Origin of the sequence: Deinococcus marmoris (assembly GCF_001949125.1) — a bacterium.
GTDB lineage: Bacteria > Deinococcota > Deinococci > Deinococcales > Deinococcaceae > Deinococcus > Deinococcus marmoris_A.
The window spans coordinates 1-85,091 of record NZ_MSTI01000107.1; the positions used below are offsets into that span (position 1 = coordinate 1).

At 62.3% G+C, this 85,091-nt stretch carries 87 protein-coding genes and 4 pseudogenes; 46 read left to right on the plus strand and 45 right to left on the minus strand.

Features of this window, described 5'->3' with window-relative positions; all coding sequences use genetic code 11:
- The first annotated feature begins 1,525 nt into the window (after nt 1-1,525).
- Entirely contained in the window at nt 1,526-2,221 is a 696-nt protein-coding gene (locus tag BOO71_RS15780) for a hypothetical protein (protein WP_075829950.1), read from the plus strand.
- Here BOO71_RS15780 and BOO71_RS15785 read toward each other — a convergent pair.
- The gene (locus BOO71_RS15785) at nt 2,190-2,759 is read right to left on the minus strand and encodes a hypothetical protein (RefSeq protein WP_075829949.1); all 570 of its coding nucleotides are present in this window, start codon (nt 2,757-2,759) and stop codon (nt 2,190-2,192) included. The two genes, BOO71_RS15780 and BOO71_RS15785, sit on opposite strands and share 32 nt — an antisense overlap.
- Before the next feature lie 244 nt (nt 2,760-3,003).
- Between BOO71_RS15785 and BOO71_RS15790 the strand changes: the two genes are divergently transcribed.
- The gene (locus tag BOO71_RS15790) at nt 3,004-3,504 is read left to right on the plus strand and encodes a hypothetical protein (protein ID WP_075834058.1); all 501 of its coding nucleotides are present in this window, start codon (nt 3,004-3,006) and stop codon (nt 3,502-3,504) included.
- Nucleotides 3,505-3,557: 53 nt separating this feature from the next.
- Here the strand turns inward: BOO71_RS15790 and BOO71_RS15795 are convergent, their stop codons facing one another.
- Nucleotides 3,558-4,763 (minus strand): Fic family protein, encoded by a 1,206-nt coding sequence (locus BOO71_RS15795; protein ID WP_075834060.1) that lies wholly within the window; start codon nt 4,761-4,763, stop codon nt 3,558-3,560.
- 196 nt (nt 4,764-4,959) lie between these two features.
- On the opposite strand from BOO71_RS15795, the gene BOO71_RS15800 reads away from it, so the two are divergent.
- The 8 genes from BOO71_RS15800 to BOO71_RS15835 all read left to right on the plus strand — a co-directional run bounded on the left by BOO71_RS15800 (nt 4,960) and on the right by BOO71_RS15835 (nt 13,342).
- Nucleotides 4,960-6,405 carry a zinc ribbon domain-containing protein gene (locus tag BOO71_RS15800; RefSeq protein ID WP_139322849.1) on the plus strand — a complete coding sequence of 482 codons (1,446 nt, stop codon included), beginning with the start codon at nt 4,960-4,962 and terminating at the stop codon, nt 6,403-6,405.
- Nucleotides 6,402-7,289, plus strand: coding sequence for a hypothetical protein (locus BOO71_RS15805; protein ID WP_139322848.1), 888 nt, complete (start codon nt 6,402-6,404; stop codon nt 7,287-7,289). The genes BOO71_RS15800 and BOO71_RS15805 overlap by 4 nt, the downstream gene beginning before the upstream one ends.
- Nucleotides 7,286-7,969 (plus strand): hypothetical protein, encoded by a 684-nt coding sequence (locus BOO71_RS15810; protein WP_075831583.1) that lies wholly within the window; start codon nt 7,286-7,288, stop codon nt 7,967-7,969. Before BOO71_RS15805 ends, BOO71_RS15810 begins: the two co-directional genes overlap by 4 nt.
- A 536-nt stretch (nt 7,970-8,505) precedes the next feature.
- Complete coding sequence (locus BOO71_RS15815) at nt 8,506-9,396, plus strand: hypothetical protein (RefSeq protein ID WP_075831582.1); 891 nt, start codon at nt 8,506-8,508, stop codon at nt 9,394-9,396.
- Between the two features lie 56 nt (nt 9,397-9,452).
- Nucleotides 9,453-10,076, plus strand: coding sequence for a hypothetical protein (locus BOO71_RS15820; RefSeq protein WP_075831581.1), 624 nt, complete (start codon nt 9,453-9,455; stop codon nt 10,074-10,076).
- A 192-nt stretch (nt 10,077-10,268) separates the two neighbouring features.
- A complete protein-coding gene (locus BOO71_RS15825; RefSeq protein ID WP_075831580.1) occupies nt 10,269-11,177 on the plus strand; it encodes a DNA-binding protein in 909 nt (302 codons plus the stop codon).
- Between the two features lie 730 nt (nt 11,178-11,907).
- Nucleotides 11,908-12,564, plus strand: a complete 657-nt coding sequence (locus BOO71_RS15830) for a hypothetical protein (RefSeq protein ID WP_075831579.1) — start codon at nt 11,908-11,910, stop codon at nt 12,562-12,564.
- 448 nt (nt 12,565-13,012) lie between these two features.
- Nucleotides 13,013-13,342: a hypothetical protein gene (locus BOO71_RS15835; RefSeq protein WP_075831578.1), complete on the plus strand. Its 330-nt coding sequence runs from the start codon at nt 13,013-13,015 to the stop codon at nt 13,340-13,342.
- Between the two features lie 24 nt (nt 13,343-13,366).
- Here BOO71_RS15835 and BOO71_RS15840 read toward each other — a convergent pair whose 3' ends face one another.
- From BOO71_RS15840 to BOO71_RS15865, 6 genes are all read right to left on the minus strand, one after another.
- Nucleotides 13,367-13,963: a recombinase family protein gene (locus tag BOO71_RS15840; protein ID WP_075831577.1), complete on the minus strand. Its 597-nt coding sequence runs from the start codon at nt 13,961-13,963 to the stop codon at nt 13,367-13,369.
- Between the two features lie 398 nt (nt 13,964-14,361).
- Nucleotides 14,362-15,381 (minus strand): aldo/keto reductase, encoded by a 1,020-nt coding sequence (locus BOO71_RS15845; RefSeq protein WP_075831576.1) that lies wholly within the window; start codon nt 15,379-15,381, stop codon nt 14,362-14,364.
- 652 nt (nt 15,382-16,033) lie between these two features.
- On the minus strand, nt 16,034-17,800 hold the full coding sequence (locus tag BOO71_RS15850; protein ID WP_075831575.1) for a right-handed parallel beta-helix repeat-containing protein: 1,767 nt from the start codon (nt 17,798-17,800) through the stop codon (nt 16,034-16,036).
- Between the two features lie 137 nt (nt 17,801-17,937).
- Nucleotides 17,938-18,810: a carbohydrate ABC transporter permease gene (locus BOO71_RS15855; protein WP_083653276.1), complete on the minus strand. Its 873-nt coding sequence runs from the start codon at nt 18,808-18,810 to the stop codon at nt 17,938-17,940.
- Nucleotides 18,807-19,724, minus strand: coding sequence for a carbohydrate ABC transporter permease (locus BOO71_RS15860; RefSeq protein WP_075831574.1), 918 nt, complete (start codon nt 19,722-19,724; stop codon nt 18,807-18,809). Before BOO71_RS15860 ends, BOO71_RS15855 begins: the two co-directional genes overlap by 4 nt.
- Nucleotides 19,725-19,805: 81 nt before the next feature.
- Complete coding sequence (locus BOO71_RS15865; protein WP_075831573.1) at nt 19,806-21,116, minus strand: ABC transporter substrate-binding protein; 1,311 nt, start codon at nt 21,114-21,116, stop codon at nt 19,806-19,808.
- Nucleotides 21,117-21,570: 454 nt separating this feature from the next.
- Here BOO71_RS15865 and BOO71_RS15870 point away from each other — a divergent pair, with 454 nt between their 5' ends.
- The 6 genes from BOO71_RS15870 (at nt 21,571) to BOO71_RS15895 (ending at nt 29,745) form a co-directional block, all read left to right on the plus strand.
- The gene (locus BOO71_RS15870) at nt 21,571-22,650 is read left to right on the plus strand and encodes a LacI family DNA-binding transcriptional regulator (RefSeq protein WP_083653271.1); all 1,080 of its coding nucleotides are present in this window, start codon (nt 21,571-21,573) and stop codon (nt 22,648-22,650) included.
- A 106-nt stretch (nt 22,651-22,756) separates the two neighbouring features.
- Nucleotides 22,757-24,832: a beta-galactosidase gene (locus tag BOO71_RS15875; RefSeq protein WP_075831572.1), complete on the plus strand. Its 2,076-nt coding sequence runs from the start codon at nt 22,757-22,759 to the stop codon at nt 24,830-24,832.
- Nucleotides 24,829-26,502 (plus strand): ribulokinase, encoded by a 1,674-nt coding sequence (gene araB, locus BOO71_RS15880; RefSeq protein WP_075831571.1) that lies wholly within the window; start codon nt 24,829-24,831, stop codon nt 26,500-26,502. The genes BOO71_RS15875 and araB overlap by 4 nt, the downstream gene beginning before the upstream one ends.
- A complete protein-coding gene (locus BOO71_RS15885) occupies nt 26,499-27,185 on the plus strand; it encodes an L-ribulose-5-phosphate 4-epimerase (RefSeq protein ID WP_217694878.1) in 687 nt (228 codons plus the stop codon). Before araB ends, BOO71_RS15885 begins: the two co-directional genes overlap by 4 nt.
- Entirely contained in the window at nt 27,176-28,690 is a 1,515-nt protein-coding gene (gene araA / locus BOO71_RS15890) for an L-arabinose isomerase (protein ID WP_217694877.1), read from the plus strand. The genes BOO71_RS15885 and araA overlap by 10 nt, the downstream gene beginning before the upstream one ends.
- Entirely contained in the window at nt 28,687-29,745 is a 1,059-nt protein-coding gene (locus BOO71_RS15895; RefSeq protein ID WP_139322847.1) for a zinc-dependent alcohol dehydrogenase, read from the plus strand. The genes araA and BOO71_RS15895 overlap by 4 nt, the downstream gene beginning before the upstream one ends.
- A gap of 128 nt (nt 29,746-29,873) precedes the next feature.
- Here the strand turns inward: BOO71_RS15895 and BOO71_RS15900 are convergent, their stop codons facing one another.
- The 3 genes from BOO71_RS15900 to BOO71_RS15910 form a co-directional block, all read right to left on the minus strand.
- Nucleotides 29,874-30,179: a non-heme iron oxygenase ferredoxin subunit gene (locus tag BOO71_RS15900; protein ID WP_075831570.1), complete on the minus strand. Its 306-nt coding sequence runs from the start codon at nt 30,177-30,179 to the stop codon at nt 29,874-29,876.
- A gap of 114 nt (nt 30,180-30,293) precedes the next feature.
- Complete coding sequence (locus BOO71_RS15905) at nt 30,294-31,082, minus strand: IS5 family transposase (protein ID WP_083653269.1); 789 nt, start codon at nt 31,080-31,082, stop codon at nt 30,294-30,296.
- Nucleotides 31,083-31,171: 89 nt separating this feature from the next.
- Complete coding sequence (locus BOO71_RS15910; RefSeq protein WP_075831568.1) at nt 31,172-32,827, minus strand: molybdopterin-dependent oxidoreductase; 1,656 nt, start codon at nt 32,825-32,827, stop codon at nt 31,172-31,174.
- A 647-nt stretch (nt 32,828-33,474) separates the two neighbouring features.
- Between BOO71_RS15910 and BOO71_RS15915 the strand changes: the two genes are divergently transcribed.
- Both BOO71_RS15915 and BOO71_RS15920 read left to right on the plus strand, forming a co-directional pair.
- On the plus strand, nt 33,475-33,744 hold the full coding sequence (locus BOO71_RS15915; RefSeq protein ID WP_139322846.1) for a hypothetical protein: 270 nt from the start codon (nt 33,475-33,477) through the stop codon (nt 33,742-33,744).
- Between the two features lie 614 nt (nt 33,745-34,358).
- Nucleotides 34,359-35,795 (plus strand): outer membrane protein assembly factor BamB family protein, encoded by a 1,437-nt coding sequence (locus tag BOO71_RS15920; RefSeq protein WP_075831566.1) that lies wholly within the window; start codon nt 34,359-34,361, stop codon nt 35,793-35,795.
- A 324-nt stretch (nt 35,796-36,119) separates the two neighbouring features.
- On the opposite strand, the gene BOO71_RS15925 is transcribed toward BOO71_RS15920, so the two are convergent.
- On the minus strand, nt 36,120-36,839 hold the full coding sequence (locus tag BOO71_RS15925; protein ID WP_139322845.1) for a hypothetical protein: 720 nt from the start codon (nt 36,837-36,839) through the stop codon (nt 36,120-36,122).
- Between the two features lie 48 nt (nt 36,840-36,887).
- On the opposite strand from BOO71_RS15925, the gene BOO71_RS15930 reads away from it, so the two are divergent.
- From BOO71_RS15930 to BOO71_RS15940, 4 genes are all read left to right on the plus strand, one after another.
- Entirely contained in the window at nt 36,888-37,379 is a 492-nt protein-coding gene (locus BOO71_RS15930) for a hypothetical protein (protein ID WP_139322844.1), read from the plus strand.
- A gap of 151 nt (nt 37,380-37,530) precedes the next feature.
- The gene (locus BOO71_RS15935; protein ID WP_075831564.1) at nt 37,531-37,998 is read left to right on the plus strand and encodes a rhodanese-like domain-containing protein; all 468 of its coding nucleotides are present in this window, start codon (nt 37,531-37,533) and stop codon (nt 37,996-37,998) included.
- Nucleotides 37,995-38,117: a hypothetical protein gene (locus tag BOO71_RS29080; RefSeq protein ID WP_303046722.1), complete on the plus strand. Its 123-nt coding sequence runs from the start codon at nt 37,995-37,997 to the stop codon at nt 38,115-38,117. Before BOO71_RS15935 ends, BOO71_RS29080 begins: the two co-directional genes overlap by 4 nt.
- Nucleotides 38,118-38,540: an IS630 family transposase gene (locus BOO71_RS15940; RefSeq protein WP_083653263.1), complete on the plus strand. Its 423-nt coding sequence runs from the start codon at nt 38,118-38,120 to the stop codon at nt 38,538-38,540.
- Between the two features lie 144 nt (nt 38,541-38,684).
- Here the strand turns inward: BOO71_RS15940 and BOO71_RS15945 are convergent, their stop codons facing one another.
- Nucleotides 38,685-38,990 carry a VIT1/CCC1 transporter family protein gene (locus tag BOO71_RS15945; protein ID WP_083653261.1) on the minus strand — a complete coding sequence of 102 codons (306 nt, stop codon included), beginning with the start codon at nt 38,988-38,990 and terminating at the stop codon, nt 38,685-38,687.
- A 40-nt stretch (nt 38,991-39,030) separates the two neighbouring features.
- Here BOO71_RS15945 and BOO71_RS27060 point away from each other — a divergent pair, with 40 nt between their 5' ends.
- Nucleotides 39,031-39,672: a hypothetical protein gene (locus BOO71_RS27060; RefSeq protein WP_075831563.1), complete on the plus strand. Its 642-nt coding sequence runs from the start codon at nt 39,031-39,033 to the stop codon at nt 39,670-39,672.
- 1 nt (nt 39,673) lies between these two features.
- Complete coding sequence (locus BOO71_RS27065) at nt 39,674-40,141, plus strand: hypothetical protein (protein ID WP_139322843.1); 468 nt, start codon at nt 39,674-39,676, stop codon at nt 40,139-40,141.
- Nucleotides 40,142-40,358: 217 nt separating this feature from the next.
- On the opposite strand, the gene BOO71_RS15960 is transcribed toward BOO71_RS27065, so the two are convergent.
- The 6 genes and pseudogenes from BOO71_RS15960 to BOO71_RS28810 all read right to left on the minus strand — a co-directional run.
- Complete coding sequence (locus BOO71_RS15960) at nt 40,359-41,591, minus strand: IS701 family transposase (RefSeq protein ID WP_439823022.1); 1,233 nt, start codon at nt 41,589-41,591, stop codon at nt 40,359-40,361.
- 74 nt (nt 41,592-41,665) lie between these two features.
- Complete coding sequence (locus tag BOO71_RS15965; RefSeq protein ID WP_075831562.1) at nt 41,666-42,649, minus strand: IS4 family transposase; 984 nt, start codon at nt 42,647-42,649, stop codon at nt 41,666-41,668.
- Nucleotides 42,650-42,728: 79 nt separating this feature from the next.
- Nucleotides 42,729-43,175, minus strand: coding sequence for a hypothetical protein (locus tag BOO71_RS29330; RefSeq protein WP_075831561.1), 447 nt, complete (start codon nt 43,173-43,175; stop codon nt 42,729-42,731).
- Between the two features lie 42 nt (nt 43,176-43,217).
- On the minus strand, nt 43,218-43,694 hold the full coding sequence (locus BOO71_RS28385) for a transposase (protein ID WP_217694875.1): 477 nt from the start codon (nt 43,692-43,694) through the stop codon (nt 43,218-43,220).
- Nucleotides 43,691-44,125: a hypothetical protein gene (locus BOO71_RS28805; protein WP_254843093.1), complete on the minus strand. Its 435-nt coding sequence runs from the start codon at nt 44,123-44,125 to the stop codon at nt 43,691-43,693. Before BOO71_RS28805 ends, BOO71_RS28385 begins: the two co-directional genes overlap by 4 nt.
- A gap of 95 nt (nt 44,126-44,220) precedes the next feature.
- A pseudogene (locus tag BOO71_RS28810) lies at nt 44,221-44,784 on the minus strand (IS701 family transposase); the annotation flags it as partial.
- 172 nt (nt 44,785-44,956) lie between these two features.
- On the opposite strand from BOO71_RS28810, the gene BOO71_RS15990 reads away from it, so the two are divergent.
- The 6 genes from BOO71_RS15990 to BOO71_RS16015 are packed head-to-tail and all read left to right on the plus strand — an operon-like array spanning nt 44,957 to nt 50,682.
- The gene (locus BOO71_RS15990; protein WP_075831558.1) at nt 44,957-45,946 is read left to right on the plus strand and encodes a hypothetical protein; all 990 of its coding nucleotides are present in this window, start codon (nt 44,957-44,959) and stop codon (nt 45,944-45,946) included.
- Nucleotides 45,943-47,163 carry an FTR1 family iron permease gene (locus BOO71_RS15995; RefSeq protein ID WP_254843092.1) on the plus strand — a complete coding sequence of 407 codons (1,221 nt, stop codon included), beginning with the start codon at nt 45,943-45,945 and terminating at the stop codon, nt 47,161-47,163. The genes BOO71_RS15990 and BOO71_RS15995 overlap by 4 nt, the downstream gene beginning before the upstream one ends.
- Nucleotides 47,150-49,243, plus strand: coding sequence for a hydantoinase/oxoprolinase family protein (locus tag BOO71_RS16000; RefSeq protein WP_075831557.1), 2,094 nt, complete (start codon nt 47,150-47,152; stop codon nt 49,241-49,243). Before BOO71_RS15995 ends, BOO71_RS16000 begins: the two co-directional genes overlap by 14 nt.
- The gene (locus tag BOO71_RS16005) at nt 49,243-49,677 is read left to right on the plus strand and encodes a hypothetical protein (RefSeq protein ID WP_075831556.1); all 435 of its coding nucleotides are present in this window, start codon (nt 49,243-49,245) and stop codon (nt 49,675-49,677) included. The genes BOO71_RS16000 and BOO71_RS16005 overlap by 1 nt, the downstream gene beginning before the upstream one ends.
- Nucleotides 49,678-49,699: 22 nt before the next feature.
- Nucleotides 49,700-49,948, plus strand: coding sequence for a glutaredoxin family protein (locus BOO71_RS16010; RefSeq protein WP_075831555.1), 249 nt, complete (start codon nt 49,700-49,702; stop codon nt 49,946-49,948).
- Nucleotides 49,945-50,682: a ZIP family metal transporter gene (locus tag BOO71_RS16015; RefSeq protein WP_075831554.1), complete on the plus strand. Its 738-nt coding sequence runs from the start codon at nt 49,945-49,947 to the stop codon at nt 50,680-50,682. Before BOO71_RS16010 ends, BOO71_RS16015 begins: the two co-directional genes overlap by 4 nt.
- Nucleotides 50,683-50,782: 100 nt before the next feature.
- Here BOO71_RS16015 and BOO71_RS16020 read toward each other — a convergent pair whose 3' ends face one another.
- Together BOO71_RS16020 and BOO71_RS16025 are read right to left on the minus strand one after the other, a co-directional pair.
- On the minus strand, nt 50,783-51,190 hold the full coding sequence (locus BOO71_RS16020) for a hypothetical protein (RefSeq protein WP_075831553.1): 408 nt from the start codon (nt 51,188-51,190) through the stop codon (nt 50,783-50,785).
- Nucleotides 51,191-51,250: 60 nt separating this feature from the next.
- Complete coding sequence (locus BOO71_RS16025; RefSeq protein ID WP_075831552.1) at nt 51,251-53,776, minus strand: heavy metal translocating P-type ATPase; 2,526 nt, start codon at nt 53,774-53,776, stop codon at nt 51,251-51,253.
- A 161-nt stretch (nt 53,777-53,937) separates the two neighbouring features.
- On the opposite strand from BOO71_RS16025, the gene BOO71_RS16030 reads away from it, so the two are divergent.
- The 6 genes from BOO71_RS16030 (at nt 53,938) to BOO71_RS16055 (ending at nt 57,708) form a co-directional block, all read left to right on the plus strand.
- The gene (locus BOO71_RS16030; RefSeq protein WP_075831551.1) at nt 53,938-54,141 is read left to right on the plus strand and encodes a CopZ family metallochaperone; all 204 of its coding nucleotides are present in this window, start codon (nt 53,938-53,940) and stop codon (nt 54,139-54,141) included.
- Between the two features lie 85 nt (nt 54,142-54,226).
- Nucleotides 54,227-54,490: a metal-sensitive transcriptional regulator gene (locus BOO71_RS16035; RefSeq protein WP_075831550.1), complete on the plus strand. Its 264-nt coding sequence runs from the start codon at nt 54,227-54,229 to the stop codon at nt 54,488-54,490.
- A gap of 148 nt (nt 54,491-54,638) precedes the next feature.
- A complete protein-coding gene (locus BOO71_RS16040; protein WP_075831549.1) occupies nt 54,639-55,226 on the plus strand; it encodes a DUF305 domain-containing protein in 588 nt (195 codons plus the stop codon).
- Between the two features lie 22 nt (nt 55,227-55,248).
- The gene (locus BOO71_RS16045; RefSeq protein WP_075831548.1) at nt 55,249-55,920 is read left to right on the plus strand and encodes a winged helix-turn-helix domain-containing protein; all 672 of its coding nucleotides are present in this window, start codon (nt 55,249-55,251) and stop codon (nt 55,918-55,920) included.
- Nucleotides 55,921-55,954: 34 nt separating this feature from the next.
- A complete protein-coding gene (locus tag BOO71_RS16050; protein WP_075831547.1) occupies nt 55,955-57,052 on the plus strand; it encodes a sensor histidine kinase in 1,098 nt (365 codons plus the stop codon).
- 233 nt (nt 57,053-57,285) lie between these two features.
- Entirely contained in the window at nt 57,286-57,708 is a 423-nt protein-coding gene (locus tag BOO71_RS16055; RefSeq protein WP_075831546.1) for a TlpA family protein disulfide reductase, read from the plus strand.
- A gap of 133 nt (nt 57,709-57,841) precedes the next feature.
- Here the strand turns inward: BOO71_RS16055 and BOO71_RS16060 are convergent, their stop codons facing one another.
- From BOO71_RS16060 to BOO71_RS27920, 11 genes are all read right to left on the minus strand, one after another.
- Nucleotides 57,842-59,275 (minus strand): NADH-quinone oxidoreductase subunit N, encoded by a 1,434-nt coding sequence (locus BOO71_RS16060; RefSeq protein ID WP_217694873.1) that lies wholly within the window; start codon nt 59,273-59,275, stop codon nt 57,842-57,844.
- Complete coding sequence (locus tag BOO71_RS16065) at nt 59,272-60,774, minus strand: complex I subunit 4 family protein (protein WP_075831545.1); 1,503 nt, start codon at nt 60,772-60,774, stop codon at nt 59,272-59,274. The genes BOO71_RS16060 and BOO71_RS16065 overlap by 4 nt, the downstream gene beginning before the upstream one ends.
- A gap of 58 nt (nt 60,775-60,832) precedes the next feature.
- The gene (locus BOO71_RS16070) at nt 60,833-62,740 is read right to left on the minus strand and encodes an NADH-quinone oxidoreductase subunit 5 family protein (protein ID WP_075831544.1); all 1,908 of its coding nucleotides are present in this window, start codon (nt 62,738-62,740) and stop codon (nt 60,833-60,835) included.
- On the minus strand, nt 62,737-63,048 hold the full coding sequence (gene nuoK, locus BOO71_RS16075) for an NADH-quinone oxidoreductase subunit NuoK (RefSeq protein WP_075831543.1): 312 nt from the start codon (nt 63,046-63,048) through the stop codon (nt 62,737-62,739). The genes BOO71_RS16070 and nuoK overlap by 4 nt, the downstream gene beginning before the upstream one ends.
- Nucleotides 63,045-64,208, minus strand: coding sequence for an NADH-quinone oxidoreductase subunit J (locus BOO71_RS28400; protein WP_217694872.1), 1,164 nt, complete (start codon nt 64,206-64,208; stop codon nt 63,045-63,047). The genes nuoK and BOO71_RS28400 overlap by 4 nt, the downstream gene beginning before the upstream one ends.
- Nucleotides 64,205-65,113, minus strand: a complete 909-nt coding sequence (locus BOO71_RS16090) for a complex I subunit 1/NuoH family protein (protein WP_075834063.1) — start codon at nt 65,111-65,113, stop codon at nt 64,205-64,207. The genes BOO71_RS28400 and BOO71_RS16090 overlap by 4 nt, the downstream gene beginning before the upstream one ends.
- Nucleotides 65,104-65,421: an NADH-quinone oxidoreductase subunit A gene (locus BOO71_RS16095; RefSeq protein WP_075831541.1), complete on the minus strand. Its 318-nt coding sequence runs from the start codon at nt 65,419-65,421 to the stop codon at nt 65,104-65,106. Before BOO71_RS16095 ends, BOO71_RS16090 begins: the two co-directional genes overlap by 10 nt.
- Nucleotides 65,422-65,440: 19 nt before the next feature.
- The gene (locus BOO71_RS16100; RefSeq protein WP_217694871.1) at nt 65,441-65,971 is read right to left on the minus strand and encodes a DUF305 domain-containing protein; all 531 of its coding nucleotides are present in this window, start codon (nt 65,969-65,971) and stop codon (nt 65,441-65,443) included.
- A 93-nt stretch (nt 65,972-66,064) separates the two neighbouring features.
- On the minus strand, nt 66,065-66,499 hold the full coding sequence (locus tag BOO71_RS16105) for a four-helix bundle copper-binding protein (protein ID WP_075831540.1): 435 nt from the start codon (nt 66,497-66,499) through the stop codon (nt 66,065-66,067).
- Nucleotides 66,500-66,799: 300 nt separating this feature from the next.
- Complete coding sequence (locus tag BOO71_RS16110) at nt 66,800-67,864, minus strand: peptidase C39 family protein (protein ID WP_254843091.1); 1,065 nt, start codon at nt 67,862-67,864, stop codon at nt 66,800-66,802.
- Between the two features lie 20 nt (nt 67,865-67,884).
- Nucleotides 67,885-68,046: a hypothetical protein gene (locus BOO71_RS27920; protein WP_175607407.1), complete on the minus strand. Its 162-nt coding sequence runs from the start codon at nt 68,044-68,046 to the stop codon at nt 67,885-67,887.
- Between the two features lie 34 nt (nt 68,047-68,080).
- Here BOO71_RS27920 and BOO71_RS16115 point away from each other — a divergent pair, with 34 nt between their 5' ends.
- From BOO71_RS16115 to BOO71_RS28815, 4 genes and pseudogenes are all read left to right on the plus strand, one after another.
- A complete protein-coding gene (locus BOO71_RS16115) occupies nt 68,081-68,482 on the plus strand; it encodes a TlpA family protein disulfide reductase (protein WP_075831539.1) in 402 nt (133 codons plus the stop codon).
- Nucleotides 68,483-68,513: 31 nt separating this feature from the next.
- Nucleotides 68,514-69,215: a response regulator transcription factor gene (locus BOO71_RS16120; protein WP_075831538.1), complete on the plus strand. Its 702-nt coding sequence runs from the start codon at nt 68,514-68,516 to the stop codon at nt 69,213-69,215.
- Complete coding sequence (locus BOO71_RS16125) at nt 69,205-70,365, plus strand: sensor histidine kinase (RefSeq protein WP_075831537.1); 1,161 nt, start codon at nt 69,205-69,207, stop codon at nt 70,363-70,365. The genes BOO71_RS16120 and BOO71_RS16125 overlap by 11 nt, the downstream gene beginning before the upstream one ends.
- A 385-nt stretch (nt 70,366-70,750) precedes the next feature.
- Nucleotides 70,751-70,941 (plus strand): annotated as a pseudogene (locus BOO71_RS28815) (IS4 family transposase); the annotation flags it as partial.
- Here the strand turns inward: BOO71_RS28815 and BOO71_RS16130 are convergent.
- From BOO71_RS16130 to BOO71_RS16155, 6 genes are all read right to left on the minus strand, one after another.
- A complete protein-coding gene (locus tag BOO71_RS16130; RefSeq protein ID WP_075831536.1) occupies nt 70,932-71,390 on the minus strand; it encodes a hypothetical protein in 459 nt (152 codons plus the stop codon). The pseudogene BOO71_RS28815 and the gene BOO71_RS16130 sit on opposite strands and share 10 nt — an antisense overlap.
- Nucleotides 71,387-72,010, minus strand: a complete 624-nt coding sequence (locus BOO71_RS16135) for a class I SAM-dependent methyltransferase (RefSeq protein WP_075831535.1) — start codon at nt 72,008-72,010, stop codon at nt 71,387-71,389. Before BOO71_RS16135 ends, BOO71_RS16130 begins: the two co-directional genes overlap by 4 nt.
- Nucleotides 72,011-72,399: 389 nt before the next feature.
- Complete coding sequence (locus BOO71_RS16140) at nt 72,400-72,522, minus strand: CBS domain-containing protein (RefSeq protein WP_075831534.1); 123 nt, start codon at nt 72,520-72,522, stop codon at nt 72,400-72,402.
- Between the two features lie 105 nt (nt 72,523-72,627).
- Nucleotides 72,628-72,873, minus strand: coding sequence for an SHOCT domain-containing protein (locus BOO71_RS16145; protein WP_075831533.1), 246 nt, complete (start codon nt 72,871-72,873; stop codon nt 72,628-72,630).
- Nucleotides 72,874-73,033: 160 nt separating this feature from the next.
- A complete protein-coding gene (locus BOO71_RS16150; protein WP_175607406.1) occupies nt 73,034-73,264 on the minus strand; it encodes a DUF302 domain-containing protein in 231 nt (76 codons plus the stop codon).
- Between the two features lie 80 nt (nt 73,265-73,344).
- The gene (locus BOO71_RS16155; protein WP_075831531.1) at nt 73,345-74,076 is read right to left on the minus strand and encodes a hypothetical protein; all 732 of its coding nucleotides are present in this window, start codon (nt 74,074-74,076) and stop codon (nt 73,345-73,347) included.
- A gap of 352 nt (nt 74,077-74,428) precedes the next feature.
- On the opposite strand from BOO71_RS16155, the pseudogene BOO71_RS29190 reads away from it, so the two are divergent.
- Both BOO71_RS29190 and BOO71_RS28410 read left to right on the plus strand, forming a co-directional pair.
- A pseudogene (locus tag BOO71_RS29190) lies at nt 74,429-74,545 on the plus strand (transposase); the annotation flags it as partial.
- Nucleotides 74,546-74,643: 98 nt separating this feature from the next.
- Nucleotides 74,644-74,898, plus strand: coding sequence for a hypothetical protein (locus BOO71_RS28410; RefSeq protein WP_075831530.1), 255 nt, complete (start codon nt 74,644-74,646; stop codon nt 74,896-74,898).
- 116 nt (nt 74,899-75,014) lie between these two features.
- Here BOO71_RS28410 and BOO71_RS16170 read toward each other — a convergent pair.
- Nucleotides 75,015-75,725, minus strand: a pseudogene (locus tag BOO71_RS16170) (IS6 family transposase).
- Nucleotides 75,726-75,872: 147 nt separating this feature from the next.
- Between BOO71_RS16170 and BOO71_RS16175 the strand changes: the two are divergent.
- The 3 genes from BOO71_RS16175 to BOO71_RS16185 all read left to right on the plus strand — a co-directional run bounded on the left by BOO71_RS16175 (nt 75,873) and on the right by BOO71_RS16185 (nt 78,569).
- A complete protein-coding gene (locus BOO71_RS16175) occupies nt 75,873-76,562 on the plus strand; it encodes a DedA family protein (RefSeq protein ID WP_254843090.1) in 690 nt (229 codons plus the stop codon).
- Nucleotides 76,563-76,896: 334 nt separating this feature from the next.
- Nucleotides 76,897-77,823, plus strand: coding sequence for a hypothetical protein (locus tag BOO71_RS16180; RefSeq protein ID WP_139322842.1), 927 nt, complete (start codon nt 76,897-76,899; stop codon nt 77,821-77,823).
- Nucleotides 77,824-78,110: 287 nt separating this feature from the next.
- Nucleotides 78,111-78,569, plus strand: coding sequence for a hypothetical protein (locus BOO71_RS16185; RefSeq protein WP_075831528.1), 459 nt, complete (start codon nt 78,111-78,113; stop codon nt 78,567-78,569).
- Nucleotides 78,570-78,632: 63 nt separating this feature from the next.
- On the opposite strand, the gene BOO71_RS16190 is transcribed toward BOO71_RS16185, so the two are convergent.
- From BOO71_RS16190 to BOO71_RS28415, 5 genes are all read right to left on the minus strand, one after another.
- Entirely contained in the window at nt 78,633-79,436 is an 804-nt protein-coding gene (locus tag BOO71_RS16190) for a hypothetical protein (protein ID WP_139322841.1), read from the minus strand.
- Between the two features lie 331 nt (nt 79,437-79,767).
- Entirely contained in the window at nt 79,768-80,349 is a 582-nt protein-coding gene (locus tag BOO71_RS28820) for a hypothetical protein (protein WP_254843089.1), read from the minus strand.
- Between the two features lie 155 nt (nt 80,350-80,504).
- The gene (locus tag BOO71_RS16200) at nt 80,505-81,041 is read right to left on the minus strand and encodes a hypothetical protein (protein WP_075831526.1); all 537 of its coding nucleotides are present in this window, start codon (nt 81,039-81,041) and stop codon (nt 80,505-80,507) included.
- Nucleotides 81,042-81,092: 51 nt separating this feature from the next.
- Nucleotides 81,093-82,100 (minus strand): hypothetical protein, encoded by a 1,008-nt coding sequence (locus tag BOO71_RS16205; RefSeq protein WP_075831525.1) that lies wholly within the window; start codon nt 82,098-82,100, stop codon nt 81,093-81,095.
- A 73-nt stretch (nt 82,101-82,173) separates the two neighbouring features.
- Nucleotides 82,174-83,277, minus strand: coding sequence for an IS1 family transposase (locus tag BOO71_RS28415; RefSeq protein ID WP_439823021.1), 1,104 nt, complete (start codon nt 83,275-83,277; stop codon nt 82,174-82,176).
- Nucleotides 83,278-83,750: 473 nt separating this feature from the next.
- Between BOO71_RS28415 and BOO71_RS16215 the strand changes: the two genes are divergently transcribed.
- Nucleotides 83,751-84,263 carry a hypothetical protein gene (locus tag BOO71_RS16215; protein WP_075831524.1) on the plus strand — a complete coding sequence of 171 codons (513 nt, stop codon included), beginning with the start codon at nt 83,751-83,753 and terminating at the stop codon, nt 84,261-84,263.
- A gap of 173 nt (nt 84,264-84,436) precedes the next feature.
- On the opposite strand, the gene BOO71_RS16220 is transcribed toward BOO71_RS16215, so the two are convergent.
- Nucleotides 84,437-84,751, minus strand: a complete 315-nt coding sequence (locus BOO71_RS16220; protein WP_075831523.1) for a hypothetical protein — start codon at nt 84,749-84,751, stop codon at nt 84,437-84,439.
- Nucleotides 84,752-85,091: the final 340 nt, after the last annotated feature.

Sequence of the window (85,091 nt, forward strand, 5' to 3'; positions counted from 1 at the left end):
GTACCTCACCTCCCGAAGGCGATCCAGCGCGCCGAACAGCGCAACATGTTGCCGCCTGCCCATCCCCATATCCGCCGTTCGCAGCAATGTGGGGAGACCGACCTGAACCTGGCCGTCGTCAGCGGCGTGCGTCATCAGCGCGAGCAGGACGCGCAGGTCTGAGCCGTGGGGGAGCGTCAGCGGACTGGTGGCCGTGTAGACCAAATGGATCTGGCCGAGTCGTACGTCCACATTGCGGCTGGTGGGCGCAGTGGAGCGGGTCGCACTGACCGGGGCCAGCACCATCAGCGGGGGCCTCGATAAAACTGCATAGCGACATCCTGGCAGGAAGGGGTTGCCGGCACTTTTCTGTTTGGAAAACGAACGGGAGCGGAATCCAGGGTATGAGAGAGGTTGGTCTGGATGGTCCCTTCATCGGAGACAGGGTTCCCGTCAGTAGACGCCTGAGCTGGCCCTCAACCAACACGCGGCATGATTCCGTAGAGATGGCGCACTGAACGGTTTCCCTCATTGAAGACAGGAGGGGTGGGAGCGGAAATTGACCATCTGAAACGAACTTTTCCCCTGATTTTCTCATCAGAGACATCACCACTCGAAACGACAGCCTTGGCGCTACGGTCACCCGGCCTTTCCAGTTCAGTGTGAATGGGGCAGGGGAGAGGAGGCATGATCTGTCCCAGGATGGGCGGCCTGAAAACCAATCCGGATGGAACGAAATGGACGTGCGCCCACATTGTCACATGCTTCCGAAACCTCGACACCACCTGCATCCCTTCTGCTGTCGGAGAAGACTGCCGAACGCACATAGACGGTTCAGACCGCGCCCAGGCGTACTCTATACGCCCCTGTGTAGTTTAGGTTACGTTCGGCCACAGGTAACTGTTTGGGGAGCGTTCGAGGGTGGCCTGGCCCCATCATTGGACCCGAAAAACTCTGCCACTTCGATGTTCCTCGGTGTCATTCACGGCCTGATCTGGGGAGCGGCTTTGCGCCATGGACATCCGGCCCATGGGCGCAACACCAGAATGTTTGGAGCGTTCGGCTGGACAGCACAGGCGCAGGCCTCAGCCAACGATTGCCAGCGGCGTGGGGATTAAGCTGAAAAGCTAGGGTGTGGTGCTGGCAGGGCATCAGGCGAGTGCTGGATGAGGCGAAGGGCAGGACTACTCCGCCCGTCCCTCTCTGCAATTTTCAGGCTGAGGTCTGGTGCGGGCTGAACCGTGAATGCTGTCACTTTTCTGGGTGCCGCTGGGCCACTCGGTTCCATCTACAGTTCTTCTGCTGTCATAGAGGTCTGCTCATCGCAAAAAGACAGGTCAAACAGCGCCTGGCCTCGCTTTTTCCAATCTATGTAGTTCAATCTACGTTTTGCGGTCAACTGGCGCTTGCAGCGGTTCTGGGGTCTAAATTTGCCCGCGTGAACCGACGTCCGTAACTCTAAAATCTACCCTGACGCTCCTGCTGCGGCCTCGCCCCGTCCATATTTTTCGCCCGCGCTTGAGCCTTTGCAGCTATTTATGGAGGTATGCCCCCTCCACTCCTGATCGTCACCGCCTGGAATCTGCAACCTGATCCCCGCAACGTCAACCTCGCCCTGACCCCACCCCAGCAGGAGGCGTTCGCCGCCGTGCTCGACTGGCGTGGACTGTTTGAGGCCGACGCCCTGCTGCTGGCCACACCTGCAGATGTGGCGACGCTGCTGACCGCCGAACTGCTGCACCGTTATCCGATGTCGTGGGGGCCAGTCCTGGTGCCTGGCCCAGCGGGACTGGTGCGGGTGGGCCGCTCCGCCCACAACCGTCCCAGTCCGGATTCCGCTGCAGATCACGCCTACGTCGCCCGTGCGATTTCGTGGTTGCAGAGTGAGCGTGATTGGGTGTATGAGGGGCTGCGGCGGCGCAACTTGCATGTACTTCGCGCGCCTGATGGCGTGCCGTATTACGTGTGCGGGCGGGCGCGGGGATATTCGTCGCGCTCGCTCTGGCGGCTGATTGGCCAGTACCGTCTGGAACTGTCTCAGGCGCAGGGCCGTCTGGTGATTTTCACGCCAGATTTGCGGCGGACCCGTTGCGTCGAGGCGGCCAATTCGTGGTGCGTGGAGGTGGTGCGCATGCAGATCATCCCGCCGCCGCCACCTCCGCCCGCGCCAAAGATAGCTCCACTGCCCTACGCGGGCCGCCCGCGCCGGGTCAGGCCCACCAGGGGGCATGAACCAGGGTAAACCTTTCCTGGTCATCTGCTGATGGCCACTCGATCGCCAGGCGGCGTCTGACATACGTCAGACGCCGCTGACCGCTGACCGCGTAGATCACGTGGGCGTACGTGCGGCCAAACTCTCTCAATTTGCGCCGTACGGTGGCGTTGTCGTAACTGCCGGTGTCGAATTCCACTGCGGCCATCCCCCGTTCCATGAGGTAAACGGCGTCAGGCCGGGCGCTGTCCAGCCGCCCTGCTTCTGAGCGCCACAGCGCGCGCGGGTTGTTGGTCAGGGTGCGCGCCTCGGCGACGCCGGCGAGGTGGCCGAGCATCCAGCTCTCCTGGCGTGCCCAGCGGGGGTTCAGGGCGACGAACTGGACAGCGCGGACGGACGCGGGGGCACCATGCACGGTCACCATCACACGTTCGATGGGGGTCAGACCCAGGGCGTGGATCCTGGCCGGGTTGAGCCGCAGGCCGTAGCGACGTTTGATTTGTCCGGCGCTCAGCACGTGATCGACAACCAGATCGTCGAGCAGGGCCTCGGTGGGGGTGGGGGTCATGGAAAACACGCTAGCCGTGCCCCCACGAAGACTTTTTCAGTGGAAGTGCCAGTGGACACGGGGAGGAGGTGAAAAGACCTGGAAAGCTCCGAACGTGAAAAAGAGCGTTCCAGACGATATTGGAAGAGTCCTTGGGAAGGGGTCAAGATGACTTGTTTCGTGCTGGCGGTCTGGCCTGCCGGATCACGATCGCCAGGAGCGGTGGGCAAAAAACGTTGAAAAAGGGGCGTGCCAGGATATGGTCATGGTTAAGCCTCAGAAGCACATTCAGGCCATCGGTGCTCAGTTGCTGCAGGAACGCCCGGGCCACGCCGAACGGCCTGGCCTGCGCGAGGTGCTGCTCGCCAACACGCCGGTCCCCGCGCAGTTGCCCGCCAACCACCTGACCCACGCGGTGTTCATGGACGCGTACGCGGTGCCGTGGCTGGCCGAGCGCCTGCGCAGCGGCGAATTGCTCGACACCATCCACGCGTACCATCAGGTGTGCAGCGACGCTATCCCCGGGGTGTTGCTCGGCGACCCGGTGATCGAGCGGGGCTGTCTGGCGCTCCGGTTCAGCCTGCTCTGCGAGGTGCTGCGACAGGCGATCATCGACGATCTCAAAAAGGTGGTTTGCCACCTGGAAACGCTCGAAGGCAGGCTGCGCATCAAGTGGCTGACCTTGGCCGGGCCGATTGCCCTCGGCCCAGTGGTGGATCATCTGCGCCAGGTGGTGCATGACCTGGAGGCTGAACTGATCCGGTAGACCACTGAGTGAGGCGGATCCAGCTTCCGTGGGCAGCGTCATTCCTGACCAGGTCAGGTTGAGTTCCCTTCGTCCTCCTGAACGACAAACAGTTCTGCGTTCAGTTCACGGGGAGCCACCGGCAACGGCACCAGGTAATGGACGCCCCGTCCTTGACCCCGCCGCAGGAGCATCCCGGCCTGCACCAGTTCCTCCAGGTCACGCAGCGCGGTATCGGTGCTGATCGGCCCGCGTGTGGACTGTCCAGGCGTGGTCTGCTTGCCCACCAGCCGGACATATTTTTGGGTGCTGAGTTTGCCCTCGAAATTCTCGAACAGCCGGTTCAGCACTGTTTTCTGCCGGGGGTTGAGGTCCACGGCACGGTGCTGCTCCAAGTAGAGGTGCCGGGCGCGCACGGTGTCCAGCGCCTCTTCAGTGTGGGCGAGCGCGCCGAGAACGCGCTCTAAAAACCAGGTCAGCCATACCGTGACGTCCCGGTCTCCCTGGCGCTGGGTACGTTCGAGGACCTGGTAATACCCGCTGCGGTGCGTTTCGATCTGCCTGGACAGCGAGTAATAGCGTTCGCTGCGGCGGTCGGCGCGGGCCAGTTGCAGATCGGTCAGCGCCCGCGCGATGCGGCCGTTGCCGTCCTCGAAGGGATGGATGGTCAGAAAACGCAGGTGGGCGATGCCGGCTTTGACCACCGGATCCTCCGGCGTCGGGGTCTCGAACCAGCGCAGGAAGGCGTCCATCTCGGCGTCGAGGCGTCCCGCGTCTGGCGCCTCAAAATGAATCTGGGGCCGGTCCAGCCTGTTGCCAACGACTTGCATGGGGCCACCCGCGTCGCTGCGGTAGGTCCCGGTAACGATCGGAGTCACGCCGCTCTGCCCGCCGGGAAACAGGGCGCGGTGCCAGCGGCACAGCCGCTCAGCCGTCAGCGGTTCCGCGCTCCGTTCGGTGGCGTCCAGGGTCATGGCGACCACGCCGTCAACTTCACGGCTTGGCTCGGGTAGCCCGGCGAAGGGCAGGCCCAGGCGGCGGGCCACGGAGGACCGTACTTCAGCGGCGTCGATGATTTCGCCCTCAATGCGGCTCGAGCGGACCGCGTCATCGGTCACCGCTGACATCAGGGTGTCCTGGCGGGCCAGGGAGCCGAGGACCTGGAGCTGGCCCACCAGCGCGCCCCGGCGGAAATTGACCTGTTCGAGCAGGCCAGAGAGTGCCGCCACGTCCCAGTGGAACGCGCTCCAGTCGTCTAAATCGTGGATGTAGCGGGGCATGCGGTGATTTTATCAGGAAATCACCGCATAAGGTGCGACGATTTGTCCTGGAAATCACCGCATCCTCTGGCATTTGGAGCGGGGCCACGAAGACGGTTGGACGGCGAAAGAAATAGAGGAGGAAGGCCAGTGGACACGGGGGAGAGGAGGGAAGGGATAAAGAAGCCCTGAACATCAGGAACTGAAGAGTAAGGGTGTGTCAAAAAATAAAAGCAAGTTGGCGGCGTTGCGCCGCAGCGGGGAGCCGCCTGGGCGGTCCGCCGCCCCCACATCGAAAAAGCCTCCGGAATACCTCCAGCCCACCGTGGTCCTGACCACGCCCATCCATCCTTCTGTCGATCAGGCTGCACAACTCCATGAAATGTGGCGCGTGCTGCTCGTTGCCCAGCACGCGCTGGTCACGTATCTGCATCACCGCGCCGCCGGCGGCGCGGCCACGCTGACCGCCATTGCCAGTGGTCAATGGCACGAGGGTCCACCCTCATCGGGGTCTGGGCCGCCGGATCTCACGCTCAGGGCGCTGGACGCCGAGTTCCGCGTGGCCCGTGACGCACTGGGCTGGGGTCAGTTCGTCGCGTCCAGTGCCCTGCGCTGGATGGTGGCCGAAACGGCCCGCGAGTGGCGCTTGCGCCGAACTGGGGCTGAGCCGGGTCGCTGGACGCTAGACCGTGCGGTGGAACTGCACCTGGACAATTCGGTCCAGATCGGCGATCCCGTGACGCTGTCGGTGGTGGGTGTGATGGGTGGACTGTCCGCTGATCTCTTTCTGCCCAGGGCCTACTGGCGCGCCATGATTCGGCGTCAGCGCCGGCGCGTCGAGGCGGAAGGGGCACGGCTTGACGCGCTGGAGCGCCGCTGGCTCGATCAGGGGGACGGTGGCGCGGCGGCGGAACTGTTCAGCCGCCGCGCGCGTGTCGGGCTACGATCTGCCTTGCCTGATCCGGGTGCGCCCAGTGACCGTGATCTGGTCAGCCGTGAGCGGGTGGTTTTTCGCCATGTTCCTGGCGCGGAAGGATTGCCGCCTCGCTGGGCAGCACAGTGGGCTTTTGATGTCGCGGATGTTCCATTTCCGCGTTGGACCCAGGATGACGTGATCGGCGTTGATCTCGGTTACCGGTACCCGTTTGCGGTGGCCACTACGCATCAGGCAGCTCTTGTCCCCCGCCCATTCCGGGGTGATTTTGCTGCGCCGACGCTTAACGCCCAGCAGGGGAATCACCTCCAGCCTGCTGATCTCGCGCGGGCGCGGGCCGAACACCGACGCAGCCTGTTCATGCGCCTCCTGCCGATTTACGAGGCACAACTGGCGCTGGTCTTGCGTCACCGCGTCGTCGCACTGGAACAGATGGCCTGGGGCGGATTCACCCGGCGGGGATCGCGCTTTGCCAGCTACGCCCAGGATGTGGGGCTTCTCGCCTGGCTGGACTGGGTGGACGCCCTGGCTCCGCACCACGGCGTTCGGGTGGTGAAAGTGCAACCGGCGTATACGTCGCGGACCTGTAGCCGCTGCGGTTGGGTGGGGGCGCGGCCCCTGTCCGGGAAACGGTTTTGCTGCGTGGTCTGTGGATACAGCCTGGCCGCCGACGCCAATGCGGCAGCGGTCATCCGTGCGCGCGGTCAGGCGCTGCTGGGCGGACCGTGAGCGCTGCACTGGAAGCAGGCTGGCCTGTTGAACTGCGTGATGCCCGCTCTTACCTGCCGTATCAGTTAACGCGACGTGTTTCGGGCCGAATGGGAAAATGCCCGTCGCGCTGGGCTGGGGGGCGGCTATACCCGGTCAGCCCCCAAGCCCAGGCGCATCACCTGCGGTTTGCGGAAGCGCTGGCCCTCTGGCAAATTGGCCGCGCGGATGGCATCGGCTTCGTGCTGGATGAGCGCACACCCGTGGTGGCTGGTCAACCGCTGTGCGCGCTGGACCTCGATGACGTGATCGTGAACGGTCAGCTTCTCCCGTCTGCCGCCGTGCTGGTGGATGAATTGAACACGTACGCCGAGGTCAGTGTTAGTGGCGGTGGATTGCATTTGCTGGCCGCTAGCACCGTTGCGCCTGGCGCGCGGCGCGGAAAAGTGAATGACCTGTCCGTGGAGCTGATCACCACAGGCTTTCTGGCGATCACCGGTGTCCGCTGGCCGGAGACCCCTCCTGAAATAGCGCTGCGCCGTGCTGAACTCGCCCAGTTGCGTCGGGATCTGGACCCAGGGTCACCGCCTCCCTGTTTCAGACCTGCGGCCCGCCCAGTTGCTGATGTCCTTTCCGCACTGCTGGGTCAGCGCAACGGGACCAAAGTGCGCCGCCTTCTCATTGACGGCGACACCAGCGGCTACCCCAGTCCGTCGGAGGCTGTGTTTGCGGCGGCCCGGCTGATTGCCTGGCGGACCCGTGATGCTGGCGTAATCGAGGTGCTGCTGCGCGAATCGCCCTTATATACCTCCCGCTGGGAGCGGCCTGTCGCGGCAGGCCGGACCTGGATCACTCACACCGTCTACCGCGCACTGAGCGCGGACCGTAAAGGAGTACATCAATGACCAACCCACAGAACCATACCTACACCATTCCGCTCACCCCCACCCCTGTTCAGGAGCAGGCCCTCGACGAGCTGATTCGCCAGTCCCGCGTGGTGCGCCAGGCCTGCGTGGATCAGGCCATGCTTGCGCTGGACGGTCAGGACACCTCGCTCTCTGCTCTGCTGGGCGGCGCAGATCACGCCGATCGCAGCGCGGCGGCCGAACTGTGGGCACTGATGGGTCTGCCGCCACTGGCGACGGCGCCCAGCGGCATGCTGCACCACGCCATCAAGGATCAGCGTAGCCGGATCGCGCGGGCGGGGCAGCCTGTGACCGTGGCAGAGCCGGTGGCGGTTGCTGGCGACACCTTGATTTCGCCGGTGACCCTGGAAACGCTGCAACTGGTGGGGGTGCCTGGCGTACTTTCCGTGGACGCGGAGCAGCTTCCACGCTGGGCCGCTTCGGTATGGGCGCGCACAGCGGGCGGCCAAGACCTGGTGCCTGAACTGGACCTGAGCGGGGCGAGTATCACGGGCTGGACCTCTATCGAGCGTGGATCCTACAACGGTGTCGATGGCTGGCTGATTGACGTCGAATTGCGCTGGGACGCGTGGCCGACGGCGCAATTGTTGCGTGGTCTGGATGAGGAGACGTGGCCGTCCTCTGAGGCGGTGCGGCGGTTGATGGACCCAGTGCATTGACTATGTACAGAGCGGTCAGGGTCAGCTGAGTTGATGGGCTGGAAGCAAGGCGCGCGGGAGTGGTCCTGATATGGACTCCGATTGAAAGATGTTGAAAACACCTGGAAATCCGAGCAGCGCGCAGGAGAAAAACGGGTTCAGGACGTGGATTGGAGGGATTGGCGCTATCCCGATTCCTGCACGAAACGAACGGAATCCGTATGAAAGGGAATAAAGCTGAGGCTTTGAAGGCGATTTCAGTGTTGTTTTTGAGCTGAAAGATGCTTCCGGCGTGGTGGAAAAAAAGCATGAAGATTTAATAAAGGTGGGTGCGAATCTCGACCAGGACAGTTTGTCTGCCATAGCCATGCGGCAGGCCCAAAGGAGATCTGCTTGGCGCAAATGCATTTAAATCTGCGTGCCAGACGGCGTTTCCGTCTTTTCTCCACTTCACTTTTCAAGTGTTCTGGCCGCCCCACCACCCCAGCCCTGATTGCGCGCCAGTGTCAATCTGCAGTCCAGGGCCGGGACCGGCCCGTGTTCACTCAGGAGACCACATGAAGATGAAAACGAACCCCGTACTCGAGCTGACCAGCAATTTGCTGGTCAAGGGTGGGATCGGTGTCGCCGCGCCCATGCGCACCGAATGGTCCGCCACCTCCGCTCCGGAAAAAAGCCCCGCCGCTGTCATTGGGCGTGAGCAGGCCACGGTGGATTGGAGGGCCGACGCTGGCAACAACGTGTCGGAGCTGATGGTGGGGGATCTGACCAGGCGCAACGGAAACCACACAAAGAAGAAAAAGGTTCCGTTCCCATCGAACGGCACACCGGTCCTCACGCCGGCAGATACCCTGTTGGCCGTGACCAGTACGCCGCCTGGGTTGCTGCTCACCCCGGACCCTGCGTCGCCTACGCGGACCGAGCATTTGACAGTGCACCGACGGGCCGGTGGCGGCCACATAGTGACGCGCCGAACTGAGGAGGCCGGGCAGGTGGTCGAGGAGGTGCACTGGTTGTGCAAAACCCTGGAGGAGATCGAAGGCGTGCTGGGGCGCGATGTCGTGGCGCACTCCCTCTATCACCTGGCAAGGCTGGAGACCCGATGCAACCGACACCGCGACGGCGTGCTCAATATCAGTGCGGATGCCCTGTACTGCGCGGTGTGGGCTGAGCTGACGCATGTGCAGCCGCAGCCACAGCTCAAGGAGGCAAACGACAGCACCCGGCGGCTGGTGGCGGGGGCCTGGCTCAGGATTTTCCGGCAGGCGTCGCCGGGTGAATATCGGGACACGGGGGCGGTGCGTCGGCAGATGCAGAAACTCGCCCGGACGGGTCAGCCGGTGCCGGACTGGGTGGCTCGCATGTGCATCTACGAGTGGCGGCTGTGGCATGAACAGCGCGCGATCGAGGAGTTCGAAGGAACCAGCTTTCACCGCCGATCCACCTGAGCGCCCGCTCACCGCAACGTTAGCCCTCTTTCTTCCCCGGACGACAGGAGCCAACCATGATCATGGACCCACCCCATTCCTACCTGGACCAGTTGCAGGCCGACGCCCGCGTCGGCCTGACCTACCACTGGGCAACCACCCCTCCGCTCCACTTGCTGTTGACTCAGCTGACCGGAAAAAAAGCTGAGCCCTTCCACGGTCTTCAGATCCACCTCGATTTCAACCGGCACTTCACGGCTGCGCTGCTGGGCGCGGAGACGATCACGCTCGATCATCAGCAATTCACGTCTGCCACGCTCGCGCAGGCCAGCACGGACCCTCGCCCCGTTCCCCCGCTGTGGTGCGAATTTCGTGGGCTGCATGTGCGCAGCTTCGAGCCGTTTAGCGGTGCGTTGCTGTTCGCTGTGCCGCAGGGCACCACATTTTTCGGCGTACCACTCCAGAACGGGGTGCTGTTCATGGTTTTGCTGGGCGGGGCTGACAAATTCACAGTGGGGTACCACCCCATGTATGGCGATACCGTCACGCCGGGCCAGCTCGCTTCCCCCTCCGCCCTCTCGGTTCAGCAAATGGTCTCCCGGGGCCACAGCCGCCGCAAAGTCGCCCGCCACCACGACGACGCCCGGCAACTTCTGCGTGCCGTGCTTGCCCGCGTCGCTGGTGAAGACGACACGGAATGAAGCTCAGGAGTTGTGCCTTGCATAGCGGAGTGGAAAGCCGTGTGGCGCTATGCGTTCGGGAGACGTAGCTGAATACGGCCACGCGTGGGCTGTAAACGAAGGCAACAGAGGCGCACCGCATCGACACTGGAATCTAACGTATTACACCGTAATTACGTAAAAAGTCGTAATGAACTTACACACGAGGTGACAATGGCAAGACCGGGAATCACGATAGAAGACGTCGCACAAGCTGCACAGGCCCTGCGGGAGCGGGGTGAACGGGTGTCGTTGACGTCCGTCCAGAAGGAAGTGGGCCGGGGATCGTTTACCACAGTCAAGAAGTTCCTTGACGTCTGGTTGCTGGATCACCCTGAGCAGGCCGTCCCCCAACTGGTGCCGCTGGCCGCACTGCCTGACCGGCTGGCCGCGCAGCTGGAAACGGCCACGCGTGGACTGTGGACGGCGGCGACTGAAGTGGCCGAGACCCGGTTGCAGATCGAACGCGAGGGCTGCCGGCAGCAGGTGCTGGCGGCGGAGGCGGACCGCGACGCAGCCGGTGAGATGGCTGACGCGTTGGCCATCATCAACGAAATGCTGACCGAGCAGGTGGCTGAATGCCAGGAGCAACTCGCTGAGACGCAGCAGCGCGGGCGTGACGCCGATGCAGAGCGGATCGTGCTGGCAAGCCAACTGGCCCAGGAGCGTGAGGCTCGGCAGACGGCGTCGGCCCTTGCGGCAGCGCAGGAGACGCACAACGCTGATCTGAAAAGCGAGTTGGACCAGCAGCGCGCCACGGTGGCATCCGAGCGACACCACCATGCCGATGTGGTGAACCATGCCGAGCAGCAGGCCGAACAGCGGCTGATGGAGATGCGGGCGGCTCTAGAGCGTCAGGTGGCGGACGAGCGTGAGCGCGCTGAGGGCGCGGCAGCCGAGGTGCAGGTGATTCGCCAGGAGGCCAAGGTCAGTGCCGCAGACCTGCGCGATCAGCTCGATCAGGTGAGGAGCGAGGCCGCGCAGGCCCAGGGCGCACTGACGATGATGCGGGAACAACTGGAGACTCAGACGCGATTGCTGGAGCAGATGCTGGCCCACTCCGCGTCCCCGAAAGCTGAGTAGGTTAAAGCTCCCTACCCGATTCGAGCGCGTCCGCCGCAGGCCGCAGGGAAACCCTAGAACACCGTTGAAACCGGTGTAGAAAGCCACAAGTTCAGCCACTCCAACGGTATGGACATAACGTTCTGACTACTGAACTGGTGGCGGTCTGGTCTCAAAATTTGCTCAAAAACGCCTGTACCAGTGTGCAGGACGGGGGACGGTCTAACCCCACGGAGACAATGATGAAAACGAAGAAGAGTCCTATCTGGAACAGGCGGGACCGCCTGTGGCGGCTGGCGTCCGGGCGCTGGCGATCGAACTGTCTGAGGCGGCGCGCTACATGGTCCTTAATGATGCCTAAACCGAGGGTCCAGGGGTGGCCCCCTGGATGGGCATCGACGAGTGCCAGCTGTGACATGAGCGGCGCGCGATCGCGGCGTTCGAGCAGCTGGAATTAGAGCGTGGTGCGTGAACGGGTCGAGCTGATGGGTGGTGCTGGTGGTCTGTTGCTGGCCCACCATAAGGAAAGAGAACCGGACCAGGTCTGGCAAGCCTTCTTGCGTGCTGCCTACCGGATACGAATTCTGGTTATTCGTCACCCGGCACCCGTGATGCCCTCAAGTTCGCCCACACCAACGCCCACGTCTTGTGATAGGCCGCCCCGCTCAAAAAACCACTCACGTCACGTAGGCATGGGGGAATGACCCTGATTCCATGCGATGTCTCAACTCCAACTTTAGGAGGTTCTGCAATGTCAGACCCACACAGCACGTCCGAAACATCCACCGATGACCATACATCAAAAACAGTGGTGACCAAGCCGCAGGTTATTGAACCGGCTGTCCGAATCGAGTACAACCTGACCAGCGCTCTGCGTGCCTATGCCGCCGGCGTGCGCCTCCGTTTGGCCCCAAAGACTCCGGTTCTCGGTGGGTCGAACCTGGTGAGGGAGGCATACGACATAGGCGGAATTGAAGCCGCCAAAGTCGTGGCGCGCAAGCGCGGAGTGACACTGCAGGTCGTGTGGAGTAGACATTTCGATTCGACTGTGGCAGTTGAACGATACTACTATGGACCTGTCGGCGACTCCGATGATCACATTCAACAACTGCTGCAAACTGAGTTTGATGCCAATCAGGCCGCACGGCAGTGTATGGACGATTACCGCGCTGTCGCACACCTGGTTCGCGCCCTGCTGCTGAAGCCGACAGAACTCGCCGATCCCGCAGCCTTGGAAGGGATTGCTGCCAATCCAGGAGTGCTCATCGCAAAACTGGAACTGCGCGCCGCACAGGGTGTCTCTTTACGGGGTGAACTTCGGGCCATGGACCTCCTGCGTCAAATTCAACTCCGGCCGGAGTGGATTGCCAAGCATGTCCGGACGCTGTCCGAACGGCAGTTTCGTTAATCAGCAGATATTGAGCCATACGGCATAAAGGTGCGCTGGAAAGGCTCAGTTTCACTCGAATCAGGTCTGCCCCTTTGCATCTGGCGACATGCGGCGTGTGGGTGCGCTTGGAGTGCAGCGCGTGCAGAGGAAGGGGCGGCAGTTGACACTTGCCGTCCCTGAACTGCCATAAGGAAGGGACAGACCTGACTTTCTACATCTCATATCGGATGGTATATGCTATCTATTTCCCGCCCCTTCAAGCCATCCCCGCACCTTTGCCTACGCTCTGGCCAGCGATCAGCTGTTTGCTCTGAACTTCATTTGGACTCTGCGTTTTAAGCCCTGGAGGAGAAAACCTGTCCGCATACCGTCCAATACATCTTCCGTCGACTCCGTCTACATTACGCGAGCGCTCGCAAGGCAGCCGGCCCACACGACACCCTGAAAGCCAAGAAACACTGTCGTTATGATTTCTCCTCCCGACTCTTTTTTAAAGGCCCTCCAGGCTGAGATCAACGTTGGCATCAGGGCAGAATACCGGTGGAACGGTTCCCGCGACGTTCACACACGGATTTCCCAGGACTCGGAACGACAGCACATCTTCGATGATGACCTGATGTATTTTGACTTTCATTTCACGAACGCGCTGATGTCCGCACGGACCATGACCCTGGGTACGCAGCACATCAAAGCCGCCACGGTCGAGCGGGCCAGCACCCGCGCCCGGCCTGTCAGGGGTCACCTCAAGATCCGTGCGCCCTACTACGCTAAGGAAAAATCTGAGGTTCCAGCCTGATCTGCCTCAAGCCGTTTCTTCGTTCTAACGATGCCGCTGAACAATCTCCATGACGGTGTTTTTGCTCAGTCCCAGATCGCGCGCGATCTGGCGGTACGAGCCGCCTGCTGCCCGCAGCTTTAGCACCCTGGCAGTATACCGATCCGCCTTGACCCGGACCCCCGGCTGCCGTCCGAGGCGAACCCCCCGTTCCTGCGCGGCAGCCACTCCTGAGCGCACCCGCTCCCGCAGCAGATCCCGTTCAAATTCTGCCAGCGCCGCCATCAAGGCTGCGAACAGCTTGCCTTGAGGTGCGCGCAGATCGAATTGCAACCCTGTCTGTGCGATCACCGAGACACCGTAGCTTTCCAGCTCCTGCAACGTCCCCAGTAAATCCATCGTGGAGCGCCCCCAGCGGGTCAGTTCGGTGACCAGCACCGCGCCGATCTGCCGGTCCTGGGCCAAGGTCATGACCCTGGTACGTTCCATGCGGTCATTCCGACTGCCTGAAGCGATTTCTTTGAAGACCGCCACGACTTCATACTCGGCGCGAACGGCAAAGGCCAGCAGGTCACGCTCCTGGCGTTCGCAGGATTGATCTGCCGTAGAAACCCGGCAGTAGATGGCGGCGCGCTGTCCCATTTGAACCCTCCCGTTTTCAGACCTGAAAAACGCTGTGTTTGTGGAAGCTTGATGCTGTCCCAGAAGAACTTAAGTTTAACCGGGACACCATCAGCGAAGACCGAGTAAAAGAACCAAAAAGGAGTGGTGGGTTGAGACTTGACCTCATGTTGACTCTCCTGAAAGCACTGAGGGGCGGCCCCAAGAAGTTGTGGCCCGGCTATCAGCACAGGACTGCAATTGGCGAAAACCGAGATTAGAGCCAAATCGTTTGAGGGATTAGAACATCAAATGCGATGACAGCCAAGTCCCCCGCTGGGACATATCGCGTATTGTTTCTAACCCGCTCAAGGCTGTGTAGATCTATGAAAGGCTCGGATATCCGTTTCAGGTGCCTGAGCTTTCTGAGCAAGACAGGTTCAGTTCTCCAGATCTGTTCTCGCCCGTTCCCAGTCGCTCACCTGACTGATGTTGTTCAGGTCATCCTGACCCAGTTGCAGTTCGGTGGTCCCCAGCAGTTCTTGAAGCTGCGCCACCGAGTTGGCCCCGACAATGGGCGCGGTCATGCCCGGCTGGGCCAGCAGCCAGGCCAGGGCCACCTGCGCGGGCTTGGCCTGATGGGCGTCGGCGACGGTTTGCAGCGTTTCCACGATGTCAAAGTTCTTGTCGCTGAAGCGTCGCCGCGCGTTCTCATCGGCCCGCACACTTTCGGGCAGGGCTGCATCACGTTTGTATTTGCCCGTTAGTACACCCCCGCCCAGCGGACTCCAGGGGACGATGCCCACACCGTAGGCCACACAGGCTTTTTGTAACTCACGTTCAAAGTTGGCGCGGGTGGGGGAGAGCAGACTGTATTCTGGCTGGATGCTGACGAACGACTCCAGATTCTTCCTGTCGCTCGTCCACAGCGCCTCCATCAACCGCCAAGCGCTGTAATTGGAGCAGCCCAGGTAGCGCACGTAGCCGCGCCGCACCAGATCGGTCAGGGCCGAGAGGGTCTCCTCAATCGGCGTCTGGTTATCAATCCAGTGAACTTGATAGAGGTCAATATGATCCACCTGCAAGCGTTTCAGGCTGTCCTCGCAGGCCCTGAGAATCCACTTGCGCGACAGGCCCTCGCGCTGGTGGACGGTGCCCCGGCCCTGAGAGAATCCCTCGCCCATCGCGCCGCGCACTTTGGTGGCGATCACCAGGTCGTCGCGGTTGCCCCGCGCTTTAACCCATCTGCCAATAATTTCTTCGGACACGCCACCCGGATTGCCCTTGGCCCAGGCAGAGTACACGTCGGCGGTGTCCAGAAAATTGCCGCCCGCCGCGTGGTAGGCGTCCATGATCTCGAAAGCGGTCTGCTCATCGGCGCTCCAGCCAAATTGCATGGTGCCGAGTCCGAGCGGAAACAGGTGCAGGCCGCTGCGGCCCAGTTTGCGGTACGTGGTCATGTCTTGCCTCCTGTGGCCTGACGCGAGTAGTGAAGCTAGATCCTACGGCAACCAGAGTATCCATTTGATATCTCCTGGCCCAGACGGCAATTTTTGGAAGTTCCCGAAAACCCCTTCTCAGCGTGGGGCATTTCAGAATCGAGACAAACAGGAATTTCGGGGGCGTCAATCTCAACGCCCCCAGGTCAACTCTCCGAAACCGCTGGGTATGAGCCATGCACTTTAGTGCAAGTCTTTCAGACCTGCGCCGTCACGAAAAACTGAGCGGCTGGGCAGTAAGAAGAGAAACTTTGGCGTGTCAGCAGGACATTGAGCTAAAGATGTGACCTGCTTACGAGCGGAATGCTATGGCGTTGACGGCGACTTTCAGTCGCACTTTGAACCCCTGTACTTTCAGTGCAGGGTTCTTCAGTCTGAATACCGGGCATATTCAGCCTGCCGTTCCTGAGCGGTGAATTCACATCCAGACGGACGTCCCAAGGCTTCAACAGCAAGTTGGTCCTGCTTTTCTACTGGTCTAGCCCCAGGCTGTCCAGCCTGGGGCTGAGCTGGCGTCCTCCGCCTTCCTGGCGGGTGGCTGCCAGGAAGGCGAAAGGAGCGTTACAGCTCTGGCTCACATAGAAGTTGCTGCCATTCCCAAACCCGCCGCCTCTTACATGTCGCTGGCTCCGCGTGAAAAGCCGCTACCCGCCGGAATGGCCACGCCGTAAAAGTCGGTGGCCCCCGCATTGATGCCAAACTGAGAGGCCAAATTCAGGCCGTTGTTTCTGATGGGCGAAGTGGATTGGAGCTGATAGGCAGCCAGGGCTTGAAACTGGTAGGCGTTGCCAATGGTCTGCCCGCCACCCGCGTTCATCAAGCGCGGATTGCCCTGAACGCCGCCCACTTCCTGCCCGGTGGCATTCCGGAAGGCAGCGAGACTGGCGTAGGCCGTACCCTGATAAAAGTTGGTGCCGTTACCGAAATTACCGCCATACCCGTAAAAATAGCTGGCCGGGCGGCTGGGGCCATCGGCAAAGTAGCTGTTTGAGCGCAGCACGATCCCGGTGTTCCCGCCGCCCACCGACAGCAGCCGTGCCCCGTTGCGGCTGTAGAAGATGTTGTTGGCCACCCGGACGTTGCTGATGGGGCCGATATCGTAATTCTGCCCGTCGCCGCTCTGAAAAGTACCGGGCCGGGTGATCAGCAGCGCCGACGGCACTTCCGCCGCGCCCACCGCGTCCATGAAAACGGTGTTGTTGTAGATGTCTATGTCCCTCATCTCGCCGTACAGCTCAATCGCGCCGTAACCGTGCTTGCGGGCGTCGTTCTGGGAGATGTTGTAGCGCACGGTGTTGCGGTACAGCGCCCTGGCCCCCGGATACTGGGCAATCAGGTAGCCTGCGCCGTCGTTGCCGTGGCTGTAGTTGTACTGCATCACCGAATTGGTCACGCCGCCGTCCAGATCGAAGCCGCCGCCGTCGGCGGTGCTGTTCGTGCGGTTGTTGTAGGACTCGTTGAACTGAATGGTGGCGCGGTCCGTGTCGTAGACCCAGATGCCGATGGGGCCACCCACCGCCGTGTTGAATTTGCCGTTGTCGTGCGCGACGTTGCGCTCAATCGTCACGCGCTGGGCATTGCCCACCAGGATGCCGCTGCCCGTATTGGACGTGGTGGAGGCCGCGTCGCCAAAATTGTTGTACGCCTTGTTGTTGCCGATGTAGATGTCGCGGTTGGCGTAGTCGGTGTCGGCGGGCAGGGCCGCAGGCCCGAACACCTGAATGCCCGCCTTGCGGTTGTCGTGCGTGATCGAATCTTTGATAAAGACCTGGGTATACCCGCTGAAGCCGTTGTTCCCGCCGACAGAGATGCCGCCCGAGCCAAAGCCCGACACATTCAGGTCATGGAAGTTGAGGAAGTTCAGCCGCACGTTGCCGGACAGGGTGTTGTACGCGATCACGCCGTCTTTCTGGCTGACCCCCGCCCCCGGCCCCACGATGTTCAGGTTGCCGATGTCGTATCCGGCGACATTCTCCAGGAAGATGCCTGACTGGTTGGGATCGGTGACCTGCAGGGTGGCCCGTCCATTGAACGAGCCGATGGTGATGGGACTGGTCGCCGTTCCTTTGTTGTTGGCCGGAAAGTAGAGAAAACCTTCAAATGGTCCCTGCGCCGCATCAAACAGAATCTGGTCCCCGGGCTTGAACCCTGTATTGATGGCGTAGAGGGTCACGTCGGTGGCCGTCGTGAATTGCGGGCCGGGGACGCGGTAGATCGTCCCGGTTATGGCAGTCTGCGACAACTCCCCAGTGCCCTGGGTCTGGGCAAACCCGGCGGTTGGTCCAGCAGTCGGGGTAGTACCGCCGCAGGCTGTCAACAGCAGGGCGGCGGTCAGCAGGCTGAGGCTCAGGACGCGGCTGGATCGGCGGTTTATTTGCATGGCTCTCCTCGCGGACACGGCTGCCCGGCGGCCCCAAAGAGCAGGGGGCCGGAAACCGGGTGACGTTCCGTTCCAGATCAATTCAGAAGGCGAACGAGAAAACGCGGAGTTGGAGTTGCCGCTCAGTCTTTGATTGCTTAACCCTTGACTGCGCCCGCCGTGATACCAGAGTAGAAATAGCGTTGCAGGGCTAAAAATACGATCAGCATGGGAATCACGCTGACCACCGCGCCCGCCATCATCAGGTCATACGGGGTGCGCCCAGCGCTGCCCTGAAGCCCCGCGATCAGCACGGGCAGGGTCTGGGCATTGGGATCGCGCAGCACGATGTTGGGCCACAGGTAGTTGTTCCACGAGGCCATGAAGAAGATGATGCCCAGGCTCGCCAGGGCAGGCGTGATGATCGGCACCACCACCCGGAAAAAGATGGTGGGTTCGGACGCGCCGTCGATGCGCGCGGCGTCCAGCAATTCGTCAGGGACGGTGGACAGGTACTGACGCATGAAGAACACCCCGAAGGCATTCGCCAGACCCGGCACCACCAGCGGCCACGGTGTGTCGATCCAGTGAAACCAGTTGCGCATCATGATGAAGGTGGGAATCAGCCCCACCACGAAGGGAATGGTCATGCTGACCAGCATCACGCTGAACAGGGCGTTCTTGCCCGGAAAATTAAACTTGGCAAAGCCGTAGCCGCCCAGCGAGCAGAACAGCAGCGAACCCGCCGTGGACAGAATGGCGATGAAGAAACTGTTGAACAGTGCCCTGAGTGCCGGGGTCTCGGCGAACAGCCGTCGGAAGTTATCCAGGCTGGGGTTCTGCGGCAAGAAGCCCTGACCGAAGATCTCGGTGAGCGGCTTGAGAGACGACAGCACCATCCACACGAAGGGCAGAACCGCGAACGCACTAACGGCAATGACCACGGTGTACAGCAGGATCGGTGGGCGGGGCCGTGGCTTGCGCTGGGCGGGGGCCGGAACGCTGGCCGCTTGAACGGCGGTGCGCGTCATCCCTGCCCCCGGTTGGTCAGGCGCAGTTGTAGGAGCGTCGCGGCCACCACGATGGCAAAGTACACGTAGCTGAGAGCCGCGCCGTAGCCGTAGCGGATGTTGTTGAAGGCCTGTGCGTAAATTTCCATCGTGGGCGTGGTGGTGGCGTGAATGGGACCGCCCCCGGTCAGAATCACGGGTTCGGTGTACAGCGCGAAGGTGCCGATCACCGACAGCGTCGTGACGAACACGATGGCCGGACGCATCAGCGGCACGGTGATCTTCCAGAAAACCTGAACGCGGCCCGCACCGTCGATCAAGGCCGCCTCGTTGACCTCACCTGGAATGGTCTGGAGCGCCGAGAGAAAGATGACCATCTGGTAACCCGTCCAGGCCCACACCAGCAGGATGCCCACCGCCACCCGCGCCCACCACTCGTTGTCCAGCCACGGCACGGCGGGGATGCCCACGCCGCCCAGCATCCGGTTGACCAGCCCGCTGTCCCGTTCGAACAGCAACCGGAAGGTGATGCCCGCCGCCACCATCGAGGTCAGGTGTGGCAGGAAGATCATGGCCCGCCACAGCCCCTGGAAGCGCAGGCGGTTCTCGTTCAGGATGACGGCCAGCACCAGGCCCCCCAGCGTCATGACTGGAAAGTGCAGGAGGAAAATCAGCACCGAGTTGGTCATGGAGGACCAGAAATAGCGGTCCTGGAAGAGCGAGGCGTAATTTTGCCAGCCCACCCAGACCTGCTGGCCCGGCGCACCGTTCCATTCCTGGAAGCTCAGCACTGCTGAGAAGATCACCGGGTAGACGCCGAACACCAGAAACAGGACAAAGAACGGCGCAATGAACAGCATGGGCCACAGGTGTTTGCGCCGGCGGGCAGGCCGGGCCGGACGAGCGAAAGCGGGCAAATCAAGTGGACGGCTCATACATTCACCTCCTGGCGGGGCGTGAGGGCTTCAAGGCGGGGATGGGCCATGCCGTATGGAATCGGCCCACGCCCCATCCCCTCAATTGCGGCGGGTGCGTGAGCGGATCACGTCGGCGGCGTTCTTCAGGGCGGCGGCGGCGTCCTGTTTGCCCAGCGCCATCTTCTGAATTTCAATGCTGAGCATGCTGTTCATGTCGGTGTAATCGGTGGTGTACACGGTGGCCGCCGGAATGGTCTTGGCGAGAGCCGTATAGGTCTGGCTGATCTTCTGGCCACCGAAGAAGGCGTCGCCCTGCGAGAAGGCGGGGTCTTTGTACAGCGAGGTCAGCGCGGGGAAGAAGTCAGTCTTCTCGTACAGCGCCAGCGCCGAGTCCTTCTGCGCGATGTGGAACTGGATGTAGGCCCAGGCCGCGTCCTTGTTCTTGCTGGAATTCCAGACCGCCAGTTGCGAGCCGCCGTCGTTGCTGGTGCGGCTGACGCTGCCCGCAAAGGCTGGAAGCGGCAACACGCCCCACTGCCCCTCGGTCTTGGGGGCGATCCAGCCCTTTAGAAACCCGCCCATCCACGCCGCCATCGGCAGGGTGGCAACTTTGCCGTCCGCGATGACCTTGTAGTAGCTGTCGGTCCAGGTTTCGATGTCGGCGCTGGCTCCGCTCTTGTAGAGGCTCTGGATCAGGTCCAGCGCCTTGGTTGCGCGGGGGTCTTTGTCCAGCGTCACTGCGCCCGCCGCGTTCACGTAGCCGCTGCCCTGTTGCCACAGCAGGGTTTCCAGCAGGCGGCCATCATTTTTGGCCTTGCTCAGCGGCAGCATGTCCGCGCCGGTCTTGGCCTTGATCACCATGGCTGCCTTCAGGTAATCATCCCAGGTTCGCAGCGAAGCGGGGTTGACGCCCGCCTGCTTGAACAGGTCACGGCGGTAATACAGCACCACCGGGCCGATGTCCCAGGGCATCGCGTAGTACTTGCCGTTCAGCGTGGCGGTGTTCAGCTTGGCCGGGGTCAGGTTGACCACGTAGGGTTTGACCTGCGACGTCAGATCGGCCAGTGTCCCCAGCTTGACCAGTTGCTGAAGGTGAGAGTCCTCGATCAGCGCCACATCCGGGCCGCCCGAGCCTGCCGAGAAGGCCAGCTTGTAAGCATTGTAAATTGCGCCGCCGCCAGGATCTTTCTGCACGTATTCCACCTTGATGTTCGGGTACGCCTTGGCGAAAGCTGCGTCCAGCGACTTGAGGCCCGCAATCGGGTCTTTCCAGGCCCACACGGAGATGGTGCCTTTCAGCGCGGTATTGGGCGTGGTCTGCGCGGAGGCGGCAGCGCCCAGCAGAGCGAGGGTCAGGGTGGCCAGCCGTGCAGTGGACAGTCGTGCCGTGTTCAGGCGAAGTGAGGACATGGGTGATCTCCTTTGAAGGGTGACAGGCGAGGGAGAACAACCAAAATTGAACCCTTCCCAGTCAGGGCGAGACAGCAACGCAGCAGTCAGTGAGTTTTGAAAGTTTTTCAAAAACAACATATCCCCGTCCTCAGAAGCTGTCAAGAGTTCTAGGATTTTCGTGACTGATGAGATTGCTGCCCAAGGGTAAAAAGCGTATCCAGCAGCGTCCATTCCTCAACTCTGGGGCAGGGTCATCTGACTCCGATGTTTGCAGGAGGCACGTGGGAACATTTGAAACGCCTTCTATCTGAGGGCAATGCAGGGTTCAAAATGCCTCTTTGGATTTATCAGACGGCCTTCAAGCCTCTGCGTTCTCCCCGTTTGAAGTCCCAGATACGGTTGTGCTACTGTCATTCTTGAAAGTTTTTCAAATATGAGCAACAGAAGAAATCCATGAGCTAAGGTTGGTGAAATGATCCAGACGGACGTGCTCCAGACCAATTCAACTCAGCCGAATTCAATCCAACCGACTGGACGCGGCCCCTCCATTCTGGACATTGCCCGGGAGGCGCAGGTCTCGCCCGCAACAGTTTCGCGTGTGCTGAACGGCACGGCCCGCGTTAAGGGCGACAAGGCCCAGCGGGTGCTGGAGGTGGTGGATCGGCTGAACTTCAAACCCAATTCCAACACCTTTGCTCGCAATCTGCTGGCGGGCCGCTTGCGTGCGGTGGGCGTAATCATTCCCGTCTTGCACGACGAATTCTTTGGCACCATCATCACCGGAATAGAGGAGCGCCTGCGGGCCGGGGGCGTGCATCTCCTCTGTGCGCTGGGTCAGGAAAACGGCGACGAGGAACTCATCGCTCTGGAGACCATTCTGAAAGGCCGCCCAGACGGTGTGATAGCCTTCGCCGACTGGCTGCCCGACGCGCCATTGATTGAACTGGAACGCAGCGGCACCCCGGTGGTGCTGCTTAACCGCTCGGTCCCCGAGCTGGCCCACCACTGTCTGCGGCTGGACAACGAGTTGGGTGGCCTTCTGGCCACCGAACACCTGCTGGAGCTGGGCCACCGCCGGATCGCGCACATCACGGGTTCGCTGGACCGTCTGGACGTGCGTGAGCGCTACGCGGGCTATCACGCGGCGCTGCGTCAGGCAGGCGCAGTGCGCGAGGAGGCGCTGGAACTGACCGGCGTGTGGTCTGAGGAAATCGAGGGCGGACGCGCCGCCGTCAAGCGCCTGTACGGGCGCACGAAGTTCACGGCAGTCTTCGCGGCCAACGACTGGCTGGCGCTGGGCGCGGTTCAGGGTCTGCGTGATCTGGGTCTGCGCGTCCCCGAAGACGTCTCGGTGGTGGGCTTCGACAACCGCCGCGTGACCGAGCTGAGCGCCCCGGCCCTGACCGTCATCGACTTCCCGCGCCTGGAGATGGGCCACCTGGCCGCCGAGCATCTGCTCTCGCTACTGGACGGCCTGGACACGCCGCCCCTGCCTCTCCTGACCCCCCGACTCATTGTGCGGGCTTCTACCGCCGCGCCTCCAATGTCCTGATCCCTCCTTCCTGATTTCTGTTTCGCCTGTTGCCAGCCCCTTCCATAAGGCTGGTCCGGCTTCTTGTCACCCAAATTCCCATTATCTGCGCCCTGGAGGAACTCCCATGCCTACCCTGCCCCCTTCCACGCCCTCCGATGTGCTGCGCTACGGCGTCGCCTGGTATCCCGAACACTGGCCTGAGGACCGCTGGCCCGAGGACCTGCGCCTGATGCGGGAGGCAGGCATCAACACCGTCCGCATCTGCGATTTTGCCTGGAGTACCCTGGAACCCGCAGACGGCGTCTTTGAACTTGATTTGTTTGAGCGGGCCATTGAACAGGCCGCCGAATTCGGCATGAAGGTTATCATCGCCACGCCCACGGCCAGTCCGCCTGCGTGGTTGACGGCGGCGCACCCGGACACCCTGGCGGTCAATCAGGACGGTGTCCGCTCTCCGCATGGTGGACGCTGTCACTACAACGTCGGCAGCGCAACGTATCGCCAGTTTGCGAGTCGGATCGCCGGGAAACTGGGCGAGCGCTTCGGCCCGTACCCACAGGTGATCGGCTGGCAGATCGACAACGAGTACAACCGCGCGTCCTACGACGCCGAAACGCGCCTGCGCTTTCAGGACTTTCTGCGCGGACGTTATGGCACCCTGGACGAGCTGAACCGCCGCTGGTGGACACGTTACTGGAGCCAGAGTTACAGCGACTGGGGGCAAATCCCGCTGCCCATCTTTCCCAGCACCGAACACCCCTGGATGGTGCATAACCCAGCCCTGCGCCTGGATTTTCAGCGCTTCATCACACAGCTTTACGCCACCTATCAGCACGAACAGATCGCGGCCATCCGGCCCCACGCCCGCCTGGAGCAGGTCTTCACGCACAACTTCATGGGCTTTTTTGATTTGTTTGATCACTACGCCCTGAGTGACGAGCTGGACGTGGCGGGCTTTGACAACTACATCGGTGACGGTCACCTGGATTTCATCCGCAACGGGGCCGAGCACGACCTGACGCGCGGCCTCAAGCGCCGGAATTACTGGGTGCTGGAAACCCAGGCCGGGGCCACCAACCACATGACCACCAACAACGCGCTGAATATGGGCGAGATCCGCAGCCTGGTCTACCACCAGATCGGCCACGGCGCAGACCTGATCTCGTACTGGCAATGGCGCAGCGCGCTGGGCGGCCAGGAACAGTACTGGGGAACCGTACTGCACCCCGACGGCACACCCCGCCCCCACTACGCCGAGATCGCCCAGATCGGCGCAGAGCTGTCGCAGCTCTCGCCCCATCTGATTGGGACCACCCCCGTATCAGCGGTGGCCCTGCTGCACCGTTACGAGGACCGCTGGGCGCTCAATTTTCACCGCCAGCACGAGGACTTTGATCCCATCGGCCACCTGCTGAGTTACTACCGTCCACTGCGTGAGGCAGGCATCGGCACCGACATCGTGCATCCGCTGGCCCCATTGGAGGGCTATCGTCTGGTGGTGGCCCCGCATCTGCACGGCCTGACCCCGGAAATCTATGAACACCTCAGTAGCTATCTTCGCGGCGGTGGACACCTGATCATCGGGCCACGCAGCGGCGTCAAGGACGACGACAACGCGCTCCTGCCCTCCAAGCAGCCGGGAAAGCTGGCCGAGTGGGCAGGCGTGGAGGTGGAACAGTATTTTTCTCTGCACCAACCTGCGGCCATCGTGGGCATGCTGGGGAGCGGTCAGGCGTCCATCTGGGCCGAGCGTCTGGGCGTGCGGGCAGACGATGTGGAGGTGCTGGCCCGCTACGGCCCCAGCAACGGCTGGCTGGACGGACAGGCCGCCGTGACCACCAGGGCGGTGGGCGCAGGACGAGTCACCGTGGTGGGAGCCTGGCTGGACGCGGAGCTGATGCAAAGCGTGATGGCCGCTGCCCTCCAGCGCAGCGGTGTCCAGACGGCCCTGACACCCCCACCCGGCGTGGAGGTCTGCCGCCGCAGCGGAGCGGCTGGCGAGGTCACAGTGATCATCAACCACAGCGCCACACCACAGACCATTCAGCTCCCGGCGGCGCATGACGCTCTAGGCGGCCAGCAGGTCAGCGGCGACACGCGCCTGGAACCCTACGGCGTGCTGGTGCTGACCGGACAGCTTGAGCGGGACCTGACCCTTCGCCCAGACGCTGAACCCGTCCTAGCCGGAGGTGGGCAATGAGCGAGCAATATACGGTAGGCGTGGACTTCGGCACTTTGTCGGGCCGCGCCGTGCTGGTGCGTGTTCAGGACGGTCAGGAAGTCGCCAGTGCGGTTCACGACTATACCCACGCCGTCATGACCGACTCTCTGCCCGGTGGCCCTGTCCTGCCGCCCGAATGGGCCTTGCAACACCCGCAGGATTATCTGGACGTGCTGGGGCAGACCATCCCGGCGGTCTTGCGGCAAAGTGGGATTGATCCAGATCAGATCATCGGCGTCGGTATTGATTTCACGGCCTGCACGGTGTTGCCCACCACCCGAGACGGCACGCCGCTGTGCTTTCTGCCGCAGTGGGAAGGGACGCCACACGCTTACGTCAAGCTGTGGCGGCATCACGCCGCGCAGCCGCAAGCAGACCGCATCAACGCCGTGGCCGAGCAGCGGGGCGAGCGCTGGCTGCCACGGTACGGGGGCAAGATCAGCGCCGAGTGGGCCATTGCCAAGTTGTTGCAGATTCTGGAAGAGGCTCCACAGGTCTACGCGGCAGCCGAGCGCTTCCTGGAAGCCACCGACTGGGTGACCTGGCAACTGTGTGGCGCAGAGGTTCGCAACGTCTGCACCGCCGGGTACAAGGCGATCTATCAGGACGGCGAGTATCCCTCGCCCGATTATCTCGCGGCCCTGAATCCAGACTTCCGGGATGCCATCAACAAGTTCTCGCGTGACCTGCACCCGTTGGGAGACCGAGCTGGAAGTTTGACCGAAGCGGCGGCCCGTTTAACTGGCCTGAACGTCGGCACGGCTGTCGCGGTGGGCAATGTGGACGCGCATGTGACCGCGCCCGCCGTCGGAGCGACAAGAAGCGGCCAACTGGTAGCGATCATGGGCACCAGCACCTGTCACGTCATGATCGGCGACACCCTGGCAGAAGTGCCGGGCATGTGCGGTGTGGTGGCGGGCGGGATTACCCCTGGTACTTACGGCTACGAGGCTGGGCAGAACGGCGTGGGTGACCTGTTCGGCTGGGTGGTCAAAAAACTGACCCCGCCTGAATACCACACGCTGGCCCAGGAGCGTGGTCTGAGCGTCCACGAACTGCTGACCGAACTGGGCAACACGCAGGCGGTGGGCGAACACGGCCTGCTGGCGCTGGACTGGCTGAGCGGCAACCGCTCGGTGCTGGTGGACACCGATCTGAGCGGCATGATCATGGGGTTGGGATTGTCCACCCGCGCCGAGGACATTTACCGTGCGCTGATCGAAGCCACGGCTTTCGGAACGCGGGTCATCGTGGAGACGTTCAACGCTTCTGGCGTGCCCGTGCGGGAATTCATTGCTGCTGGTGGACTGATCAAAAATCCGGTGCTGATGCAGACCTACGCCGACGTCCTGGGACTGCCGATCAGCATCGCTGGAAGTTCGCAGGCCCCGGCGCTGGGGAGTGCCATGCACGCCGCCGTGGCCGCCGGAGCTTACCTGGACATTCAGTCGGCGGCAGACGGGATGGCGAAAGTCACGCGGGCCGCTTACACGCCTGATGCAGCAAGACACGCCGCCTACACGCAGGTTTATCAGCTCTACAAACATCTACACGATCTGTTCGGGCGCGAGGACCAGACCATGAAAACCCTCAAGCGGCTGCGGGAAGACGCGGTATCCCGTAAGCAAAGAAGTGAGGTCACTGCGTGAACCACACCGAATTGAGGGCAGAACTGCACGCCCTGCATCTGGAACTGCCGAGAAACGGTCTGGTGACGTGGACGAGCGGCAACATTAGCGCCCGTTTGGACGGCGGCTTGCTGATCAAGCCCAGCGGCGTGACTTTTGCGGAGTTGACGCCAGAGAGCATGGTGGTCACTGATCTGAACGCTCAAGTGATTGAGGGTGATCTCAGCCCCAGCAGCGACACGGCCACCCACGCCTATGTCTACCGCCAGATGCCGGAAGTTGGCGGGATCGTGCATACCCACAGCCCTTACGCCACCGCCTGGGCCGCCACCGGACAGGAGATTCCCTGCGTCCTGACTGCGATGGCCGACGAGTTCGGCGGTCCCGTCCCCTGCGGGGGATTTGCCCCCATTGGCGGCGAGGAGATTGGTGCGGAGGTGGTGCGCGTCCTGAAGGGCCACCGCTCACCCGCCATCATTCTCCAGAGCCACGGGGTCTTTACCATCGGCAAAACCCCACTGGCTGCCCTGAAAGCGGCCGTGATGGTGGAGGACGTGGCCCGCACCGTCTTTCTGGCCTATCAACTGGCAGCGGCGCGGGGCGTCGAAGTTCAGACCATCTCGCCCGCCGACATTGACCGCCTGCACCACCGCTACACCCATGTCTACGGACAACAGCAACATCAGGAGACCCCGTGCCCGTGAAGAATCTCGTGACCCCGCAACTCTGGTTCGTCTGTGGCTCGCAGCATCTCTACGGCCCCGAAACGCTGGCGCAGGTGGCAGCGCAGGCCCGGCAGGTCTCGGACGCGCTGGACGGCAGCCCGGCCATTCCCCTTGCCGTCGTCTTCAAGGACGTGATGACCACGCCGGACGACATCCGCCGCCTGTGCCTGGAGGCCAATTCAGACCCGCTGTGCGCCGGACTGGTCCTGTGGATGCACACCTTCAGCCCATCGAAAATGTGGATCGGCGGCCTGAGTGCCTTGAAAAAACCCTTCGTCCACCTGCACACCCAGTTCGAGCGCGATCTGCCCTGGGACCGCATCGACATGGATTATATGAACCTCAACCAGTCGGCGCACGGGGACCGCGAGGCCGGGTTTCTGCACACCCGGTTGCGGCTGGAGCGCAAGGTGGTGGTGGGCCACTGGAGTGACGACGAAGTTCAGGCGCGGCTGGGCGCGTGGGCGCGGGCAGCCTGGGCCTGGTTTGATTGGCAGGGCGCGGCCATCTGCCGTTTCGGCGACAACATGCGTTTCGTGGGCGTCACCGACGGCGACAAGGTCAGCGCCGAGATGAAGTTTGGATTTTCAGTTAACACCTACGCGGTGGGCGATCTGGCTGGGCGTATCCAAGCTGTCTCAGAGAATCAAATAGATGATCTAATCAGAACGTATCTAGCAGAATACGAAGTTGCCCCCGAACTCCAACCCGGCGGCCAACGCCACGACTCGTTGCGGGACGGCGCACGGATTGAAGCGGGGATGCGCGCCTTTCTGGAAGAGGGCGGCTTCAAGGGCTTCACCGATACTTTTGAAGACCTGCACGGCCTGAAACAACTTCCCGGTCTCGCCACCCAGCGCCTGATGGCCGAGGGCTACGGCTTCGGCGGCGAGGGCGACTGGAAAACGGCGGCACTGGTGCGGGCCATGAAGGTCATGGGCCACGGACTGCCGGGCGGCACCTCGTTCATGGAGGATTACACCTACCACCTGGAGCCGGGCAGGCATCAGGTGCTGGGATCGCACATGCTTGAAATCTGCCCCAGCATCGCGGCCCACAAACCCAGGCTGGAGGTACATCCGCTGGGCATCGGCGGCAAGGAAGACCCGGTGCGGCTGGTGTTCGACGCCGAACTGGGCGCGGCCATCAACGTCTCGCTGATTGATCTGGGCAGCCGGTTCCGCCTGATCGTGAACGAGGTGACCTCAGTGGCCCACCCCGGTCTGCCCCACCTGCCTGTAGCGCGGGCAGTCTGGGAATGCCAGCCGGACTTCAAGACCGCCTGCGCCGCCTGGATCTACGGCGGGGGCGCACACCACACCGGTTACAGCGGGGCCGTGACCACCGAGATGATCGAGGATTTTGCGGCGATGGCCGGGGTAGAACTGGCCATTATCGACGGTAACACAGAACTTCGCGCCTTCCGACAGGGTCTCCGGCTCAATGACCTGTACTACCTGCTGGCTCAGGGCCTGCGGGCATGAACACCGAAGAGATGGGACAGGCGGCCAGGATGCCTGCCGCCATCATGAAGGGGGCGGGACACATTGAGCTGGGTCATCTCCCGAAGCCTGTGCCCGCTCCCGGCGAACTGCTCATCCGCGTTCAGGCGTGCAGCGTGTGCGGCTCGGACCTGCACTACTGGCATGAGGGCCGCATCGGGACGGTGGCCTTGGCGGGTGACTTCACGCCGGGTCACGAGTTCGCCGGGGAGGTGACCGGGGGAACAGGCGCGCCGTACGGACTGCCTGACGGCACACTCGTCGCCGTGGACCCCGCCCAGCCCTGCGGCGACTGCTTCTGGTGCCACGAGGGCAACCATCACCTGTGTCCGAACATGACCTTCGTGGGTGCGCCGCCCCATGCAGGTGGCATGGCCGAATATATCTCCGTGCCAGCCAGCACGGTCCACTGCGTTCCGGCAGGGTTTACCCCCGCGCAGGCGGCGCTGCTGGAGCCGCTGGGGGTGGCGCTGCACGCGCTGGATCTCGCCAGGCTGCGGCCTGGCACAAACGTGGCCGTGCTGGGCGCTGGACCGATTGGTCTGTATGTGCTTATGCTCGCGCAGATCAGTGGAGCGCTTCAAGTCAGTGTGATTGAGCCGCTGGCCTACCGCCGGGAGGTGGCCCTGAAGCTTGGTGCGGCGGCGGTCTATTCGGATACGGGCGCGTATCTCGCCGCCGTACAGGACACGCCAACGCGCGGCGCGGACGTGGTCATTGAGGCTACCACCAGCCCGGACGGTCCCCGGCACGCCACGCGGGCGGCCCGCATCGGCGGGAAGGTCATTCTGATCGGCATTCCCGCCGGTGACGAGTTCAGCCTGACCGCTTCGGAGGTGCGCCGCAAGGGCCTGACCATCAAACTCTCGCGCCGCATGGGGAACGTCTACCCGCGCGCCATTCAGCTCGTGGCGCGTGGCCTGGTCGACGTGGAGGCCATCGTCACCCATACCCTGCCACTCGCCCAGGTGCGCCAGGCGTTTGAGTTGTTGGCCGAATACCGGGAGAACGTGATCAAGGTGGTCCTGGAACCGTAATTCACATTTGCGCGTTTGCGCAGTGTCCGCAGCCAGCGAACACGTCTCAATCGTCTCTGCTCTTCGAACAGGCACAAACGGCAGGCCAGAAGACATGTCTGCGCTGGTTACTGTGCTGCGTCTGACCCTCAGCGCGGCAAGACGTAGAGTGCGCCCGCGTCCACGCTGGTCTGATACACCGCGACAGGCTTCACGGCAGGCAGCACTTTCGCCTTGCCGGTGGTCAGCTCGAACTGCGAGCCGTGTCTCTCGCACTTGATCCGTCCCAGACTCACCGCCCCACCCAGTAACGGGTAATCCTGATGGGTACAGTTGTTGCGCAGGGCATAAAATTGCCCCTCGTAGTTCACCACTACCACGCTTTTCCCGTCCACCTCAACCGCTGTCTGGCTCCCCTCGGGGAACTCCGCCGCCTGACCCACGAGAACGCGCATGCCGTGCAGTGTACGTCGCCGGTGCGCGCTGCGGCACCCAGCACCGAGGCAGCCCTGATCTGGCTCTGGTAACGTTGGGCCGTCATCAAATCCTGAGAGCGTATTTTAAAAGGGTCAGGCACCCGGCTCTAGGCGGCGCAACATGAGCCGGATGTTGGCAAGGTAGAACCACGCCTCCGTCGTCTGGGGCAAGCCCTCGTAATCCCGGCTCAATCGGCGGCAGCGGGTCATCCACGCAAAGGTGCGCTCGACCACCCAGCGACGGTGCAACACCACAAAACCCTGTTGTCCCGCCAGTTTTTTGACCACCTCCACGGTCCAGTTCAAGACCTCTTTAGCCCAGGATACGGGTGAACCCATGTAGCCACCATCGGCCCAGATGTGTCGCAGACGTGGAAAACGCTGGGCGAGCAACGCCAGCAAAATCGGCGCTTGCGCCCGATCCTGCACGCTCCCTGTGGTCACCATGACCAGCAGCAGCAAGCCCAGCGTATCCACGGCGATGTGTCGCTTGCGCCCGTTGGTCTTTTTCCCCGCGTCAATGCCACGAATCCCTCCCTGTGGCGCACAGCGCACGGTTTGCGCGTCGATGCTGCCGGCGCTGGGTTCAGGGTTGCGGCCTGCGTTGATGCGGGTTCGGCGCAGCAGGAAGCGGTTGACCGCTTCCCACGTCCCGTCCTGCTGAAACCGCTGAAAGTAGCCGTAGACCGTCTGCCACGCTGGAAAATCGTGAGGAAGATCGCGCCAGGCACAGGCATTCTTGAGAACATAGAAAATTGCGCATATCAGCTCATACATATTGATCGTGCGGGGCCGTCCGCCCGCCTTGGAGGCGGGCAGAAGAGCTTCAAGGCGCTTAAACTGTTTGCGGGTCAGGTCACTGGAGTAACGTTGTCTTCTCATCAACTGCAACGTGCCAGAACTTGGCCCATAGCGCTATGTCCCAGGCACTTTCAAAACACGCTCTGAGATTGTCACGGTCTGCATAGGCTCTAGATGGTGGGCACGAGGTCAAAATACTCGTGATCCTCATTCGCGCCGCCGAAGCCCTGGCCCACCTCCTTCTCGCTGACGACGAATTCAATGCTGCTGATCCACTTGATCATCTTGTACCCCAGTTGATTCTCGGCCCGCAGCCGCAGCGGCGCGCCATGATCGGCCCCCAGACGCTCACCGTTCATCTCATAGGCCAGCAGGCACTGTGGGTGAAGGGCATCTGCCAAGGGCAGCGTCTCGTAATATTCGCCGCCGTACAGGCCCTCACCGAACGAATGGAACACCACCACCTGCGCCTCCAGGCGGGGCCGCACCAGATCAATCAGGGCGCTCATCGGCAGGCCGCCCCACTCGGCCACGCCAGACCAGCCCTGGATACAGTGATGCAGCGTGATCTGATTGTGTTGACCCAGGGCCACAATTTCGTCAAGTGAGAGTTCGACTGGATGGTCTACCAACCCGGACACACGCAACCTGAAGCCTCCAAAGTCTTCAGCAAGCAGCGTCTGCCAGTCCTGAGACGTGGGCAGTTTGCCATTGGACCAGAAGTGCGGGGAGATGTCGTCCCTGCCGAATTCGGCCACGGGTTTCAGCGGGTCAAGCGTCCGCAGGGTCAGCGCCCCGACGGTGCGCCGGGCCGCGAGTTGCAGGGCGCGCGGACGGTGCCACGACACCCAGTAGGCCGCAAACAACACGGCGAGAGCGGCAGTCACCCCCACCAGGCCCAGCATCCATCCGGCAGGTCCACCCGTATCGGTACCCATGACGATGTGGTTCATATTCTGGACAAAGCCTGTGGCAACCACCAGCGCCACATGGATCACCAGGAAGGCCGAGAACCCCACCATCAGCAGGAAATGCAGGGACCGCGCCCCCTGCCGTCCGCCGAACAGGCGTGGATACCAAGCAAAGTGGCCATCCAGCGCGGGCGACATGGCGAGGCCGCTCAGGATGGACAGCGGGGCCATGATGAACACCACGGCAAAATAGGTAAGTTGCTGTAAGGCCTGATACGCAACAAAGCCGTCCGGTTCAGGGGGCAGATGAAAAGTTGCGTAATGGACGAAGATGTTCCAGGCGTCGGAGAGAATGCCCCAGTACGTCGGCACCAGTCGCGCCCAGTGACCCTGCACGAACAGCAGCGCCACGTAGACCACGCCAGTCAGCACCCAGAACAGCACCGAGAGAAAATGCCAATGCCGGGCCACGCCTACGGTATGGCGGTAGCCCGGCAAGCTCCACAGCGGTGAGATGTAGCGGGCATCGTCCTTGGCCGTCCAGACCCGGTCCGTCGGCACCGTCAACGGCGTGAAGCGAATCCACTCCGAGCCGGGGGTGCAGTCCTGATCACGGTAGAGGCGCGGATGGTCCGCCAGGATCGACAGACCGCTGCGGATCAGCAGCAGCGTCAGAACGAAGCTGATGTAGTGCGCCATACGCAGCCAGAGCGGGAAGCCGGACGAACCGGGGAAAGTGCGAACCGGGTCAGCCAGCGCGGGCAAACCAGATACCCCGTACTGAATCCAGGCAATGATGATCGGCAACAGGACCAGCGCCGCTATGCCGATGAGGAGAGACGGACGTATCCAGAGTCCTGGACGGCGATCTTGCGGAAAATGGACCTTGTTGTCCCGTGGACGTGACGAGTGCATAAATCCAGCGCCTCCAAATCAGGGTATCGAGTCGTGCTCACGGGAGGGAGGACGGCCAGACCAGTCAAAGGCCACACTGACGGGTTCACGGTCTGGCTATAAAGACCCTAGTCTTCAGGGACACTCGGCAAGTTGTGGGAAGCGGTGGAGCAACACTCCAGAAAACCCTTCGAGCGGCGTTGCAAGACTGCTCCGTCTCCAGCAGCCTACTCCCCTCAGAGCGTTGCGGCGCGCACAGCGAAGCCACCAGACAGGCTGGTCTTCATCTCACCTCAAACCAGCCGGAACAAGCCGCAGGGCCTGAAATCTTTAAAGGCTCCCTTACCCGCTTAACACCTTTAGAAGCGCAACCTGTGAAGGGGGAAACCATCTTCGCCCACCCACGCGTGAGCAGCGAGCTGGGCCACCATCGCAGAGCAGACGGCTAGATGACGGTCTGCTCATCGGGTGGACCCGACAGGGTCAACGTCGATAAGGGCAGCTTCAACTCCCGACATCCTGGCAAGCGCCAGTGCGGCGATTCTCCCCCATACTTCCGATGTTGCTGTTAGAGGCAATAGGGGACAACTCGAATGGACGGGCGGACGCCCTACGGGCGCGCCACCGCACCACGGACCATGCCGCATCTTCAGCAGGAGGTCATCAACATGACCAGTCTCCGTCCCGACAAAGAACGTCTGGAACAGCAGCGCGGCGAGATAGATCTCAACCAGACGGACCGCAGCCACCACGACGCCTCAGAAAGTGATTTCACCTCGCCCGATCCCACTGTCGAGCATTCCGACGAATTGCTGGAACTCGGTCCCGAGACGGCCAGTATGGGCAGGGAGGACCAACGAGACAGGTTCTTCCGGCACAAGATCATGCTTGAGGAGGCTAAGCGCGCCAGCGAGTTATCTGATCCACTGGACATGTAATACGGATTCCGTTTGTTTCGTGTAGGAATCGGGACTGCGCCGATTCCTACACTCCACGCCCGGCACCCGTTTTTCTCCTTTTCGCTCCGCTCGGATTGCGGGTTTTTCAACACCCTCTAATCGGAGTCCGTATAAAAGCCTGTCCAGCAGGCGTGTCCCCTGGGATGGCCCGCCAGTGGACAGCATCAAGGCCACGACACCATGATGCAGGCCGTTTACTGGCGAGCCCCAAGTAAACCCTGGAGGCACCCCGTGAACCGATCAGATCCCCTCAAGCACAACATGCCCGTGCAAGCCGGAGACGCCCAAGCCGCCCAAAGTTCTGGGCGAGCCGCAGGGCTGAAAAAACCTTTCCTCAGGTTGCGCCGCCACAATGCCCTGCACAGTGGCGGCTGGCGTCAACCCTCTGGATCACCCGCACTGGTGATCCCGCCCCTCATCATTGCTCTGGAGCGCTGGGTGGACGAGGGCGGCTCTGGAGACGACCCGGACGATGACGCGTGGCTCAACCTGGCGCGAACGCCGCCACACCGGCCGAATCAATGATACCGGTGCCAGACGTTCTGCTGCCTGTTCGTTCGCGCGACGGGCCGAGACGGAAACGGGAAAAGCTCATGCAGCGATTCGCCTCACGCCTGCTCATCGGCTCCTTTCTCCTGGTTGCCAGAGCGGCGGACGCTCAAGTCACCCCCCAGTCTCCCCTTGCTTCTCTGCAAATCCAAACCAACGCCCCGACTCATTTCCTGAACCTCTCGGATGGTACGACGGTTGTGAGGCAACAGGGTGCTCTCACCTTACAACTGAAGTTGAACGGAAAAGTTCACCTGTCTTCAAAGGCTCAAGCCTGCACCAACCACCCCGCACTGAGGGTCAGCGCTCTGGACCCTCAAGCCCATTTTACCCTGACGGCACGGAGCTTTACAGCCAGCCACGCTGCAGTGTGGGTCAGTTCCACCGGCAACTGTAAAGATGCAGCCAGTGTGCTGGGAAAACGTACTCTGCATGCGGAAGGCTCCGTTAAGTGGACGATGACCACTGGCAATCGTGTGGACTCCTCGCCCGTCATTGGTCAGGACGGCACAGTTTATATAGGTTCAGGAGATACCAACGTCTACGCCCTCAATCCCGCGACAGGCCAGATGAAATGGAAGTTCAAAACGGGTGGTTACGTCCTCGCTTCGCCTGCCCTGAGTCCAGAGGGGGTGATCTATGTGGGTTCGACTGACACCAACCTTTATGCCCTTAAGCCTGACGGCACAGTCAAGTGGAAGTTCAAGACGGGTGGTTATGTCATTTCCTCAGTGGGTCTGGGGGTGGACGGTATGGTGTATGTCGGCTCCGATGACCACAACGTCTACGCCCTCAACCCCACAACGGGGAGACCCCGGTGGGCGTTCGCTACTGGCGGAATGGTTGAGTCTTCACCTGCCGTGGGCGCGGATGGCACGGTGTACGTTGGCTCAGCAGACACCAACGTTTACGCGCTCCGTCCTGGGACGGGCCGGCCCAGATGGAAGTTCGGCACAGGCGGCTACGTCCTCTTTTCACCCGCTCTGGGTCAAGACGGCACGGTGTATGTCGGTTCCAATGATGGCAACGTCTACGCCCTGGATGCCACCACGGGTCAGTCCAGATGGAAATTCGGGACAGGCAGTCTGGTGACCTCGTCCCCTGCGGTGGGTGGAGACGGCACAATCTATGTCGGGTCCAATGACGGCAACGTGTATGCCCTCAACCCTACGACGGGACATGCCAGGTGGAAGTACAACACAGGCAGTTACGTCGCCTCGTCGCCTGCCATTGGTGCCGATGGTGCAGTGTACGTTGGTTCTCACAACAATTACGTCTATGCCCTTGACCCGATGACTGGTCAGCCCCGCTGGAAGTACAACACGGGCAATCTGGTCATTTCCTCGCCCGCTCTTGGCATGGATGGTACGGTTTATATAGGTTCAGGCCACAAGGTCTATGCCCTGTACTCGCTTTCACGTGGACTGGCGACCAGCAGTTGGCCCAAGTTCCGTCGGGACAACAACAATACTGGACGCTGATAAAGGAAGGTTGGTCTCCAGACTGCCTGTCGCAGCAGTCGGTTGAGATGCAGATGGGGCACAACCGTGACCAGCGCCAGGAACGCACATTCCTCCAGGGTCAGCCCCTCCTCCAACGTCCAAGTCAGGGAAGCTGGGCCAGCCATTCTGTGTGAAGGGTGGTCCCGCCTATCCTCTTGTGGCAGGCTGGTTGGCGACAAGACGGGTGGCGGTGCCGGAACGGGCAAGAGATCAACTGGCGCGGTTGGCAGATTCATCGTTTCCGTAATCGACATCGCTGTAGGCACGGTCACCTGCCCTTCTGGGGTAAGTGCAGGCAGGCGCTCATTGGAACTCAGCGCCAGCCGGGGCATGATCAAGATCAGCGGGATACCGGGCCGGGGATCGGTATAAGTGGTGAACAGTCGGGCCAGGATCAGGATGTTCCTTGAAATGGCACCCTCTCCTCAAAAGAGCCTGCGATTCGTATTCGTCGATTTTTTGTTGTCTGAAACGCTGAATCAGCGATGCGTCTTGAAGAACAACCCGATCTGCCGCCCGATATCCGCGTTCACGTACTGAGGGGTTCAGATGCGGCCCCATCACCCCGATCACTTTGGTTTTCGCGCCCACCCTGCGCGCCAGCGTCGCCAGTAGGAGGCCGTTCTTGACGCCGCTGACGGCCTGATCCTGTGAACTGCTCACCACCAGCAGCGGCGTTTTCGTTCCCACGAACCCGCTGAAATCATTCACGGGATCATGCCCCCGGGTGGACGCTCCAGCGAAAGCTGCCGCGACACTCCGGCCCCGGCTCTTGGACGTCCGCACCGCGTTGTTCAGGTTGACGCGCCCCGCCACCAGGGCCACGGCATTGATGGGAAAGCCCAGCGTGCGCCGGTACGCCGTGAGCGTCGCGGGCAGGCCGCCCATCGAGATGCCCAGGGTGTAGACCCGTCCATCATGCCGGAAGTGGGGGAGGGCCGCGCGGTAGGCCCGCCGAAGGGTGTTGAGTGCCGTCGGACTGCCCCAGGTTTCACGCCCACCATCGCTGCTCAGCAGTAACACAGAGCCCTGAACGTCGATGGCGTCCAACACGTGCTGGACTGGTTTCACGTGACCATGCGCTTGACCGTACTCGGCCAGATGGCCAGGGGCCTCCCCAGAGATATTGAGGCATTGAACTACGTTCCTGAACGATTGGAGCGAGCTAAGTACCATCTCTGGCACGGTCATGTGGGTCAGGGCTTCGAGGAACTCAGTGACCTGGAAATGGAGCTGTCCAGCGCGCTGGACAGCCCACAGGTGGATCCCGCCTGCCTTCGGAAGATGAAAAAGTACGTGGTGGAGACGATGGGCTACATCGGTAACAACCATGCCTACATGGTGAACTATAGCGAGTGGTACCGGGCGGGCGAGCGTATTTCAACAGGCTTTGTCGAATCGGCGGTCAATCAGGTCATCAGCAAGCGGTTCGTCAAGAAGCAGTCGATGGGTTGGACGCCGCGCGGTGCCCACCTGCTGCTTCAGATCAGGACCCAGGTCCTCAACAACGAACTCGAAGACCTGTTCCGCCAGTGGTATCCGGCCTTCAGGAAAGCAGCTTAGCCCCTGGAATTTGGTGACCTCCTATTCGGGACGCTGGTATTACTTACCCACACACGGTTGCTGGGTGTTGTCCCCCGGCCCACCTGGGCAGTCTATGGGCCGCAACACTTCCTGAACACTTGGAGCCTATGCTCGCGGCCAGGAGGTCGACATGAACCGTATACGACTGATTCTCATACTGGTGGCCCTCTCTGGCAGTGCGTTCGCCCATCCGGCCAGCCAAGCCATCCGTGTTCCCGGAGGCTCCTACTCACAGGTGACGCCCCAGACACTCAACGCTCAGTTGAAAAGCAAGGACTTCCTCCTGATCAATGTCCATATTCCCTACGAGGGGGAGCTTCAGAACACTGATCTCTTCTTGCCCTTCGATCAGATGAACGCCACCCCGGTCCTGCCACGCGCGAAGAACGCCGAAATCGTGGTGTACTGCCGCTCGGGCAGCATGAGTGCGCTGGCCGTGCGCGCCCTGGTCCGCCGGGGCTACACCAATGTTCGCGAGCTGCGCGGCGGCATGAATGCCTGGACAGCGGCGGGCTTTGAGCTGAAGTCCTTGCCGGAAGCGTCCTTCGTTCGGCCAGATGGCTTCCCGGCCATCAGCTTTTCTGGGAAAGGGCCGTGACGGGCGCGGTAAATATTGACCTGATCCTGGCCGTCTGGTTCGGCCTGACCGCACTGGCCGTCGCCTACGTCGCCATGCCCATCATTAAGCGGGTGTGGTCACCACAGGGCCAACGCTAGGTGGCACGGGTCAACCATCGGTTCGACTGGTTGTATGTCTACGGCTTTGTCCATCCCCACAGCGGAAAAACCATGTGGTACCTGCTTCCTGCGGTGAACACACCCGCGATGCAGACGGTGCTGGACAGCTTTGCAGTGGCAACTGGGGCAGAACCGGACAAGCATGTGGTGCTTGTCCTGGACAACGCGGGCTGGCATACCAGCCGTGAGTTGGTAGTGCCCGATGGCATCACCCTGCTGTTTCTGCCTCCCTATTCTCCAGAATTGCAGCCCGCAGAACGGTTGTGGGATGGGGTGGATGCCCCACTCTCCAACCGAACCTTTGGAGACCTGGACGAGCTTCAGGGCGTCGTGGACGCGCAGTGCGTTCGACTGATGGCCCAGGAAATGCGGATTCGTGGATTGACCCACTTCCACTGGTGACCCAATTGTTAGTTATTTTTTCGCAATCCGTATTACCCGATCCACTAGACCTGTAATGGACAGTCTAGAACGCGTGACCCAGTTGCTGGGCTGGCACGCTGGTTAAGTTCCCGGTAGCCCACAGAGCATACGAGACGACTGGGTCTAGCCGACGCCCAGATCGGCGACGGCCCGCGCGATCAGGAAAGCAGCCCCAGCCGCCAGGCCACCTACCAGCGTCGTCTGCAGGGCGCTCCCCATCACGTTGACCCCCGTGAAGCGGGCTTTGACCGCGCCGAACACGGCCAGTGCCAGCAGGGTGACGATCACCGAGATCCTTAACGCCTCACCGATAGGCAGTCCGAAAGCGTAAGGGATCAACGGAATTAACCCTCCCACCACGTACGAGCCGCCGATGGTCAGGGCACTTTTTGGGGCGCGTGAGGGATCAGGCCTGACGGCCTGACACAAAGTATGAGAAAGCGTCCCTGGTAGGGGACACTTTCCGTCTGTGACAACCGAAAATGCTACCGGGGACGCGCCCCGACTGTATCAAGCCGTTTTCGCCCACATCCAGCAGGGGTTGTGGAACGACATCCGCAACGCACATCCACTGGCCTGGATGGTGACGGGCTTTCTGCTTTCCCAGCGCAGTTCCATCCCCGCTTGGCTCCCCCACATCCACTCCCGTGCCACGTTCGCCCAAAGCAGCGAACGCCGCGTTCGTCGGTGGCTGGAGAATCCAGCCATCGACTGTGGCAGCATTTACGGCCCACTCATGACCCGTGCCCTGCGCGATTGGGGCGGTCAGACCCTGATCCTGGCGCTGGACACCAGCGTCCTGTTCGAGAAATTCTGCCTGATCCGTGTCTTGGTCCTCTTCAGAGGTCGAGCGGTCCCGCTCGTCTCACGCGTCCTCGAACATTCCAGCGCGCAGGTCAGCACTGATCACCTGCTGCCCATCTTGGCCGAGGTCAAAGGGCTGCTGGATTTCGTGGGCATCCATCAGGTCCGCCTGCTGGCGGACCGCGGCTTCTGCGACACAGACCTGATGGGCAGGCCTTCAGTTCTGCGGATGGCACTCCCGCATCCGCATCAAGTCAAGCCTGATTCTGGCGGCCCCCGACGGCCAGCGGCTGTGCAAGGTGCGTGACGTGCAGCTCTTGCCCAGAGAAACGCGCTGCTTCCACAACATCACCCTCACCCAAAAGCATTTCGGTCCTGTTCATATCGCTCTGGGCCGTCCGTCGGACGGCCCAGAGCAGTGGCAGGTGGTCAGCGACGAACCGACGAGCGTGGAGACCTTTGCTGAGTACGGCGAGCGCTTCCAGATTGAGGAAGGCTTCCTGGACGAGAAAAGTGGGTTGTTTGGGTTGGAAGATTCCGAAGTGCGAGATGCGCCCAGTCTCGAACGGTTGCTGACCGTGCTGGCCGTGGCGACATTGCTGCTTGTCTCTGAAGGCATCGAGGTAGGGCAGCGTGGGGACCGGGCGTGTCGTCGATCCCCACTGGCGGCGCGCACTGAGGGACCTCAAAATCGGTCTGCGGGCAGTGCATCACGCGCTGAGTCGTGGTCAGGCGATGTTCGCGCGACTGACACTCCAGGGTGGGCTAGACCCTGAGCCCCCAAGTCAACGGAAGCGCCCTCAAGCCCCTCCTCAGACCACACTGGAGGTCGGCTGGCAGCTCGTTTTCTGTTCACTCTCTCAGCTCGACTTTGGCCATCGAGACGTGTCAGGCGGCGTAGCAGAGTGCGTCTGCAAGGCGCTCAATAAATTCCAGTGGGACTTTAATCATTTCGCGTCCTGGCGCAGACATGCGAAAAGTCGGCACCTTCCATCATGCTCGCCGAACCTCGGCGAACGCATCGACAAAGGTCGGCAAGGTCTTGTCATACCAGGCGGCACGACGAACCCAAACATCATGGCCATGCCAGCGCTCGTGAGCCATGAGAGTCACAAGCGAGAACAGCCCCAGCAACGCTGGGGTTGTTCTCGCAATGGCTAGGTCGGTCCACTGCCGTTGTGTTTCCACACCCAGGTGAGCTCGAACTTCTTCAAAGGTGACTTCGAGTTGCCAGCGCTGTACGAAGGACTCCAAGATCTGAACTGGACTCAGCAGAAGGTCTGTACAGAGCAGTGCCTGAGTGGAGAACTGGCCCTGTGGGTCGCGGATCAAGACCCACCGGAGTGGAAGAGGCGGTTTGCCAGGGTGATACCAGATTGCCGTCTGAGAAACGAGGTCCACCTCCCGCAGGGTTTCACCGTACCAACGGGTCAACCGGACACGCTGCCAGCACGTGTCTGCAGCGTTCGCGACAGCGGCCAGCGCCGGGAGGCGCTGGCCCTTCATTTTGGGCCGCCCCTTCTGGCCGGCCTGTCGTTCAGGGGCCGGCTCGTACAGAGCGGCATCCAGGCGGAGTCTGGTGATGACGGTGATCGGACGGCCCTGCTGGAGGTCGGCGAGCCACCTGATGACCGCGTATGCGCTGTCCGCTACCACGATCAACTGCCGTCCAGGACACCAACGCTGCACCACACGCAGCATCTGCCGGGCCCAGTCGGTCAGGGTCTTATGCCGGTGACCGCGCTCTTCGTGGTAGCGCTGTGACGGCACGAGTGCCGTCAGGAACGGCAGCGCCCAGATACGATTGGCCCAGGGAATGGGGGTCAGCAGCATCAAGCTCAGCCAGCGGAGACCGCCGGCTTTCACGAAGTGCCCCTGGCTGGACCGCACCGGGTCGCGGTAGATGCCTCGAGCGCTGATCTTTTTGCCGGTTCGTCGTTCGATAGTGTCGTCCAGGCCGAGGATCAGCGGCCCAGAGGGAACGAAAGCGGCCAGGAGCAGGCTGAGCAGCACCCGACTGGCCTGAAGACTGGACCAGCGCGCCCGACTCAACAGGCGGTGAAACGTACCGAACCTGGGATCGTCTGCCAATCCGAGGACCCGGAGAGCGGCGGTCACCGTCCGCTTCCCAGGCGACAAAATTGCCCCAATCACCAAGCGTTGAACCTGCGGCCAGACCGCGTGGAAAAGAGCGGGGCGAACTCGTCCAAGATCCGAGTGAACCACTTCGGAAGGAGTGCCATGCTCAAGTCTGACAGGGGAGCAGCATGCTGCTCCCCTGTCAATGGCCAAAGTCCAGCTCAGTAGCTGACAACTTCAGTTTGCGGCTGTCCCAGTACGGGAAAAGGGCGTATCAAGACGCGGAGAATCTCGCCGATTCTTTCGGGAACCCACCGCAGCACGTGGCGTAGTTCTTCCGAGCCGTAGCGCACGAGGCTCATGGCCTTCCGGCCATGGGCCAGCACCCGGATCGGTTTCGCCTCATGCCGCCAGACCCCCACCCGCAGGCAGGCCAACCAGGCCAGGGTCACCAAACCGAACAGTCGCTCCAACCATGTGGGGTCCGTGACTCCGGTCCGCTCCAAATCGAAGCCCCGCGACTTTTGCAAGCCAAAAGTGGACTCGATGGTCCAGCGAAGCTTGTACAGTTGCCACGTTTCCCATACGTGAAAGTCCGTCGCGATGATCACCAGGTCACCCGTGGGTGACCTGGTGGCCACCACCCGCATGGGTTCCCCAAAGACCTCAGTCCGCTCCGCGATCATCCGGAACTGACCGGGTTGTAGATCCTGGAACCACTCGTCCGCTGATAATTCGTCCAGCACCGTGTCCTTCCGAATCCGAATGGCCCGGCGAATCCTTTTTCGGCGCAGGAAACGAAACCACTCAGCTCCGATGAACTCCCGGTCCGCCACCAGGCCCTTCCAGCGTCGCGCTGGAAGGGCCTCCAGCAGTCGTAAGACCAGCCACATGCGTGCCCGGGTGTCGCTGTTGCCTGTGTGATCCAGGGCCACCCACACGAGCGGAATGGTAAAGCCGTGGACCACCGCACCCAGAACCAACAGGTTGAGCGGCGAATCCCCGTGTTCCCAGGTCGTGCGGTCCACGCTCATCAGGATCTTACCCGGAGGAAGGTGGACCAAGAGCAGGGCCAGGAAGACCTGAGCCGTGAGCTGCTCATCGTGGACGGCGCGTTCCACGCGCCGCTTCTTGGCTTCAGGAGAACTGGTGCCGGGCAAATGAGGAGCCAGATCGAGGTGGTTGACGCTCTGGGCCATGATCATCGCCAAAACAACGTCAACGGCACGCTGATGCGTGTCGATGCGCAGCGAAGGGACGCAGGCTTTGAAATGGGCGGTGAGTTCAGTAGCCTGTGAGGCGGCGGGGTTTGGTGGCTTCACACCTCAAAACACCGCCGTTTTCCGTTTCTGTCGAGGGACAGACCGGAAGGTGACCTTCCCGCCGTCTGGGACGACTAAAAAATGAAGTTGTCAGCTGCCGAGGTTCACTCTCATAAAATCTGTCAGGCCGCCAGGGATCAGGCTCCTCGAGCCTCAACTCGTTGTGCATCATGAACTGCACCCAACTGTCTGGATTGGAGATGATGTAGGACGGCACCATGACCAGCGCCAGGAATACGCACTCTTCCAGGGTCAGTCCATCATGTCGATGCAGGATCGCCAACGTCCAAGCCAGGAAGACCAACAGAATCCAGCGGTCCAACCCCACGGCAGTTCGCTTTGTGAACTGATGATTCCCCTCCTTGAAAAAAGATTTCTCGTTCCACCACACCTTGCCCTCAGCGATCACCTCGTCTCCTTATCCAGAAACGCCGGCGATTCAAAACTAGGCTCATCCTGCGTTCCGGGGAGCTGCGATCAGAAGCAGGGTTAACATCGGCTCCAACAGCGAAAACCCACGACAACGGATGTTGTGCATCGCTTGAAAGAAGGCCAGATAGAGTGGCAACCACCACTGCGAAATCCCTCTATGGGGCCGTAACCATGAGCGGAGCAAGCTCCACACGTCTTCTCTGGTGTTGACGTGAACTTCGTTCACGTCAACACCGTCGTCATCGCGCGCAAACTCGCCGCGACCGTGGTTCACGGTGACACGCATCAATCCCCAGCTCGGCAACCGGGCATAGATCGCGTACTCATCAGTATTGACCACGCTGCCTGGCTGAGTGGCGGTCAAGATGTGGGGCCGAATGGTGTGCTGCTGAACGTTGGCGCAGAGCTGGAGAACGAGTTGCCCACCTCGCTCAATCATGCCCAGGACTGGTGGCTCGTCGGACGCGGCAGTGCCGCGTCCTCGCTTGCCCTTCAAACATCGTCTGCGGCCAGGCCGAGATTTTTTTTCACCAGATCGCTTTGCCCCTTGTGCCCCGCCACCAGATACACCTCGTCGATCTCGACCGTACCGGCGAGGGGAGGCGTGATGGACGCCTCCACCACGCCTTGCCGGAGACTTCGGGTCATGTTCTGAGCATCATCTTCGTTCAGGCCGAGTTCATGCGCAATCTGACGGTGACTCAGATTGAGGCCCATCAGATAGAGGCAGCGGTCAAGCGTCGTCATCGGCGCTGCTCTGACCAAGAAGGCCACCCACTGCCGGAGGGGTTGGTGGTGGCCGGCAAAGACCGTGCCGGTCAGGTCATCGAACTTCCGCTGGCAATTCAGACAGCGATATCGCTGTCTGAACCGCTGGGTGTCTCCCGGCCTTGTTTGACGATATGCGGTGCGTGGCAGTGCGGGCATGTCACGCCACCGGGCCAACGGAGTTCCCGCACGACTTTGAAGCATTATTCATCGTCCAAGAGCTGAATCAAACTCAGCATGCCGGCAGTTTACCAGAGCGTTCTCAGCTCCCTGGAATCCAGGAAGAGCCCAAAACTATTGTCGGCCAGGACCTGGATGCGAAACCGCGAGCGGATGAAAGCGGGAATGGTGCGGAGCATCTCGCGCGCCAATATCGTCGGTGTGAGCGTACTCTTCCCCTCATACACTCGGTACGTTATCGGGAACTTCACGTCCCAGTACTAAGCGAAGAAAACCACCAGATGAATGCCGTGGACGTCGTTATGAACGCGCACGAAAGGCAGCGCGCTAGTCAGATCGACAATGAGCCGCAGGATGGGGCGATGTTTGCCTTTGGCCGCCAGACGCAGAAGGTCCCACTGGGCGTGTTCCGACAACGTCTAGCACGCCGAGGTATCCCAGTCATATTCGTTCAGGAGGCGGCTGAGCACACTCTTGCTGACCAGCTCAGCGCGGTGGAGCGCCGTTCTGGACGCGTTGTCTAGGAACATGAACAGCGCAGCCCCCAGGCTGCGCTGCTGTCATGACGTGTTGGGCACGGCCAGAACCTCGTCTGCCAGAATGTGGACGCGCTCCCCCAGAATCTGTGATTTTGACATTCCTAGATTCTCCCGGCTGAGAGCCCTTTGCAGCCAGTTATGCAGGTGCAACTCCTGAACACTGGTGAGAATTCGGATTGTGCCACCTGGCGTAACAACTTGCAGATCACTCCCTGTCTCATACCCGACTAATCCGATTGACTTTATAGAATTGCCTGCCTATGATCCATTCATGACCATTCGCTCGGGCTTTTTACTGCTCACCTTCGCGCTGTCGGCCAGCGCCCTCGCTGCGCCGAGGGACGCCGTCACCTTCGTGGGGGTACTGGAACAGATGCGCGGTCACTACGATGCCATGCTGCTCAATGTTCAAACGGGAAATCAAGAGCTGGCCCTCAAGCACGCCAGCCACCCAGCCAACGAGCTGTATGACGCTGTGAAAGCCGATCTGACGCCCGATTTGCGCGCCCGCTTTCTTAAGGATTTTCAAGGTATCAATGCCGCGCTCAAGGCGAACAAGCCCCAGGCCGTTCAGGCCGCACTAACAGGGTTCTCGGCGAACGTGGACCAGGCCATTGCCACAATTCCAGCCGTTACCCGCAACGATCCAAAATATGGCGCTCGGGTGATCTCCACCATTCTAGGCAACACCAAGACCGAGTACAGCGGCGGGGTCAGCGGGGGCAAGGTGAGCAATCTCACCGAATACCAGGACGCCCGCTTTTACCTGGCGCGGGCGACGGGCTGGCTGACCCGTTACCAGACGAAGTTCCCGGCGGATCAGGGCGGACAGACCGCCGCTGCCCTGCGTCAGGCCAAGGCGTTGCTGGCCGCCCAAGCCGATGCCAGGCTGTTTAATGCCCAGCTTGACCGGGCAAGAACGGAACTCTCCGAAATCAGCGGTGACCCGCTGGCTCCGAGCCGTGGACCGATGGCCGACTTTGCCAGCATTGAAACTTTGCTGACGACGGCCAGGCAGCACTACACTGGCGGCATGACCGATGCGGCCAATGAAGCCGTCATCAGCGCTTACCTTGACCATTACGAGCAGCTTGAAGCCCCGCTGGCCGTCAAGAATAAGACGCTGGAACTTAAGCTCGAAGAAACGCTCAAGAACGGGCTGCGTGAGCTGATCAGGCAGCGTGTCACGCCCGCCAGGTTCAGTGCCGCCATCGACGCCACGCTCAAAGAGTTGAAGACCGCCAGAGGCCTGCTCCAGTGACCCTGCGGCGAGTCGTCCTGGCGCTGCTCATGCTGCTGGGGCTGAGCGTCGCGCTGGCCGCTCCGACGATCAGCGTGCCCAATGAACTCCGCACCGCCCACGAACTCATTACCCAGTCGCTACGCGAGTACGCCCAGGGCAACCGGGAGCAGGCGTTCAGAACGGCCCGCAGCGCTTACCTTGATCACTTCGAGTACGCCGAGCCGCCGCTGCGGGTCCTGAATCCCGATCTGATTCTGGAGATGGAGTACCGCTTCTCTGATCTGAGAAATGGCATGCAGGCCGGACAACCGCTGGGGGAACTGCAAAAGATAGCCGGTGAGATCAACGGCAGTCTGCGCAAAGCCGAGAGCATTGTCAGCGGGACCGGCGTTCTCGGGCCGACGCTGGCCGCCACCGGGGGCTTTACCATCCTCTTCCGCGAAGGGCTGGAGGCCGCGCTCCTGATGGCTGCGATCTTCGCGTACCTGGACACCAGCCGCAACACCCGGCTGCGCCGCGCCGTCTGGTGGGGCGGCGGGGCCGCGCTGCTCGCCACCGCGCTGACCTGGGGCCTGGCCACCTATGTGCTGTCCATCGCCCCGGTGTCGCGCGAACTGATCAGTGCCGTCACCAGCGTCATCGCTGTCGTGATTCTCTTCTCGCTGTCGTTCTGGCTGATGCAGCAGAGTGACCGCAAGCGCAGCGTGGAATTCATGCGGGCGCGGGTCAGTCAGGCGGTGCAGGGCGGCAGCCTGCTGGCACTGGGAACCATCACGTTTACCACCATTTACCGCGAGGGCTTCGAGACGGTGCTGTTCTATCAGGCGCTGGCTGTGGCGAGCGGTCCGGTGTTGCCGTACATGTATCTGGGGGCGGCCCTGGCCACGCTGGCCCTAGTGGTCACCTTCGTGCTGCTGTTCCGCTTTGGCCGCCGCCTGCCCACCGCCAGACTCTTTCCCGTCCTGGTCACGGTGACCGCACTCTTCGCAGTAGCGTTCGTGGGCAACGGGGTCCGGGCCTTTCAGGAGGCAGGCTGGATCGGGGTCACCAATCTGTATGGTCGCCTCCCCACGCTCGATCCGAACGTCTCGGCCCTGACTGGCCTGCATCCCACGGCGGAAACGCTGGCCGCCCAGGGCGTGATGGTCCTGGTCTATGTCATCGGCATTTTGTGGTTCCGGCATTCACAACGCGCTGCACACGGGCCAGTGGCGGGCCAACTTGAACGCCGCTGAAGTGCCGCCGACGTCAGCTCCTCCAGGTATGCGGATCGGCATTGACGTGGGGGGGACTTTTACCAAAGGGGTGGCCCTCGGGGAGGATGGCACGCTTCGGGCGGTCTCGCACGTTCCCACCACCCACAGCGCAGAGCATGGCGTGGCGGCGGGCGTGCTCTCGGCGCTTGACCGTCTGCTCACCGCTCTGCCGGAAGACACGCCCGTGCTGTTGGTAGCGCATTCGACCACCCAGGCCACCAACGCCCTGCTGGAAGGTGACACCGCCTGGATCGGGGTGCTGGCCCTCGGCCCGGCCCGCGACGAGCGGCGCGTGCGGCGGGTCACCCAGCCCCCGGCGGGCCTGAAGGCCGAGTGGGCTTTTGTCAGCAGTGACGGACCAGACGTTGAAACCCGTCTGCGATCCCAGCTTGAACAGTGGCGCGGAGCAGGCATCCAGGCCGTCGCTATCAGCGAGGCGTTCGGGGTGGACGACCGCTCGCTGGAGCAGCGTGCAGGTGAGATTGCCCGTGGCCTCGGCCTGCCGGTCACGCTGGGCAGTGACCTGAGTGGCAGTTATGGCCTGGAGATGCGTACCCTGGGCGCGGCCATCAACGCCAGCATTTTGCCCACCATGCTGCGCACCGCCCAGCACGTCCGGCAGGTGGTCAGCACCCGGCTGCCAGGCGTGCCGCTGCTGATCATCCGCGGCGATGGTGGGGCCGCCAGTCTGCGCGCCTTTGAGGAAACGCCGCTGCATACCGTGGTGAGTGGCCCGGCGGCCTCACTGGGCGGGGCCATTTTGCAAGAAGGGCTGATGGACGGGGTGTTCTTCGAGGTGGGTGGGACCAGCACTAATATCGGGGCCATCAAGGACGGTCGCCCGGTGCTGAGTTACATGACCGTGCTGGGTGTCCCTACCGGACTGCGTGCCGTCGATATCCGCATCGCTGGGGTGGCTGGAGGCAGTCTGGTGCGCCTGGGCAAGCGGCAGATCGAAGAAGTCGGCCCGCGCAGCGCCCACATCGCGGGACTGCCCTATGCCAGCTTTGCGCGCCCTGAGCAGCTCAGAGACGCGCGGCTGATTGAAGTCACGCTGCCGGGTCAGGACACCGGGCATTACGCTCTGCTGGAAACGCCTTCGGGAGAGAGATTCGCCATCACACCTACCTGTGCGGCGAACGCCCTGGGCGCCATCGGCGAGACTGGACGGGCTTACGGCAATGAGGTCAGTGCCCGTATGGCGCTGGCGCTGCTCGCAGGGCGGCTGGGGGCCAGCGTGGAAGCGGCAGCCACTGCCGTTCTGGAAGCAAGTGCGGAGAAGCTGGTCACGCCTATCCGTGAACTGATCAAGGAACACGGCCTCCAGGGACTCCCGCTATACGGCGGGGGTGGGGCGGCGAGCGTACTTGGCCCGGTGATGGCCCGGCGGCTCGGCGTGCCGTTTCAAACCCTGCCCAATGCCGACGTGATCTCGTCCATCGGGGCGGCGCTGGCGGTCATCCGGGTGGAGCGGGAACGCAGCGTGACCCGCCAGGACCCAACGGTGGCCGACCTGCTTGAGCGCGAAGTCGGGGACGAGGCGGTGCGGCTGGGGGCTGACCCGGCGAGTCTGCGGATCGAGACCGAGTACCTGGCCGCAGAGGGGCGACTGCGGGCCGTCGCTGTGGGCGCACATCCCCTGAGCGCACAGACCCGCGTGCTGGGCGAGGACGATCTGCATGCCCAGGCACGGCTGGTGCTGGGTGACAGCGCCCATCTGGTTTTCGGCGGACGGTATCACAGCCTGTTCACGGCGAGCATTGAGCGCCGGGGCTTGTTCGGGCGGCACGTCAGGCACCCGGCGCTGGTGCTTGATCAATGCGGCGTACGCCTGCTGCGCTTTGATGATGCCGAGGTGTTGAGTGGAACTCCAGCGCAGGTGTTGTCTGATCTCGAGCGCCTGCTCGTCTCCCCGGTTGCGCCGCAGGTGGCGGCCCTGACGCCCGCCCGCCTGAGTGATTTCGCTCATCTGCATGACCCGGTCCTCCTCCGGCAACACTTGCATGACCGCCTGCGGCTCGAAGGCCATGTGGCGCTGATCGTACGTCAGGAGACTTGATGCTGTACCGCAAACAACGCGGCCCGGCCTCCTGGGGAGTGATCCTCGGGGCGGGCATTCTTGGCCTTTTGCTTGGTTTTCTGGGAGGCCGCGGCAGCGCCCCCCAGCCGACCATCCAGAGCCTGCTTCAACCGGCAGCTCAGCATGTGAGGCAGGCGGTGGGCGCACTCGATATTGTGGAACTGGAGTACGCCCGCGCCCTGAAGGGCAACCGCGCCAGCCAGCAGGCCAGCGTGCAGGCATTGGCACAGGCCCGTTCGGAGCTTGCCCAGGCGACGGCGCTCGAGCAGTTGTATCCTCAGTCTTTCACGCAGGCTGACCGCGCCCTGGACGCGGCGGCACGGGCCATCCAGACTCAGCAGCCCCAGGCCGTGGTGGTTCAGGCACTCGAAACCGTCAGAACAGTCACCCGGCAGTTCACAGTGAAGCCGTAATCTTGAAGTTCAAAGGAGGCTTATGGCCCAGATCACCGTTTACACTGTTCCGAACTGCGCCGATTGCGAGGCGGTCAAGCGGCTGCTGACCAGCCAGGGGGCTACCTTCACCGAGAAGAACGTGCGCGAGGACCCGGCGGCACTGGCCGAGATGCAGGCCAAGGCCAACGTGCGGATCGCGCCCGTGACCGTGATTGACAATCAGGTCTTTTACGGCTTTTTTGATGACCAGCGGCCCGGCATCCTGGAGGCGCTCGCCCGGCGTCCATGACCACAACGTTGGCCCAGATTCTGCTGTTGACGCTGATTCCGGTGGCTGCCACCATCCTGGGCGGCGTGATTGCCAGCTTCCGTCCCCCCAGTCCGCATGTCCGCAGCTTCGTGCAGCACTTCGCGGCGGGCGTGGTTTTCGCTGCCGTGGCTGGGGAACTGCTGCCCCAGATCACGGCGGGCCATCAGCCGCTGGGTGTGGTGATTGGCTTCGCGCTGGGCGTGGCCGTGATGCTGGCGGTGCGGGCGCTGGTGGGACGGCTGGAACCAGAAACTGAAGATACGGATGAGCACAGCCCACGTGCCGTCACTGGCTTGCTGGCGGCGGTGGGCATCGACGTGTTGATTGACGGCCTGCTGATCGGTGTGGGCTTCGCGGCAGGCGAGCGCGTGGGAACCTTGCTGGTGGTGGCGCTGACGCTGGAACTGCTGTTCCTGGGCTTATCGGTATCCGCCAGCCTGGGACAACGCGGAGCAAGCAGGGGCCGGAGCATTCTGACCGTGAGCGGCCTGAGCCTGTTGGTGATCGTGGGGGCCACGCTGGGCGGCACACTGCTTCAGGGCCTCTCGGGGCTCCCGCTGGAAATCGTGCTGTCCTTCGGCGCGGCGGCGCTGCTGTTCCTGGTGACAGAGGAACTGCTGGTGGAGGCCCATGAGGTCAAAGAAACGCCGTGGATCACCAGCGCCTTTTTTCTGGGCTTTATCGCGCTTTACCTGGTTGAACTGGGGCTGTGATTGTGGCGTCAAAGACTGAAAACGTCAGTCAGAATCGAGAGGCGCAGCTCAACGTGCGCCTCTCGATTTTCTGTTATTGCAGCCAAGGCTGTGATTGACCTTACGGCGCGAGTCGGTCACGCAACGTGATAAGCAGTTCCTCGGCCCGCTCGTATCCTGGGCGCAGGTACACGGTGGCAAACGTGGTCCAATCCTGCACCGCCGCCACCTCCTGTTCACCGTCGAGAAGTTTTAAGTGGGGGTAGACGCCGTACTCCACGAAACACTCAAATTCCGTGCCGATCTGTTCCAGCTCACGCGTGTTGGTGTCGTTCCAGCTCAGCGTGTACGGCAGGGCGAAGCAGGGTTTCCCGCAACTGCCGCCCAGACCGATCAATGGCAGTCCGGCCACCTCGTGAACCTGCAGCCGGTGCTGCGCCCGCTCAAGAAAAGCCTGGCGGTCACGGGCCAGCGCTTTGCTGGGTAATTTCTGGGTGGCGATCCACGGACCGACGGTGAGTTTGGGCATGAGACAGAACTCCTGTAATGGCGAGAAAGGCGGGAGAACAGGGGGCAACGCGGACAGCGCTCAGGTGGTCACGAGCTGCCCGTCGTGGTCACCGGGCTGGAGCTTGGGTGCACTGGGCGGCAGAGGCGGCTTGAATCCCCGCAGCCGCAGGGCGTTGGTCAGCACGAACACGCTGGAAAAGCCCATCGCGGCGGCGGCCAGCACCGGACTCAGCCGAATGCCGAAGGCGGGAATCAACACGCCCGCCGCCACCGGAATCAGCAGCGCGTTGTAGGCAAAGGCCCAGAACAGATTGAGCCGGATGTTGCGCAACGTGGTGCGGGACAGGGCCAGGGCGTTGGGAACGCCTCGCAAATCGCCCGACATCAAGACCACGTCCGCCGTTTCGACCGCCACATCGGTACCAGTGCCGATGGCCAGGCCCACATCGGCCTGGGCCAGTGCGGGCGCGTCGTTGATGCCGTCACCCACGAACGCCACTTTCTGCCCGCCCTCCTGCAAGGCCCGGACCGCCTTGGCCTTGTCGCCGGGCAATACCTCGGCCTGCACCTGATCAATCCCCAGTTGCCGGGCAATTGCCTGTGCAGTGCGGACATTGTCACCCGTGATCATCGCCACCTTCAGGCCCTGGCGGTGCAGCGCCGCCACCGCCTCCCGACTGCCGTCCTTGATCGGATCGGCCACCGCCAGAATGGCGGCGAGTTGACCGTTCAGCGCCACGTACAGTGGACTCTTGCCCTCATCGCCCAGTTGCTCGGCCTGCGCCCCGAAGTCGGCCAGCCCCAGGCCCAGCTTGCTCATGTAGCGGTCTGCGCCCACTTGTACCCGCGTGGCGTCCACCACAGCCTCCAGGCCGAACCCCGGCACGGCCTGGGACGACTCCGGCGCACTCAGGCTCAGGCCCTCCCGCTTGGCCGCGTCCACGATGGCGCGGGCAATCGGATGCTCGCTGTCCTGCTCGGCGCTCGCGACAAGACGCAGCACCTCACCGCGTTCAAACCCCGACACCAGCGTCAGGTCCGTCAACTCCGGCTGGCCGCGCGTCAGCGTGCCGGTCTTGTCCAGGGCGATGACCTGGGTGGCCTGGAGACCCTCCAGCGCCGTGCCACTCTTGAACAGCACGCCCAGTTCGGCGGCCTTGCCGGTTCCCACCATCACGCTGACTGGAGTGGCCAGGCCCATCGCACAGGGGCAGGCGATGATCAGCACCGCCACCATGTTGATCAGGGCCTGGCTGAGCGCGCCCTCGCCGCCCAGCAGCAACCACACCGCGAAGGTCACGGCGGCGATCACCAGCACGACGGGGACGAACACGGCCACCACTTTGTCGGCCAGACCCTGAATCGGCGGCTTACTGCCCTGGGCCGTTTCTACCAACTTGATGATCTGTGCCAGGGCGGTGTCGTTGCCGACGCGGGTGGCCTTGAGCGTCAGCGCGCCGTTGCCGTTCAGGGTGCCGCCGATCACGGCTGCGCCTCCAGTTTTCTGAATGGGGACGCTCTCACCCGTGATCATGCTCTCGTTGACGTAGCTCTGACCGCTCAGAACCTCACCGTCCAGTGGAATGCTCTCGCCGGGCAGCACCCGTAGCGTGTCTCCCACCTGCACGTCATCCACGGGCAGCAGCCGTTCCTCACCGTCCCGCAACACCCGCGCCTCCTTGGGCTGCAAGGAGAGCAACGATTTCATGGCCTCGCTGCTGCGCCCCTTGGCGAGCGCCTCGAAATACTTGCCCAGCAGGATCAGCGTGATGACCACGCCCGACGCCTCGTAGTAGACATGCGCCGTCCCCACCGGGAAGATCTGCGGGGCCAGCGTGACTACCAGGCTGTAAAAGAAGGCGGCGGAGGTGCCGATCATCACCAGGGCGTTCATGTCCGGGCTGCGGTGCTTGAGGCTGGCCCAGCCCAGGCGGTAGAAGCGCCGTCCGGGGCCGAACTGCACCGGCACGGCCAGCGCCAGCATCACCCAGTTCATCGCCCCCATGCCCACAGACGCCATCAGGCTGCGTTCCAGAGCGGGCCACAGCATCGGCAACATGGCGATCAGGAGCAGCGGCACGGCAAACACAGCGCTGAAAATCACCTGTGAGCGCAGATGCAGGACCTCGGCCTCGCGGGCGGCCCGCTGGGTATCCGCGCCGGACGGTCCCTGTGCCGTGTCCGGCACGTCGTATCCAGCGTCACGAACAACGGCCCGGAGCTGGCCGGGCGTGGTGCTGGCTGGGAGGTACTGGACATGGGCGCGCTCGGTGGCGAGGTTGACGCTGGCGCTGAGCACGCCGTCCGCCTTGCCCAGCGCACGCTCGACCCTTCCGACACAGCTCGCGCAGGTCATGCCTGTGATGGGCAGGTCCAGCTCAGCGGTGATGGGTTCATAGCCCACGTCGCGCACCGTGGCGATCAGGGTCCGGGCATCGGTCTGGGCCGGATCAAAGCTCACCCTGGCCTGCTCGGTGGCGAGGTTGACACTGGCCTCCTGAACGCCCGCCACTTTTTTCAGGCCACGTTCCACCCGGCCCACGCAACTCGCGCAGGTCATCCCCTGGACACCAATTTCTAGAGTTGTCAGCTCGCTTGCAGTCATGATTCTCCTTGATCCCCCCTGGGGGGATATAAGATAATATAGGACGGGTAGTCTTTAAAATCAAGTAAAATGGTGATGACACCACCATTAAAACATCCCAAAGAACAGGAGTTTCTTCCAGCACTCTTGACACCCTCCCGGGGAGGGTGTAGCATTCGGGCATGACTACTGAACTGAACATCAGCGGCATGACCTGCGGACACTGCCAGAGTGCCGTGACCAAAGCCCTCAAATCGGTGTCCGGCGTACAGGACGTGAATGTCGACCTGGCAGGCGGCACCGCTCAGGTGCAGGGCCAGGCCGATCCCCAGGCCCTGTTGGCCGCCGTCAAGGACGAGGGCTACGGTGCCCAGCTCCGCCAGTAAGACTGGTAAAAGAAGTTCCACCAGTCAGAGCGGCCCCGTCAGTCAGCCCGCCTCGCCCCCCTGCGGGGTGTCTGATCGGCTATGTATGCCCGAAGACGCCCGCAAACGGGCTTCGCGCCGCCTGAAGATCGCGCGCGGCCACCTCGACGCCATCGTGGGGATGCTGGATAATCCAGACGCCTACTGCGTGGATGTGCTGCGGCAGATCAAGGCGGTACAGGGCGCACTATCTGGTGCGGGCGAAGTGGTGTTGCGCGGACACCTGGAAGCGCATGTGGCCACCGCCCATCAGCGCGGCGACAGCATCGAGATCGTCGAGGAACTGATGGAAGCTCTCAAGTACACCTGAACAACCGAGTCAGCACAGCGTCTTCCCGTGGGCCAATCTGGCGGCGGGAAGATCTTGCTGCGCGCTGCAACCTTCGCTTTTCTCACCTCACGCCCCGCTTTACGCGAACTTAACAGCCCTGCTTTAGCGTGATGAGCGAGGTTACCCCATGAAAAATACGCTCAAGACTGCTTCGCTCTTCGCCGCCCTTTCCCTGACCCTGCTGGGCCTGGCCCCCGCACAGAAAATGGACGGGATGAGCATGCCGGGTATGACCCACAGCGCCCAGGAAAACAAAGACCTGGCCAAACTCAGTGGCAAGGCGTTTGACCGCGCTTTCCTGTCCATGATGATCGCCCACCACCAGGGGGCCATTGACATGAGTAAGGCGGTGGTCAACAACGTCAAGGACACGCAGGTCAAGACCTGGACCAAAGACGTCATCAGCGCCCAGCAAAAAGAAATCAGCGACATGACCACCTGGCTGGGGACGCTCGGCGGTGTGGACAAGACCTGGCAGACCGGCATGGCCAAAGAAATGGACGGCATGCTCAAAGCCCTCAAGGCCAACAAGGACACCGACGCCGGATTTGTCCTGGGCATGCTGCCCCATCATGCCAGCGCCATCGAGATGGCGGCCCTGGCCCTCCAGAAAAGCAGCGACGCCCGCGTCACCAAACTGGCCCGCGAGATCATCCGTGACCAGGCCGACGAGATGTACCTGTACCGGCAGTGGCTGATCAAACGCGGCATGTAAGAACACTGGCCGGGGGAGGCACATGGCCCAGATCCTGATCGTGGACGATGACCCGGCCATTCAGGAAATCCTGGCAGCTTACCTGCTGACCGAGGGCCATACGGTCATCAAAGCCGTGAGTGGCGACGCTGCCCTGCCGCTGATGGTCCGCGCCGATCTGGTCATTCTCGACTGGATGCTGCCGGGCCTCAGTGGCCTGGAGGTGGCCGCTCAGGCCCGGTCAGGCGGCCTGGAGCTGCCCATCTTGATGCTGAGCGCTCGCAGTGAGGAAGAGGACAAGTTGCGTGGCCTGGACACCGGCATCGACGATTACGTGGTCAAGCCGTTCAGTCCGCGTGAGGTGATGGCCCGCGTGCGTGTCCTGCCGCGCCGCGCGGGCGTGCGCCATCAAGCGCGCAGCGGTGACCTGCTGCTCGACGCCCGCAGCCACCAGGTCACGCTGAACGGGGCCGCGCTGGAGCTGTCCCGGCTGGAATACGATCTGCTACTCACCCTGGCGCAGCATCCCGGTCTGGTCTGGAGCCGTGAGCGGTTGCGTGAGCGTCTCTGGGACAGCGCGCGCTCCGGTTCCTCGCGTGTGGTGGACGTCCACATCACCAGCCTCAGAAAGAAACTGTACGACGACCCGGAACGTCCACGCTACATTGAAACCGTGCGCGGCGTCGGTTACCGGTTCAAGGACGATCCAGCATGACCACTGATCACCTGCACCTCTGGGATACCCAGCCGTGAAACTCTTTTCGCGGCTGTTCCTTTCGCATCTGCTGGTCATCATGGTGGCCGTGGGGGCGCTGCTGATCGTGACCGAATTGCTCGCCTCTGCACTGGTGCGTCACCATGTCGAGCAGATGGCGGCGCTCATCGGACCCACCGGCGCGTCACTGCGCCCGGATCTGGAACTCGGGATGCGCAACACCCTCACCTCGGCGCTGCTTGCCTCGGTCCCGCTGTCACTGACGGTCGCAGCCCTCACCGCACTGTTCTCGGCCCGTCAGGTGATGCGGAGTGTGGTGCTGCTGCGTGACGGCAGCCACGCCATCGCGGCGGGCGAATACACCCTGCGCTTGCCCGAGGAAGGCCAGGATGAACTGACCGATCTGGCCCGGCATTTTAACCGCATGGGCCGCGCACTGGAGCAAGTTGAGCGCGGACGCGTTGACCTGATCACCAATGTCGCCCACGAACTGCGCACGCCACTGGGTGCCCTGCGCGGCTATGCCGAGGCGCTCGAAGATCAGGTGATGGCTCCGGCAACCGCTTCGCAGGCCATTCTCCGCGAAATGCGGGCGCTGGAACGTCTGGCCCGGGACCTGAGCCTGGTGTCAAAGGTGGAGGCAGGAGCTGTGGAACTGCGTCTCAGCACCTTTGAGCCTAAAGAGGTGCTGCTCACCGCCAGGACGCGCTTTGAGGGTGCCGCCGAGGAATTCGGACTGCGCCTGGCCCTTGAACTCTCCTCTCCGCTGCCCCCTGTCACCGGGGATGTCGAGCGCACGTCGCAGATTCTGGCCAACCTGCTGAGCAACGCCCTGCGGCATACGCCCAGCGGCGGTCAGGTGACACTCAGCGCCAGGCAGCAGGGGGCGGCGGTGCGCTTTGAGGTGCGGGATACGGGTCCGGGGATCGCGCCGGAACATCTGAGCTGTGTCTTCGAGCGTTTTTACCGGGCGAATGCGGCCCGAACACGCGGTGAGGGTGAAGGCAGCGGCGTGGGCCTGACCATTGCCAGGGGGCTGGCCGAACGGATGGGCGGCACCCTGACTGCCACCTCCAGCAGCGCCGGAAGCGTGTTCGCCTTCACCCTGCTGGTCGCCCACCCTGCCACATGAGCGCCAGTTGTCTGGTGTGAGCGGCGCAGGACACCGTATTGTTTACATGACGGTATTCACTTTGAAACGGGTTAACGCGCGGCAGAATCAGAGGCTTAGGAACACCCCCACTGGTCGCCGTCTGGGAGGTTCAGCATGTTGAATAGAAAAGAGGGACTGGTGCGCGCGCTGGCTGTGGTGTTAACTCTGGCAGCCTTCAATCCGCCTGCCGCCGCGGGGGAGCACCCCTGACCATGACCAGTCCCAGCATGGCTTCACTTCTGGCTGCACCGCTGGTTTCAGCCACAGGAACGCCATTTTCCAGCGCCGTGCTGCGTGGTCACCCCCTAATTCTTCAGTTCTGGAACACCCGTTGCGCTGTGTGCCAGGCGAATGACTGGCTGCTGCGCAGCTGGGGCTTTGAGTACGCTGACCGTGGGCTGTTTGTCGTCGGGGTGCTGGAACAGGACACGCGCGCCAATCTGAATCGGTACGAACGCGACTTTGCCCTTGGCATGGTTAGCACCGTTGATGTCCGGCAGCAATTGGTCCGCACCTACGGCGTCCACACGGTTCCAACCATCCTGTTCATTGACCCCTCAGGCCACGTCATGAAAACTGTTCACGGCGCTCTCGCGCAACAGGACATTCTGGATGGATTGAAGTTGATCCTGTAGATCAAGTGTAGTGCCGTGTCCCACATCGGGGGTGGAGCTGGTGAACCTACTCCACACCCTGTCCTTCAATGCTATCCATGCACGGTCACCACGCGGCCCTCGCGTCTATCACCAGATGATCTGAGTTGTCCCGTTACCGCAGCAGCCGGGTCAGGTTCGCCAGCAGGGCCAGCACCGGGGCGGGCCACAGCCCCAGCAGCAGCGTTCCCAGCGTGGTCAGGCCCAGCGCCCACGGGTAGCCGGGCTGAACGTGCAGCCGGATTTCCCCCTCCGGCGCACGCAGGTACATCTCCACCACGGGCCGCAGGTAGTAGTACAGCCCGATGACCATATTCAGCGCCGCGAACACCGCCAGCCAGGTCAGGCCGCCCGACAGTGCCACCTGAAGAAGCAGCACCTTGCCCAGAAACCCGGCCAGCGGCGGAATGCCCGCCAGCGACAGCAGGGCCAGCGTGAGCAGCGCCGCCGTACCGGGCGCAGTTTTAGACAGGCCGCGCAGCCCCGTCAGGGCGTCCTGCCCGCTAACGCGTTCCAACTGCGCCACCACCGTGAAGGCCGCCAGATTCATGAAGGTGTAGGCGGCAAGGTAATATCCCGTCGCTGGAAGCGCCCCGTCCACCGTGCCTGAGACGGCCACCGCGATCAGGATGTAGCCCGCCTGCGCGATGCTGGAGTACGCCAGCAGCCGCTTGAGATGGGTCTGGCGCAGGGCGGCGAGATTGCCCAGCGCCATCGTGACGGCAGCCAGCACCGCGATCAGCGTGGGCCAGCCCGCCAGCCCATCCGGGAAGGCAACCAGCATCAGCCGCAGCAGGCCCGCGAAGCCTGCGATCTTGGGCAGCACCGAGATGAACCCCGTGACGGGCGCGCTCGCCCCGGCGTAGACATCGGGTGCCCAGAACTGAAACGGCACGGCAGTGATTTCAAAGGCGTAGCCCACCAGCACCAAACTCAGCGCCACCCACACCCACACCGGGTCAGCGCCGGAAAGGGCCATGCCGATCTCGGTCAGCGACAGGCTGCCGGTCAGGCCGTACAGGAAGGTCAATCCGTAAGCCATCACGGCCAGCGCCACCGCGCCGTAGATGAAATACTTCATTGTCGCCTCGTTAGCCCGCTTGCCGCCGCGCGTCATACCCACGAGCAGGTACGACGCCGTGCTGAGCATCTGAAGAAACAGCACGATCAACCCCAGGTCCAGGCTTCCAGCCAGCCCGACGCCGCCCAACGTGGCAAAGGTCAGCGCCACCGGGGCGTGCGGTTCAGCGTCGCGCCCGCGAAAATAAGCGGCGATGGGCAGCAGCGCCAGCAGCGCCGAGCCGATGATCAGCACCTTGAACACAGTGCCGAAGCCGTCCACCGCGTAAGTGCCGCAGAACACCTCCTGACCCGACCAGGGCAGCATCCGCGCGGTCAGGATCAGGGCGGCGGTTAAACCGAATCCGGCGACGATGGACGGCAGACTGCGCCATTTGCCGCGCACGAATCCGGCCAGCGGGACCAACAGCAGGCACATCAACCCCAGCGCCAGTTCCGGTCCGACGGCCCACAGCTCCAGGCATTTCACCGGCCCGTTGCCCCGGTCACGGCGTCAGTCGCGGCCACCACACCCAGCAGCAGGGAAGGAAAGATGCCCAGCAGCAGCGAGAGGGCCGCCAGCGGCACAATGGCCCACAACTCACGCCCGTTCAAATCCTGAATGTCCAGGCCGTCGGGTTTCTGGCCCATCAGCACGCCCGCCAGCACACGCAGGTACAGACCCGTCGAAACCAGCAACCCGATGACCGCCAGTACCGCCCACCAGACGTTCACGCCCACTGCGCCGCCGATCACCTGAAACTCAGCCACGAAGCCTGATAGTGCCGGCAGCCCCAGCGAGCCGAAGGCCAGCAATGCCAGCAGTCCGGCGAAGCGGGGCAGGGCCATCAGCCCGCCGAAAGCGTCAATGTTCCGTGTTCCGGCACGGTGGCCCAGGATGCCCACCAGGAAGAACATCCCCCCGGTCAGCAGGCCGTGGCTGACCATCTGGAAGGCCGCGCCACCTAACACCAGTTCCCGCACCGCCGGACTGTTCGTCAGCCCCCACAGGCCCGCAGCCAGCATCACGTAGCCCATGTGGTTAATGGAGGTGTAGGCGATTAGCCGCTTGAGATCGCGCTGGGCCAGAGCGGCCAGTGCGCCGTAGACCATAGAGATCACGCCCAGTGCGGCCAGCAGCCAGCCATACTGCCGTACCGTGTCCGGCATCAGTGGCAGCAGGATGTACAGCAATCCGAACGCGCCCATCTTGAGCTGCGCCCCGGCCAGCATCACGCTGCCTTCAGTGGGCGCTTCCACATGCGCGTCGGGCAGCCAGTTGTGCAGCGGGAAGGTGGGCAGTTTGACCCCAAAACCCAGCAGCAGCCCCAGCATGACCCAGAAGGCGGCAGGCGTTCCGGCGTAGGGCTGCGCCGCCGCGACGGCTGTGATGGAAAAGCTATGGGCCGCGCCATTTGTGCCAGGGGTGCCGAGGTACAGCGCCAGAAACGAGAGCAGCATGGCGAGGCTGCCCGCGCGCGTGTACAGGAAGAACTTCATGGCCGCGTAGCGTCGTCCCTCGCCGCCCCAGATGCCCACGATGAAATACATCGGCACCAGCGCCACTTCAAAGAATAGATAGAACAGCAGCAGATCCTGAGCTGCAAAGAGGCCCAGCAAGCCCGTTCCCATCAGTAAAAAGAGAAAGGCGTGTTCTTTGACGCGCTCACGCTGGGGCAACACGTAGACCATCACCAGCAGCATCAGCAGCGCCGTCAGGACGATCATGGCAAGCCCCAGACCGCTCAGGCCCACGTCGTAACTCGCGCCAATGGAAGGAATCCAGTCCAGCAATGTGCGCGATTGGACGCCGCCCGCCGCGCCGCCGAGACCTGAACGGTCAAAGCCTAGCCACAGCCACAGGCTGCCCAGCAGGGTAAGTCCCGAGCCGCCCAGCGCCGTCCAGCGCAGCAACGCGGGGCGCGAGGCGGGCAGCGCCAGAATCAGCAGGCCGGTCAACAGGGGCAGAAAGATGATGAGGTTCACCATGATTGGGCCATCCATTGTTGTGAGTTATTCAAAACACTTTTTGCCGAAGCGGCGGCCTTCAGCGCCATAGCACTGCCCCCAGCGTCATAACCAGCATCCAGCCGAAGAGAATCAAGGTGTAGAGGTAGATCTTCCCGCTTTCCAGGCCACGCAGCCACGTCCCCAGGCTGCCTAATCCCCGCGCCAGACCATCGGCCCCCTGCGCGAAACCGCCTTCCTCGGCGCGTGCGGTCAGGTTCGCGCCCGACACGGCGAAATCGGCGACGGCCCGCCCAGAGGTGTCCAGACCGGATTCCGCATGCTGAACGCCCCGGCTGCTGCCTAGGGCTGCATGGGCCACCGCCCGCGCCGCGCCGTCCAGTCCAGCTTCCACCCGTTGCAGGGCGAGAGACAGCGCCCAGGTCAGGTGCGCCACACCCACAGTCAGGCTTTCCAGCGCTGCACCCAGCGCACGCGGCCACATTCCGAGTGCGGGGGCGTCGCTGAGCCGCGCCGCCCGCACGCCGCCCCAGACCAGGCCCAGCACACTGGCGGCAATAGCGGCAATTCGCCAGCCCAGCGCCACTTCCGGGGCTTCGGGGAACGGCAGCAGGTCACGCAGCGCCCCGCCCAGCAGACCGCCAAACAGCGCGGCAACGGCCAGGATCAACGCGGGCCAGACCATCAAAGCGCCCACCTCACGCGCCTCTGTCTTCCTCTCCCCCGGCCAGAATGTCGTCACGCCCGCCCGCGCGATGTAGACGCCTGCCAGGAAGATCAGCCCCAGCATGAACAGGCCGGTCCACGCGCCGCTTTGGACCGCCGTCCCTAAAATCGCTTCTTCGCTCCAGAACGCGCCGAAGGGCGGCACCCCCGCCAGCGTCAGGCCCGCCAGGGTGAAGGCCGTGGCTGTCAGTGGCATGGTCCGCCCCAGGCCGCCCAGTTTGCCCAGGTTCAGCGTGCCTGCCGCGTGCTGCACTGCTCCAGCACTCAGGAACAGTGCCGACTTGAACAGCGCATGGACGCCCAGGTGAAAGGCTGCCGCGTAAGGGCCGCCCAGCCCGTAGACGAAGAACATCTCGCCGAGCTGCGACACCGTGGACCACGCCAGCACCCGCTTGAGGTCCGTCTGGGCGGTGGCGACGAGGGCGGAAAATAGCGCCGTCAGACCGCCGATCACCGCCACCGCCAGCAAGACGGCGGGCGCGGCGGCGAACAGTGGCTCCAGCCTCAACAGCAGGTACACCCCTGCCGCCACCATCGTGGCCGAGTGCAGCAGCGCCGAAACGGGCGTCGGCCCCACCATCGCGTCCGGCAGCCAGGCGGTCAGCGGCAGTTGGGCGCTCTTGCCGATGGCCCCGATTAAAAAGAGCAGGGCCAGTAGTTCCACCGTTCCAGCAGGCAGATTCACCACCTGTCCTAGTAGCGCGCCAATATCGCTGGTGCCCGTCAAATTCAATGCTAGCAGCCAGCCGAGCAGCAGCCCCACATCCCCCACGCGCGTCATCAGAAACGCCCTCAGGGCAGCTTTACGGGCCTCTACTTGGGTGAAGTGGAAGCCGATCAGCAGGTGAGAGGCCAGTCCCACGCCCTCCCACGCGGCAAACAGCAGTGCGAAGGAGTCGGCCAGCACCAGCGTCAGCATTGCGCCGAGGAAGAAGGACAGGGTGGCGAAGAAGCGCGGCTGCCGGGTCTCGCCGCGCATGTAGCCCACCGCATAGACGCTGACCAGCAGGCCCACACCTGCAACCAGGAAACTCAGCAGTCTGGAAAGGCCGTCCAGTGACAGGCCCACCGTCAGTTGAAATGATCCTGACTCAAACCACGGTCCCGACAGTGCCGGACTTGCCCTGCCAATCAGCAGCAGCGCCAGCACCGATACGCTGACGCCGAGGACGTTGAGCCAGCCTGCGTATCTGCCCCACACAGCGATCAGCAGGGAGGCGGTCAGCGGCGCGAGCGGCACCAGCAGCAGCAACGCCGTCACCCTTTCAGCTCCTGATAGTCGTCTACCTGCTGCGTCTGGCGGTTGCGGTACAGCAGCATCATGATGGCGAGGCCCACCGCCATTTCTATGGCCCCCACGGTCACGATCAGGATGGTAAAGATCTGGCCGGAGTAGTCGTCAGGCCGCACGTAACGCCAGAAGGCGATCAGGTTGAGGCCAATGGCGTTGAGCAGCAGTTCCACGCCCATCAGGACCATCACGGCGGAGCGCTGCGCCACCACCGTGTAAATGCCGATGCCGAACAGCAGGGCCGCCACGATCAGGTAAGCGCTCAGGGGCAGGGTCACGGTTCGTCCTTTGAGATGGGGACAGGATTCTTGTCGGCAGTCACATAAGCCTCCCGCCCCGGATCGGAGGGATGGGAGCCGGGACGTTGCAGGAACACCGCGCCGAAGATGCCGAGCAGGATCAGCAGGCCCGCGCCCTCAAAGGCGATCATGTATTTGCCCATCAGCAGCATGCCGATCTGCTGCGGCGAATCGGTGCTGAAGGCGACGTTGCTGATGGGCCACGCCGGACGCCACAGCAGCAGGCCCACCAGCACGGCGGTCACGGCGAGACCCAGCCACGCGGCCCAGGGGCGGGCGGGCGTGACCATGCTCATGTCCATACCGCCCATATCCATATCGCCGTTCATACCGCCCATGTCACCGTCCATCTGCATGTCGCCGTGATCCATGCCGGACATACCACCCATATCCATCTTCCCGTGATCCATGCTGGAGTGGTCCATCTGTGCCTGCCCGCTGCCGCTTTCCGGTGACACCGGCCCCGGCTCTTCACCGTGCGGCATGGCGTGGTGGGCCTGGGTCTGGCCTGCATCCATTTCACCGTGGGTCATCCTGGAATGATCAGCACCCCATGTTGATTGCTCAGGGCCAGAGTCCCCATGCGTCATCTGCGCCTCATCCGCTCCAGCGTGATTCATGGCGGCGTGGTGGTGGGCGGGGTGCGCCCGGTTCCCGTCGCCCATGTCCATCTTCATACTGCCGTGATCCATGCCCGCCATACCGTCGCTGGGTGCGTCGGCCTGACCGTGTCCGTCATCTGCGCTGGAGGAAGCATCGCCGTGGCCCATCCCGGCCATATCGTGGCCCTGATGCCCGTTCCCGTCGTTCTCGCCCTGCGGCTTCAGGCCCCGGCTGAACAGACGCTCCACCGGCGACATCTGCATCCCGGCCATCATCGCGCCGCCGGGGTCCATCGAGAACAGCAGCATGAACAGGATCATCACCAACATCCCGCCGATGTACATCATGATTTGCAGCAGCCCGATCAGGTCAGCGGACAGCAGGATAAACAGCCCCGCCACGCCGATGAACGAGGCCATTAAAAAGATGCCGCTGCGGAACATACTCATGGTGGTGGTCATACCCAGCGCGCCAAGCACTGCCAGAAGGGCAAACAGGCCGAAGGCCAGCCACTGCATCGCTACGCTCAGGATCACTGTGGCCCCCCCCCCGCCAGAATCAGCCCGCCGACGATCAGCACGTTGAGAAGTCCAGCGGGAATCAGGATGCGCCATGACAGAGACAGCATCTGCGCGGTGCTGAGCGGCTTGAAGCGTCGGCCCAGCCACAGCATCAACGCCATCAGCGCGAAGGTCTTGAGCAGCATCCACACCGGGCCGGGCAGCCACGGTCCCAGCCAGCCGCCCAGATAGAGCAGCGCGCCCATCGCCGCGACCACGAACAGCAGCCCGGCCAGCGATACGCGCCACAGCAGCGCTTTCCAGCCGCCTACCGCGCTCAACACGCCGCCGCCAATGTGTTCGGACAGCGGCTCGTAAAACGGCGCGCGGTACGCCTGCATCAGCCCGGTGATCAGGTACAGGATGAAGCCCAGCGGTTGCAACACGATGAACCAGACGTCACTCTGCGCCTCCACGATGCGGGTGGTGGACAGCGAGGCGGCCATCATCAGCGCGCCGACGTAGGCCAGTCCCAGTGGCACCACGTACGACACGAGCTGCGCAGTAATGCGGTAAAAACTTTCCACCGCGTTGCGGCTTCCCGCGCCCCAGCCGCCCAGCGCCACGCCCAGCACCACAAAATCCACCACCACGATGAAGTAAAAAGCCCCGATGCCCAGGTCTGCTCCGATCAGCCCCGGTCCAAACGGCAGGACTGCTGCCGCCGCCGTCACGCCGAACAGCGCCGAAATGGGGCCAGCAGGATACATCCAGCGGTCCGCATGGCCCAGTTGCACGTCTTGATCTAGAGTGAGCGGCTGCGCGGCCCCAACTGCGGGCGTCAGCGCCCGTTCCAGCCAGAAAGTCAGTGCCGCGCCGACACACAGCGCCAGCAGGGTCAGGAAAGCGCCGCCGACTATACCTATTCCAGCTACTCCCATTCCAGCCCGCCCATTTTCCAGGCATAGGTCAGACCAGTCAGCAGAATGGCGATAAAGACCAGCATGTCCAGAAAAGCCTCCAGCCCAATGCCCCGGAACACGACGGCCCACGGGTACATGAAGATCATTTCCATGTCGAAAGCCAGAAAGATCAGGGCGTAGGTGGGGAAGCCGAAGCGGTACTGCTTCCAGGCGTCGGGCAGTGTGAGGTGCCGGACCTGGGGACGCCAGAGGGCGGCGGCCAGCAGCGCCAGCCCGAAGACCAGCAGAGCGGCCAGCGCAACAGCGGAGTAAAGGTTGAGCAGCATAGAGGCTCCCCGGTCCAGATTATTTCTTGCTCTCCAGATCGGCGATCAGCACTTTCATCTCAGCAATTTCGCGGACCTGGGCTTTGATGATGCCGTCGGCCAGTTCGCGCACGCGCGGATCTTTGATCTGCGCCCGCTCGCTGGTCAGGATGGCAATGGAGTGGTGCGGGATCATGGCTTTCATCCACGCCACGTCACCCACGGTAACCTGGGACCGCACCAGGTACAACGCGCCAGCAAAGACCGCCACGCTGCCGATCAGGATGCCCATGTTGGTCCGGCTGTTTTTGTACATGTTCAGCATGTACCCCAGCATGATCAGGGCCATCACCGCGCCCATGTACAGCGCCATCCACATCCGCGTCTGGCTGAAGTAAATATGATCCCACTGATAGGTATTCAGGTACATCAGACCGTACATGATCACGGTGGAGGTGGCAATCATGGCGGCAAAACGTCCGTAACTGCCGCCCATCGACTTTTTCTTGGAATGATCGGGCATGGCGTTGTCGTCGCCGTGGCCCGGCGTACGATGCATGGATTCGTTCATGGATTTCTCCTGGGCCGCACATCTGGGCGCGGAAAAAACCGCCTGCCAGCTTGATGTCCCTGGCAGGCAGCGAGCGTCGTGAACTTCAGGCGTTCAGTTCAGGGTCGCCAGCAGTGCCTGGCAGGCCTGCTCGCAACGGCGGCAAGACTCCATGCACACCTCGCAGTGCTTCATGCTCATCTTCTCGGCGTGCTGCTGGCATTCGTCACCACACGCTTTGCAGGCGGCTAGGCAGCTCTGAAGTTGCGCGCGGATCACGGCCAGTTCTGGCTGCGTCTGGCGCACCAGCACGCGCCCGGTGGTGATGCAGATGTCGGCGCAATCCGAGTTGAGACGGATGCAGTGCATCAGGTGTCCGGCGTGTTCGGTCTCGCCCAGGCAAGCGTCGGCGCAGGAGGTGCAGATCTGCGCGCACTCGAAACAGGCGTCGATGCACTCGGTCAGCGCACCCAGATCGAAAGGCGACTTGTCAATCTGCGGGTGCATCTGCAGCATACGGGTGATGGTGGAACCGGCGTTCTGGGTCATGGCAAAACCTCCAGGAATGGGATGGGAAGAAATGGCGGAGCGGTCCGGGAGCATCAGATCATCGTCGGGAGAGGCCGCCAGGGTTCGGGCCGACGGGTGAACAATTTCTGATGCACCACTGATCTAAGTCGCTTCCTGTTAAGTTCGTGTAAAGCGCAGGCTTGCGTTAAGTATCCTTCAAGGTGAATGGACTGGGAAACGTGCAGTCGTAGCGCTGGATAACAGCAGAGGAACGCCTGGAATTCACGGCAATAGGGTCATGTGGCTCCAGCACCAGACCACTTTCTGAGTTCACTGTTTTCAGGGTTGCGGGGCCATCACGTAAGCCATGCCGCCCGCATGGCCAAGCCACAGCCGCTCAAACACCGCCCGGGGATAAACGCGGCTGACCGTGTCGTCGCTGCGGGCCGCCGAATCATTGACCATTGGATTGCCCCCGGCATCAAACCCCCGCAGGACCAGCAGATGCCCATTGGACCAGGACAGGGGTGCGCCGGGCAATTCCCCTGCTTTGAGGCGCAGGCTCACGGCGAGCGGAAGGCCCCGAACCAGATACGCTTCAGCGTCACGCAAACTGCCCATCCGGGTCACCAGACCCTGGAGGCCCTGCGTGGCGGCGTAAGCGGTGTTGAACGGCCAGTTGCCAAACCCGTCATACGCCGGATCAAAGGTGGCGCGGGCGGCGTCCGGCACACGAACGGGGCGCTTCCAGAAGCCGAGGATCATGCTGACGCTCGTCGGGCTGCACCACACCTCTCCCCCGTTCGGGTAGATCATCTGCGAGCGCCCTGGCACCGTCAGGCTCCTGTTCCAGGCTGTGGGCTGCCCCGCCCGGCCCTGGTCCTGGAAGCGTAGGGCAGTGTCCGAGGTATTGAACGACATCAGGCGGGGGACCAGCCCCGGCCCCAGCGCCGCGCGGAATTGAAAAGCGACGCTGAGAAACGGGAGCGCCAGCGTGTCGGTCCTGACCTCACCGTCCGGCGTTCGGACCGCGCGGTCACTGGACCGAACACCGGACGCACTCCAGGTACCGAAGCCGAAATAGGGCGTCCAACTGCCATCAGGACGCCGCACCCGCACTTCCACCTCTGCCGCGCTGGTGGGCGTTCCGGTGACGTTCCAACTGGGAATCAACTCGTTGAACGGCGCGACGCGGACCTCCCCCCCCTGAAGGCGTCCGCCCGTTATCTGCGGCAACGCCTGCCAGGTGGATGGCACGCTGGCGTTGAGTTGCGCAACCCGGACGAGGGGAGACGGGACGCCGTAACTGGTCTGCTGCGTGTAGGGGGCCGCCATCGCCCCCGAAAGCAGCAGAGCAGCGGGTAAAGTCAGGGGCAGCACACTCGCACGGGGCCGCCGTGTCAAGCCCCTGCCGCCGTCCAGCGTCACTGGCCCACCTGCTGGCTGACCTGGGCCTGGAAGCGCAGGAGTTCCTTGCTGGCCGGGTAAAGCTTGAGCGCGCGGCGGGCCAACGTCGGAATATCTGTGAACTGACCGGTCTCGAGCCAGGCCTCAAATGCCTCCTGCGGTACAGGTTTTAAGCCCAACGCTGGGCCAGGTTCTCCCCTGATTGGACAGCCGGTGCCGGCGTTTACGCTGGTGACCCTCAGCGGTCAGTCCCTCAGCCTGGGCGGGCAGGCAGGCAAGCCCACCGTGATCAATTTCTGGGCGTCGTGGTGCGTCCCCTGTCGGGAGGAAGCCCCGCTGCTCCGGGAATTTGCCCAGCAGGCCCGGAACGTCCGGGGGATAGGTGTGGTCTTTCAGGACCGGGCGGACGCGGCGCGGGCGTTCAAACAGGAGTTTGCCGTACCCTATCCCAGTGTCCTGGACCCTCAAGCCCAAACCGCCATCAACTTTGGGGTTGCTGGCGTGCCAGAAACCTTTTTCGTTGACGCGCAGGGCGTCGTGCAGGCCAAGCACTCGGGTCCCCTCAACCGGGACAGTTTGCGTTTGAACGCCCGGAAGATTGGCGTGTCGTTTTGAACGCAGCGCCAACTCAGGGTGTGAGGACGGGATGACCTATTCAGAAAAAGGGGCCAGAACCATCCTGGTGGTCGACGACGAACCCAGCGTGCGCAAGGTGGCGGCCGCCTACCTGGAGCGTGAGGGCTTCCAGGTGTTGACTGCATCTGACGGTCTGGACGGGTTGCAGGCGGCGCAGGCTCCTGGCCTGGCGCTGGTGGTCCTCGATGTGATGCTGCCCAGACTGGACGGCCTGGAAATCTGCAAGCGGCTGCGCGCCGTGTCTGATGTCCCCATCATCTTGCTGACCGCACGCGGAGAAGAGCTTGACCGGGTGCTGGGGCTGGAACTGGGGGCGGACGATTACATGGTCAAGCCGTTCAGTCCACGCGAACTCGTGGCGCGGGTCAAGGCCGTGCTGCGGCGCGTGTCCGGTGAGGCGGCCCCGGCAGCCGTGGTCTACGGGAACATGCGCATTGATCCGGTCACGCGCACGGCCCGCCTGGCCGGGCAAAGGCTGGATCTCAGCGCGCTGGAGTTTGATCTCCTGTACGTTCTGGTCAAGACTCCGGGGCGGGTCTTCACCCGCACGGAGCTGATCGAGCGGGTGTGGGGCGAGGACTTTCCGGGCATTGACCGGGTGGTGGACGTCCACATGGTGAGCCTGCGCAAACAACTGGGGGAGTCCGGGCAATCGCCCCGGCTCATTCACGCCGTGCGCGGTGTGGGCTACCGCTTTGGCCATGCCGAATAGCGGATGGTCCCGGTTCACCAGCCCCGGCTTGCGGGCCAGATTGCTGCTGTCTTACCTGCTGGTGATCGTCCTGTCCGCCGTGACCATGATCTTGATCGCGGAGTGGAGCGCGCCGCTGTTCTACCAGACGCACATCAAGCAGATGATGCAGATGTTTGGGATTCGCGATATTCCAGAAATGCGCCGCCAGCTCTCGGACGGCTTTACCGGGGCATTTGGCAGCGCACTGTTCGTGGCAAGTGTGGCGACGCTGATGCTGTCCCTGGCCGTGAGCGCGTTCGTGAGTCGTCAGATCCTACGCTCGGTCCAGCGGCTGAGCCACGCCAGCACGCGCATCGCGGCGGGCCACTACGCCGAGCGGCTGCCGGAGATGGGCCGGGACGAGCTGGGGGAGTTGACCAGCAGCTTTAACCGCATGGCCCAGGCGCTGGAGGCCACCGAGGAGCGGCGACGCGAGCTGATCGGCACCGTCGCCCACGAGTTGCGCACGCCGCTCACAGGTATGCGCGGTCTGACCGAGGGCCTGCTGGACGGCGTGTTCAGCATCGAGGAGGCGGCTCCTGACATCCTCCGCGAGATCCGCCGCCTGGAGCGGCTGACGCAGGACCTGTCCCTGGTCACACAGGCAGAGGCCGGAATGATGTCGGTGGTCAACCAGCCCGTTATTCTGGGCGAGATCACGCGCGCCGCCCTCGCCCAGTTTGAGCGCCCCTTTGCCTTGAAGGACCTGGACCTGAAACTGGATGTGCAGCAGGAAACGGCGGTCCTGGCTGATCCTGACCGGTTGATGCAGGTGCTGGTCAACCTGTTGTCCAATGCCCTGCGGCACACCACAGGTGGCGGGGTGACGGTGCAGGTCAGCAGACTGCCCACCTGCGGTCAGGTCACGGTTACGGACACAGGTGAAGGCATCCGTGAGCAGGACCTGCCGCACGTCTTCGAGCGGTTTTACCGTTCAGATCAGTCGCGGGCGCGGGACGCGGAAGAGAACGTGGGCGTGGGCGTGGGCTTAACCGTCTCGCAACATCTGGTCCAGGCCATGGGCGGACGCGTTTCACTCAGCAGTCAGGTGGGTGTCGGGACCACGGTGACCGTGGAACTTCCCCTGGCGGCGTCCGGGCTGCGTTCAGGCCAGCAGGACATGGCCTGACGTAGGGAACAGCGGGCCGCCAACGTCACTGGCGGCCCGCTGAACATCCGCAGGGTGTGTGACGTTCAGGAATTTTGGTGACACTCCTGACAAAACCATTGGGAACCGCCAGCTGGCGTTATGCCACAGATAATCTCTGCTTTCGACTGCGGGATGGGCCAGGCGTCCGCTGTCAGGGGGCAATAGAATTCGCCAGACGTGGAAGATGGGCTGGGCCATCCCGCAGCTTTTGCGGTGGCCCGGGTATTCAGGTGCGAACCCCGCCTCTATCCAGCGGTAATATGGAATGGGGACCATTCAATTGGGTGGACGCAAAACGCCGACTTCAGGGAGTGAAAGCGCTCGCGGATGGCCTGAGGCGTCTGCACACGACGGCTGCGGACCGGATCGGATATATAGACTGTTCGGATTGCTGTGCATCGCGCTGGCCTGGATGACCCATGTCGGGGCGAAGGACCAGCAGGACATGACAACCAGGGGAGACTGGTGCGGAGTCAAGGACGGAGGGGCCAGACACAGGTCAGTCAGGCCGTAAGGTGGGAGCGAGTCGTCTCCGGGGCCAGCCTTCAGCTCCTAAGCGTCCGTCGGCCCGGTCCGAAGGCGCGCATGATTTCAAACGTAACGACGGTCAGCGCGGCCAGTTGCACGAACGGCACCACACCCACGCCCAGCCCCGGTACGAGCGGCATCAGGGGACGGTAGGACCACCAGCCGAGGGCCAGCGTGATCCGCTCCCCGAGGAAAGCCGACAAAGTGCCGCCCATGACCACCAGCGTCAGATCGAGGAGACGCCGGCGGCGTATCCACCAGGTGTCCCGATGCCACACGGCAAGTGCCGCGTAGGCAGCGGCCGAAAAGGCCGCGTCGCCAAGCGAGGCCGCCGCACACAGGACCCATGAAGCAGGCGACCAGTCCATGTCGCCGAAGAGCGGCATTTGCAGCATCTCCCATGCGAAGTTAAGCGCGAACGCCACGCCGTAGACTCTCAGCAACGCCTGCGTCAATTCAAGCCGGTCAGGCGTCATGCGCTACCGTCCTGTTCGGGCGTGGCTTTGAGCGCGACGAGAATGCCTCCCAGGCGGCGTTCCCGCACTTCGACCCGAAAGCCAGCGTTGTGCAGCAACTCGGATGTGGGCCGGTTCAGATGGCACCCGACGACGTGATCGAACAGCGGATCAAGCAGGTTGGCGACGCTGGCGAGCAGCGCATTGGGTGGGCGAACATGTTCCAGCGCGAGGAGTTGGCCGCCCGGACGCAAGACCCGGCGCAGCTCGGAGAACAGGCGCTGTGGATCGGGTATGCCGCACAGCGCCAGAGAGCTGACAGCCGTGTCGAAGCTGCCTTCAGGAAATGGCAGGGTTTGAAAGTCGCGCTGCATCAGCCGAACGGGGAACGGCAGAGGCAGCGCCTTCACTCGCGCACCTCGGAGCATCGCGCCGCTGACGTCCAGGGCGGTGAGGCTGTGTAGGGACAGCGGATAATGCGCGAAGGTCGCGCCCGTTCCCACCCCAAGTTCCAGCACGTCGCCGAAGGCACCGGAAAGCAATCTGGCGCGCAGCGCGTTCAGTGTTGCCTGGCGTGTCACGGCGTCGTACCGTTTTGCGGCCCGGTCATACAGGTGTTGGACGCGCTCGGAATTCGCCACGCTGGCTCTCCTCCTTGAAGTCAGGGACGCCTTGTTACGTCCCCAAAAAACAGATGGACGTGCCCTGAAGGCTATTCGAACTGTCCGTCGACCGGGAAACTTTCCCCACGACCTTGCTGTTGGTGTCGAGGGCGACGTCGGCTTGTCACACCAGCCCGCAGCAACCGCCCTGGTCGTCTACAACGGCACCCCTTCGTACCTGATTGTCCGCCGTCACCTTACAGCAGTCATTCTCACTGTCGTCTGGGGTGACGGTCACGACGAAGCTGGACAGGCACTCAGCCGCTTTCATGTTATACGGAATCCGTATTATTGGCGTCCTTTTTCTGTGTCACGCCACGCACGGCAATGTCCCGGTCAATGATCATTCCGATAGGGTTTCTGTTTTTCTATTTTTCCACCACAGGTAGACAGCCGCAGTCGTGTCGTTCCATCGTGCGGGCCGCTTCTGGCAGGGGCGTGTCAGGCAGGCAGCAGGCGGGGTTGCCGGTCATCACTTCTTTCATTTGCATAGACTTTTCCTTGACACAGGTGTGGGCGAGAGACCTTGCTACCGCCCAGGCTGATCAAACGCAGCCTGGGCGGTAGCGCCGGAGCCGCCAATCCACGCCAGCCGGTCAGTGTCCGAGATCGCGCTTGAGGGTCTCGAACTGCTCTTTGGTCAGTTCACCCCGGGCAAACCGCTCCCGGGCAATCTGAAGGGTGCGGTCCGTGTCGAACACGCTGCCCGCATGACCCCCATGCGAACCCTGGTTGAGGGCGCGGACCAGCACCACCAGCCCGACGATGATCACCACCATAAACAGCAGCATGCCGATCCATCCAAATCCTCCCGAATCCATCCCATAGCCGTAACCGTTCATCTTGACTCCTTTGTTCTCTTGAGTGACCGTTTGAGGTTGACGCTGTTCCCGGCAGGTTGCGCCCGGGGTCTGCCAGGTCTTCGCGTGGATGAAGGGATCTGGATCATGGATTCGCGCCCAGCATTCAGGGTGTGGTTGAGCGGATCAGGATCTCGCCGCATCACACCTCGGCCAGCACCCGTTGAAGCATTGCCCTGGCCTGGACCCCGAGTGGGCCGAGCGCCTCATTGTCCGTCAATCCGAGGGCCAGGGCCGGGTTGAGAAAGCCCACCTCCGTGCCGTTCTGCGTGCCGATCACGAACGCGCCACAGGGCAGCAGGGCGACGATGCTCGGGTCGAGTTCGAGGGCCTGTCGAGCCAGATCCGGCGAGCTGGCCCTAGGCCCAACCACACGGCCCCGAAGCCGGATCGGCTTCAAAAGTTCGCTTGACGGCAAAGTCGGTCATTTGACCCTCCTGAATCGGCACGGGTCTACTTGACCTCACCGAGATAAGCGCCGTGCCAGCCGTGCACCCAGACTTCTCCGGTGAAGGCATTGATCGACAGCATGCCTTCGGTGGCCTTCCGCCCATAATCGAAGGTGTAGTACCCAGGAAACGGCATCCCTTCAAACACCTTGCTTCCGGGCAGGTATCCGGCCACAAAGGTGCTGGCGAGCTTCTGTGCTGCCGTCTGGGTATATCGGGCCGGGGCTACAGGAACCTGACGGCCCTGGTTGAGGCCGCCCATCATGCCGTTGCCAAACTGGCCGCCCTGCATGCCGAAGCGGGTGTTCCAAAGCATGTTCGGGCCGGGTTCAGGCTGGACCACCCCGGTATAGCGGTTGACCAGCACCTCGGCCAGGCCTGCGCCAGTTGCAACGTCCACCACCTGGAAGTAGTCATTTTCGGCGAAGACCATGAAGTCCCTGATCTTGACCTGAGCGCTGTACCGACCCGCGAATCCCTGTGCGCGCCGCCGGGCCTCGTCCTGTGAGATGGGGCGTGACGAGGGCGCGTAGAGGCCCATCATTGTGCTGCCCATGCCGTTGTCTCCCATCATTCCCACACTGGCGCCATTGCCGCCCATCATCCCCTGGCCATTCCCCTGTCTCATCCCACCGTTTCCCGGCTGACCCATCATGCTCTGGGCGAACACGCTTCCTATGAGGCCGAACAGGAGCAGTCCGGTGCCGATCAGCAGTTGATTGCTCGTCTTTTTCATCTTGGACCTCCGTTGAACCTGAAGGTGGTGATCCCTTCCAGGCGTGTTCAGCACCGTTCAGAAGTGAACCCGCTTGTCCTGAACCCAGCGCTGCACTCTGAACGTAGTTGTCAGTCATTACCAGGGCATTACTGGTGGGTGTGGGGCTCCAGGAACACAGATGGTTGTACCTGAAGGCCGGGCCAGCCCTGTGTCAGAAAGGTCCACCAGCGTGCGGATCAGTCGTGTGCGTGTCATACGGACTCCGATTAAATCTTGGCTCTTCCTGGATTCCAGGGAGCTGAGAACGCTCTGGTAAACTGTCGGCATGCTGAATTTGATTCAGCTCCTGGACGATGAATAATGCTTCAAAGTCGTGCGGGAACTCCGTTGGCCCGGTGGCGTGACATGCCCGCACTGCCACGCACCGCATGTCGTCAAACAAGGCCGGGAGACACCCAGCGGTTCAGACAGCGAAATCGCTGTCTGAATTGCCAGCGGAAGTTCGATGACCTGACCGGCACGGTCTTTGCCGGCCACCACCACCCCCTCCGGCAGTGGGTGGCTTTCTTGGTCAGAGCAGCGCCGATGACGACGCTTGACCGCTGCCTCTATCTGATGGGCCTCAATCTGAGTCACCGTCAGATTGCGCATGAACTCGGCCTGAACGAAGATGATGCTCAGAACATGACCCGAAGTCTCCGGCAAGGCGTGGTGGAGGCGTCCATCACGCCTCCCCTCGCCGGCACGGTCGAGATCGACGAGGTGTATCTGGTGGCGGGGCACAAGGGGCAAAGCGATCTGGTGAAAAAAAATCTCGGCCTGGCCGCAGACGACGTTTGAAAGGCAAGCGAGGACGCGGCACTGCCGCGTCCGACAAGCCACCAGTCCTGGGGGTTGTGGCAAGTTGTTGTTTCCTCAGCACCCAAAGCGCCTCAGCATCGCAGGCGGCCTGAAGTTCAGGCCGTCTGCCGCACCACTTCGCGCCATAGCGTGAACGCCTGTTGTAAGTGGTGGCGACGGTGATGAGCTGGTACGGTGCAGCGGGCCGGGTAGTGCAGATTCGTAACGCGGGCGTGCAGGTCGAGAAATCCCTGTGCGCGTCGTCGTGATCTGAAGCCGCGTTGCTGGCGCTCTTGTCGTCGGGTGGGACGGTGAGATTGCTCCACGAGGTTGTTGCAGCGGGCCGTGGAGACCACCTGGACGTGCTCCACACTGTGGAGCACGGGAAGCTCACGAAGGGCCGCCCCATAACTCCAGAGCTTGTCAGTGTGGACCGTCTCTGGAATGTCGTGCTCACCCAGGAGGCGGACAAAGAAGGACTTGGCTGCCTCAGTATCGCGGTGCCGCTGAAGGACAACGTCCAGCACGATGCCATATTCATCAATCGCCCGCCACAACCAGTGAGTGATGCCGCCCACGTCCACATGCATTTCGTCGAGATGCCATCGGGAACCCCGTCGGGACTCCCGATGGCGCAGACCCTGGGCGAATACGTCGCTGAACTTGATGCACCAGCTGCGGATTGACTCGCGGGTGACGCAGATCCCTCGTTCCAGCAGGAGTTATTCAACATCCCGATAGCTCAGCGTAAACCGGTGATATAGCCACACGGCGTACCCGATGACCTCACGAGGGAACCGATATCTGGGAAGCTTCTGACCGCTCAACACCGCGCCACCCTACCAAAACAACTTGCCACAACCCTTTGCACATTCTACAGATGACGCAGCTAGCCGTTCGCTGAACAGAGAGTCCAGTCCAGGCGTGTAGATCAGGATCAGGTTACACTGCTGTGCAGTGGAAGCCTTTCTCCGGTGAGCACGCTCGTAGAAGCCCTGCCTCTGGCCACGGAACATGGTTCCCGGCTGTGGTCCTGGCTGTCCAGCCTTGATCCGGCCGTCCTGAATCTGTCCACCTTCGGCCTGATGGCGCTGGAGGGAGCAGGTATTCCCGGCATTCCCGGCGTGATTCCCATGCTTGCCCAGGCGGCGGCCATTGACGCGGGCCACACCACCCTGACGGCGGCGCTCATCTGGGGCGTGCTGGGCAACTGGCTGGGAAGCTTGCTGGGCTACGCCGTTGCCCGCTGGGGCGCACATCTCCTGCCCGCCCGCTGGCTCAAAGCCCGCAGTACCCAACGCGCGGCACAGCTGCTGGAACGCTGGGGCGCGGGACTGGTCATCGTGAGCCGCACAGTGGGTAGTCTGCGCACGCCCGTGACTCTGCTTGCTGGCCTGAGCCATTATCCCCTGCCCAAATACACCCTGTTGAGTCTGCTGGGGGCGGCGGTACATGTGGGCGTCTGGCAGACGATCCTGTGGAAATTCGGTCCGCAGATCCTACCAAAGGTTGGGCGCTGGGGCGTTGACTTGGCCATCGGCGCGGTGCTGCTCGTGCTGGTTATCTGGGGACTGAAGGTCTACCAGGCGCGAGACGGCGTCAACATACTTGAAAGGGGCGAGGATTCGTCTGCCTACGGCGGGGCTGGAGAGGGCGACAACTGACCTGGTCCTCACCCATCTACAACAGTTTTGGACTGCCACATGAAATAGATAGTTTCTGGCAGGTTTGTACGAAGGTCCCGAACAGTCTCGCTGGGAATTTCACCAACAGATCCTGGGCGTAACAAGCCCTATTTTATAGGTCTTGAGAAACCGCCAAAGGCAGGCTGAGCCACTTGGCCGAGCTGATCGAAGAAATGCACCGTCATTTCAACAAACGCCGCTTCCCCATGGCCAAACGATTCATCGGCTTGTCCGGAGACTGATTTTTCGGTAGCCCCGCTGAACATCTCTGTCGCGCCCCTCTACGTCTGACCGCCTTTGTCATAATCGGGCGATGACGCGGCAGATGGCAAAGCGGACGCAGGACGTCCCGGCGGCAGGCAAATACAGCGCTTTCCTGACGGACGTGGAAGCTGTCCGCGCCCTGCTGCTGGCAGACGTTCGCCGCCGGTCCCGGCCCGAACCTGTCCCCCGCCCACGTGACGGGCTACGGGGCTGGCCGCTGCTGTGGGTTCCGGTTGTCGAAGTGCTGGCCTGGGGAGTTGCCTTCTGGGGTCTGCATGTCAACAACGACCTAGCGACGCTGGGCGGCGTAGGGGTGGCCCTGCTGACCGTGATGGTCTGGACCGGCGTGTCCGTGCGGCAGTTCCGCGAGGACTGGCAGCGGCGCCGCGAGGACAGTCTGGAGACTGCCACCCGCGCTGCCGTGAGCCATCAGGAACTGGTGGTGGCCCTGCTGGGTTTTGGCCGTGCCAGCCTGAACTTCGTGGCCGATGAGTACCGGGACCGCGAGGCGCGGGTGGCCCGGCGCACCGGACTTGTGGTTGGCCCAGCGCAGGCGGGGGGCATCCTGGGCCTGATTGGGCTGGGCATCGCGGCCAGCGCCACCCTCACCCGCGCCTTCAGCGACAACGCGGCGATGTCTGGCCCCGTGCGGGACCTGATCTGGCTGATCCTGCTGGTGATCCTGAGCCGCAGTGTCACCGCCCTGCTGATCCGCCACAACACCAGCGCCCTGCTGAACTACTCGGACATCCTGCAACGCGTCAGCAGTGCCAAGGCCATCCTGGACGCTGAAACAAACGAAGGTGAGGAAGTGGCACTGGAAAACGAGCAGGAGGTCCACGCCGCAGAGGAGGCCACCGAGCAACAGGAACGGCGCGAGGCGGAAATCGAGACTGACGAGTGGGCCCGAGAGGACCGGGAGCTTCGGGAGCAGGTGTCATCACCTCAACAGCGAGAGGAGATACGGACTGAGTGAGGTTGCGGGCCTGGGCATGGCATGTAGGGCGTTGAAAGACAAATCCCCTCCCAGTCACGCGGTCATCACCATGGTCTGAACATAGATGTTGAGTCCTGGGATTGATCAAGAACGCAGGCGGCTGAGGTTGGTCTGCGCCCGATTGGCTGCACAAGTTTCAGTAAAAGCTCAAGCCGTGTGGATGGGCAAAACGGCAAAAACGCATGCGCAACCGGATGGATTTGGGTAAAGTCCGATCAGGAAAGAGGTCTGTACAGCCTGGCCTGTGTTCCAAAGGGAGGTCCATCATGCAGAACACGAGTTGGTTCAAAGCCGCATCTCTTGCCATCGGTTTCGCGCTCGTACCGTCGGCTCTGGCGGGGGGAGGAGGCGCGCCTGTCAGTATCTTCGGCACCTGGGAGGTCACGGCCTACCGCTTCGGTGACGGCATCTCGGTGGGGGAAGACCAGGCCAAGGCCAACCTGGGCAAAATGCTGACCTACAGCGCCAACCGCGCCGTCTCTGATGAGAGTTGCGACACCCCGACCTATTCACTGGCACGCACCACCGACCAGGCTTTTCTGGAGAACTACCGCACTTCACTGGCCTCAATAGGCATCAAGGGCAGTGCCGTGGAAACCGTGACCATCCGGTGCGCGGGCAACGACTGGACTGAGTTCGGTGCCACCGTGTTCAGGATCTCGGACCGCGAGGCTTTAACCCTCTGGGACGGCGTGTATTACGTCCTTGAACGCCAGGGCGACTGACCTTGATCCAACGAAAAGCGTCCTGACCGATGAGGTCAGGACGCTTTTCGTTGACCCTTGCATTCAGCGGAGTTGCAACAACTCCACAAACTGGTCCAGCCGCGTGACCTCAGGATTGGAGTTGCTCTGATCCAGCGTGCTGTTGACGCCCGCGAAATAGGTATTCACTTCACCTTCGTAACGGGCGCGGTCCTTGTCATTGTCCTGAGGCTGGGGGGCCACGTCATATCCGCTGCCTTCCAGGCTCTCGCGGGTAGGCAGCACGTTGCCAGAGAACGAGCCGTTCACCGTCACCAGATATCTGCCGTCGCGGCTGATGCCCTGGAACACGTAACGCACATCGGTGCTGGCGAAACGCCGCACGTCCTGCGAGAACGCCCCCAAGTAACGTACACCGCGCAGATTGGCTGACGACAGGCTCTTGCGCGCCCCAGCCACGGCCAGCGACGCGTTCACGGTGTCTATGGCGGGCAACCGGAAGGCGGCGGCAGTGTTCAGTGGGGCCGGATTCTCAAGGAGTGAGCGGAGGGCCTTTACCTGTTGACCCACGCTGCCCTCGGTCTGCTCGGGGTATTTCTGAAGCAGGGCGGCCAACGGATAAATGCTGACGGTGGTTTCGATGCCATAAGCGTCGGGGGCACCCTGGAGTTGAAGCTCAAGGTGAGTCGGAGGGAAGAAACTGGGTTCCTCGCGCCTCGCTTCCCCCTGAACCACCCGCAGCGGACCAGCCTGGGGAAACAACGCCTGATTCCAGTTCACTGTGGGCAGTGGCTCAACAGGCAGAGGTCCACTTCCCCCACCGGCCAAACTGGAAGAAGCCAGCACAGAAAAACTGAGGGCGAGGAGTGGGCGGGCTTGCGTCTTCATGCTCCTATTGTTCAGCTTTAAGAAGCAAAACGCAATTGAAGTTAGTCTTGAGTCGATTATGCGTCCTTAATCGGCCACGTCTTGGCATTTGGATATATGAATCGTCAAGTTGCCCAGAATGAAATGGCAACCTTGCTTCTGTAAAGAGTTTTGATATACCCGAAGACTGAATGCCAAATAAGTGCAGGATTCTTAGCACAGCGACTTCAGAATCGGCACACTTTAAGGTCCTCAGAGAGGATCGGAACTTCTTCCCACTCTTAAATCACTTCCGAATGAGTCTTCAAAAAACGACGGAGCTGTCAGCCCCGGCGCATAAAAAAGATGCTGTTTAGATATCTTCGTTGGTTACAGATGTGACATTACAGGTGCCATATACGGAAATACTGCCAAGAGCAATGTCGTCAATCTGATAGTTCGACGATCCGGTCCTAACCTTGAGCTGAGGGTAGAAGCTGCCCAGGCTATTGCCGGCAGTCACGATCTTGACCTTCTGGGTGGTAGGCGTGACGATAATACTTTGCGGAAGCAGGCCGCTGCCTGTTGAGGAATTTGCCTCAAATTCCACCCTGTATTTACCATTGCCAATGCTGGCAAGCTGTTGGCCAGTCACCGTAGTTGTGAAGTTACTGTCGTACTGGCTGGTAGAGTTGCCCTTCAGACCAATAACAACTGATTCAACAAAACCTTCCAAGGTCAGATTGATGGCGACTTCCGTTTTCTTGTTCCGCGCTCCGTTACCGGTGACATTGTCACACGCAACGAATCGACCGGAAGCCGAGTTCAGCTTGTATTCGGTGCGAATGCTGTCGATTTTCCCCTTGCCGCTGCCATCCGGTGCACGGCCGCTGTTACAGCTCGCCAGAAGGCCGGTCATGGTTACAGCTGCCACTGCCATCATTATTTTTTTCATGCCTCTTACTTTCCTATATTTTTCGGTCAAATGGGTGATTTTTACATTGATCAAACATAAGGGGCAGGTGGCTTAAGACTGAGTCTTCGGATACTATTATTAAGAGATTCCTGACAATTGACTGGTCACCTGCCTTGATGAGAGCCTGCCGCCGTTCAGTGCGGCAGCTTCAGCATGCCCGCGTACATGGCAATAAACATCTGCTCATCCAGCGGTTCAGGTCGGTTCCGAGTGGCGCTGACACACCACATCTTGCCCACCTTGCTGGTGAGCTGGTTGGTCAGGTTGAGCACACCGGGTTCGGAGCCGCCCTTGAAGCTGACACTGGGGAAATCGGCAGGATCGGCCACACCAGGGTTCTGCCAGGTCTCGGGCAGTTCCGCCATCAGGCGGCACAGGCCCTGGGCGCTGACAAACCATTCCACGTCCGTTGCAATGGTCAGGCCCTGCACGAAGACCATGGCATTGGACAGTGGCGCGGCGTCTGCCTGCTTCAAGACTTCCTTTCGCGCGGCCCGGTCCAGCCCCACTGAACGGTAGGCGCGTAGCAACTCGATATTGGCCGGGTTCTTGAGGACGAAGAACTCGCGGGTGCTGGGCATGTCGGTCTGTCCCAATCTGGCCTCCACACCCGCGCGCTCCACGGACTTCAGGAGGAGATCGGCGGCAGTGTTATCGCTCACGCTGATCATGCGGGCGGCCAGAGGCTGTGGCTGTCCCTATTCCTGCACGAGGAGGCTGACCTATCCGGGGAGAGCAGCGAAGACGGCGCGGGCTTCCGCCAGAGTCTTGTAGGAGACTTCTGGCGGGACAGGTCGCAGAAAGAAGCTGGAGATCCGCCCCTGAACATCGACTTTGAAACTGGTCACGTCCCACGCGCCCTTCTCAAAGGTCAGACGCCAGCCCGCACCTTGCGGGTCAACCTTCTGGAGGGTTCCGAACTGGGCACGAATGCTGGCAAACAAAGCCCTGATGTCGTCCGTCTTCGCTTCTGCCAGGAACTCGGGGCTAAAGCGCGACACGTCTACAGGATCGGTTTTAAACAGGCTGGTCAGTTGTAGGGCGGCCTCATCACTGCTGCCCACAGCGGCTTCCGGTTCGGCCGGGCGCAGCAGCAGGCCCGTGAATCGGCCCTGGCCGTCCAGACTGATACTGGTGGCGTCCCACTGACCCTTCTCGAAGGTCAGTCGGTAGCCGCCGTCTGCAATCTGCACGTCTTGCAGCGCCCCGTACTCGGCGCGGATGCTGGCGAATAACGTGGTCAGGTCTTCCGCGCTGGCCTGCTCCAGAAACGACGGGTTGATCAGTGACAGGTCGAGCGGATCGGACCTGAAAAGCTTCTCCAGCAGCGTCGCTACCTTGGCTTGTTCGCCCCGCGCCGCCGCCGGATCAGCCGCCATTGAGGCCGGGCCAGTTGCTGTACCGAAAGCGGTCAGTTTGCCTTGACCGTCCAGAGAGGCGGCCGTGATCACCAGGGTTCCGCGCTCGTAGATGGCCAAGGGGCGGTCCTGGATGGTGTCCAGTCGTATGAACTTGCCGTAGGTGGTGCTGACGCTCTGCAATTGCGCCGCAACGGTCTCAAATGACACCTGCGCCAGAAAGTCCGGCGAGAACCATTCTGCCTTGATTTCCGGCGCGGACAGCAGCCGCGTGATGGCCTTGGCCTGCGTCAAGGTTTGCAAAGTCTGCGCCTGCGCTGGAGTAGAGGCCATCAGGGCGATGGTGGTCAGGGTCAGCAGGGATCTGTGCATACCCCACGATACGCGGCGGGGATGATGAGGGTTGCCGCATTTCCGACGTGGCGAGAAGGGTAGAAGGCTGGAATCATGACCGACATGGTTTCGGCAGGACCACGGTGCCGAGCAGGCGCAGCACGCTCGACACCGTGTCCGTGATCCCGATGGCCATTGCTGGCGTCCGTTGCGCATATTGACGACGCCCCACCGGTTCATCCAGCTTGACTCGCAGGCTCCGGTTCACCCGACAGAAGTTGTAGACCCCGCCCACCAGATCGCTCACCGTCTGACGGACGTGGGGAAGCCTCGCGAACGCGAGGCTTCTGCGGACCTGGTGTGGATTCATGCGCCGGGCCGTCCCGGTGTGCCGTTCCACTGCCGAGGTGTTGGGGGTGTTGTCGCCGAGAGAGGCCAGCTCCTGATTGACGCGCCGCTGGCTCCCAGCGGCGCGTTCGATACGGATGTCCACGACGCGCTTGCCTTGATACGTCTTGATGATGCGCACGTGCCCTGAAGTCCGGGGAATGCGGTACTGAAGTTTGGGGAAGCGTCCACGCTTCCCCTGACGCTGGGGCTGGAAGGGGCGTCCAAACACGGCTGGGAACAGCGATTCATACGGAAGCCAGCCATCGGTGAAGAGCACAACGCCATGTGGATCGTGCAGCCGTGAACGGGCGCCGAACAGCAACCGCACTGCCAGATCAGTCGCTCTCGCCCCCAGAGCGTTCTGGACGATGAATTTTGAGCATGGGTCGATCACCGTGGCCTCCCAGCACGGCTGATCCTTACGCCCCACGAAGCCGTGCCGTTCATCGGCCTGGAGGCTCGTCACGTGCAGATCCTGGGCGTGTTGATCGTGAACACGCGCAGCGTGTTCACCTGCGATGCACGCCAGCCGGGAGACGGTGGTGCGGTGGGTATGGGTGAGTTCAGCGGTTTGCTTGAAGCTGTTCCCGCGCGTCACGTGCTCCACGATGCTCTCCACCCGCTCACAGGGGAGCTTCACGTTCCAGAGGGCAGTGCCTTTGAGTTCACTGAATTCCCGGGCGCAGGTCGAGCAGCGGAGCAACCGGCGCGGCCCCGAGCGCGTGTCGTACCACTTGCGGTGACGAATATTCCCGAGACCTGGCTGGCCAGCGGCTGGACAAGCAGGGCCCTGGCAGCGGAAACTGTCGAGTGAGGGTGATTGCATACGTCCGGGGCGTATCCCCGGACGCCACTCATGTCAGGCATGTCGGGCATGATTCCAGCCTTCTACCGCGAGAAGGCCATCGGGAACACCCAGCTTCTGGATGACGCTGTCGGGCCTCCGCCTCGAGATAATGAGGACAGCGCTTTTGAGCGAAAAACATCAGCACCTGACATTCAAGAGAATAGGTGCGCCAGTGGCAGGAAGCGTTGTCTTCAGGAGCTGAAGCCAGCGCCAGCAGGCACCAGTCCTCTACCACACGGCCTGACTGGGTTGCATCCAGCCTCACACGTGCCGCAATGCAAGCCATTTCTGTCGGCGTCTTGTTTGACATATGGGTGTGGTCCGGCGCGTGACCTCTGAGGCATGACCAAGTACACTTTGGACACCCAGGCTGATGAGGGATGAAGTGCCCCATCGTCTGAAGCCGCCAGCCTATCCACCTGAAATCAAGTTTTACCCCAAAGGAGTTCCTGATGCGTCACCTGATCCTGACCGCCGCCCTACTGCTGCCCCTTGCCTCCGCTCAGGTGTCTGTCTCAGACATTCCCGCTCTTCCACCCAGTGCTGTTGGCCCCGTCGCCAAGGTGGAAATCGAGGAATTAGAGGTTAAGGCCGCAGTCAGCACGAACGCCACGCCCACCGTTGCCAGCGGGGATCAGGGTGAAATCATGGTCCCGGTGGTCGCCACCGACAAGAACGATAATCCGGTGGCAGGCGTGGCGGTGACCTGGGAAGTGAAGAACACCGGGAAGAACCCACTCTATGTGATCTCCAGTATCGTCAATAACCAATCCACGGCGATTGCAGCCACCATCTCGCCAGATCAAACGGTGAAATATGAGACCATGACGGGCGTGGACGGCAGCGTGACACTCCTCTTGAATGCCACCGCCAGCACATCCGCCACCCTGACGTTGACCGCCTCTACGGGCGAAGTAAAGAACCTGGGCGGCTCCACGCAGACGATTGAATGGACCAGTAAATAACGTCATCAACTGGGCAGATTCCGTGCGAGAGTGTGGGGCACAGCAAGAGTTCTGTGGCGGGCGTCAACCACGATCTGGGCGGATGACGACAGGGCTGGCCGAGAAAGTCGGCCAGCGGAAGGTGCATGGAAAAACCCGCCGACTGGGGCGGGTTCGTCGTGTTGCCGAAAAGATTAGTTACAGCGTTTAACGGCGTACAACTGGTTCAGTTTGCCAATGCGTTCGTCGGCGGCCTTCTGCACCTGATCGTTGGTGTACTCGTTCGCCACAACGCCTGGGATGAAGAAGATGGCCCATGCGACGTTCTGGGTGCTGAGGCCCCGGTTGCTGGTGGCCTCGGCACGGGCTGACTCTGCGCGGGTGATCTCGCTGCGGACCTCGGAGCAGGACAGATCCACGTCGGGCTTCTGCGCGTTGGGGTTGTAACGCGGGGCGCAGGAGGAGAGGGCGAGGGCGGCCACGGCGGACAGCAGCAGTGCTTTTTTCATGGTGAGCCTCCCCGCTCGTACAACCCTGTGCAGAGCGGTTCTTGCAAGAACTTAACATCCTGAAAGCGGTCTTTTGAGTTGAAAGTCTAGCGCACTTCCACAGCCCCAACATTTTCTCCAGCCATCCTCCAAGACAACTTGGTGTACTGCCTGTTCGAGAACCTTTCCTAATCCTGTCTCTCTTGGCAGTACTCCGGAAGGTTTTTGACGAATGGGGTGGGGATCGTCCATGTTGATGTGTGGCAACAAAACGGACGACCCCCAGCCAGATTCTAGCGGCCCTGCTCCCTGGAACCAGCCTGCGTTCCACCCAGGCCGCCTATCTTCAGGTGCTGTTGGT

Bases quoted from the DNA above. Each gene is read 5' to 3' on its own strand.
- BOO71_RS15780 (WP_075829950.1), top strand. From the start codon at position 1,526: ATGCCCCCTCCACTCCTGATCGTCACCGCCTGGAATCTGCAACCTGAT.
- BOO71_RS15785 (WP_075829949.1), bottom strand. From the start codon at position 2,759: ATGACCCCCACCCCCACCGAGGCCCTGCTCGACGATCTGGTTGTCGAT.
- BOO71_RS15790 (WP_075834058.1), top strand. From the start codon at position 3,004: ATGGTTAAGCCTCAGAAGCACATTCAGGCCATCGGTGCTCAGTTGCTG.
- BOO71_RS15795 (WP_075834060.1), bottom strand. From the start codon at position 4,763: ATGCCCCGCTACATCCACGATTTAGACGACTGGAGCGCGTTCCACTGG.
- BOO71_RS15810 (WP_075831583.1), top strand. From the start codon at position 7,286: ATGACCAACCCACAGAACCATACCTACACCATTCCGCTCACCCCCACC.
- BOO71_RS15815 (WP_075831582.1), top strand. From the start codon at position 8,506: ATGAAGATGAAAACGAACCCCGTACTCGAGCTGACCAGCAATTTGCTG.
- BOO71_RS15820 (WP_075831581.1), top strand. From the start codon at position 9,453: ATGATCATGGACCCACCCCATTCCTACCTGGACCAGTTGCAGGCCGAC.
- BOO71_RS15825 (WP_075831580.1), top strand. From the start codon at position 10,269: ATGGCAAGACCGGGAATCACGATAGAAGACGTCGCACAAGCTGCACAG.
- BOO71_RS15830 (WP_075831579.1), top strand. From the start codon at position 11,908: ATGTCAGACCCACACAGCACGTCCGAAACATCCACCGATGACCATACA.
- BOO71_RS15835 (WP_075831578.1), top strand. From the start codon at position 13,013: ATGATTTCTCCTCCCGACTCTTTTTTAAAGGCCCTCCAGGCTGAGATC.
- BOO71_RS15840 (WP_075831577.1), bottom strand. From the start codon at position 13,963: ATGGGACAGCGCGCCGCCATCTACTGCCGGGTTTCTACGGCAGATCAA.
- BOO71_RS15845 (WP_075831576.1), bottom strand. From the start codon at position 15,381: ATGACCACGTACCGCAAACTGGGCCGCAGCGGCCTGCACCTGTTTCCG.
- BOO71_RS15850 (WP_075831575.1), bottom strand. From the start codon at position 17,800: ATGCAAATAAACCGCCGATCCAGCCGCGTCCTGAGCCTCAGCCTGCTG.
- BOO71_RS15855 (WP_083653276.1), bottom strand. From the start codon at position 18,810: ATGACGCGCACCGCCGTTCAAGCGGCCAGCGTTCCGGCCCCCGCCCAG.
- BOO71_RS15860 (WP_075831574.1), bottom strand. From the start codon at position 19,724: ATGAGCCGTCCACTTGATTTGCCCGCTTTCGCTCGTCCGGCCCGGCCT.
- BOO71_RS15865 (WP_075831573.1), bottom strand. From the start codon at position 21,116: ATGTCCTCACTTCGCCTGAACACGGCACGACTGTCCACTGCACGGCTG.
- BOO71_RS15870 (WP_083653271.1), top strand. From the start codon at position 21,571: ATGATCCAGACGGACGTGCTCCAGACCAATTCAACTCAGCCGAATTCA.
- BOO71_RS15875 (WP_075831572.1), top strand. From the start codon at position 22,757: ATGCCTACCCTGCCCCCTTCCACGCCCTCCGATGTGCTGCGCTACGGC.
- araB (WP_075831571.1), top strand. From the start codon at position 24,829: ATGAGCGAGCAATATACGGTAGGCGTGGACTTCGGCACTTTGTCGGGC.
- BOO71_RS15895 (WP_139322847.1), top strand. From the start codon at position 28,687: ATGAACACCGAAGAGATGGGACAGGCGGCCAGGATGCCTGCCGCCATC.
- BOO71_RS15900 (WP_075831570.1), bottom strand. From the start codon at position 30,179: ATGCGCGTTCTCGTGGGTCAGGCGGCGGAGTTCCCCGAGGGGAGCCAG.
- BOO71_RS15905 (WP_083653269.1), bottom strand. From the start codon at position 31,082: ATGAGAAGACAACGTTACTCCAGTGACCTGACCCGCAAACAGTTTAAG.
- BOO71_RS15910 (WP_075831568.1), bottom strand. From the start codon at position 32,827: ATGCACTCGTCACGTCCACGGGACAACAAGGTCCATTTTCCGCAAGAT.
- BOO71_RS15915 (WP_139322846.1), top strand. From the start codon at position 33,475: ATGACCAGTCTCCGTCCCGACAAAGAACGTCTGGAACAGCAGCGCGGC.
- BOO71_RS15920 (WP_075831566.1), top strand. From the start codon at position 34,359: ATGCAGCGATTCGCCTCACGCCTGCTCATCGGCTCCTTTCTCCTGGTT.
- BOO71_RS15935 (WP_075831564.1), top strand. From the start codon at position 37,531: ATGAACCGTATACGACTGATTCTCATACTGGTGGCCCTCTCTGGCAGT.
- BOO71_RS15965 (WP_075831562.1), bottom strand. From the start codon at position 42,649: ATGATCATGGCCCAGAGCGTCAACCACCTCGATCTGGCTCCTCATTTG.
- BOO71_RS28805 (WP_254843093.1), bottom strand. From the start codon at position 44,125: ATGCCCGCACTGCCACGCACCGCATATCGTCAAACAAGGCCGGGAGAC.
- BOO71_RS15990 (WP_075831558.1), top strand. From the start codon at position 44,957: ATGACCATTCGCTCGGGCTTTTTACTGCTCACCTTCGCGCTGTCGGCC.
- BOO71_RS16005 (WP_075831556.1), top strand. From the start codon at position 49,243: ATGCTGTACCGCAAACAACGCGGCCCGGCCTCCTGGGGAGTGATCCTC.
- BOO71_RS16010 (WP_075831555.1), top strand. From the start codon at position 49,700: ATGGCCCAGATCACCGTTTACACTGTTCCGAACTGCGCCGATTGCGAG.
- BOO71_RS16015 (WP_075831554.1), top strand. From the start codon at position 49,945: ATGACCACAACGTTGGCCCAGATTCTGCTGTTGACGCTGATTCCGGTG.
- BOO71_RS16020 (WP_075831553.1), bottom strand. From the start codon at position 51,190: ATGCCCAAACTCACCGTCGGTCCGTGGATCGCCACCCAGAAATTACCC.
- BOO71_RS16025 (WP_075831552.1), bottom strand. From the start codon at position 53,776: ATGACTGCAAGCGAGCTGACAACTCTAGAAATTGGTGTCCAGGGGATG.
- BOO71_RS16030 (WP_075831551.1), top strand. From the start codon at position 53,938: ATGACTACTGAACTGAACATCAGCGGCATGACCTGCGGACACTGCCAG.
- BOO71_RS16035 (WP_075831550.1), top strand. From the start codon at position 54,227: ATGCCCGAAGACGCCCGCAAACGGGCTTCGCGCCGCCTGAAGATCGCG.
- BOO71_RS16040 (WP_075831549.1), top strand. From the start codon at position 54,639: ATGAAAAATACGCTCAAGACTGCTTCGCTCTTCGCCGCCCTTTCCCTG.
- BOO71_RS16045 (WP_075831548.1), top strand. From the start codon at position 55,249: ATGGCCCAGATCCTGATCGTGGACGATGACCCGGCCATTCAGGAAATC.
- BOO71_RS16055 (WP_075831546.1), top strand. From the start codon at position 57,286: ATGACCAGTCCCAGCATGGCTTCACTTCTGGCTGCACCGCTGGTTTCA.
- BOO71_RS16065 (WP_075831545.1), bottom strand. From the start codon at position 60,774: ATGGTGAACCTCATCATCTTTCTGCCCCTGTTGACCGGCCTGCTGATT.
- BOO71_RS16090 (WP_075834063.1), bottom strand. From the start codon at position 65,113: ATGGGAGTAGCTGGAATAGGTATAGTCGGCGGCGCTTTCCTGACCCTG.
- BOO71_RS16095 (WP_075831541.1), bottom strand. From the start codon at position 65,421: ATGCTGCTCAACCTTTACTCCGCTGTTGCGCTGGCCGCTCTGCTGGTC.
- BOO71_RS16100 (WP_217694871.1), bottom strand. From the start codon at position 65,971: ATGAACGAATCCATGCATCGTACGCCGGGCCACGGCGACGACAACGCC.
- BOO71_RS16105 (WP_075831540.1), bottom strand. From the start codon at position 66,499: ATGACCCAGAACGCCGGTTCCACCATCACCCGTATGCTGCAGATGCAC.
- BOO71_RS16120 (WP_075831538.1), top strand. From the start codon at position 68,514: ATGACCTATTCAGAAAAAGGGGCCAGAACCATCCTGGTGGTCGACGAC.
- BOO71_RS16125 (WP_075831537.1), top strand. From the start codon at position 69,205: ATGCCGAATAGCGGATGGTCCCGGTTCACCAGCCCCGGCTTGCGGGCC.
- BOO71_RS16130 (WP_075831536.1), bottom strand. From the start codon at position 71,390: ATGACGCCTGACCGGCTTGAATTGACGCAGGCGTTGCTGAGAGTCTAC.
- BOO71_RS16140 (WP_075831534.1), bottom strand. From the start codon at position 72,522: ATGCAAATGAAAGAAGTGATGACCGGCAACCCCGCCTGCTGCCTGCCT.
- BOO71_RS16145 (WP_075831533.1), bottom strand. From the start codon at position 72,873: ATGAACGGTTACGGCTATGGGATGGATTCGGGAGGATTTGGATGGATC.
- BOO71_RS16155 (WP_075831531.1), bottom strand. From the start codon at position 74,076: ATGAAAAAGACGAGCAATCAACTGCTGATCGGCACCGGACTGCTCCTG.
- BOO71_RS28410 (WP_075831530.1), top strand. From the start codon at position 74,644: ATGACGACGCTTGACCGCTGCCTCTATCTGATGGGCCTCAATCTGAGT.
- BOO71_RS16180 (WP_139322842.1), top strand. From the start codon at position 76,897: ATGACGCGGCAGATGGCAAAGCGGACGCAGGACGTCCCGGCGGCAGGC.
- BOO71_RS16185 (WP_075831528.1), top strand. From the start codon at position 78,111: ATGCAGAACACGAGTTGGTTCAAAGCCGCATCTCTTGCCATCGGTTTC.
- BOO71_RS16190 (WP_139322841.1), bottom strand. From the start codon at position 79,436: ATGAAGACGCAAGCCCGCCCACTCCTCGCCCTCAGTTTTTCTGTGCTG.
- BOO71_RS28820 (WP_254843089.1), bottom strand. From the start codon at position 80,349: ATGAAAAAAATAATGATGGCAGTGGCAGCTGTAACCATGACCGGCCTT.
- BOO71_RS16200 (WP_075831526.1), bottom strand. From the start codon at position 81,041: ATGATCAGCGTGAGCGATAACACTGCCGCCGATCTCCTCCTGAAGTCC.
- BOO71_RS16205 (WP_075831525.1), bottom strand. From the start codon at position 82,100: ATGCACAGATCCCTGCTGACCCTGACCACCATCGCCCTGATGGCCTCT.
- BOO71_RS28415 (WP_439823021.1), bottom strand. From the start codon at position 83,277: ATGCAATCACCCTCACTCGACAGTTTCCGCTGCCAGGGCCCTGCTTGT.
- BOO71_RS16215 (WP_075831524.1), top strand. From the start codon at position 83,751: ATGCGTCACCTGATCCTGACCGCCGCCCTACTGCTGCCCCTTGCCTCC.
- BOO71_RS16220 (WP_075831523.1), bottom strand. From the start codon at position 84,751: ATGAAAAAAGCACTGCTGCTGTCCGCCGTGGCCGCCCTCGCCCTCTCC.